This is a genomic window from Streptomyces yatensis, assembly GCF_018069625.1.
Lineage (GTDB): Bacteria > Actinomycetota > Actinomycetes > Streptomycetales > Streptomycetaceae > Streptomyces > Streptomyces yatensis.
This window is the reverse complement of sequence record NZ_CP072941.1, coordinates 2,407,146-2,522,488: the sequence shown is the minus strand read 5'-3', so window position 1 is coordinate 2,522,488 and position 115,343 is coordinate 2,407,146. Positions and strand designations below refer to the sequence as shown.

The window sequence follows — 115,343 nt, the reverse complement described above, 5'->3', positions numbered from 1 at the left end:
GCCGCCACGCTGGCCACGGCCGCCGCCCCCCTGGCGCTGCTGAGGCGCACCGCCCTGGCGCTGCTGGGGCGCGCCACGACGGCCGCCCCCGCCGCGCTGGCCGCGGGCGTCCTCGGAGCGACCGCGGTCCCGGCCGCCGCCGGATGCCGCGCCCGCCTCGTCGTCGAGCCGGAGCGTCAGCGAGATCCGCTTGCGCGGGATGTCGACGTCGAGGACCTTCACCCGGACGATGTCACCGGGCTTGACCACGTCCCGCGGGTCCTTGACGAACGTCTTGGACATCGCGGAGACGTGCACCAGGCCGTCCTGGTGCACACCGACGTCGACGAACGCCCCGAACGCCGCCACATTGGTGACGACGCCCTCCAGGATCATCCCGGCCGACAGGTCGCCGATCTTCTCGACGCCCTCCTTGAAGGTCGCGGTCTTGAAGGCGGGACGCGGGTCGCGGCCCGGCTTCTCCAGCTCCTTGAGGATGTCGGTGACCGTCGGCAGACCGAAGGCGTCGTCCACGAACTCGTCCGGCCGCAGGTCCCGCAGCACCGCCGTGTTCCCGATGAGGGTGGACACGTCGCCGCCCGCCTTGGTGGCCATCCGGCGCACCACCGGATACGCCTCGGGGTGCACGCTCGACCCGTCCAGCGGGTCGTCGCCGCCCCGGATGCGCAGGAAGCCCGCGCACTGCTCGTACGCCTTGGGGCCGAGCCGGGCCACGCCCTTGAGCGCCTTGCGGTTGACGAACGGGCCGTTGGCGTCGCGGTGGGAGACGATGTTCTCCGCGAGGCCGGTGCCGATGCCCGAGACCCGGCTGAGCAGCGGGGCGGAGGCCGTGTTGACGTCCACCCCGACACCGTTCACACAGTCCTCGACGACCGCGTCGAGCGAACGGGAGAGCTTCACCTCGGACAGGTCGTGCTGGTACTGGCCGACGCCGATCGACTTCGGATCGATCTTGACCAGCTCGGCCAGCGGATCCTGGAGCCGGCGCGCGATGGAGACGGCGCCGCGCAGCGAGACGTCGAGCTCCGGCAGCTCCTGCGAGGCGAAGGCGGAGGCCGAGTACACCGAGGCGCCCGCCTCCGAGACCATCACCTTGGTGAGCTTCAGCTCGGGGTGCCTGCCGCACAGCTCGCCCGCCAGCTTGTCGGTCTCGCGGGACGCCGTGCCGTTCCCGATCGCGATGAGCTCCACCTTGTGCTCACGCGCCAGCGCGGCCAGCTTGTCGAGGGCCTGGTCCCACTGGTTGCGGGGGACGTGCGGATAGATCGTGTCCGTGGCGGCCACCTTGCCGGTCGCGTCGACCACGGCCACTTTCACCCCGGTACGGAAACCGGGGTCGAGGCCCATCGTGGCGCGCGTGCCCGCCGGGGCGGCGAGCAGCAGATCGCGGAGGTTGGCGGCGAAGACCCGGACGGCCTCGTCCTCGGCGGCCTGCCGCAGCCGCAGCCGCAGATCGATGCCGAGGTGGACCAGGACGCGGGTGCGCCAGGCCCAGCGGACCGTGTCGGCCAGCCACTTGTCGGCGGGGCGGCCGCGGTCCGCGATGCCGAAGCGGTGGGCGATGGAGCGCTCGTAGGAGGTGGGGCCGGTCTCCTCGGAGGGCTCCTCCGGCTCCAGGGTGAGGTCGAGGACCTCCTCCTTCTCCCCGCGGAACATCGCCAGCACCCGGTGCGAGGGCAGCTCGGTGAACGGCTCGGCGAAGTCGAAGTAGTCGGCGAACTTGGCGCCCGCCTCCTCCTTGCCCTCGCGCACCTTGGTGGCCGCCCGGCCGCGCTCCCACATCCGCTCGCGCAGCTCGCCGATGAGGTCCGCGTCCTCGCTGAACCGCTCGGTGAGGATGGCGCGCGCCCCGTCCAGCGCGGCGGCGGCGTCCGCGACGCCCTTCTCGGCGTCCACGAAGGCCGCCGCGGCGGCCGTGGGCTCCACGGTCGGGTCGCCCAGCAGCCCGTCCGCGAGCGGCTCCAGCCCGGCCTCGCGGGCGATCTGGGCCTTGGTGCGCCGCTTGGGCTTGTAGGGGAGGTAGATGTCCTCCAGCCGGGCCTTGGAGTCCGCGGCGAGGATCTGCGCCTCCAGCGCCTCGTCCAGCTTGCCCTGGGAGCGGATCGACTCGAGGATCGCGGCGCGCCGCTCCTCCAGCTCCCGCAGATAGCGCAGCCGCTCCTCCAGGGAGCGCAGCTGCGCGTCGTCGAGCATCTCCGTCGCTTCCTTGCGGTAGCGCGCGATGAACGGCACGGTGGAGCCGCCGTCGAGCAGCTCGACGGCGGCTTTGACCTGCCGTTCCCGTACGCCGAGTTCCTCGGCGATCCTGCCTTCGATGGACGTCGTCACGATCACGCTCCGCTTTCGGTCTGCACTGCTCCTGCATTGTGGCAGGTGGCACTGACGAAGCGGTCGCGGCCGACGCTTTCGGCGGGCCGGGAGGGTCGGGGTACGGGTCGGGCGGGCACCGGTATCAGCCGGAAACGGTCATCACACCCGCCTGCGACGCGGTCCGCTCGCCGCGTCGGAGGCACCGCCGAAGAGGCGGGCAACGGCGCGGAAGGGGAGCGTCACCACGGTCGCGATGGCGGCACCGATGGCACGGAGCACGTCGGCGATGGCACGGAACACGGTGGATACCTCCTGTCGATCGGTGGCGGCTCGGCGGCGGCCGCCGGGCACCGTTCGCTACGCGGCGCACGGGCTGGTGCCGGCGTACGCGGCGCGCGGTGTGGGCGCCCGGTTGTCAGACGGCCGATCGCGCACGACAAGCGGGTATCCCGATGTGCTCCTGCCAAACGCGGGCCCCGGCGGGGCCGCTGACCGGGGCCCGTCGGACCCTGCCGCGGGCCCTCGTCGGGCCCCGGCGCCGGACCCCGTCGGGTGCGCCGGAACCGAGCGGAACAGCGTCCGGACGCGGCCCGCTCGGCCCGCCATACCGGTGAAGCCAGGGGAGGTGAAAGGGCGTCACCCGCCGGCCCGGCCTGCTCGGCAAGCCCGTGCCGTCCCGCGGCGCTGGAGCCGGGGCGCCCTGGCCGCCGTACTGCGGGCGCGACCGGGGCCGGGCGGCCGGCCGCCGGGACGGGGCGCCTGCCGGCGCGCCGTACCGGCGAGGCCCCCGGAGGCGGAGGTGCGTCGCGCCCGCGCTCCGGTCACGCTTCGTCCTCCGCCGTGACCGGCGCGCGGAGGCGGTCCGATGGGCGGCGGAGGGACTCGCGGTCGGCCTCGCGGCGGGCATCGGTGGCCGCCCGGCCGCCGTACTGCGGACGGGCGGGCCAGGGGGCCTTGCGTCAGCTCTTGCCGCGGAGGTCCGCCGGGAAGGCGCCGTTCTCGCGGGCGGTGGTGGAGAAGGCGGTGGCCAGCTCGGTCAGCCGGGCCACGCCCTCGGCGCCCAGGTGCTCGTACGGCGCCGCGTCCAGCCGGTCGGTCTCCTTCTCGAGGTGCTGCCGCAGCTGCTCACCGGCCTCCGTCAGCTCGTTGTCGGCGGTGAGCAGACCGCGGTCGCGCAGCCGCTGGCGGCCCGCCTCCCACTCCTCGGCGCTGTAGCCGCGCGTCCGCAGGATCCACTTGGTGGACATGCCCTGACCGGTCGCGGTGTGGGAGGCCAGCGCCTCGACCGCGTCCAGCCCGGCGCCGACCAGGGTCATCAGGTGGGCGTCGCCGCGGTGTTCGCGCAGCAGCGTGGCGGCGTGCCACAGCGCCAGGTGCGGGGCGTCCGGGACGGGCAGATCGGCGTGGGCCGCGTACAGCGGGCGCGCCAGGCGCGAGCACGCCTCCGTGGCGCGCAGGGCCAGTTCCGCGGCCTCGGCCAGCTCCTTGGAGGCGATGATGTCCTCGCCCAGCACCCGCCGCAGCACCGAGTCGGCGGCCCGCAGCCGGGCCTCCAGGGCGGCCTCGGGGGAGACCACGTCCCACGCGGCCGGAATGTGGCGGGCGACCAGGTCGTGGCTGAAGTTGAAGAAGGTCGCGGTGACGGTGCCCGCGCCCACCCGTCCCAGGGGCGCCGCGCGGCCGACGAAGTACGCGGCCGCGCCGTCCTCCAGGCCCAGCTCGGCGAGCTCCTGGCCGAAGTCGGGGGCGAAGTAGATGGCGGAGTGGAGCGGGTTGACGACGCTGTAACAGCGCCGCGCGGCAAGCTCGGGAAGTGTGGTCATGGCCGCACGCTACCGACAGGTAGTGACCCCCGGTAGCCCGGGTATCCCCAAGATCCATCGGGCCCGCGGGATCCGGCCACCCTTACGCCGTCGCGATCCCCTCCAAACCCCAATCAGCCCGCTCGATCCGGCCATCTTTCCGCCGGGGGTCATCCGACCGGTGGGGTCCAGCGGAAGCGCGGGGTGCGGCGTTCCAGGAAGGCGGCGATGCCCTCGCCGGCCTCCTCGCTCCGCCGCGCCTGATCCTGCCAGTACGCCGCCCGGTCCGGCTCGACGGGCCCGGCCGCGAACTCCTTGGCCGCCGCCTGGGTGAGCTGTGACCGGGAGACCAGCGACCGCGTGAACTCCGCCACCCGCTTGTCGAGTCCGCCCGCCGGCAGCACCTCGTCCACCAGCCCGGTGCGCAGCGCCCGTTCGGCGTCGATCAGTTCGCCCGAGAACAGCAGGAACTTGGCGGTGGCCGGTCCCACCAGCTCGACCAGCCGGCGGGTCGAGCTGGTGGCGTAGACGATGCCCAGCTTGGCCGGGGTGATGCCGAAGCGGGCGCCCTCCTCGGCGAACCGCAGATCGCAGGCGGCCGCGAGCTGGCAGCCGCCGCCCACGCAGTAGCCGCGCACCAGGGCCAGGGTCGGCTTGGGGAAGGCGGCCAGCGCCTCCTCGGCGGGCAGCGCGAGCCCGGTGGACTCCTCGTACGTGGCGCTCAGCGAGCCGATGTCGGCCCCCGCGCAGAAGGTGTCGCCCTCGCCGGTGAGCACCAGCGCCCGTACGGCGGGGTCGGCGGCGAGCCGGGTCAGCAGCGGGGGCAGCGCGCGCCACATCCCGGGGGTCATCGCGTTGCGCTTGGCGGGGTGGCGGATGACGACGGTCGCTATGCCGTCGGCGACCTCGTGCTCCAGACAGGGCTCCATGTCGCGGATCGTATCCGGGCTGGTCATGGCAGATTCACCATGGTCGGAACCCTGGCGGGCAGGAACAGTCGAGCGCGTGACCGTGGCATACGCCAACGATCAAAAACGCTCGATAAGCGTCAAGTTGTGCGTACTCCATCGGTCCGTACCAGACCTTCTCAACACTCGGTACGAGTAGTCGGGCGCGGCGAGGGGTGGGTATCGGACATGGAGATCCTCGGGAGAGTCCCCTCAGAAGCGGGACACGCCGCGCCCCCGGCCCCGCCGCCGGTCGCCTACGAGGGGACGTGGCGGTTCACCGCACCCGCCCTGGACTCCTCCGTACCCCAGTCCCGGCACGCGGTGCGCGATCTGCTGGACCATCAGCGCGTGCCGGTCGACGACGAACTGGTGGAGAGTCTGCTCCTGATCGTCTCCGAGCTGGTCACCAACGCGGTACGGCATGCCGCGCTGCTCTCCCCGGAGATCGCCGTCGAGGTCTCCCTGAGCCGGGACTGGGTCCGGATCGCCGTCGAGGACAACCACCCCTACCGGCCCGTCGCGCTGATGGCGGACCAGGGCGGGACGGGCGGGCGTGGGCTGCTGCTGGTGACGGCGATCACGGAGGCGGCGGGCGGGGTCTACGACGTCGACCACACGGCGAGCGGCGGCAAGGTCGTCTGGGCCGCCCTGCCGCTGCCCGGGGCGGCTACCAGCCCGCCGCCGTCCCGGTGAGCTCCCGGACCGCCGGGCGGGCCGCGTCCAGCACGGTCATGAACCACGCCGAGAACGGTCCCTCGTCACGCAGCTTCTCCAGCTCGTCGGGGGTGACGAAGGCGACCTCGCCGATCTCCTCGGGATCGGGGCGCGGGGTCGCCCGCACCAGCCCGGCGAAGAGGTGGTTGTACTCCTGCTCCACCAGGCCCGAGGCGGGGTCGGGGTGGTTGTAGCGGACGGTGCCCGCCTCCCGCAGCAGCGCGGGCGCCACGCCCAGCTCCTCACCGGTGCGCCGGGCGGCGGCCACGAAGGGCGGCTCACCGGGGTAGGGGTGGCCGCAGCAGGTGTTCGACCAGACCCCGGGGGAGTGGTACTTGCCCAGCGCACGGCGCTGCAGCAGCAGCCGCCCCCGGTCGTCGAAGAGGAAGACGGAGAACGCGCGGTGCAGCTTGCCGGGCGCGAGATGTGCGGAGAGCTTCTCCGCGGTGCCGATCGTCGTACCGTCCTCGTCGACCAGCTCAAGCATGATCGGGTCTGCGGAACCGCTCGGCGCGGAGGGCGCGGCGGTCTCGGCGGAGGCGCCGTTGGCAGGTGTGATCGGCATGACCATCCTCATAGTTCCGACTCGTGAACATCCAAGTCTGCCGCACATGTGCCCCCTGTCTGTGTCAGTGGCACAGCTTGGCTTCGTGATCAGCATGCCCACCCGGTTCCAGCTGGAACGTGCAGTGCGCGACGTCGAAGTGCTCCCCGAGACATCCCTGGAGGGCGTGCAGCATCCGCTCGTGGCCCATCGCGTCCAGAACCTCGGGGGCGACCACCACATGCGCCGAGAGCACCGGCATTCCCGAGGTGATGGTCCACACATGGAGATCGTGCAGCCCCTCGACCCCGGGCAGGCCGAGGATGTGGTCGCGTACGGCCGCCATGTCGACATTTCGCGGCGCCGCCTCCAGGAGGACGTTCAGCGTCTCGCGCAGCAGCTTGTACGTCCGCGGCACGATCATCAGGCCGATCACCAGGGAGGCGACGGGGTCCGCCGCCTGCCAGCCGGTCGCGAGGATGATCCCGGCGGACACCAGCACCGCGACCGAGCCCAGCGCGTCCGCCGCGACCTCCAGGAAGGCGCCCCGGACGTTCAGGCTCGTGCGCTGGCCGCCCCTGAGCAGGGCCAGCGACACCAGGTTCGCCGCCAGGCCGACGGCGCCGAAGACGATGGTCAGCCCGCCCTCGGTGGCAGCCGGGGTGAGGAACCGCAGCACCGCCTCGGAGAGGATGTAGCCGCCGACGCCGAACAGCAGCAGACAGTTGGCGAGGGCCGCCAGGATCTCGGCGCGGGCATAGCCGTAGGTGCGGTGCGGGCTCGGGGGACGGCCGGCGAAGTGGATCGCGAGCAGTGCCATCGCGAGCCCGAGCGCGTCCGTCGCCATATGGCCGGCGTCCGCGAGCAGGGCGAGGGAGCCCGCGAGCAGGCCGCCGATGATCTCCACGGCCATCACCGTGAGCGTGATGGCCAGGGCGATCCGCAGCCGCCACCGGTGGGCGGCGGCGGCGGTGGTGTGGCCGCGCGCGTGGTCATGACCTGCGCCCATGTGCGTAGGGCCCTCCTCCCGGCGGCGCGGCCCCCTCCTCACCAGTGAACTACGGCGCCGGGGCGCGGCCGGATCAGCCGCGCCGGTGCCCGGTCAGCCGGGCGCAGGCCACGGCGGCGGCACCGGCGCCCGGCTCGGCGCCGCCCGTGCCCCCTCAGCCGCGCCGGGCCTCGGGGTGCTGCAGGCACCAGCCCTCCCAGGCCGACTCCACCATCGCGCGCACATCGTGCCGGGCGCTCCAGCCCAGCTCCTTGGCGATCAGTTCGGTGGATCCGACGACGCGGGCCGGGTCGCCCGCCCGGCGCGGGCCGACCACCGGGGTGAGCTCCGGGCGGCCGGTGACCTCCCCGATCAGATCGGACATCTCGCGCACCGAGACGCCCTGACCGGTGCCGATGTTCACCGTGAGGTCGCCCGGCCGCGGCTGTGCGGCCAGCCGGCGGGCCACGGCCAGATGGGCCGAGGCGAGGTCCTCGACATGGATGTAGTCGCGGACACAGGTGCCGTCGGGGGTGTCGTAGTCCTCACCGAAGATCCGGGGCGGCTCTCCGTCGGTGATCCGCTCGAACATCATCGGGATGATGTTGAACACTCCGGTGTCGGCCAGCTCGGGGCGCGTGGCACCCGCCACATTGAAGTAGCGCAGACAGGCCGTGGAGAGGGAGTGGGCCGCGCCCGCCGCCCTGACCAGCCATTCTCCGGCCAGCTTGGTCTCCCCATACGGATTGATCGGCAGGCACGGGGTGTCCTCGGTGACGAGTTCCACATCGGGCATGCCGTAGACGGCCGCGGAGGAGGAGAGGAGGAAGCGGCTGACACCGGCCGCGACGGCCGCCTCCAGCAGCACCGTGAGGCCGTGCACATTCTCGCGGTAGTAGAGCAGCGGCTGCTCCACGGACTCCCCGACCTGCTTCTTCGCCGCGAGGTGCACCACACCGGTGATCCGCAGGTCAGCGAGGGTGCGGTCCAGCAGCTCACGGTCCAGGACGGAGCCGCTCACCAGCGGTACGTCCTCGGGCAGCCGCGCCCGTACCCCGCTGGACAGGTCGTCGAGCACGGCGACGGACTCACCCGCCTCGGCCATGGCCCGCACGACATGCGACCCGATATATCCGGCACCACCTGTGATCAGCCATGTCATGCCCCGCACCCTATCCGTGGCGGGGCGGTCGCCGTTTGTGGAGGACAGCAGCCATCCACCATGATGATCCGCGGCACGCGGAAGTGGTCGTTCCCCCGATCGTGTGGTGAATGTGCGGTGAACGGCGGCTTCCATCAATCCGATAGCCTCTGCCGGACGTGCCGCCGGCCCCGCGGGCCAAGGGCGTGCGATGCCCATGGTTCCAAGGGCCCCAGGCCAGTGCCATCAGCGGCGCGGCCACCATGTCAGCTGCCAAGGAGTGAGTTCGTCTGTCGACCGCGATTCTCACCGGTGCGCCGGTCGCCGGCTCGTCCCTCAAGGACGGCCTGCGATCGCTGGGCTTCGACGTGCGTACGGCGACCGATGCCGCCGCGGTCACGGCGGAACTCGCCACCGTCCCGGCGCATGAGCGGGTGGCCCTCGTGGACCCCCGCTTCGTCGGCCATGTCCATGCCCTGCGGCTGGCCCTCACCGACCCCCGCTTCCCCGCGGCCGCGGTGCGCGGCGTGCTCAGCGTCCAGCCGGAGGCCCGTACGGCGCTGGCCCGCGCGGTGACGGCTACGGCCGCCACGGCGCGGACCCCGGGGCATGGCAGTGGGGCACCCGCCGCCCCCGCGCCGGGCACGGGCGCCGTACGCGCCGTCGGCAACCCGGGCCAGGCGGTCCGCGCCGGCGTCACGGAGGCGGCCGAGACGGACGCGAGCGCTCGCGGCGCCGCCACCGCCGGTGCGGTCGGCACGGCCGCGCCGGACCACGTCGCCGACGCCGCCGTCGCGACCGGCGAGGCGACGCGCGTGGCCTCGCCCGACAGCGCGATCGGCGCCCACTCCCGCGTGGACGACCTCGCCGCCGCCCTCGACGCCGAAGGCGTCGCCGTCCACCGCCCCGAGCTCGGTGTGCTCGTGGCCGACGTGCCCGCGGACGCCGAGGCGCGGGCCGCGGCGCACGACGCCGTGGCCGCGGTGGACGACGAGCGGGTGCGGCTGCGGTCCGCCGTGAAGGCGCGGGACGGCTTCTTCACGACGTTCTGCATCAGCCCGTACTCCCGCTATATCGCCCGCTGGTGCGCCCGGCGCGGGCTGACCCCCAATCAGGTCACCACCGCCTCCCTCCTCACCGCCCTCATCGCGGCGGCCTGCGCCGCCACCGGCACCCGGCCCGGGTTCGTCTCGGCCGGAGTGCTGCTGATCGCCTCGTTCGTCCTCGACTGCACCGACGGACAGCTGGCCCGCTACTCGCTGCAGTACTCCACGCTCGGCGCCTGGCTGGACGCCACCTTCGACCGGGCCAAGGAGTACGCCTACTACGCGGGCCTCGCCCTCGGCGCCGCCCGTGGCGGTGACGACGTATGGGCGCTCGCGCTCGGCGCGATGGTGCTCCAGACCTGCCGCCATGTCGTGGACTTCGCCTTCAACGAGGCCAACCACGACGCCACCGGCAACACCAGCCCCACCGCCGCCCTCTCCGGCCGCCTCGACAGCGTCGGCTGGACGGTCTGGGTGCGCCGCATGATCGTGCTGCCGATCGGTGAGCGCTGGGCGATGATCGCCGTGCTGACGGCGTTCACCACGCCCCGGATCACCTTCTACGTGCTGCTCATCGGCTGTGCGCTGGCCGCCTGCTACACCACCGCCGGCCGGGTGCTGCGCTCGCTCACCCGCCGCGCGGAGCGCACGGACCGGGCCGCCCGCGCCCTCGCCGAACTCGCGGACTCCGGTCTCCTGGCGGAACTGGTCGCCAAGGCCGTCCCGCGCGGGGCGAGTTCGTACCTGGCCCCGCTGACGGCCGCCCTCGGTGCCGCGGCCGTCCTGGCCGGCACCGCGGCCGCCGGGTTCGGCTCCTGGGTGCCCCTGGGATGCGCCGTGCTCTACGCGGTCCTCGCGGGCGTCGCCGTCGCCGCGCCCCTCAAGGGCCCCCTCGACTGGTTGGTGCCGCCACTCTTCCGCGCCGCCGAATACGGGACCATCCTGATCCTGGCGGCTTACGCGGAGGTGAACGGCGCCTTGCCCGCTGCTTTCGGGCTGGTTGCGACGGTCGCCTACCATCACTACGACACGGTGTACCGCATCCGCGGCGGCACGGGGGCGCCCCCGCGCCGGCTGGTGCGGGCGATCGGCGGGCACGAGGGGCGGACGGTGGTGGTCACGGCCGCCGCCGCCCTGCTGCACCACCAGAACCAAGGTTTCACCATCGCGTTGACCGCTTTGGCGGCGGTCATCGCGCTGGCGGTGCTCATCGAGAGCATCCGCTTCTGGGTGTCCTCAGGAGCACCCGCTGTACACGACGAAACAGGAGAACCCGCATGATCGGCCTCGTGCTCGCGGCCGGCGCCGGACGGCGTCTGCGCCCCTACACCGACACCCTTCCCAAGGCCCTGGTGCCCGTGGGACCCGAGGGGAAGGAAGGCGAGCCCACCGTCCTGGACCTGACCCTCGGCAACTTCGCGGAGATCGGTCTGACCGAGGTCGCCATCGTCGTCGGCTACCGCAAGGAGGCCGTGTACGAGCGCAAGGAGGCCCTGGAGCGGAAGTACGGCCTCAAGCTCACGCTGATCGACAACGACAAGGCCGAGGAGTGGAACAACGCCTACTCCCTCTGGTGCGCCCGTGACGCGATCCAGCACACCGTGATCCTCGCCAACGGCGACACCGTGCACCCGGTCTCCGTCGAGCGGACCCTGCTGGCCGCGCGCGGCAACGGTCAGAAGATCATCCTGGCCCTGGACACGGTCAAGCAGCTCGCCGACGAGGAGATGAAGGTCGTCGCCGACCCCGACAAGGGCGTCCAGAAGATCACCAAGCTGATGGACCCGGCCGAGGCGACCGGTGAGTACATCGGCGTCACCCTCATCGAGGGCGAGGCCGCCGCCGATCTCGCGGACGCGCTGAAGGCCACCTTCGAGCGCGACCCCGACCTCTACTACGAGGACGGCTACCAGGAGCTGGTCAACCGCGGCTTCAAGATCGACGTGGCCCCGATCGGCGACGTCAAGTGGGTCGAGATCGACAACCACGACGATCTGGCGAAGGGCCGTGACATCGCGTGCCAGTACTGACGAGGCTCATCCCCTCGCCGCTCGTCGTCGACATCCGCGCGGGCGCCCTGGACGATCTCGCGGGGGTCCTCGCCGACCAGCGGATCTCCTCCTCCGGCAAGCTGGCCATCGCCATCAGCGGCGGCTCCGGTGCCCTGCTGCGCGAGCGGCTGTCACCGGCGCTGCCGGGCGCGAGCTGGTACGAGGTCGGCGGCGGCACGCTCGATGACGCGATCAAGCTCGCCGACGCCATGAAGTCGGGGCACTACGACGCGGTCGTGGGGCTGGGCGGCGGAAAGATCATCGACTGTGCGAAGTTCGCCGCGGCGCGCATCGGCCTTCCGCTGGTCGCCGTCGCCACCAACCTCTCGCACGACGGTCTGTGCTCGCCGGTCGCGACCCTGGACAACGACGCCGGACGCGGCTCGTACGGGGTGCCCAACCCGATCGCGGTGGTCATCGACCTCGATGTGATCCGTGAGGCACCGGTCCGCTTCGTCCGCTCCGGTATCGGCGACGCCCTGTCCAATATCTCCGCGGTCGCCGACTGGGAGCTGTCCCACCGCGAGACCGGCGAGCAGATCGACGGCCTCGCGGCCGCGATGGCGCGCCAGGCCGGCGAGGCCGTGCTGCGCCACCCCGGCGGGGTCGGGGACGACGGCTTCCTCCAGGTGCTGGCCGAGGGACTGGTGCTCACCGGCATCTCCATGTCGGTCGCGGGGGACTCCCGCCCGGCCTCCGGTGCCTGCCACGAGATCAACCACGCCTTCGACCTCCTCTTCCCCAAGCGCGCCGCCAGCCACGGCGAGCAGTGCGGCCTGGCCGCCGCCTTCGCGATGCGGCTGCGCGGGGCGCATGAGGAGTCGGAGCACATGGCCGAGGTGCTGCACCGGCACGGCCTGCCCGTGCTGCCCGAGGAGATCGGCTTCACCGTGGACGAGTTCGTCCAGATCGTGGAGTTCGCTCCGAAGACGCGCCCCGGCCGCTACACGATCCTCGAGCACCTCGACCTCTCAACCGACGCGATCAGGGACGCATACGCCGACTATGCCAAAGCAGTCAGTCAAGCCATCAGTGGCTGAACTCCGCCCGGTCGTCCACCCCGCGGGGGTCAAGGACCGGCGGAGCGGTGAGCACTGGGCCGGGCGCCTGTACATGCGGGAAATCTCGCTGCGCTGCGACCGGCACCTGGTGAACACCCGGGTCACGCCCAACCAGCTCACGTATGTGATGACCGTCTTCGGCGCCCTCGCCGCCCCGGCCCTGCTGGTGCCGGGGATCGCGGGTGCCGTGCTCGGCGTGCTGATGGTCCAGCTCTACCTGCTGCTGGACTGCGTCGACGGCGAGATAGCCCGCTGGAAGAAGCAGTTCTCGCTGGGCGGTGTCTATCTGGACCGGGTCGGCGCCTACCTGTGCGACGCCGCGGTGCTCGTCGGCTTCGGCCTGCGCGCCGCCGACCTGTGGGGCTCCGGGCGGATCGACTGGCTGTGGGCGTTCCTCGGCACCCTCGCCGCGCTCGGCGCCATCCTGATCAAGGCCGAGACCGACCTCGTCGGGGTCGCCCGGCACCAGGGCGGTCTGCCGCCGGTCAAGGAGGCGGCCGCCGAGCCGCGCTCGTCCGGGGTGGCGCTGGCCCGCAGGGCGGCCGCGGCGCTGAAGTTCCACCGGCTGGTCCTCGGGGTCGAGGCGTCGCTGCTCATCCTGGTGCTGGCGATCGTGGACCAGGTGCGCGGGGACCTGTTCTTCTCCCGGCTGGGCGTTGCCGTACTGGCCGGTATCGCCCTGCTGCAAACCCTGCTTCACCTCGTGTCCATCCTCGCGTCGAGCAGGCTCAAGTGAGCATGAGCGCCATGAAGGTCGGAGCGGTCGTCCTCACGATGGGCAATCGCCCCGAGGAGCTGCGCGAACTCCTCGACTCGGTCGCCAAGCAGGACGGCGACCCGGTCGAGGTGGTCGTCGTGGGCAACGGCTCGCCGCTGCCCGCGCTCCCCGAGGGCGTCCGGACCATCGAGCTGCCCGAGAACGTGGGCATCCCGGCGGGCCGCAACGTCGGCATCGAGGCGTTCGGGCCCGGCGGCTCGGACGTCGACGTACTGCTCTTCCTCGATGACGACGGGTTGCTGCCCGGCACCGACACGGCCGAGCTGTGCCGCCGGGCGTTCGCCGACGATCCGGAGCTGGGCATCATCTCGTTCCGCATCGCCGACCCCGAGACCGGCGTCACCCAGCGTCGCCATGTGCCCCGTCTGCGTGCCTCCGACCCGCTGCGCTCCTCCCGGGTGACTACCTTCCTGGGCGGTGCCAACGCGGTCCGTACCACGGTGTTCCAGCAGGTCGGAGGGTTGCCGGACGACTTCTTCTACGCGCATGAGGAGACCGATCTGGCCTGGCGGGCGCTGGACGCCGGCTGGATGATCGATTACCGGTCGGACATGGTGCTGCACCATCCGACCACCGCACCGAGCAGGCACGCGGTCTACCACCGGATGGTGGCCCGCAACCGGGTCTGGCTGGCCCGGCGTAACCTTCCTGCGCTGCTCGTGCCCGTCTATCTGGGCGTCTGGCTGCTGCTCACACTGGCCAGGCGTCCGTCGAAAACCGCACTTCGGGCCTGGTTCGGGGGCTTCAGGGAGGGCTGGAAGACACCGTGTGGTCCCCGCCGACCCATGAAGTGGCGTACGGTATGGCGCCTGACCCGACTGGGCCGACCTCCTGTCATCTGACAAGCTCGTATCGAAGAGCATCGGGCGCGACCCGGGGCGCGGCCCCGCTCAGCGCACCCTGAAGACGAAAGTGTCAACTGTGAGCGAGACTACGCACGACGGTGCGGTAGCCGTGAGTGCCCCGCCATCGGCCGATGACGGCCTGTCCCCGTCCGAGCTGGCGACGAAGTACGGGCTGTCGGTCAGCGGCGCCCGGGTGGGCCTCGGCGAATACATCCGCCAGATGTGGGGCCGGCGTCACTTCATCCTGGCCTTTTCGCAGGCCAAGCTCACCGCGCAGTACAGCCAGGCCAAGCTGGGCCAGCTGTGGCAGGTGGCGACGCCGCTCCTCAACGCGCTGGTGTACTACCTCATCTTCGGGTTGCTGCTGAGCACCAGCCGCGGCATGCCGCATGAGGTGTTCATTCCGTTCCTCGTGACGGGTGTCTTCGTCTTCACCTTCACGCAGAACTCGGTCCTCGCCGGTGTGAGGTCCATCTCGGGCAACCTCGGCCTGGTCAGGGCCCTGCACTTCCCGCGCGCCTCGCTGCCGATCTCGTTCTCGCTCCAGCAGCTCCAGCAGCTGCTGTTCTCGATGATCGTGCTGGTCGTCATCATGGTCGGCTTCGGCAGCTACCCCGGTCTGTCGTGGCTGCTGGTGATCCCGGCGCTGGCGCTCCAGTTCGTGTTCAACACCGGCCTCTCGCTCATCGTCGCCCGGATGGGCGCCAAGACGCCCGACCTCGCGCAGCTGATGCCGTTCGTGCTGCGGACGTGGATGTACGCGTCCGGGGTGATGTTCAGCATTCCGCACATGCTGGCGGAGAAGGACGTGCCCGGGTGGGTCACCGACGTCCTTCAGTGGAACCCGGCGGCCGTCTATATGGACCTCATCCGGTACGCACTGATCGACGGGTACTCCGCGTCGAACCTGCCGGATCACGTCTGGGCCTTCGCGCTCGGCTGGGCGGTCCTGGCCGGCTCGGCGGGCTTCGTATATTTCTGGAAGGCGGAGGAGCAGTACGGCCGTGGCTGAACAGACACTCGAAACCGTCGAGCGCGCGGCGCCCGCTGAGGCCCGTGTGCCCACCGTCGTCGCCGACGACGTGCATATCGTCTACCGCGTCAATGGCGGCCCCAAGGGGAAGGGCAGCGCCACCGCCGCCCTGAGCCGCATCCTGCGCCGCAAGGGCTCTCCCGGTATGCGCGAGGTGCACGCCGTGCGCGGGGTCACCTTCGTGGCGTACAAGGGCGAGTCGATCGGGCTGATCGGATCCAACGGCTCCGGTAAGTCGACCCTGCTCAAGGCCGTCGCGGGGCTGCTGCCCACCGAGCGCGGCAGCGTCTACACCGATGGCCAGCCGTCGCTGCTCGGTGTGAACGCGGCGCTGATGAACGACCTCACCGGTGAGCGGAACGTCATACTCGGCGGTCTGGCCATGGGTATGTCGCGTGAGCAGGTCCGGGAGCGCTACCAGGACATCGTGGACTTCTCGGGCATCAACGAGAAGGGTGACTTCATCACCCTGCCGATGCGCACGTACTCCTCCGGTATGGCGGCCCGGCTGCGCTTCTCCATCGCCGCGGCCAAGGACCACGATGTGCTCATGATCGACGAGGCGCTGGCCACCGGCGACCGGAAGTTCCAGAGGCGCTCCGAGGCCCGTATCCGCGAGCTCCGCCAGGAGGCCGGCACGGTCTTCCTCGTCAGCCACAACAACAAGTCGATCCGGGACACCTGCGACCGGGTGCTGTGGCTGGAGAAGGGCGAGCTGCTGATGGACGGCCCGACCGACGAGGTCATCAAGGCGTACGAGAAGGAGACCGGCAAGTAGCCGCTCCGGGAACAGTCACTCCATAAAGCATCAGGCCCCGCCGGGCAACCCGGCGGGGCCTTGTTGTCCACAAGCGGACCACCTGCCCCGGTTCGGGAATGGGTGTGGACGCATGGCACGTTGGGCAGGGCAACGGGGGAATCTGTACGGGGGGCTGACGGGGTGGCCAAGAACGGGGCCGTGGGCGGAAGCAGCCATGCCGAGAGGGTGTTCCGCGTGCAGCGGGCCTTCACCCAGCTCGGCGGACGGGCCCATGGGCCCGGCGCGCTGGCCAGGGCGGCGGAGCTGGACGATTCGACCGTCTACCGCATCCTGCAGTCCGGGGTGCACCAGGGCATCTTCGTCCGCGAGGGCCGGGGGCTGTACCGGCTGGGCTCGGCGGCCCCGCAGCTCGGTCTCAAGGCGCTGGCCCACTCGCCCGCGCCGGACGCCGCCCACGCCCTGCTGGAGGCGCTGCGCCGGGCCACCGGGGGGCTGGCCTTCCTCTATCTGCTGGCGCCCTTCGGGGGCGCCCACCGGCAGTGCGCCGATATGGCCGTGGGCGACTCCGACCTGACGGAGCTGGGGATGACGCCGCGCGCGGTGCAGACCGTCGAGCATTCGCTGCGGGTGGGCGCGGCGGGGCGGGCGATCCTGGCGTATCTGCCCGAGACCATCCAGTCGGAGGTGCTGGACCGGCCGGTGCCCGACGAGGCCGGCCCCGGGGCCTTCCGGGACGATGTGCGGCTGCTCGCCTCGCTGGACCGGATCAGGGCGCGGGGCTACGCGCTGGGCCGCGAGGAGTGCGCGGCGGGGTGGAACGAGTGTGCGGCGCCGGTCACTTGGGACGGGCTGGTGATGGGCTCGGTGCTGGTGATGAAGCCCAAACAGGTCATGACGCGGTGTCCGGTGACCGTCATCGGGGCGGTGGAGCAGACGGCGGCGGCGCTGGCCGATCTGGGGCGCGGGCAACCCGCCGTCCCGGATGGAAATGATCCGAGAATGAAGTAAATTTAAGGTAACAGGAGTAAACGTGAAGCGCATTCCCCACGCTTCACCAGCTCTTTCTCGCGAGGCGAGAAAGGGTCGGAAATCCTTGACTCGTACGGGCGTGCGGCCGCAATAATCAAGAGGGCAATCAAGTCTGATTCTTGCATGAGCGGCGGCTCGACGCGCCGCACACTAGGGGGAAATGTCACCGTGTCCGACAGGGGCGGTCTTGCCGTCGTGCCCGATATTCCCGTGCCCAACTGGTCGCGGGAGCTGGAGCGTGTGCCGTTGTTATCGGCCAGGGAGGCCCAGGCGTTTGCGCTGCTCGGCGCCGGCTGGTCCAACCGCCGTATCGCGCTGCGGCTGCAGGTGACCGGGCGCACGGTGAAGGCGCATGTGGCCTCAATACTCGCGAAACTGCAGGTGGAATCGCGACTACAGGCCGGCCTCGTCGCCCTCAGCTACCGGCACCTGTACCAAAGTACAGTTCCCGGGAGGATCGTGGCCGGTTAGCGTTGCCGCTGTCTGTCCGTTTATCCGTCGGCCGGATATCGACGTGAACCAATCTGTCGCACAGCAAACGCGCCGTCCTAGGAAAGGTATTCATGGCTGACCGTTCCGGCCCGAGCGGAATGAACCCCGTGTGGACGCTGGTGGTGTCCGGACTCACCGTCTTCATGGCCGCCTTGGACAACCTCGTCGTGATCACCGCGCTGCCCGCCATCCAGAAGGACCTGGGCACCAGCCTCCAGGACCTGGAGTGGACGGTGAACGGCTACACCCTCACCTTCTCGGTCTTCCTGATGGCCGGTGCGGCCGCCGGGGACCGGTTCGGGCGCCGCCGGGTGTTCCTGGCCGGCCTCGTCGTCTTCACCGGGGCCTCCGCCGCCGCGGCGCTGTCCGGCAGCGCGGACGCCCTGATCGCCGCCCGTGCCGTACAGGGTCTCGGGGCGGCCGTGGTGATGCCGCTGACGCTGACGCTGCTGACCGTCGCCGTCCCCGAGCGCCGGCGCGGTCTCGCGCTGGGCGTCTGGGGCGCCCTCAGCGGGCTCGCGGTCGCGCTCGGCCCGCTGATCGGCGGGGCCGTGGTGGAGAAGATCTCCTGGGAGTGGATCTTCTGGGTCAATGTGCCGATCGGCGTGCTGGTGCTGGTGCTCGGCCTCTGGAAGCTGGCCGAGTCCACCCGCCCGGACACCTCGCTCGACCCGGTGGGCACCGTGCTGGTCAGCCTCGGGGTGTTCGGCGTGGTCTACGCGCTGGTGTCCACCACCGAGCACGGCTGGTCCAGCGGCCGGGTGATCGGCTTCCTGGCCGGCGGCCTGGTGGTCCTCGCGCTGTTCGTCGGCTGGGAGCTGCGCACCGCCGAACCCATGCTGCCGATGCGGCTGTTCCGCAACCGCGCGTTCAGCGCGGTCAACGCGGCCAGTCTGCTGATGTTCGCGGCCATGTTCGGACTGGTCTTCCTGCTCACCCAGTTCATGCAGAACATCCAGGGCTTCTCGCCGCTGGAGGCGGGCGTGAAGATGCTTCCCTGGACGGCGATGCCGGTCGTCGTCGCGCCGCTGGCGGCGCTGCTGACCGCCCGGCTCGGCAACCGTCTGGTGGTCGCCGCGGGCCTGCTGTTCGAGGCCGCGGGGCTGGGCTGGCTGGCGTCCGTGGTGAGCGCGGACACCGCCTATGCCGATCAGGTGCCCGGTCTGGTGCTCGGCGGAATCGGCCTCGGGCTGTTCTTCTCGCCCGTCGCGGAAATGGCGATGAGCATCGTCGCGCCCCGCGACCAGGGAATCGCCTCGGGCGCCAACAACACGTTCCGGGAGCTCGGCGGCGCACTCGGCGTCGCGGTGCTCACCTCCGTATTCACCACACTGGGCGGATACGGCTCGCCCCAGGAATTCGTGGACGGGCTGCGGCCCGCCGCCTGGATCGGCGCCGGAATCGCCGCCCTCGGCTGTCTGGCCATTCTCACGGCACCGCGCGGCCGCACCGTACCCGGCGAAACGAAGGTGATTTCTTCGGGAGCCGCCGAGGATTCACACCAGGGAAACCTCCCGAGTCGGTCGCGCAACTAAATTCGGCAGAGCGAAGACAGAGCGAAAAAGATGATCCACCGGTTCCCGGGCCCCGGGTGACCGCTGGGTATGGGGGTCGCTATGTACGACGTCATTGTGGTAGGAGCGCGCATCAGCGGGGCATCGACGGCGATGCTCCTGGCAAGAGCGGGATACCGGGTCCTTCTCCTGGACCGGGCCACATTCCCCGGCGGCAAGGGGGCCGCCACAAATCTGGTCCACCCCCCGGGAATTCTCCGGCTGAAGCGCTGGGGACTGCTGGACGAGGTGGCGGCCACCGGCTGCCCGCCCATCCACTCCTACGGTCTGCAGAGCGGACCCGTCCAGCTGATGGCCAAGCTGCCCGCCGTCGAGGGCGTGGCCGAGGCGTACTCCCCGGAGCGCGCCAAGCTGGACGAGATCCTGCTCGAGGCCGCCGTCAAGGCCGGGGCGGAGCTGCGGGAGCGGGTCGCCCTGCGCGAACTGCTGACGGACGGCCAGGGCACCGTCATCGGCGTCCGGGCCGAGACCGAGGACCGCACGCCCCTGGTCGAGCACGCCCGGCTGGTGGTGGGCGCCGACGGCTCCAACTCCACCGTCGCCAGGCTGGTGGGGGCCGAGAAGTACGACTCCCATCCGGTGCTCAACAAGAGCCACTGGTCGTACTGGGCCGATCTGCCGCACGACGGCAGGGTGCGCACCTACCGCCACCGCCACCAGCACGCCTTCACCTGGCCCACCCACGACGGGCTGACCATCGTCGGACTGGCCCTGCCGGTCAAGGACTTCAAGGCCTCCGGCGACGGGGAGCGGGACACCACGGTCGTCTCCGCCTTCGAGGACGTCGACCCCGAGTTCGCGGCGCGGCTGCGGGAGACCCGGCGCGTCGACAAGTGGATGACCGGCGCGGTCCCCAACTTCCTGCGCCACTGCCACGGCCCCGGCTGGGCCCTCGTCGGCGACGCGGGCTACACCCGCGACCCCATCACCGCCGCCGGTATCACCGACTCGCTGCGCGGTGCCGAACTGCTCGTGGAGGCCGTGGAGCCCGCCCTGTCCGGCGACCGTGACCTCGCCGCCGCGCTCGCCGACTACGCCCGGCGCCGGGACGCCCTGGTGGGCGGCCACTTCCGGTACACCCGCGACCACGCCGCGATCGGCGACTACAACCGCGAGGAGCTGGAGTTCATCCGGGCGATGGCACGCAGCCCGCACCACGGCAGCGGCATGGTCGGGATGTTCGCCACGATCGTCCCGCCCTCCGAGTTCTACTCCCCGGCCAATATCCACGCCCTCTTCGACCACATCCCGCCGGGACCGGAGCCGGGCTGGAAGATCCGGATGGTGCGCTGGCTCGTCCGCGGCGCCCCCCGGCATCTGCCCCCGGCGACCCGGCTCGCCGACCGGCTGATCGCCGCCAACCTGGGGAGCATGGGCACCTTCCTGCTCGACTCCCCGGCCGCCGGCGCCGCCTAGCCCGGCTCTCCCGCGGCACGCCCACACGGCGCGGCCGCGACCTCACAACACGGCCATCGGCCGCCCACAGCGCCGCGCCACCCGCGCGGGTGGCGCACCTCACGCACCGTCACCACCTCACTCATGGAGGCATCGGCATGTCCAGCAATCCGTCCACAGGCGTCACGACGGCCTTTCTCTTCCCCGGACAAGGCGGCTTCGACGGCGACGCGCTCCGCCGGGCCGAGGAGCTCCATCCCCAGATCGGCCGGGTCTTCGAGCGGCTCGACGCCGTGACCGAGGAGCTCTACGGCCGCCGCATCTCCGAGGTGCTCTTCGGCGAGCGCAAGGCCGATCTGCGCGACCTGCTCGACAACGACCCCTGGGCCTCCCAGGTCGCCATCTACGGCGCCGGCCTTGCCGCCTACGAGATCCTCGCCGCCCAGGGCGCCACCCCCGACGTCCTGGCCGGGCACAGCCTCGGCGAGATCACCGCCCTGGTGGCGGCCGGGGCCTTCTCGGTCGAGGACGGGGTCCGGATCGTCGCCCAGCGCGTCGCCGTGATCGAGCGGCAGGGCGGTGTCGACGGCCGCATGGTGGCCCTGGCCGCGAGCGCCGAGCGCACCCGCAAGCTGCTGGAGCTGGTGGACGAGCCGCTGCTGGCCGTCGCCACCGAGAACCACGACGAGCAGACCGTGGTCAGCGGCCCCGCCGGAATCCTGGACCGGGTCGTGGCGATCGCCGGACAGCTGGACGTCGGCGCCATCGAGATCGACACCCCCTTCCCCTTCCACACCCCGGCGCTCGCCCCCGCCGCCCCCGAGTTCGCCGCCTACGTACGGAAGCTGGACCAGCACCCGCTGAACCGCCCGGTCTACTCGCCGATCCTGCAGCGCTACTACGAGCCGGGCGATGTGCTCGCCGATCTGCTGGCCGAGCACTTCACCCGGCCGGTGCGGTTCGCCGCGGCCGTACGGCATCTGCGGGAGAGCGGCGCCGAGGTGTTCGTGGAGGCGGGCGGACGCGCCGCGCTCTCCAAGCTGGTCGCCAAGGTGACCGCCGGCTCCGAGGTGCGGTCGCTGCCCACGCTGGCCCTGACCGGCGGACGGCTCGCGCTCGACGGAACCCTCGAGGCGCTGCGCGAGGCCGGTCTGGCCGCGCCCGAGCGCGGCGGGCTCGCCGAGCTGCTGGCCCCCTCGGTGCCCTCCGACGTCTTCGCGGCGTACTGGAGCGAGCGCGGCCACATGGTGCTGGAGCTGGTCCGCACCGAACTGGACGCCTTCCGCAAGTCCGCCGAGGCCGGGCGCCCCGAGCCCGAGCACACCGCAGAGCCCGAGCCCGCCGACCAGGCCGCTCCCGAGCCCGCCCCGGCGGCCTCGTCCGCGTCGTCCGCCTCGTCCGCGTCCGGGCCGCGGCCGGAGGAGTACGACCGCGAGCGGCTCTTCGACGAGCTGCGGACCCTCTACGCCGAGGCGCTCGAATACCCCGAGGACGTCTTCGAGGACGAGGTGCAGCTGGAGGCCGAGCTGGGAGTCGACTCCGTCAAGCAGGTCGAACTCCTGTCCAGGGTCTCCAGTCGTTACGGGCTGCCGCCGCGCGAGTCCGGCTTCCGGCTGGCCACCTACAACACCATGGGCAAGATCACCGACTTTGTGCTGCAGCAGATGAACGACCAGGGGGCCCATGCGCCCGCCTCCGCCACGGGCTGAAGCGCCCACCCCCTCGTCGCAGAAGGAGTCAGTCGTTCCATGAATGACCTCACGGGGAAGGTGGCCCTGGTCACCGGAGGTTCCAAGGGCGTGGGAAAGGCGATCGCCCAGACCCTCGCGGCCCGCGGCGCCGACATCGTCCTCAACTATTTCCACTCGCACGACCAGGCCAAGCGCACCAGGGACGAACTGGTGGCAACCGGCGCCCGGGTCCAGCTCGCACGGGCCTCGGTGGCCCGGCAGGAGCAGGTCGACCGGATGTTCGCCGAGATCGAGGAGCGCCACGGGCGGCTGGACATCCTGGTCAACAGCGCCGCCAACGGGGCCCTGCTGCCCCTGGCCGAGGTGACCGACGAGGACATCGCCAAGGCCATCGACACCAACTACAAGGGGGGACTGCGCTGCGCCCGCGGCGCGGCCCCGCTGATGGCGCGCACCGGCGGCGGGTCGATCGTCACCGTCTCGGCGCTCGGCGGCTCGCAGATGGTGATGGCCAACTACTCGGCCTGCGCCCCCGCCAAGGCGGCCGCCGAGGCGGCGACCCGCTATCTCGCCGTGGAGTTCGCCCCGCTCGGCATCCGGGTGAACACCGCCTCGGCCGCCATGCTCGAAAGCGATGTCGCGGACAAGTTCCCCCGGGCCCGGGAGATGCAGGAGGTGATCGCCAGGGCGACGCCCTTCGGACGGCTGGGCACCGCCGAGGAGTTCGCCGACGTCGTCGCCTTCCTGGCCTCCGACGCCTCGCGGTGGATCACCGGACAGGTGGTGCTCGCGGACGGGGGACTGACGCTGGGCGCCGCCCTCCTGTCCCCGCCCGCCGCCGCTCCCGTACGGGAAGAGGCCGCACCGGAGCCGGAGCCCGCACGCCCCCAGGCCGCCCCGGCCGCCGTCACCGAGCCCGCCGTCACCGAGCCCGCCGTCACCGAGGTCGCCGTCACCGAGCCCGTGGACGCGACCGGCCCCGATCTGCCCCCCGATGTCCCCGACGACGCGATCGCCGTCGTCGGCATGGGCCTGGCGGTCGCCGGGGCGAACAGCCCCGAGGAGTTCTGGAAGCTCCGTACGACCGGTGACGAGCTGTTCGTCAAGATCCCCCGGGACCGCTGGCGGCATGAGAACTTCCACGCCGTCGACACCGCCGCCGAGGACAAGGCGTACGCCGACCGCTGCGTCTTCATCACCGACTTCGAGGCCGCCCCCGGCTCGGTCGACAGCATGGCCGACGGCGCGGACGACCACGAGCTGACCACCATGTGGCTGCGCCACAGCCTGGTCCAGGCCCTGGACGGGGTGCGCCACCAGGACACCGACCGCTGCTCCTTCGTCGTCGGCTACACCCCCGACGGCAGCCAGCACCTCGAAGAGGCCGGGGTGCTGGACAGCGTCACCCGGATGACCCAGGACATCCTCCGGGACCTGCCGCTGGAGGACGGCGAGCGCACCACCCTCGGCGGCGACATCGAGGCGGCCCTGGCCCGCCGCTACTGGCGGGCCGGCCAGGACCGCTCGCGCTTTCTGCCGCACCGCGTCGGCGAGCTGGCGATGCGCGGACTGCTGCCGCCCTCCACCGAGCTGCACATGGTGGACACCGCCTGCTCCTCCTCCCTGTACGCGATCGACATCGCCGCCAAGGGCCTGCTCATGGGCAAGCAGGACATCGCGGTCTGCGGTGGCGCCTTCGCGCTCGCGCCGCGCGGCACCGTGCTCTTCTCCAAGCTGCAGGGGCTCTCCAAGCGCGGTGAGGTGCACGCGCTCGACGAGGACGCCGACGGGGTGATCTTCGCCGACGGCGCCGCGCTGGTCGTCCTCAAGCGGCTGAGCCGGGCGCGGGCCGACGGGGACGAGGTGCTCGGGGTGCTCCGGGCGTTCGGCTCGTCCTCCGACGGCAAGGGCAAGGCCATCTACGCGCCCAACGCCGCGGGCCAGAGCCTGGCGGTCCGGCGCGCCCTGGAGGCGGGCGAGGTCGAGGGCCCCGCGGTGAGCTGGGTCAACGCCCACGCCACCGGCACCCCGGCCGGTGACCTCGCCGAGTTCACCACGCTGCGGGAGTACTACGGTACCGCCGGACCGGCCCAGGTCACCTCCAACAAGTCCCTGATCGGCCACACCGGCTGGGCGGCGGGCGTGGTCTCGCTCATCGAGAACCTGCTGGGCCTGGCCGAGCACACCATCCCCGGTCAGTTCCGCTTCTCCCGGCCCCGCGAGGACTTCCGGCTCGACGAAACCGGTCTGGAGATCACCCCCGAGCACAAGGAGTGGCCGGGGAAGCCGGAGGGCCCGCGGCTGGCCGCGGTGTCCGGGTTCGGCTTCGGCGGCACCAACGCCCATCTGATCGTCTCCGAGCACCGGCCGCGCCCCGCCGCCGCGAACGCCACCGCCACCGACCGGGCCCCGGCGACCGTCACCAAGGTCCCCGACCCCGGCAGCCGGGTGGCGATCGTCGGCTGGTCGGCCCATCTGCCGGGGCTGGCGGGCCGCGAGGACGTCACCCGCTGGCTGGGCGGCGGTCCGCGCCCCCGGGACAGCTTCGGCGAGGAGTACCCGGCGCCGCCGTTCAACAAGGTCCGGCTGCCTCCCAAGACCATCCGGGCCCTGGACCGCTGCCAGCTGATGATCGTGGAGTGCGCCCATCAACTCCGCGACCAGATGCCGGACTTCTGGCAGGAGCGGGCGCTGAAGACCGGCGTGTTCGTGGGCCATATGGGCCCGACCCGCGCCGCGATGCTCTACGCCAACCGCTGCTATCTCGACGACATCGCCGAGGCCCTCGGCGAGCTGGGCTCCGATGCCCTGCCGGATGTGCTGGAGCGGCTCGGCGACCGCGTACGCGACATGATCCCGGAATCCAACGAGGACTCCTTCCCCGGTCAGATGCCCAACATCATCTCGGCCCGGGTGGCGAACTACTTCGACCTCAACGGCCCCAACATGACGATGGACTCCGGCTTCGCCTCCGCCGTCTCCTCCATCACCTCCGCGGGCCGCTATCTGCGCACCGGGGAGCTCGACTTCGCGCTCGCGGGCGGGATCAACGGCAACAGCCTCCCGGAGTACCGGACGCTGATCGGCGAGCTGCTGCCGCCGGAGGCCCAGGAACTCGCCGAGGGCGCCTTCCTGTTCGCCCTGACCACCGAGGAGCGGGCCCGCGCCGCGGGGCTCGAGGTGCTGGCGTACGTGGACGAGCCGCTCGGTGCCGTCGAGGCGGGGCGCGGCGAGGCCGCCCCGGACGAGATCCTGCTGTGCGGCGCGCCCGCCCCCGAGCACGCCCGCTATCTGGGCGCGGCCGGTGGTCTCGCCGTCCTCAAGGCGCTGCACCGGCCCTCGGGGAGCGTGGAGATCGCCACCGACGAGAGCGAGGGCGCCGCCGGGGCCCGGCTCCGGCTGACCATCCCGGGGACCGGTGAGGACGCCGGGCCCGCCGAGGCGGTCCCGGCCGCGCTGCCCGCCGCGTTCGCCACCGACGGGCGGCTCGCGGACGGCACGCCCGTACGGGTCCGCCGCCAGGTGCCCGTCCTGACCGAGCTGCCCGCGCGCACCGTGCGCGAGCGCACCCCGTTCCTCCCCGCGGGCGCGGTGGTGCTCACCGACGCGCCCGAACTGCTCGCCGGTGCCGTGCCGCCGGAGGCGGACCTCACCGTCCTGTCCACGGCGCCGCTCGGGGCCCCGCGCCCCGGCTGGCAGCATCTGCCCGAGGTCACCGAGGAGTCGGTCCGCCGGGCGCTGTCCGGTGCGGGCCCCGGGGTCACCCACCTCAGGGTGGTGGGTGACCTCGGCCGGGCGGCCACGGACGGCCCCGCGCCCGCCCTCACCGCCCTGCACGACGCCGCCTATCTGACCCTCCAGCACCTCTACGACGACCTCGGCGACCCCGGCTCATCGGCCGTGGCGCTGCTGCTGGGCGCCACGCCCGGCGGCACCCCGCATCCCTACACCGGGCTCTTCACCGGGCTGTGGAAGACCGCGGCCCTGGAGCGCGACGCCTGCCTCGCCTTCACGCTCTGCACCTCCGCCACCGACCTCACCGAGGCCATCGCCCGGGCCGAGGAGGAGAGCGCGAACGAGCGGGTCTTCCCCGCGGTGTTCGACATCGACGGCGTGCGGAAGGGCCATCTGCTCTCCGACGAGCCGGCCGCCCCGGACGAGGGGGCGCCGGCCGCCCTCGGCCGGGACTCCGTGGTGGTGGTCGCCGGAGGCGCCCGGGGCATCACCGCCGAGGTGGTCAAGGCGGTCGCCGAGCACTTCCGGCCCCGGATCTACGTCCTCGGCAGCAACTCCCTGGACGACTGGCCGCCGGAGACCTATGAGGGCACCGACGAGGAGTTCGCCGCCCGCCGCGCCGGCTACATCAAGACGGAGATCGCCCGGCGCGACGGCCGCACCGTCGCCGACATCAACCGCGCCTTCGACCGCATGGTCAACGCCCGTTCGGCGCGCCGGAACCTGGACGAGATGGCCGCCCACAGCGGTCCCGGCCGGGTCACCTACCTCGCCTGCGACATGCGCGACGGCGACGCGGTGGACGGCGCGATCGGCCACGTCCTGGCCGAGCAGGGGCGGATCGACCTGCTGGTCAACGCCGCCGGGCTGCAGCGCTCGGGGCTGATCAAGGACAAGAGCTTCGCCGAGTTCACCGCCATCCGCGATCTGAAGCTGGACTCCTACCTCCACCTCAAGCGCGCCCTGCGCACCGCGCCGCCCCGGCTGTGGTGCAACTTCGGCTCGCTGCTGGGCTACTTCGGGCAGCTCGGGGAGGCCGACTACGCCGCGGCCAACGACTTCCTGGCCGCCGCCGCGACCCACACCCGGGCCACCGATGGGCGGACGGACGAGTTCACCATCGGCTGGACGCTGTGGGAAGGCGTCGGCATGGGCGCCAACGAGCTGACCAAGGCGTACTACGAACGCGCCGGGTCGTACAGCAACATGGCCATCGCCGAGGGCATCCACCACTTCGTCCAGGAGCTGCACGCCCCCGTGCGGCGCCCCTCCGTCGTCCACCTCGGCGAGGCCGAGCGCGCCACCGTGGAGCGCTTCTACCCGGGCTATCTGGCGACCACGGGCGAGGCGGAGCGGCCGGGGTTCTTCCTGCGCCGGCTGCTGGAGTCCGATGAGCGGTCGGTGGTCTACGAGTGCGCCTTCGACCTGGAGACCGACGGCTATCTGGAACACCACACGGTGCGCGGCGAGGCCACGCTGCCCGGCACGTTCGTCACCGAACTGGCCGCCGAGGCCGCCCGCGCCCTGGTCCCCGGCAAGCGGGTGATCGCCTTCGAGGATCTGCGCTTCGAGCACTTCCTGCGGGTCTACCGCGACCTCCCGGCCGGACCGCGGCGCATCCGCGCCGAGCTGGTCGACAGCCCCGGCGAGGTGACCGTCGTCCAGGTGCGGATCACCGAGGACGTGGTGGCGCCCAGCGGTGTGGTCCTGGTCAAGGACCGGGTGCACTTCCTGGCCCGGGTGCTGCTGGACACCGAGGCGCCCACCGCGCCGCGCTGGGAGGAGTGGCCGGCGGGGGAGGAGACCCCGGTCCCCGATCCGTACCACCAGCCCGGCTCCCCGGTGCGGCTGACCGGCCCGTTCGTCTCCACCACCGACACCCGGATCCACCCCCGCGGCAAGCGCGCCCGCTACGCCCCCGACATCCCGGCCGGCGACCCGGTGTGGTCCCGGTTCACCGTGCCGTCCATCCTGCTCGACGGGCTGGCCCGGGTGGGGGTGCTGGATCTGGTCGACGGGCATCTGGTGCCGGTGGCGGCGCCGCTGTCGATCCGCCGGATCGATCTGTACGAGGAGATCAGCGACCACGATCTGGCCGCCTCCGGCGAGGCCGTCGACCTGTTCGTCACCCCGCCCGGCTTCGATCTGACGGCCGACGCCATCAGCAACCGCTTCGTCGCGGTGCGGCCCGACGGCCGGATGCTCCTGCAGATGAAGGACATGCGGGCCACCCTCATCGGCTACATCGACGCCGAGACCGGCGAGGCCGTCCCGCTCGAAGAGGCAGCGGCGGGGGAGGACCGGACATGACCGTGGCCGAGGACGGCGGGCCGGTCCAGCCGGTGACCCGGATGGTGTGGCGGCTCACCGAGCTGCCACCCCTCGCCGGGCCGCACCCCCGGCTCGCCGGGATACGGGTGCTCTTGACAGGCGGCGAGGAGGACATCGCCGCCGGGGTGGAGCGCGAACTGAAGGAACACGGCGCGCTGGTGCGCCGGGAGCCGGACGGCCCCGGCCCCGTGGACGCCATCGTCGACCTCACCGTGGGCCGGACCCACGACCCGGACCCCGCCGCCTTCGCCGGGGCCTGGCGGGAGGCGCTGACCGAGACCGTGACCGCGCTGCGCGGCGTGTACGACGACTGGGCGGCGGAGACCGCCGCGGACCGGCTGTTCTATCTCGCCGTCAGCTATCTCGGCGGCGGGATGGGCCAGCATCCGCGGGACGGTCTGGAGCAGCCCCTGGGCGGCATCTGGGCGGGGCTCGCCAAGACCCTGCACCGGGAGTTCCCCAATGTGAACGCCCGCGTCGTCGACATCGACCTGGCCGCCTCCGCCGACCTGCCCGGCATCGTCGCCGCCGAGCTCGGCCGTACCGGCGAGATCGAGGTCGGCCACCGGGACGGCCGCCGGTTCACCCTCACCCCCGAGGACCGGCCCGTGGCCCCGCCCGCCCTCACCCTCGGCCCCGAGGACACCGTGCTGATCTCCGGCGGCGGCCGGGGCATCGGCTGGGAGCTGGCCCGCTCGCTGGCCGCCCGGCACGGCGTACGGGTCGTGGTCACCGGCCGGGAGCCGTTCCCGAGCGGGGACGAGCCCTGGTTCGGTGTGGACGAGGCCGGGTGGAAGCGGTACGAGAAGGAGGTCTGGGCGAGCCGTACGAAGGGCGAGTCGCCCGCGCGGACCCGGGCCCGGCTCGCCCGCACCCGCCGGCTGTGGGAGCTCGCCACCCATCTGACCCGCGCCCGGCGGGAGGGGCTGCGCATCGAGTACGCGCGCTGCGACTTCACCGACCGCGCCCAGGTGCGCGAGCTCGTCCGGCGCGAGGACGCGCTGGAGGGCGGCAGGCTCGCCGGAGTGGTGCACAACGCCGGAGTGGACACCTCCGCCCGGCTGCCGAAGAAGACCGACGAGGAGATCCTGCGCACCGTCGAGGTCAAGATCGAGGGCTTCCTCAACGTCTTCGAGGAGGTGCGCGACCGCGACCTGAAGTTCTTCTGCAGCGTCGGCTCCCTCACCGGACGCCTCGGCGGCATGGTCGGCCAGCTCGAATACGCCGCGGCCAACGACGGGCTGGCCCGGCTCGGCCAGTGGGCCGCCCGCCGGGCCGCGTTCCCCGTGATGACCCTCGCCTGGCCCACCTGGGACCGCATCGGACTGATCGCCAACTTCGCCGCCACCCTGCGCTACATGGCCGCGATCGACGTGGCGGACGGGCTGGAGCGCTGGCGGGCCGAACTGCTGGGGGCCTCCGAGGGCGAGGTCACCTTCGTCGGGCCACTCGGCCAGGCCATCGACCCCGGACAGGCCATCGGCTATCCGGTGGTGCCCGCGCTGCCCGGTTTCGCCACCGCCTATCCGAAGATCTTTCACCTCGGTGAGGTGACCGCCTACCAGCCGCACGCCCGGATGACGGCACGCGTCGTCCTCGACCCCGAACACACCCCCGCGCTCGGCGACTTCCGCATCGACGGCGTCCCCGCGCTGCCGCCCTCCCTCCTGCTGGAGAACGCCGTGCGGGCCGCCGAATGGATCGTCCCGGAGGACTTCCCGGCGCTCACGGCCGGTCTCCTGGAGGAGATCGTGGTGCCGCTGTCGCTGCTGCGCCTGGACGGCCCCGCGATCCGGCTGGTCCGCGAGGCCCGCGGCTTCCACGAGGGGCACAACTGGACCGTCGAGGTCCGCTACCGCCGGGAGGGGGCCGCGGACGGCCCCGAGGCGAGCCTGCGCATCGTCCACGAGACCGGCGCGCCACGGCCGCCCGCCCCGCCGAGCCCCACCGTCCGGCAGACCACCACCCTCCGCTCCGGCCCGCCGTTCCTGCACTGGCGCGGCGCCGTGGTGCCGCTGTGCGCATGGGGGGTGGAGCCGGCGGGCCGGCTGGTGGCCGAGGTCCCGCGCTGCCTGCCGGCCGACCTGTGGGCGACGCCCCTCGTACCCGGGACGGCCCTGCCGGTCGCCGCGCTGGAGAACGTGGTGCGGCGCCGCACCACCCAGGGCGACGGCCTCTCGGTCACCGCGGACCCGCTGGTCCTCGGCCGCATCACACCGCACTCCGCCGAGCGCGGACCCACCCGTATCGAGGGCGATCCCTCGCTCGGCGTCTGGCGGATCACCGACGCAGACTCCGGAGACCCCGTGGCGACCGTCTCGGGACTCTCCGGCCCGCTGGGAAACACCACGGAATAACACCACGGAAGAGAAAGGGAACCCCATGTCCACTCCCGAACAGAACAAGGCCGTCCTCGCGCGCTACTACGAGCAGTGCCTCAACAAGGGCAATCTGGACGTCATCTACGAGGGCGCCACCGAGGATCACATCAGCCACGGCACCGCCGAGAACGGCAAGGAAGGCGTGGAGCACCTGAAGGAGTGGGTGCGGCTGCAGCGCGCCTCCTTCCCCGACCTCCAGGTCACCGTGGACGACTGGATCCTGGACGGGAACAAGGTCGTCAGCCGGTTCACCGCACGCGGCACCCACACCGGCGACCCCTACGCGGGCATCATCCCGGCGCAGGGCCGCGCGCTGGAGATCCCCGGCATCGTCATCGACGAGTTCAACGACGAGGGCAAGATCGTGGAGAGCTGGTTCTCCATGGACAGCTACGACCTCGCCACCCAGCTCGGGGCGTTCGACGCGCCCCCCGCGTGACCGGCCGCTCGCCGGCCCCGGGCGCCGGGGCCGGCCTCCCGGTCCTCATCACCGGCTGCTCCTCCGGTATCGGCCGCGCGTGCGCGCTGCGGCTGCACCGGGCCGGGCATGCCGTATACGCCACCGCGCGGCGGCCCGAGACCCTCGATGAGCTCGCCGCGCTCGGCATCCGCACCCTGGCGCTCGACGTCACCGACGAGGAGTCGATGGCCACCGCGGTCGCCAAGGTCGAGGCGGAGCACGGCGCGGTCGGGGCGCTGGTCAACAGCGCCGGCTACGCCATGTCGGGCTGTATCGAGGAAGCCTCCATGGCCGAGGTGCGCGAGCAGTTCGAGACCAATGTGTACGGACTGGTCCGGCTCAGCCAGCTGGTGCTGCCCGCGATGCGCGCCCACGGCGGCGGCACCATCGTCAACATCTCCTCCATCTTCGGCCGTTACGCCGTCCCCGGCTCGGGCTTCTACAACGCCACCAAGCACGCCGTGGAGGCGCTCAGCGACTCCCTGCGCAACGAGGTGGCCGACTTCGGGGTGCGGGTCGTCCTCGTCGAGCCGGGACCGGTGCGCACCACCCGCTTCGGCGCCACCTACGTCGCCAATCTGCGGCCGGTGAGCCGGACGTACGAGACCTTCCGCCGGGAGAGCGCCGAGTACTTCGAGGCGATCTACACCGGCAGCCGCCGGACCCTGGCGGGCACCTTCGCGATCCAGTCCGACGACGTGGCCCGGCGGGTGGCGAAGGTGGTGGCCAAGGGCGCCCGCGGCTCCCGGCCGCGCGCCCGCTACCCCGTCGGACTCCTCGCCCACAGCACGATCGCCCTGCGGCGCCTTACGCCCGACGCCCTTTTCGACCATCTCTTCGTGCGCCGCCTCTTTCCGGTGCCCCGCGGGCCGCGGCCGCGAAAGCAAGGAGACCACCGATGACCACAGCGACCTCCGCACCGCGCCTGGCACCCGGCCCCAAGGGCGTCCCGCTGATGGGCAGTCTGGGCCCCTGGAAGCGGAACACCGCCGAATTCCTGCTCGGTCTGCAGCGCGACCACGGCGAGATCGTCCGGATGCGGCTCGGCCCCTTCCTGGTACACCAGGTGACCGAACCCGAGGCGGTGCGCCGGGTACTGGTGGAGAACAACGGCAACTACGTCCGCGGCCCGCTCTACGAGCAGTTCGGCGTGGTGATGGGCAAGGGACTGCTCACCACCGACGGCGAGTTCTGGCGCGCCCACCGGCGGGCGGTGCAGCCGGTCTTCCTCAAGAACGCCATCACCGACATCATCCCCAACATCATCCGGGCCACCGAGGAGATGCTGGAGACCTGGGAGGCGAAGGCCGCGGCCGGTGAGCCGGTCGACCTGATGACCGACATGCTGCGGCTGACCCTGGTCACCCTCAGCCGCTCGCTGTTCGCCTACGACATCAAGCCGGACTCGGCCATGCTCAAGACGATCGTGGACGATGTGGTGGAGGTGATGTTCCGGCGCGGCACCGCCACCGAGATGCTGCCCTCGTGGGTCCCGACGGACCGTCAGCGCAAGATCCTCAGGATCCACCGGGTCTTCGACCGCATCGTGGCCGATGTGCGCCGGAGCTACGCGGAGACGGGCGAGGGGCCGCTGATCGCGCTGATGGAGCAGGCCACCGACCCGGCCACCGGTGAGCCCTGGACCGATCAGCAGATCAAGGACGAGCTGCTCACCGTCTATCTGGCCGGCCATGAGACCACGGCCGTCTCCCTGTGCTGGACGCTGCTGTCGATCGCCGGCCACCCCGGCGTCCAGGAGGAGCTGGACGCCGAGATCGGCACGGTGCTCGGGGGCGGGCTGCCGGACGTGGCGAGCGCCGAGTCGCTCACGTACACCAAGATGGTCGTCGACGAGAGCCTGCGGATGCACCCGCCCATCTGGATCTTTCCGAGGGCGGCGGTGGACGCGGACACCCTCGGCGGCTATGACGTCGAACCGGGCTCCTCGGTGCTGCTGTCCCCGCTGGTCTCCCACCACAACCCGCGCCACTGGGACAACCCGCTGGCCTTCGACCCGTACCGGTTCACCCCGCAGGCCATCAAGGAGCGGCCGCGGATGGCGTACCTCCCGTTCGGCTCGGGACCCCGGCAGTGCGTCGGCAACTTCATGGCGCTGCTGGAGCTGCGCATCATCGTGGCCATGGTGAACCAGCGCTTCCGGATCAGCCGGATCCCGGGGACCGAGCTGAGGTACGGCTCGCCGGTGATCTCGCTGCGGCCGCTGCAGAACGTGATGGTCACGGTGACCCCGCGCGAGCGGAGCACCGCCGGGCCCCGTCCGTCCCGGCGGACCGCCCCCGCCGAACCCGCCGCCTGCCCCCACCACCCGTAGGCCCCGTCCGTCACCCGGATCCGGTCCGACCCACCCGTTGGTGGCGAACCCGCCCTTTTCCGTCTTCCGGAAGGCTGTACGGGTGGTAAAAAATCCGTAAACGCCTTGGGGGAGGGGGAGTTGGGACGCGCGCCGCTATGGGTGGTCGCCCGCCGCCGTGTGCTCCGCGGCCGTGGGGGAGAAGGAGGCGGGCGCGCACAAGGCGATGATCATGGTCGTGAGCCCCCCTTCCACCGCGGTCCGAAGGTGTAAGCGGAAGCTGAGTTCCGGGCCGCGAGGGACCCCGCCGCCTTCCTCGATTTCGCGCGGACGATCTCGCCCGGGATGCCGCGTCAGGAACGCGCGCGGAGTGAACTGCTGATCGAATGCGAACCGAACTGACGTGGTAAAGAAGGCGCCCGCACCGGAGGCGGGGAGCCATCGCGAGAGATCGTTATCGACGAGGCGCGGGCGCTTTTCGGGGAAAGCGCGTCCCGTCGTGATGTCGACGAGAAAAGAGGCGAGTCGCGGGAGGTCCCGAGGGGCGAGGTCCATGGGAACCACCCGGTCCGGGCTTCTCCGAGCCGACCTGGCCTCATCGCGAAAACGCACGGCCCGGCTGCCCGGATATGGGAGACAAGGGCGGTATCGCTCGTGGGGTAACCACCCTTGCTTCCGCCGCATCCTATTCGTACGGGCCGGACGGCGGGAGTGGATCGGCTCCGGGTGAACCGCGCGGCCGCGATCCCGTGTGACGGCGACATCCTCCGGCTGAGCCGCGGAAACCCCGGGACGGCCGAACGCCCCGGCGCCGCCGGCCGGAATGCCGCGACCCGTTTTCCCCCGGCGTTCGGCGCTCTCCCGGCGGACCGAAGTGGAAATCCACGGTGCCGACCGGTCGGTTTTCTCTCCGCTCCTGGTGGAACGGGTGGCACGGTCCGTTTCCCGGCATCCGCCGAGGCGGCGGAGAACTCAATCTCACCTCCGCTAAGAGCGTTTACCGCGAGGTGGCGCCGAGTGTGACGATCGATGATTCCCCGGCCGTTGCGAGAGCACTCCCGCACCTTCTCCCCGAATGAATGTCCGACGTATGTACGCACGCTCCCCCGCGTCGTCCGCTGACCCGGACGGTGGTCGCTGAGCCATCCGGCGGGGCAACCCCGCGGATCTGTGGCAGGGTCGGGGGACTAGCAGTTGAACCAGAGCCACTGTCACCGCCGCTGTTCACTAAACGGAGGCGCTGTATCGTGTGCGTGTACGCCGGGTTGTCGAGCGGCGCAGCATCAGGGAGGGGGACGCGTGTCGCCAGGGGAAGCGCACGTCGCACCGTACTCACGGCGCGAGCGCCTGCGCATCGCGACCATCCGTGAAATCAAGGACGTCGCCCGGACGCTCCTGGTTCAGGAGGGCCCGGAAAATGTGACCATCCGCGCCATCGCGCGTGAGATGGGCATGACCGCGCCGGCCGTCTACCGCTACTTCAGTAGTCGGGATGCGCTGATCCTTCAGCTGCGTGTGGACATTTTCGAGGAGATGGCCCGCTTCATGCGTGGGGTCCTCGGTCAGCATCCCGAGGAGGAGCCGGGCCGCCGGTGGATCAGCGGTGCCCGGGCGCTGCGCGTCTGGGCGATCAAGCACCCCCATGAGTTCGGGCTCATCCTCGGCCCGTGGGCCCCGGGGCTCGGCCGTGAGGAGACCAAGCCCGAGCGCCATATGAGCTGGGTCTTCGGCTCCGTCTTCTCCGATCTGGTCGCCGATCTGTGGCGGGTGCGCGGCTTCCCCGCCCCGGAGGTCGAGGAGCTCGACCCCGGCCTCGCGCGCACCCTCACCGCGCTCAGCGAGGACCAGGACGTCGACATGCCCCCCGGCGCCATCGCCGTGATGCTCCGCTGCTGGGTGCGGCTGTACGGAGTGATCTCCATGGAGGCGCTCGGCCATATGTCCTTCGCCCTCTCCGAGGGCCAGCACTTCTTCGAGTTCGAGCTCCGCGATCTGTGCCGGGTGCTGGACATCGCCGAGTTCTACGAAGAGGTCGTCTGAGGCCACGCGACGGCCCCCCGGGGACCGGCCCGGGGGCGTTCGCCGGTCACCCGCCCGGCGCCACATCGGAGGTCACATCGGGGTATCGCCCCGTACACGTGTACACCGAGAGGCGTAAGCTGTGGCAATCACCGTCCGGATCATGCCGGAGCCGTGCCGTTGTCCCCTGTTCGGGGGCCAGAGGCCGGAGCCCGTTGACAAGACGGAGCGGCGTGTCCGGATCGTGCCGACCCTGGTAACCGGTGTAGAACGGGGGATGTGACGGCATTGGCTAGACGGCCCATCTCCAGCGCTCCCGCGGGGCCCGGTCGCCGGGTTCCACGTGGCGTCCTGGGTCTCGCCCGTACGCCTGGCTGTCCACGGTGACCGTCGAGGACGAGCGCAGCGGGTCCCATACCACGTCGAGCAGCCACAGCGGCGGGCAGGAAGCCGCTCGTGCCGTGCTCGACAAGGCCGCCCACGAGAACTTCCCCGTGGCCCCCTTCTTCCTGCCCCGCGCCTGGCGCACCGATCTGATGGCCGTCTACGGCTACGCCCGGCTGGTCGACGACATCGGCGACGGCGATCTGCCCCCCGGCGGCGCCGACGCCGAGTTGCTCGGCCTCGACCGCGACCAGGCGGGCGACGCGCTCGCGATGCTGGACGCCTTCGAGGCCGACCTCCACCGGGTCTTCCAGCCCTTGGGGGAGCCGCGCCATCCGCTGCTGGCGGCCCTGCGCCCCACCGTCCACCGCCACGGGCTCACCCCCGAGCCCTTCCGCGGCCTGATCGAGGCCAACCGCCAGGACCAGCGGATCCGGCGGTACGCCACCTACCAGGAGCTTCTCGACTACTGCGAGCTGTCCGCCAACCCGGTCGGACGGCTCGTCCTCGGCATCACCGGCACCGCGAGCCCCGAGCGGATCCGCCACTCGGACGCCATCTGCACCGCCCTGCAGATCATCGAGCATCTGCAGGACGTGGCCGAGGACCTCCGCAGGGACCGCGTCTATCTGCCCGCCGAGGACATGAAACGCTTCGGTGTGACCGAGGCCGACCTCGCCGCCCCCAGGGGCGGCGCACGGTTGCGCGCGCTGGTCGCGAAGGAGGCGGAACGCGCCGCTGCCCTGCTGAATGAAGGCACCCCCCTGGTGGGTAGCGTCCACGGCAGGCTCAAGGTGCTGCTCGCCGGATTCGTGGCCGGGGGGCGGGCCGCCTTGCGGGCGGTCGCGGCCGCGGGACATGACGTACTCCCTGGACCGCCCAGGCCCACCAAGCTCAGCCTGCTGCGCGAGGTGGGGGCGACACTGCGAAGAGAGGGGTGAGCCGGACCGTGAAGGGATCTCCGCACGCGTCCGCGCCAGTGCTCGCGGCGTACCGCTATTGCGAGGCCGTGACCGGGCACCAGGCCCGCAACTTCGCCTACGGCATCAGGCTGCTGCCGACGGAGAAGCGCCATGCGATGTCGGCGCTGTACGCGTTCTCCCGCCGGGTGGACGACATCGGCGACGGCCCCCTCGACCCGGAGGCCAAGCGGGCCCGGCTGGCGGACACCCGCGCCCTGCTGGACCGGATGCGGGGCGGCGGGATCGAGGAGGACGACACCGACCCCGTCGCCGTCGCCCTCGCCCATGCCGCACACCGCTTCCCGATCCCGCTCGACGCGCTGGACGAGCTGATCGACGGCGTGCTGATGGACGTGGCCGGGCAGACCTACGAGACCTGGGACGACCTCAAGGTCTACTGCCGCTGTGTGGCGGGCGCCATCGGACGGCTGTCGCTCGGCGTCTTCGGGACCGCCCCCGGCACCGGCCACAGCGAGGACGAGCTCGAGCGCGCCCCGTACTACGCCGACACCCTCGGGCTCGCCCTGCAGCTGACCAACATCCTCCGGGACGTCCGCGAGGACGCCGCCACCGGGCGCACCTATCTGCCCGCCGACGACCTCGCCAAATTCGGCTGCGCCGACGCCTTCCGCGGCTCCACCGCACCGCCGGACGCCGACTTCACCGGCCTGGTCCACTTCGAGGTGCGCCGGGCCAGGGCGCTCTTCGCCGAGGGCTTCCGGCTGCTGCCGCTGCTGGACCGGCGCAGCGGGGCGTGTGTGTCCGCGATGGCGGGCATCTACAGCAGACTCCTGGACCGGATCGCCAAGGATCCCGCGGCCGTCCTGCGCGGCCGCGTCTCGCTGCCGGGGCACGAGAAGGCCTATGTGGCGGTGCGCGGGCTGGCCGGGTTGGACGCCCGCGCGGTCGAGCGCCGCGGCACCGGGAGGCCGGTGTGACCCACTCGACCCTGGGCCCCGCCCCGGCCACCGGCCGACGCCCCGCCGGGCGCAGCGCGCTGGTGATCGGCGGCGGGCTCGCCGGTACGGCGGCGGCGCTCGAGCTGGCCGACGCCGGGCTGCGGGTCACCCTGGTCGAGGGCCGCCCCCGGCTGGGCGGCCTTGCCTTCTCCTTCCACCGTTCCTCCCCGGCGGGCGAGCTGACCGTCGACAACGGCCAGCATGTCCACCTGCGCTGCTGCACCGCCTACCAGTGGTTCCTTGACCGGGTCGGCGCCGCCCGACTCGCCCCGCTCCAGGGCCGGTTGGACATTCCCGTCCTCGACGCCCAGGGGCGGAGCGGGCGGCGGCTCGGCCGGTTGCGCCGCACCGCCCTGCCGGTGCCGCTCCATCTGTCCAGGAGCCTGGCCACCTACCCCCACCTCTCCCTCGCCGAGCGCGCCCAGGTGGGCCGCGCCGCGCTCGCCCTCGGGCGGCTCGACCCCCAGGACCCGGCGCTGGACGGGGTGGACTTCGCCGGCTGGCTGCGCCGCCACGGCCAGTCGCCGCGCGCCGTCGAGGCGCTGTGGGACCTGGTCGGCGTGGCCACGCTCAACGCCACCGCGCCGAACGCCTCGCTGGGCCTCGCCGCGATGGTCTTCAAGACCGGGCTGCTCTCCCGGCCCGACGCCGCCGACATCGGCTGGGCCCGCGCCCCGCTTGGCGAGCTGCACCACACCCACGCCCGCCGCGCCCTGGACGCGGCGGGCGTGACGACCGCGCTGCGCACCCGGGTCACCGCCGTGACCCGCACCCCCGAGGGCCGCTGGAGCGTGGCCCTGGCCGGACGGCCGGGGGACGAGCCCCCCGCCGAGGCGGACGTGCTGGTCCTGGCCGTCCCGCAGCGCGAGGCGCACGCCCTGCTGCCCGACGGCGCCCTGAAGGACCCCGGGAAGCTGCTGCGCATCGGCACCGCGCCGATCCTGAATCTGCATGTGATCTACGACCGCACGGTGCTGCGCCGCCCCTTCTTCGCCGCGATCGGCTCCCCCGTCCAGTGGGTCTTCGACCGTACGGACGCCTCCGGGCTCAGCGCCGCGCCCGGGGCCGGGGACAGCCAGTATCTGGCGGTGTCGCAGTCCGCCGCCCACGACGACATCGACCGCCCGGTGGCCGAGCTGCGCGACCGCTATCTGCCCGAGCTGGAGCGGCTGCTTCCGGTCGCCCGCGGGGCAGCGGTGCGCGACTTCTTCGTCACCCGGGAGCGCACCGCCACCTTCGCCCCCGTTCCCGGCGTCGGCCGCCTCCGGCCGTCCGCCCCGACCCACGCGCCCGGTCTCTACCTGGCCGGCGCGTGGACCGCCACCGGCTGGCCCGCGACCATGGAGGGCGCCGTGCGCAGCGGTCTTTCCGCCGCCCGGGCGGCCCTCGGCCACCTCGGCCGCCCGCATGTGAACTCGCTCCCCGCCCCGGGCGGGGAGACGCCCAAGGAGGCGGCATGAGCACCACCACCAAGAACAGAGGAGAGACCGTGACCCCGGCGACCCCAGCTGTCGACACCGCAGGAGTCATGGCGTTGCTGGAGCGCGGCCGCACGCTCGCCACACCGGTGCTGCGCGCCGCCGTGGACCGGCTGGCCCCGCCCATGGACACCGTCGCCGCGTACCACTTCGGCTGGATCGACGCCGAGGGCAACCCGGCGGAGGGCGACGGCGGCAAGGCCGTGCGCCCCGCGCTCGCCCTGCTGTCGGCCGAGGCGGCGGGCGCTGCGCCGGAGGCCGGGGTGCCCGGCGCGGTCGCGGTCGAGCTGGTGCACAACTTCTCGCTGCTCCACGACGACCTGATGGACGGGGACGAGCAGCGCCGCCACCGCGACACCGTCTGGAAGGTGCACGGCCCGGCCCAGGCCATCCTGGTCGGTGACGCTCTGTTCGCCCTGGCCAACGAGATACTGCTGGAGCTCGGCACCGCGGACGCCGGGCGGGCCACCCGCCGGCTCACCGCCGCCACCCGCAAGCTCATCGACGGCCAGGCCCAGGACATCTCCTACGAGCACCGCGAGCGGGTCACCGTCGAGGAGTGCCTGGAGATGGAGGGCAACAAGACCGGCGCCCTGCTCGCCTGCGCCGCCTCCATCGGTGCCGTGCTCGGCGGCGCCGACGACCACACCGCCGACACCCTGGAGCGCTACGGCTACCACCTGGGCCTCGCCTTCCAGGCCGTCGACGACCTGCTCGGCATCTGGGGCGACCCGGAGGCGACCGGCAAGCGGACCTGGAGCGATCTGCGCCAGCGCAAGAAGTCCCTCCCCGTGGTCGCCGCGCTCGCCGCCGGCGGCCCCGACTCCGAGCGGCTCGCCCAGATCCTCGCGGCCGACGCGCACAAGCCCGAAGAGGAGTTCGCCGACTTCTCGGAGGAGGAGTTCGCCGTCCGCGCCGCGCTGATCGAACAGTCAGGTGGCCGGGACTGGACCTCCCAGGAGGCCCGCAGACAGCATGCGACCGCCATGGAGGCGCTGAACTCGGTGGACATGCCCGCCGAGATCCGGGCCCGGTTCGTGGCGCTCGCCGACTTCGTCGTCGTACGAGAGAGATGATCGCCATGGACCGCTAGTTCGCAGTCGCCGGCCGGCATCCAGCCGGGGTGCCGGCCGACGGAAGCCCCAAAGACGGCAGCTGAGCACACTGCAGAGGGGAAGCCATGACAGCGACACCGACCGTCCAACCCTCCGAGTCATCCGAGTCCAAGACCTTAAGCGTCGCCCGTGAGGCGACGGCCCGTGCGGTGGAGCACCTGCTGTCCCGCCAGGACGAGCGGGGCTGGTGGAAGGGCGACCTGGAGACCAACGTCACCATGGACGCCGAGGATCTGATGCTCCGGCAGTTCCTCGGTATCCAGGACCCCGATACCCTCGACGCCGCGGCCCGCTTCCTCCGCTCCCAGCAGGGCGCCGACGGCACCTGGGCCTCCTTCCACGGCGGTCCGCCCGAGCTCTCCACCACCATCGAGGCGTATGTCGCCCTGCGGCTGGCCGGGGACGAGCCCGACGCGCCCCATATGGCCGCCGCCTCCGCCTGGGTGCGCTCCCGGGGCGGCATCGCGGCGGCCAGGGTGTTCACCCGGATCTGGCTGGCCCTCTTCGGCTGGTGGCGCTGGGAGGACCTGCCCGAGCTGCCACCGGAGATCATCTACTTCCCGAAGTGGCTGCCGCTCAACATCTACGACTTCGGCTGCTGGGCCCGGCAGACCATCGTGCCGCTGACCATCGTCTCGGCCAAACGCCCGGTGCGCCCGGCCCCCTTCCCCCTCGACGAGCTCCACACCGACCCCCGCAGACCCAATCCGCCCCGGCCGCCGGCCCCCATCGCCTCGTGGGACGGCGCCTTCCAGCGGCTGGACCGGGCCCTGCACGCGTACCACAAGGTCGCCTTCCGCCCGCTGCGCCGGGCCGCGCTGCGCTCCTGCGCGCGCTGGATCGTGGAGCGCCAGGAGAACGACGGCTGCTGGGGCGGTATCCAGCCACCCGCCGTCTACTCCGTGATCGCCCTCCATCTGCTCGGCTACGACCTCGACCACCCGGTGATGCGCGCCGGTCTGGAGTCGCTGGACCGCTTCGCGGTGTGGCGCGAGGACGGCAGCCGGATGATCGAAGCCTGTCAGTCCCCGGTCTGGGACACCTGCCTGGCCGCCATCGCGCTCGCCGACGCCGGGCTCGCCCCGGACCACCCGGCGCTGGTCAAGGCCGCCGACTGGATGCTGGCCGAGCAGATCGACCGGCCCGGCGACTGGTCGGTGCGGCGGCCCGGCCTCCCCTCCGGCGGCTGGGCGTTCGAATTCCACAACGACAACTACCCCGACATCGACGACACCGCCGAGGTCGTCCTGGCGCTGCGCCGGGTCGACCACCCCGAGCCCGAGCGGATCGAGGCGGCCGTGCGGCGCGCCATGCGCTGGACCCTGGGCATGCAGTCCAAGAACGGGGCGTGGGGCGCGTTCGACGTCGACAACACCAGCCCGCTCCCCAACAAGCTGCCGTTCTGCGACTTCGGTGAGGTCGTCGACCCGCCGTCGGCCGATGTCACCGCGCATGTCGTCGAGATGCTCGCCCACGAAGGGAGGACGTACGACGCCCGCACCCGGCGCGGTATCGCCTGGCTGCTGTCGGAGCAGGAGCCGAGCGGCGCCTGGTTCGGCCGCTGGGGCACCAACTACGTCTACGGCACCGGCTCGGTCGTCCCCGCGCTGATCGCCGCGGGCGTCCCCGCCTCCCATCCGGCGGTCCGCCGGGCCGTCCGCTGGCTGGAGAGTGTCCAGAACGAGGACGGCGGCTGGGGCGAGGACCAGCGCTCCTACCTCGACGCCGAGTGGATGGGCCGGGGCGCCTCCACCGCCTCGCAGACGGCGTGGGCACTGCTCGCGCTGCTGGCGGCGGGGGAGCGGGACGGCGCGGCCGTCGAGCGCGGGGTCACCTGGCTCGCCGAGACCCAGCGCGAGGACGGCTCCTGGGACGAGCCGTACTTCACCGGCACCGGCTTCCCCTGGGACTTCTCCATCAACTACCACCTGTACCGGCAGGTCTTCCCGGTCACGGCACTCGGCCGGTATGTCCACGGCGAGCCCACCGGGGCGCGACCGCGGAGCGGCTGATGTCCGCCGATCCGGCCCCGGAGGCCGGCGGTGCCCCGCTGCTGATCGCCTGTGCGCTCGGCATCGAGCGGTTCGCCCTGCGCGGCGCCGGCTCCGGCGCCGCCGGGCCCGTGACCGTGCTGCGCACGGGCATGGGGCCGCAGTCGGCCGAGCGCGCCGTGGCCCGGGCGCTGACCGGAAGGTCCGGTGAGCCCGGGGAGCGGCGCGGGGTGTCCGGTGAGCCCGGGGCGTCCGGGGAGCCGCGGACCGCCGTCATCGCCACCGGCTTCTGCGCCGGACTGGCCCCGGGGATGCACCCCGGGGACATCGTTGTCGCCGACGAGACCCGCGATCCGGCGGGCCGCACCGTATGCACCGGCCCCCGGATCCTCGCCGACGCCCTGTCACGTCCGCTCTCCGGCGGCCCCCGCCGGAGAGTTCACATCGGCCCGGTCGTGGGCTCCGACCATGTGGTGCGCGGCGCGGAGCGGGCCGCGCTGCACAGCACCGGCGCCATCGCGGTGGACATGGAGTCCGCCGCGACCCTGCGCACCGCCATCGGCCACGGCGTCCGTCCGGTTGCGGCCGTCCGGGTGGTCGTGGACGCTCCAGAACATGAACTCGTCCGTATCGGCACGCTGCGCGGTGGAATATCAGCTTTCCGGGTATTGCGGACCGTTCTTCCCGCTTTCTTTCACTGGCACCATTCTTCGCTGCTCCCAGGAGGTGAGCTAGATGGCCATGCCTCTCCGCCAGACCATCCGGGTCGCGACGTATCTCTTTGAACAGAAGATGATCAAGCGGCGGGACAAGTTCCCGCTGATCGTCGAGCTCGAGCCGCTGTTCGCGTGCAATCTCAAGTGCGAGGGCTGCGGAAAGATCCAGCATCCGGCCGGGGTCCTCAAGCAGCGCATGCCCGTCGCCCAGGCGGTGGGCGCGGTGCTGGAGTCGGGTGCGCCGATGGTGTCCATCGCGGGCGGCGAGCCCCTGATGCACCCGCAGATCGACGAGATCGCACGGCAGCTGGTGCAGCGGAAGAAGTACGTCTTCCTGTGCACCAACGCGATGCTGCTGCGGAAGAAGATGCATCTGTTCACCCCCTCCCCATACTTCGCCTTCGCGGTGCACATCGACGGGCTGCGGGAGCGGCACGACGAATCGGTGGCGAAGGAGGGGGTGTTCGACGAGGCGGTGGAGGCCATCAAGGAGGCCAAGCGGCGCGGCTTCCGGGTCACCACCAATTCCACGTTCTTCAATACCGACACCCCGCAGACCGTCGTCGACGTGCTCGACTTCCTCAATGACGAGCTCGAGGTGGACGAGATGATGATCTCGCCCGCCTACGCCTATGAGAAGGCGCCCGACCAGGAGCACTTCCTGGGCGTCGAGCAGACCCGCGAGCTGTTCCGCAAGGCGTTCGCCGGAGGCAACCGGCGCCGCTGGCGGCTCAACCACAGCCCGCTCTTCCTCGACTTCCTCGAGGGCAAGGCGGACTTCCCGTGCACCGCGTGGGGCATCCCCAACTACTCGCTCTTCGGCTGGCAGCGCCCCTGCTATCTGATGAGCGACGGCTATGTCCCGACCTACCGCCAGCTGGTCAAGGAGACCGACTGGGACAAGTACGGCCGCGGCAAGGACCCGCGCTGCGACAACTGCATGGCCCACTGCGGCTATGAGCCCACCGCGGTCCTGGCGACCATGGGCTCCCTCAAGGAGTCGCTGCGCGCCGCCCGGGAGACCGCCGCCGGAAGCCATGGGTGACGGGATGAGCTCGGCGGAACCAGTGGCACTCGGCCTGCCCGCCATGCCGGGCAGGCCGCTCGCACCGCGCCGGGTCTCGCGCCGCCTCCAGGTCGGTCCGGTGGCCGTGGGTGGCGACGCGCCGATCTCGGTGCAGTCGATGACGACGACGGTGACGGCGGACATCGGGGCGACGCTGCAGCAGATCGCGGAGCTGACGGCGTCGGGCTGTCAGATCGTGCGGGTGGCGTGTCCGTCGCAGGATGACGCGGACGCGTTGCCGGTGATCGCGAAGAAGTCGCAGATTCCGGTGATCGCGGACATTCATTTCCAGCCGAAGTACGTGTTCGCGGCGATCGATGCCGGGTGTGCGGCGGTGCGGGTGAATCCGGGGAACATCCGGCAGTTCGACGACAAGGTCAAGGAGATCGCGAGGGCGGCCTCGGACGCGGGTGTGCCGATCCGTATCGGGGTGAACGCGGGGTCGCTGGACAAGCGGCTGCTGGAGAAGTACGGCAAGGCCACGCCGGAGGCGTTGGTGGAGTCGGCGTTGTGGGAGTGCTCGCTGTTCGAGGAGCACGGTTTCCGGGATATCAAGATCTCGGTGAAGCACAACGATCCGGTGGTGATGGTCAACGCCTACCGTCAGCTGGCGGCGCAGTGCGACTATCCGCTGCACCTGGGGGTGACGGAGGCGGGTCCGGCGTTCCAGGGGACGATCAAGTCGGCGGTGGCGTTCGGTGCGCTGCTCAGTGAGGGGATCGGGGACACGATCCGGGTCTCGCTGTCGGCGCCTCCGGCGGAGGAGGTCAAGGTCGGGATCCAGATCCTGGAGTCGCTGAATCTGCGGCAGCGGCGGCTGGAGATCGTTTCGTGTCCGTCGTGTGGGCGGGCGCAGGTGGATGTGTACAAGCTGGCGGACGAGGTGACGGCCGGTCTGGACGGCATGGAGGTTCCGCTGCGCGTGGCGGTGATGGGGTGTGTGGTGAACGGCCCCGGTGAGGCGCGTGAGGCGGATCTGGGTGTCGCTTCGGGTAACGGCAAGGGGCAGATCTTCGTGAAGGGTGAGGTCATCAAGACCGTGCCGGAGTCGAAGATCGTGGAGACCCTGATCGACGAGGCCATGAACATCGCGCGGCGCATGGAGGACGAGGGGGTCCCGTCGGGCACCCCGGACGTCACCGTGGGCTGATACACGAGGAGGGGAACCGACATGCCGTTGCTGGAGAACATCCGGGGCCCGCACGACCTCAAGGCGCTGACCGGTGAGGAACTGGACGTGCTCGCCCAGGAGATCAGGGAGTTCCTGATCGACGCGGTGGCCAGGACCGGAGGCCATCTGGGACCGAATCTCGGCGTGGTCGAGCTGTCCATAGCCCTGCACCGCGTCTTCGACTCGCCCGCCGATCGCATCCTGTGGGACACCGGCCACCAGTCCTACGTCCACAAACTGCTCACCGGCCGTCAGGACTTCTCCAAGCTCCGCCACAAGGGCGGGCTGTCCGGCTATCCGTCACGGGCCGAATCCGAGCACGACGTCATCGAGAACAGCCACGCCTCCACCGTGCTGGGCTGGGCCGACGGCCTCGCCAAGGCCAATGAGGTGCGCGGCGCCACCGACCATGTCGTCGCCGTCATCGGGGACGGGGCGCTGACCGGCGGGATGGCCTGGGAGGCGCTCAACAACATCGCCGCCGCCCGGGACCGCCCGCTGGTCATCGTCGTCAACGACAACGAGCGCTCCTACGCGCCGACCATCGGCGGGCTCGCCAACCACCTCGCCACCCTCCGCACCACCGACGGCTACGAGCGCTTCCTGGCCTGGGGCAAGGAGGTGCTGCAGCGCACCCCCGTGGTCGGCCAGCCGCTGTACGGCTCGCTGCACGGCGCCAAGAAGGGGTTCAAGGACGCCTTCGCCCCGCAGGGCATGTTCGAGGACCTGGGGCTGAAGTACGTCGGCCCCATCGACGGCCATGACACCGAGGCGGTCGAGTCGGCCCTGCGCCGCGCCAAGCGGTTCCACGGCCCGGTCCTCGTCCACTGCCTCACCGAGAAGGGACGCGGCTACCGGCCCGCGCTGGAGGACGAGGCGGATCGTTTCCACACCGTCGCCGCGATGGACCCGCTCACCTGCGCGCCCCTCATCCCCTCCGGCGGCCGCTCATGGACCTCGGTGTTCGGGGAGGAGATGGTGCGGATCGGCGCCGAGCGGCCCGATGTGGTCGCCCTGACCGCCGCGATGCTGCACCCCGTGGGCCTCGCCGGCTTCGCCGAGGCGTATCCCGAGCGGGTGTGGGACGTCGGCATCGCCGAGCAGCACGGGGCGGTCTCGGCGGCCGGGCTCGCCACCGGCGGACTCCACCCGGTCTTCGCCGTCTACGCCACCTTCCTGGGCCGCGCCTTCGACCAGCTGCTCATGGATATCGCCCTGCACCGCTGCGGGGTGACCTTCGTCCTGGACCGGGCCGGTGTCACCGGCACGGACGGGCCGAGCCACAACGGCATGTGGGACATGTCCGTCCTCCAGGTGGTGCCGGGGCTGCGGATCGCCGCCCCGCGCGACGCCGACCAGCTGCGCGCCCAGCTGCGCGAGGCGATCGACGTGGACGACGCGCCGACCGTCATCCGCTTCCCCAAGGAGTCGGTGGGGCAGCCCATCGCGGCCCTCGACCGCGTCGGCGGGATGGACGTCCTGCGCCGGGGCGAGGACGTCCTCCTCGTCGCGGCCGGGGTCATGGCCACCGTCGCGCTGCGCGCCGCCGAGCTGCTGGCCGAGCGCGGTATCGGCTGCACGGTCGTCGATCCGCGCTGGGTCAAGCCCGTCGACCCCGAGCTGCCGGGACTCGCGGCGCGCCACCGGCTGGTGGCCGTCGTCGAGGACAATGTGCGCACCGGAGGGGTGGGCGCGGCGGTCGCCCAGACGCTGCGGGACGCCGAAGTCGACCTGCCGGTGCGGACGTTCGGCATCCCCGAGGAGTTCCTGCCCCATGCCAAGCGCGGTGAGGTGCTCGCCGACATCGGGCTCACCCCCGCCGAGATCGCGGGCCGGATCGGGGCGGCCCTGACCCGTATCGCCGCCCGTCAGCAGCGCGCGAGCGGCGCCGCCCAGGCCGGTACCGCCGCCGAGTCCCGTACCGCCGCCCGGGCCCGTACCGCCGCCGCCAAGGAGAGCCAGGGATGACAGCAGCCGAGCAGCAGCGGCATTCGGGCTTCGACCTCGGGAAGCTGCTGGCCGAGCGCGCCTCGGAGCGGTACGACCTGCACACCCGGCATCTCAACCACCAACTGCCCCGGATGCTGCAGACCATCGGATTCGACAAGGTCTACGAGCGGGGCGAGGGCGCGTACTTCTGGGACGACGAGGGGCAGGACTACCTCGACATGCTCGCCGGCTTCGGGGTGATGGGCCTGGGCCGCCACCACCCCGTGGTCCGCAAGGCGCTGCACGACGTCCTGGACGCCGACCTGGCCGATCTGACCCGCTTCGACTGCCAGCCGCTGCCCGGTCTGCTGGCCGAGCGGCTGCTGGCCCAGGCGCCGCATCTGGACCGGGTCTTCTTCGGCAACAGCGGTACCGAGGCCGTCGAGACGGCCCTGAAGTTCGCCCGCTACGCCACCCGTAAGCCGCGCATCCTCTACTGCGCCCACGCCTTCCACGGGCTGACCACCGGCTCGCTGTCGGTCAACGGCGAGGACGGCTTCCGCAAGGGGTTCGCCCCGCTGCTGCCCGACACCGCCATCGAGATGGGCGATCTCGACGCGCTGGAGCGGGAGTTGGCGCGCGGGGACGTGGCGGCGTTCGTGGTGGAGCCCATCCAGGGCAAGGGGGTGCACGAGACCCCGCCCGGCTTTCTGCGCGCCGCGCAGGAGCTGCTCCACCGCCACAAGGCGCTGCTCATCGCGGACGAGGTGCAGACCGGCCTCGGCCGCACCGGGGACTTCTTCGCCTACAGCCACGAGGACGGTGTCGAACCGGATCTGGTGTGCGTGGCCAAGGCCCTCTCCGGCGGCTATGTGCCGGTCGGCGCGACCCTCGGCAAGGACTGGATCTTCCGGAAGGTCTACTCCTCGATGGACCGGGTGCTGGTCCACTCCGCCAGCTTCGGCGCCAACGCCCAGGCCATGGCGGCCGGGCTCGCCGTCCTCGCCGTCATGGAGGACGAGGAGATCGTGGCGAACGCCCGCCGCACCGGCGATCTGCTGCGCGAGCGCCTCGCCGCGCTCGTGGACCGCTACGAGCTGCTGCACGACGTCCGCGGCCGGGGGCTGATGATCGGCATCGAGTTCGGCAGGCCCAGCTCACTGGGGCTGCGCAGCCGGTGGGCGATGCTGCAGACGGCGCGCAAGGGGCTGTTCGCGCAGATGGTCGTCGTCCCGCTGCTCCGGCGCCATCGCATCCTCACCCAGGTGTCCGGGGACCATCTGGAGGTCATTAAGCTGATTCCGCCGCTGATCATCGGCGAGCGGGAAGTGGACCGGTTCGTCGAGGCGTTCACCGCGGTCATGGACGACGCACACCAGGGCGGCGGCCTGATGTGGGAGTTCGGCCGGACTCTCGTCAAGCAGGCGGTGGCCAACCGCTGACCGATGGGGGACCCGGCATGACCGACGCGACCGCCGTAGGGGCCGTCAACACGATGACGGCGAGGTGGGCGCGGGCCGCCGTGGGGGACGAGGGCACGGTCCTCGCCGCCACCGGGGTCTGGCCGCTGCTCGCCCTGCTCGCGGGCGGTGCCGGGGGCCCGGCCCGCCAGGAGCTGGAGGACGCGCTGGGCGTCGGCGCCGACCGGGCGGCGGCGCTCGGCGGCGCGCTGCTCGGGGCGCTGGACGGCATGGACGGTGTCGACGCCGCCACCGGGCTGTGGACCCGCCAGGAGCTGCCGATCCGGCCCGCGTGGGAGGCCGCGCTGCCGCCGGGCGTACGGGGTGCGCTGACCGGGGACAGCGAGCACGACCGCAAGGAGCTGGACGCCTGGGCGTCCCGGTGCACCCGGGGCGCGATCGCCGAGCTGCCGGTGCCGCTCAGCCCCGCCACCCAGCTGGTGCTGGCCGGGGCGCTCACGGTGCGGACGGCCTGGCTGCAGCCGTTCCGGCCGGGCTGGCTGATGCCGCGGAGCGGCCCGTGGCGGGACCGGTCGCTGGCCGGGCTGACCCGGTCCGTGGACGACCTCGACGGGGTGCTGCGGGTCGTCCCCGACACTCCGGCCGGTCCGCTCACCCTCTCCGGGGTCGCGGGCGGCAACGGGCTGGATGTGCATCTGGCCCTGGGCGCCGAGGACGCACCGGGCGGCGAGGTGCTGGAGGCCGGGATCGGCGCGGTGGCCGGGCGGTACGAGGGATGGCCCGGCTCGGCGCTGCCGCCGGGCGCGGCCGGGCCCGGAGTCCAGGTGATGGAGGTCGAGAGCTGGGACCCCACGCCCCGGGTGACGCTCACCACCCCGGCCTTCACCGTGAAGGCCCGGCACGATCTGCTGCGCCGGGCCGAGCTGTTCGGGCTGCGTACCGCCCAGGACACCGCGCGCGGCCACTTCCCGGGGATCAGCCCGGCCGCGCTGGCGCTGTCCTCCGGGGAGCAGTCCATGACCGCCTCGTTCAGCGCCGAGGGGTTCTGGGCGGCGGCGGTGACCGCGTTCTCCATGGCGCCCGGTTCGGCGCCGCCGCGGCGGAAGGTGAAGCTGATCAGCGTGCGGTACGACCGGCCGTTCGGCTTCCTGGCCGTGCACCGCGCCACCGGTCTGGTGCTGACGGCGGGCTGGGTCACCGAGCCCGAGCCCGGGGCCGACACGATGTGGTGAGCCGTGAGCCGTGAGCCGTGAGCCGTGAGCCGTGAGCCGTGAGCCGTGAGCCCCGGGGCGGGTGCCAGTTGGCGTTGTCGTCCCCGGGGCGGTGCCGTCAGGCGGTGAGCAGCCGCTCGCGGAGCCGCTCGCGCCGCTCGGGGGTGAGGCCGAGCCCCTCGGAGAGATAGCGGTCGGTGCCGCCCCAGGTCTCCTCGATGGTCGCGAAGGCCTCCGCCAGATATTCGGCGCGCGCGTCGAAGAGCGGCAGCAGCAGCGCCATGACCTCGGGGGACATCGGGTCGGAGCCGTCCCCCGGATCGCCCTTGCGCCAGATCTTGTAGCGGCGGTGGGCGGCCGCCGACGCGAGGTAGTCGGCCTCGATGGCCTCCCGCTCGACGCCGAGGGCCAGCAGGGTCACCGCGATGGACAGCCCTGCCCGGTCCTTGCCGGCCGAACAGTGCATCAGCACCGGCGAGCTGTCCTCCGCCATCTCGCTGAGGATCCGGCCGTGCTCGACGATCCGGGTGGTGATGATCCCGCGATAGGAACCGATCATGCGCTTCTCGGCCCGGCCCTCGGCGAGCAGCTTGCGCAGGGTGTCCAGATCGCCCTCGCGCACCATCGTCCAGAAACCGGCGCCGTCGGCCGGGTCGGACAGCGGCAGATTGACGTTCCGGACCCCGCTGAGCGTGACGTCCGGGCCCTCCAGCTTGATGTCGGCGGCATTGCGGAAGTCGAAGACGGTGTGCAGGCCGAGACCGTCGAGGAAGGCCCTGTCCGCCTCGGTGGCATGGGCGAGATGGCCGCTGCGGAACAGTACGCCGGGCCGCACGCGGCGGCCGTCGGCAGCCGGCAGTCCGCCGAGATCACGGAAGTTGCGTACCCCCACCAGCTGTGTTTCGGCCTGGGGGACCTGCGGCGACTGCGACTGCTGCGTCACGGGCTCTCCTTCACCATCGGCCGCCGACGCGGCTCGTCGACGAGGCGGGCTGAGCCGACCATACGACATGGGTGCAACGGGCAATCGGTCTCCTGCCGGTGCGAGGGCATTGCCGCACCGGCCCGCCCTCCCCGATCATGTTGACACCTGTGGAGAATTGGGGGAGCGCGATGATCGAAACCGGTGGAAGCGGTCGGCTCTGGGTGCTCTCGGGGCGGCACAGCAGCTATGCCCTGCACGTCACCGACCGTGATGAACTGCTCCATCTCCACTGGGGCCCGGGCATCGCGGTCGAGGACGCCGAGGCCCTCGCCGCCGAGCCGGGGCCGCCGGACCGGCCGTTCGAATCACCGCTGGACGGGCGCGAGGAGTACCCCGTGGAGGGCGGCCCGCGTTTCGTCCGCCCCGCCCTGTCCGTACACGCCGGGGGCGTACGCGGCACCGAATGGCGCTTCAGCAGCGGCACCGTCCTGGACCCCGGCACCGGCCAGGAGCTGCGGCTGCGCTTCCACGACCCGCTGCACCACCTCGACATCACCCTCCATTACCGGATGCGGGAGGACGGCGATGTCATCGAGCGCTGGACCACCCTCACCCACACCGGCAACGCCGGCCAGGAGCCCGTGGAGCTGCTGCGCGCCGACTCCGCCGCCTGGTCGCTCCCGGCGCGCGACCGCTGGCGGCTGTCCCATCTGCACGGCCGCTGGGCCGCCGAGAGCCGGCTGGCCCGTACCGAGCTCACCCCCGGCGAGAAGGTGATCGGCAGCCGCCGGGGCCACACCAGCCATCACCATCTGCCCTGGATCGCCCTGGACAACGGGGAGGCCACCGAGGAGAGCGGCGAGGTGCACAGCTGCGCGCTCGCCTGGTCCGGGGCCTGGCGGATCGCCGTCCAGCGGCTGGCCGACGGCGCCGTCCAGGCGGTCGGCGGGGTCGGCCACGACGACGCGGGCCAGCTCCTGCTGGCGCCCGGTGAGTCGTTCACCACCCCCGTCTTCGCGGGGCTGTGGACCGACGGCGGCTTCGGGGCCGCGAGCCGCGCCTGGCACGCCTGGCAGCTCGCGCGGGTGGTCCCCGGCGCCGAGCTGTCCCGGCCGGTGCTCTACAACTCCTGGGAGGCCACCGAGTTCGAGGTGAGCGAGGAGCAGCAGCGCTCGCTCGCGCAGCTCGCCGCCACCATGGGCGTCGAGCTGTTCGTCGTCGACGACGGGTGGTTCGGGGCGCGCACCAGCGACCGGGCCGGGCTCGGCGACTGGACGGCCAACCCGGAGCGCTTTCCGCACGGGCTGAAGCCGCTCGCCGACGAGGTGCACGCCCTGGGGATGCAGTTCGGCATCTGGGTCGAGCCGGAGATGGTCAACCCCGACAGCGACCTCTACCGCGCCCACCCCGACTGGGTGCAGCACCACTCCGGCCGGGCCCGCGCCGAATTCCGCAACCAGCTCGTGCTCAACCTCGCCCGCCCCGAGGTGCGCGAGTATCTGTGGGAGCGGCTGGACACCCTGCTCAGCGGTGCGCCCATCGACTATGTGAAATGGGACTTCAACCGCTCCTTCTCGGACGCCGGCTGGCCCGGCGACGCCTATCCGCGGCGGCTGTGGATCGACCACGTACGCGGGCTGTACGAGCTGCTGGAGCGGCTGCGCGCGGCACACCCCGGCGTCGCCTTCGAATCCTGCTCGGGCGGCGGCGGCCGGATCGACCTGGGCGTCCTGGGCCGCACCGACCAGGTGTGGACCTCGGACAACACCGACCCGCTGGACCGGCTGGCCATCCAGCACGGCTTCAGCCAGCTCCACCCGGCCCGGGTGATGGCCGCCTGGGTCACCGACAGCCCCAACGCCATGGGCAACGCCCGCGTCAGCTCGCTGCGCTTCCGCTTCGTCAGCGCGATGGCCGGAGTGCTGGGCGTCGGCGGCGATCTGACCCGCTGGAGCGAGGCGGAACTCGCCGAGGCCCGCGACTGGGTGGCGCTCTACAAGCGGGTGCGCCCGGTCGTCCAGCACGGTGAGCTGTACCGGCTGCGGCCGCCGGAGGGCGACGGGCTCAGCGCCGTGCAGTACGTCCGGGGCGAGGAGACCGTGGTGCTGGCCTGGATCCAGGCGCAGCACTACGGCGACGCACAGCTCCCGCTGCGGCTGCGCGGGCTCGACCCGGCGGCCGGCTACCGGGACCTGGAGACCGGGGAGGTGCACCGGGGAGCGGTGCTCGCGCACCGGGGCCTGCGCACCGGGCTGGGCGGCGACCTCGACGCGGCCGTATTCCACCTTCGCCGAAACTGACCAGGTGGGATAGATCACCCCACGTCAAGCCCTGGTTACGATGGCGTAAGTCACGCCGTCGGGTGAATGATGTCCCGACGTGGCAGACGATAAGGAGAGATTCAGCAACGGTTCGATCGGGTCGTACGCAGCCGTCGGCGACAGCTTCACCGAGGGCGTCGGCGACCCCGGTCCTGATGGTGTGTTCGTCGGCTGGGCCGACCGGCTCGCGGTCCTGCTGTCCGACCAACGACCTCACGACGATTTCCGCTACGCCAATTTGGCCGTACGCGGTCGACTCCTTGACCAGATCGTCGCGGAGCAGGTGGCGCGCGCCATCGAGCTCGGCCCCGATCTGGTCACCTTCTGTGCGGGGGGCAATGACATCCTGCGCCCCGGCAGCGATCCCGACGATGTCGCCGAGCGCTACGAGGCGGCCGTCGCCGACCTCAAGGCGCGGGTGGGCACGGTGCTGCTGTGCACGGGCTTCGACACCCGAGGGGTGCCGGTGCTGCGTCATCTGCGGGGCAAGATCGCCACGTATACGGCGCATGTGCGGGCGATCGCCGACCGCTACGACTGCCCGGTGCTCGACCTGTGGTCGCTGCGCTCGGTGCAGGACCGCCGGGCCTGGGACGCCGACCGGCTGCATCTGTCGCCGGACGGGCACACCCGGGTCGCGCTGAGGGCCGGTCAGGTGCTCGGGCTCGACGTCCCCGCCGACCCCGATCAGTCCTGGCCCCCGGAGGGGCAGCGCACCGCCGCCGAGGTGCGCCGGGACAACATCCACTGGGCGCGCGAGTATCTGGTGCCCTGGATCGGCCGACGACTGCGCGGTGAGTCGTCGGGTGACCATGTGGAGCCCAAGCGGCCGGATCTGCTGCCGCTGCGGCCCTGAACGTTCCGTGACCCGAAGCGGTCCCGGAGGAATAGGGGCAGACCCCCGTTGGCGCCCCGAGGCTGACCGCCTCGTGCGCTGTCGCTGCCCCTATTCCCTCGGCACCGCTCGTTCCGAGCCCCTGTGCTCGCGCCGCCTCGGCCGCCGGACGTCGCGTCGCGCCGTGCCTGCTCGTACGTGGGTCGTGCGTGAATCGTGCCTGGGTCGTGCCTGGATCGTGCGTGAGTCGTACTCGTCCGTGCCCGCTCGTCCGGTCGTCTCGTCGCGGAGCCGCTACGTCGCCAGATAGGCCCAGACGGCGCGGCCCTCTCCCCCCTGGTTCGGCCTGACCCCCCAGGCCTCCGAGAGGGCCTCCACCAGCATCAGCCCGCGGCCGCCCTCCTGGTCCGCGGTCACCGACCTGGCCTCCGGCACCGTACGGGCGCAGCCCTGGTCGGCCACCTCGAGCCGCAGCCGGGTCCCTATGAGCTGCAGTGAGCAGCGGACGTCCTCGCTGGAGGTGTGGCGCACCGCGTTGGTGAACAGCTCGGAGACGATCAACTCCGCGCTGTCCCGGGTGTCCTGGTCGATGCCCCATGAGCGCAGCCGCCGGACGACATGCCTTCTCGCCTCGGCGACGGACGTGCTCAGCGCCGGCAGACGAAACACGTCGTGGCGGGGCGGAGCGACCACGGTGCCGCCGCGCCCTAACCGGAGAGCCTCATAGGAAGGAGCCACGCCGACACTATGCTCTGTCACGCTCGCGTATGGCAAGGTTCAATCTGTAAATTACAGAATCGCAAGCGCAGGCTGTTCGGAATGCTGAGCCCATGCCAGACTGCTGTGTCGTGAAGGTACTTGGAGGGGGACGGTAGTGGCGGATGCGCGGGCGGGCGGAGCCCCGACCGTCCTGCGAGTCGTGCTCGGAAAACGGCTCCAGGACCTTCGGGAGAAGGCCGGGCTGTCGTTCGAACAGGCCGGGCGCGCCCTGGACGTCACGCATGCCACGATCCGGCGGATGGAGAAGGCCGAGGTCGGTCTGAAGCTCCCGTACGTCGAGAAGCTGCTGCGGACGTACGGCGTCACCGACCCCGAAGAGGTCGAGGGGTTCCTCTCCCTCGCGCGCGAGGCCAACAAGGCCGGCTGGTGGCACCGGTTCCGCGACGTCCTGCCGGAGTGGTTCAACACCTTCGTCAGCCTGGAGGTCGAGGCCAATCTGATCCGGGCCTACGAGCCGCATTACATTCCCGGGCTGCTGCAGACCGAGGACTATGCCCGCGCGGTGCTCCGCGCGGGCATGCCGCATGCGCCCGAGTCGGAGATCGAGCGCAATGTCGCCCTCCGTATGGAACGCCAGGCCCTGCTGACCCGGGACAACCCGCCGATGCTGTGGGTGGTCATGGACGAGACGGTGGTGCGCCGCCCCATCGGCGGTTCCGAGACCATGCGTGCCCAGATCGCGCGGTTGATCGAGGAGGCGGAGGCCCCTCATATCCGGCTGCAGATCATGCCGTTCGACGCCGGCCCGCACCCGGCGATGTACGGCCCCTTCCATATCTTCCGGTTCCCGATCCCGGAGCTGCCGGATATCGCGTATACGGAGTCGCTGGTCAGCGGCTCCTACTTCGACCAGCGCGATGACGTATCGGCATTCCTGGAGGCCTTGGACCGGATGTGCGCGCAGGCCGCGCCTGCACAGACGACTCAGGCCATTCTGAGTCGCATTCGCAAGGAGATCTGAACGATGGATCGCATATGCGGGAGCCGCGTCTACAGCGGCATGCCGGCAAGGGACCTCGGCAGCGAGGGCTGGCACAAGCCTTGGAGTGGCGGCAACGGGGGAAGCTGCGTCGAGGCGATGAGGCTGAAGGACGGGCGGGTGGCGCTGCGCCAGTCGACCGATCCGGACGGACCGGCACTCATCTACACCCCGGTGGAGATGAAACGCTTCATCCAGGGGGCGAAGGCCGGGGAAGCGGACTTTCTGTTCCTGTGACGCGCGGTTCCGCGACGCTCGTCATGACCAGGGGGATCGAGGGGGAAGCAGGGTGACCGACCGACCACGAACCGACCGGCGGGGGCGGCGCCGGGACGCGTTCCAGCACACCGCCCGCGAACACGTCGTACAGGGGGAGCGACTCCAGGTGCACATAGCCGATATGGCAGTCGCAGACGGCTAGCGGGCAGGGCCGGGGCCGCAGCGCCGCGCGGTACGACCCGTCGTAGAGATTGCCCAGTTCCGCCGGGACGAAATGGCAGCGGCGCACCGTGCCGTCGCCGTCCACCGAGATCACCGAGGCGCCGGTCCGGCATGGCAGACCGGCGCTTCGGTGCGGATGGCGGCTGTAGCCGAAGAGCGGGTCCAGCGCGGTCCACTCGGCCGCCTCGGCGTCGGAGTGCGCAAGCCCCTCGGGGGACAGCCGCAGCCGCCGCTCGTCCCACTCCGCGTCCGCCTCCGCCCCGGGCTCCGTCGTCTCGCGCAGAGCGGGACGGTCCGCCGGCGGCCGGTAGGCGGTCTTGTGTGGATAGCGATACATGGCCGAACACGTGTGGAGAAGCGCCCGGGCGATCGTTGCGTTTGACGCAACGACCCTGGTCAGGCTCGCCTGCGGGCGTATTCCAGTTGGGCGCTGTAGTACGCGTGATCACGTGGATAGCCTTCTAGCTCCATCAAGCTCTCCTTGAAGGCGCTGACGGCGATTGACCAGTCACGTGCCGCGTATGCGGCCTCGCCGAGCAGAAGCTGGGCCCGAACTGGGCTGAGCCAGTACAACCAACTTGGCCGTTCCTCGGCCGTCGAGATTTGCAGCGCTAGGCAATAGGCCCGTTCGGCGAGTCGGCGTGCTCGATCCCGTTCCCCGACTGCGGCCGCCGCCATGGCAGTTGCGTGTGCGGTGATGGAAGCTGTCGCAGGCCTTCGGGGTGGACGCCGACGCCTATCGCCCCGAGCGCGAGACCTGATCGTCAATCAGATCCCTTCGTCACCAACGGACTTGCCGCGACGGCCGCCACTTTGCTCATTCCGGCACAAAGGTTTGGTCTATACCTTGACTGGTATAGACCAAGCCGCTTGAGTGTCCCTCAGCATTGCAGGGCCCCCCACGCGAAGGAGATCGGCCCCATGTGGAGACGACGTGTTCTGGCGCCGCTCGCGGCGACCGCGGCGGTGTGTGCAAGTGTGCTTGTCATGCCCATGGCCTCATCCGCCTCGGCGGCGGGGACGTCCGCCCAGGCGGCCTGCGACTACCCGAACTGGGTCGCGGGCAGGGCGTATGTCGCCGGCGACATCGTCCGGTACACCGACGGCAAGTACTACCGCGCGGAGCACGACAACCCGGGCTATGACCCGGTGATCAGCACCTGGTACTGGGAGCCCTTCAACTGCGGCGGCGAGGGCCAGAACCCGAGCGGCTTCGTGGTGAGCGAGGCGCAGTTCAACCAGATGTTCCCGAACCGGAACTCGTTCTACACCTACCAGGGCCTGACCGCCGCCCTGAGCGCCTACCCCGGCTTCGCCAACACCGGCAGCGACACCGTCAAGAAGCAGGAGGCGGCCGCCTTCCTGGCCAACGTCAACCACGAGACCGGCGGCCTGGTCCACATCGTGGAGCAGAACACCTCCAACTACCCGCACTACTGCGACTGGAACCAGCCCTACGGCTGCCCCGCGGGCCAGGCGGCCTACTACGGCCGCGGGCCGATCCAGCTCAGCTGGAACTTCAACTACAAGGCCGCGGGCGACGCGCTCGGCATCGACCTGCTCGGCAACCCCTGGCTGGTGGAGCGGGACGCCGCGGTGTCCTGGAAGACCGCCCTGTGGTTCTGGAACACCCAGACCGGGGCCGGCTCGATGACCCCGCACAACGCCATGGTCAACCAGCGCGGCTTCGGCGAGACCATCCGCGCCATCAACGGCAGCCTGGAGTGCAACGGCGGCAACCCCGGCCAGGTGCAGAGCCGGATCGACGCCTACCAGCGGTTCGTCCAGATACTCGGCACCACCCCCGGCTCCAACCTGAGCTGCTGAGCGGCCGCTGACCGGGCCGCCGAGCGGTCGTCCGGTCAGAAGCGAGGAAATTGAGGTGCGCCGCTCCGCCGCTCCGCGCCAGCCTGGAGCACATGGCGTGGACGGTGACGTACGACCTCGATGAGTTCCGGGCCGCGGCGGGCGACTTTCTGGGCGCCCGCCCGGCCCGGCACACCACTTTGCTCACAGTGGTCTCCTCCCTGGTGGCCGGGGGCAGCGACAGATACGGCGACCAGCCGCCGGTCTACGGATGGTGGACCGGACAGGGCTCGGTGGAGGGCGTGTTTCTGTGCACCCCGCCCTACCCTCCGCTGCTCTCGCCCCTGCCCGACGAGGCGGCTCGGGCGCTCGCCCGCACCCTCGCGGGGAACGGCGAGCGGCAGATCACCGGAGTGAACGCCGGGCGCGAGACCGCCGAGACCTTCGCCACCGCCTGGACGGGCCTCACCGGCGCGGTGAGCGGCGTCGAGCAGAACCACCGGCTCTACCGGCTCGGCACCCTCACCCCGCCCGATCCCGCGCCCCCGGGGCGCCCCCGGACCGCCACCGCCGCCGACCGCGAGCTGCTGGTCACCTGGTACGAGGGGTTCGCCCGCGAGACCCAGGCGCTGATGGACGATGTCGGCGCCCAGGTGGACGACAAGCTCAGCCACGACGGGATCACGCTGTGGGAGCTGGACGGCCGGCCGGTGGCCTGCGCCGGGATCAGCCGTACGGTCGCGGGCATGGCCCGGGTCGCCCTCGTCTACACCCCGCCTGAGCTGCGCGGACGCGGTTACGCGGGCGCCGCCACGGCCGCCGTGAGCCGGGCCGCGCGGGCCGCCGGGGTGCGGGAGGTCCTGCTCTTCACCGATCTCGACAACCCCACCAGCAACGCCCTCTACCAGCGGCTCGGCTACCGCCCGCTGGAGGACCATCTGGTGGTGTCGTTCACCCCGGCCGAGCCCCCCGTTCCGGAACAAGGTCACCCCTCGTAAGAGTTGTGTGATTGCAGCCCAACGGCACCGCGCGTTGGAGTGCCCCCGCCCTCTCACCCTGGAGGATCCGTGACCGGCTCCCGTCCGACACGTTCCCGGCTCACCGCCACCCTGCGCCCCGCCGCCTTCGGGGCCGATCCCGCCGGGGAGCGGATGGAGCGCATCCGACGGTCGCCGAACTTCGCGAACGGTGTGTTCGTGAACCCGGTGGGCGCCCGCATCGCCCCGTCCGGCTCGATGCTGAAGTTCGCGGCCACCTACTTCCGCAAGGAGGAGCGCGTCCGCAGGGCCCCGGCCGGGCCCGTGCCGGTGCACCCCACGACCGTCGCCGATCTGGCCACCCCGCCCGCCTCCGGGCTGCGGCTGACCTGGATGGGGCACTCCAGCGTGCTCGCGGAGATCGACGGGCGGCGGGTGCTGTTCGACCCGGTATGGGGGCAGCGCTGTTCCCCCTTCTCGATGGTGGGGCCCAAGCGGCTGCACCCGGTGCCGGTGGCGCTGCGGGAGCTGGCGCCGGTGGACGCGGTGGTCATCTCCCACGACCACTACGACCATCTGGACATGCCCACGATCCGGGCGCTGGTGCGCGGCCACGCCATGTTCGTCGTACCGCTCGGGGTCGGCGCCCATCTGGAGCGCTGGGGCGTCCCGGCCGACCGGATGACCGAGCTGGACTGGCATGAGTCCACCGAGGTCGCCGGGCTCACGCTCACCGCCACCCCGGCCCGCCACTTCTGCGGGCGCGGGCTGCGCAACACCCAGCACACCCTGTGGGCCTCCTGGGTGGTGGCCGGTCCCGAGCACCGGGTCTACCACAGCGGGGACACCGGCTACTTCCCCGGCTTCGCGGAGATCGGCGCGGCGTACGGGCCGTTCGACGCGACCATGGTGCAGATCGGCGCGTACTCCGAGTACTGGCCGGACATCCATATGACCCCCGAGGAGGGCATGCGGGCCCACCTCGATCTGCAGGGCGGGGACCCGGCGAAGGGGATCATGCTGCCGATCCACTGGGGCACCTTCAACCTCGCCCCGCATCCGTGGGAGGAGCCCGCGGAGGGAACGGTGTCGGCGGCGGGGGAGGCCGGGGCGAATGTGGCCGTTCCGCGTCCGGGGCAGCCGTTCGAGCCGGGGCAGGGGCTGCCGCTGGAGCCGTGGTGGCGGGCGATCGCGGCACGGCCGGTGACCAAGACGCCGGCCGGGGCCGAGGGCGCGGCCGAGCCGACGGGCCTCACCGGCACGTCGGGGGCTGCCGGTGGGTCAGGAGCGTCCGGGGCCGCTGGTGGCGCGGACCCGGCGATGCCCATACCCCAGTCGTAGCAAGGGAGTTGGTGCCGCCTCCCGGAGGCGGACCGGCACAGGGCTTCTTTGTCGAATGGTGTCGAAACCCTTGTGGTGGACACGACGCGCTCGCTTGAATGGTTAGGAAAGGTTCCTAACGGATCGTCCCAGGACCCGGGGTCGCCCCGGTGCGTCCTGGGACGGCCGAGCGCACTTCCCCCACAGTCGACAAGGAACGGAGTCCCCATGTCCCCCATGCCCCGGAGGATCGGCCTCGCGGCGGTGGCCGTCACCGTACCGGCCGCGCTCGTCTTCACCGGCGTCGGAGTCGGGCAGGCGTCCGACCACCTGCCGTCGTCGGCGGACACGCACCGCCACTCGGCGCACAAGGCCGCCGCGGCGAGCAGCCTGGACGACCCGGCGAAGAAGGAAATCGCCATGAAGCTGGTCTCCAGCGCCGAGAACTCCTCGCTCGACTGGCGCGCCCAGTTCCAGTACATCGAGGACATAGACGACGGCCGTGGCTACACCGCGGGCATCATCGGATTCTGCTCCGGCACCGGCGACATGCTGGACCTCGTCGAGTACTACACCGAGCAGAAGCCCGGCAACGTCCTGGCCAAGTACCTCCCCGCGCTGCGCGACGTCGACGGCACCGACTCCCATGACGGCCTGGACCCGAACTTCACCAAGGACTGGAAGAAGGCCGCCGCCGACAAGGCCTTCCAGGACGCCCAGGAGCACGAGCGCGACCGCGTCTACTTCAACCCGGCCGTCAAGCAGGGCAAGGGTGACGGCCTGGGCGCGCTCGGCCAGTTCATCTACTACGACGCGATCGTGATGCACGGCCCCGGCGACAGCAAGTACAGCTTCGGCGGCATCCGTAAGACCGCGCTGTCCAAGGCCAAGCCCCCGGCGCAGGGCGGCAACGAGACCACGTACCTGGGCGCCTTCCTCGACGCCCGTAAGGAGGCCATGAAGAGCGAGGAGGCGCACAGCGACACCAGCCGCGTCGACACCGAGCAGCGGAAGTTCCTCAACGAGAAGAACTTCGACCTGACGCCGCCGCTGAAGTGGAAGGTCTACGGCGACCCGTTCGAGATCAACTCCTGACCGCCGCACCGGTCCCCGCTTGCTAAGCGGGACGCTGTCCCATATTTTTAAACGGGACAGCGTCCCGTTTATTTTTGATGCGGATGGAGTGGAAATATGTCGACATATGTACTGGTGCACGGCGCTTGGCACAGTGGGGAGTGCTGGGAGCGGGTGGTCCCGTTGCTGGCGGCGGCCGGACACCGGGTGGTCGCGCCGACGCTGACCGGCTACGGCGACACGGCACATCTGCTGGGCCCCGAGGTGGGGCTCGATACACATGTCGACGACATCGTCGGGCTGATCACCGAGGAAGACCTCACCGATGTGGTGCTCGTCGGGCACAGCTATGCCGGGCTGGTCATCTCGTCCACGGCCAACCAGCTCCCGGACCGGATCGCGCAGCTGGTCTACCTCGACGCGATGGTCCCGGAGGACGGCGAGACCGCGGCCGATGTCATGCCCTTCACCCAGGCCATGATCGACCAGGCACTGGCGTCCGAGAGCGGCTGGCGGAATCCGCCTCTGGTCGGAATGGACCCGTCCTGGGGTCTGTTCGGGGTCACCGACCCGGCGGACGTGGCGTGGCTGCGCTCGATGATGTCGGATCAGTCGGTGCGCTGCCTGCAGCAGCCGGTCCGGCTGGACAACCCGGCCGTGAACGCGATCCCGCGGACGCATATCCACTGCGTCGCCAATGTGCCGCCGGGCATGACCCGGCGACCCGTCCCCGCGGTCCAGCCCAACGGCAGCCCGGCGCAGGTGTGGGAGTTGGAGACCGGCCATGACTGCATGATCACCATGCCGGGCGAACTGGCCGAGCTGCTGCTCAAGCTCGGCTGATCCGGGCCCGCCCGGGTCCGCCCGGGCGCGGCTCGCCCCGGCCCGATCCCGCCTGGCCCCGGCCCGCCTCAGCCCCCCGCCGCCTCCACCAGGGCGCGCATGATCCGTACGTCGTCGCCCGCCTCCGGATGCCACTGGACGCCCAGCACGAACCCCTCCACGTCCGGCAGCTCCACCGCCTCCACCGTTCCGTCCTCCGCGGAGTGGGCCGAGGGGACCAGGCCCTCGCCCAGCCGGGCCACGGCCTGGTGGTGGAAGGTGGGGACGGACAGCGGGTCCGGCAGGATCTCGGCCAGGAGCGTGTCCGGGACCGGCTTCACCTCGTGGTGGTCGAAGACGCCGGGAAGGCCCGCGTGGCCGTCCAGGTGCTGGACGAGGGTGCCGCCGAGGAAGACGTTCAGCAGCTGGTGGCCGCGGCAGATGCCCAGCAGAGGGGTGCCCGACGCCAGGGCCGCGTCGATCAGGGCCAGCTCCCAGGCGTCCCGCTCCCGCGCGGGCGGCCCGGTGCGCGGGTCCACCTCGGCCCCGTACCGCACGGGTTCCACATCCGGGCCGCCGGAGATGACGAGAGCGTCGAGGCGGGAGACGATCCGCGCGGCGGCGGCCGGGTCCTCGTCCGGTGGCAGCATCGCCGCCAGGCCGCCCGCGCGCTGGACGAGCCGGTGGTAGCCCGCGGGCAGCAGCGCGGCGGGGAGGTTCCAGACGCCCCAGCTCGCCGAGGATTCGAGATAGGTGCTGACGCCGATCAGGGGCTTGGACACCGGGGACTCCGATCTTCGAAGATCTGTGCACTCAACGTGTGCTCACTGTGCACTCAATCGCGGGACAGTTCCGCCTCGGCCTCCGCCAGCGCCGCGAACTCCTCCTCCGGCGCGGCCGCGACCAGGCGATGGCGGCTGTAGAAGGCGAAGTAGGCCAGCGCCACCGCGTAGACGCCGAGCGCGATGAAGGCCGCGTCCTTGTCCACCAGGAAGGTGGCCACCAGCGCGGAGCAGGCCAGGACGAAGGCGATGGACGACGTTACCGTGCCGCCGGGGGTGCGGTAGGGCCGGTCCAGGCCCGGCTCGCGACGGCGCAGGACGATATGGGAGAGGGACATCAGGGCGTACGAGATGGTGGCGCCGAAGACCGCGGTGTTGAGCATCCGGGCGCCGTCACCGGTCCAGGCCGCGAGGGCGAAGCCGATGGCGCCCGGGACCAGCAGCCCCAGGAACGGGGCCTTGCGCCTGCTGGTCAGGGAGAGGAAGCGGGGCAGGTAGCCGGCCCGGGAGAGGGCGAAGAGCTGGCGCGAACCGGCGAAGATCAGGGAGAAGAAGGAGGCGACGAGCCCGGCGAGGCCCGCGTAGTTGACGATGCGGGACAGCGCGGTCGCCTTGCCGTCCGGCTGCAGCGCCTCGACCAGCGGATTGCCCGCCTCCTGCACGGCGCCCGAGCCGCGCGCCCCCGTGGCCGCGAGGAAGGTGAGCAGGGCGAGGAGCAGCAGGATGCCCATGGACCAGGCCATGGCCTTCGGCAGCGTACGGGCCGGGTCCCGGGTCTCCTCCGCCGCGAGCGGCACCCCCTCCACCCCCAGGAAGAACCACATGCCGAAGGGGAACGCCGACCAGATGCCGAGCAGCCCGAACGGCAGCCAGGACGTGGCACCGGCGGCCGAATGGTCCACCGGGATGTCGTTGAGCGAGCCCGCGTCGAAGTCGGTGAGGGCGCCGACGGCGAAGACCAGCAGCGCGGCGACGGCGATGGCGGTCACGACCAGGCTGAACCGCAGCGCCTCGCCCACGCCCCACAGATGGATGCCGATGAAGAGGACGAAGCACGCCAGATAGACCGGCCAGCCCGACTCCAGGCCGAAGAGGCCCAGCGACTCGACGTAGTCGCCGATGAAGATGGAGATGGCGGCGGGGGCCAGGACGTACTCGATGAGGATCGCCGTGCCGGTGAGAAAGCCGCCCCAGGGGCCGAGGGCGCGCCGCGCGAAGCCGTAGCCGCCGCCCGCCGTGGGGAGGATCGCTGCCAGCTCGGCCAGCGCGAAGACCATGCAGGCGTACATCAGGCCCATCAGCAGGGCGGCGATGGCGAGCCCGCCGAAGCCGCCCTCGGACAGGCCGAAGTTCCACCCCGAGAAGTCGCCGGAGACGACATAGGCGACGCCGAGGCCGGTCAGCAGCAGCGGGCCCGCGCTGCCGCGCCGCAGGGTGCGGCGCTCCAGATACGCGTCCTCGGGGGACGGCGCCTGGGCCCCGCCCGGCGGGGCGCCGCCGGCGGAGGCGCGGGCGGATGCGGTGCGGGCGGACTCGGTTCCGTCGGCCATGGGGGACTCCTGCTCCACGCGAGGGGGCGATGGCAAAGGTGTGGGGGCATACCTTTGCCTGCCGGTCGGCGATGCGCAAGACCTCTGCGTAAAACCGTGGTGAAGCGCCGGTGCTCACAGCCCCCGGGCTCGGGCGGACGGGCCGGGTACGGGCGAGCCGGGCGCGGACGGGTCAGGATGCGGGGGGCCAGGTGCAGGCGGGTCAAGCGCGGACGGGTCAGGATGTGGGCGGGGCCAGCGCGGACGGGCCGGATGCGGGCGGTTCAGACCAGGAAGCCGCGCAGCAGCGCCGCCGTCCCCTCGCAGTGCTCCCGCATCACCTCGCGCGCCCCGTCCGCGTCCCCGTCCAGCACCGCCTCGACCAGCGCCCCGTGCTGGGCCTGGGAGTGCTCGAGGTTCTTCACCAGCAGCGGGATGCAGTCCAGCAGGTCGTTGACGGTGGCGCGGACGGCCGCGTACTGGGCGGCCAGCGACGGTGAGCCCGCCAGCTCCGCGAGCGTGAGATGGAACATGGTGTCCAGGCGGCGGTAGTCGGCCAGCGGGGCGTCCCGGGTGGCGTCCAGGGCCGCCCGCAGCCGCCGTACCTGCCCGTCCCCGAGCCCGTGCGCGGCGCACAGCCCCGCCGCGCCCACCTCCAGGACCTCGCGGAACCGAAGGGTGTCCTCGACGTCGACCGCCGCCACCCGGCGCCGCAGCTCGTCCCCGCCGCCCTGGGCGGGCTCGGGCCTGGCCCGGACGAAGGTGCCGCCGTAGCGGCCGCGGCGGCTCTCCACCAGCCCCTGGTCCTGCAGCACCTTCAGCACCTCGCGCAGGGTCACCCGGCTGATCCGCAGCCGGTCGGCCAGCTCCCGCTCGGCCGGGAGCCGGCCGCCGTCGGGGACCAGCCCCAGCCGCAGCACCTGGAGTATCTGCTCCAGCGCCTCCTCGAAGCCGTTCCCCGCCCGCACCGGGCGCAGCACCGGCGCCAGCCGGTCGTCCGCCGCGCTCCCGTGCTCACTCCCGCTCTCGCTCATCGAACCGTCCGCACCTACTTCCCAATCAATGGTCTGCGGTATTACCTTAAGGCCACCCCGCGCCCCCCAACCCCGCTCCGCACCCTCCGTCCCGCCAAAATTCTCCGACGCAGGAGGCCCCACCGTGGCAGACCGCACGCCCCCGCTCTCGGTCGACGAGCTGACCCGACTGGTCGCCGCCGGGGAGATCGACACCGTCGTCCTGGCCTTCACCGATATGCAGGGAAGGCTGCAGGGCAAGCGGTTCGCCGCCCGCTTCTTCCTCGACGACGTGCTGGCGCACGGCACCGAGGGCTGCAACTACCTCCTCGCCGTCGACACCGAGATGAACACCGTCGACGGCTACGCCATGTCCTCCTGGGAGCGCGGCTACGGCGACTTCGCCATGCACGGCGACACCGCCACCCTGCGCCGCACCCCCTGGAACCCCGGCACCGCCCTCCTCACCGCGGACCTCGCCTGGCACGACGGCAGCCCCGTGGTCGCCTCCCCGCGCCAGATCCTGCGCCGTCAGCTCGACCGGCTCGCCGAGCGCGGCTGGACCGCGTACACCGGCACCGAGCTGGAGTTCATGGTCTTCCGGGACAGCTACGAGCAGGCGTGGAACGCCGGCTATCGCGGGATGACCCCCGCCAACCAGTACAACGTCGACTACTCCGTCCTCGGCACCGGCCGGGTCGAGCCCCTGCTGCGCCGCATCCGCAATGAGATGGGTGCCGCCGGGATGACCGTCGAGTCGGCCAAGGGGGAGTGCAACCTCGGCCAGCACGAGATCGCCTTCCGCTACGACGACGCCCTGACCACCTGCGACCAGCACGTCGTCTACAAGACGGGCGCCAAGGAGATCGCGGCCCAGGAGGGCATGGCGCTCACCTTCATGGCCAAGTACGACGAGCGCGAGGGCAACTCCTGTCATATCCACCTCTCGCTGCGCGACGAGGCCGGGCACCCCGTGCTCGCCGACGACGACGGCCCGTACGGCATGTCGAAGACCATGCGCCACTTCCTCGCCGGACAGATCGCGGCGATGCGCGACTTCACCCTGCTCTACGCGCCGAACATCAACTCCTACAAGCGGTTCCGCCCCGGCTCCTTCGCGCCCACCGCCGTCGCCTGGGGCCCGGACAACCGCACCTGCGCGCTGCGCGTCATCGGCCACGGCCCCTCCCACCGGCTGGAGAACCGGCTTCCCGGGGGCGACGTCAACCCGTACCTGGCCGTGGCCGGAATGGTGGCCGCCGGGCTGTACGGCGTCGAGCAAGAGCTGGAGCTCCCCGAGGTCTGTACCGGCAACGCCTACACCTCGGACGCCGAGCACGTCCCGACCTCGCTGCGCGACGCCGCCGAGCTGTGGCGGAACAGCCCCATAGCGCGGGCCGCCTTCGGCGACGAGGTGGTCGAGCACTACCTCAACATGGCGCGCGTCGAGCAGGACGCCTACGACACCGCCGTCACGGACTGGGAGCGCTTCCGGTCCTTCGAGCGCATGTGAGGAACCACCGAGTGAGCAACGAACCCTCCCCCCAGCACCCCCACGAACACCAGATCCTCAACCCGGCCACCGAGGAGGTCATCGCCACCGTCCCCGCCGCCACCCCGGGGGACGTGGCCGCCGCCGTCGCCCGCGCCACCGAGGCGCAGCGCGGCTGGGCGGCGCTGGCGCCCGCCGACCGCGCCCGGCTGCTGCGCCGCTTCGCCGCCGTCGTGGACGGCCACATCGAGGAGCTCGCGACACTGGAGGTCCGCGAGGCGGGCCACCCGATCGGCAACGCCCGCTGGGAGGCGGGCAATGTGCGCGATCTGCTGGACTACGCGGCCGGGGGAGCGGAGCGGCTGAACGGCGCCCAGATCCCGGTGGCCGGCGGGCTGAACGTCACCTTCCATGAGCCGCTCGGCGTGGTCGCGGTCATCGCGCCGTGGAACTTCCCCATGCCGATCGCCGCCTGGGGCACCGCGCCCGCCCTGGCCGCCGGGAACGCCGTGGTCCTCAAACCGGCCGAGACCACCCCGCTCACCGCGCTCCGGCTGGCCGAACTCGCCCTGGAGGCGGGCCTTCCCGAGGGGCTCTTCCAGGTGCTGCCCGGGGCCGGGCCGGTCGCGGGCGCAGCACTGGTGGAGCACCCCGGCGTCGCCAAGGTCGTCTTCACCGGCTCCACGGCCGTCGGCAAGGGGATCATGGCCAAGTGCGCGGAGGGGGTGAAGCGGGTGACCCTCGAACTCGGCGGCAAGAGCCCGAACATCGTCTTCGCCGACGCCGACATCGAGCGCGCCGCGGCCGCGGCCCCCGGCTCCTTCCTGGACAACACCGGCCAGGACTGCTGCGCCCGCAGCCGCATCCTGGTCCAGCGCGGCGTCTACGACCGGTTCATGGAGCTGCTGGCGCCCGCCGTGACCTCCTTCGCGGTCGGCGATCCGGCCGACCCCGCCACCGCCATGGGCCCGCTGATCTCGGCCGCCCAGCGGGAGCGCGTACGGTCCTACGTACCCGAGGACGCGCCCGCCGCGATCCGTGGCGAGGCCCCGCGGGGCAAGGGGTTCTGGTACCCGGCCACCGTGCTGGAGGCCACCGGCCAAGGGGACCGCGCCGCCGTGGAGGAGATCTTCGGCCCCGTCGCCGTCGTCCTCCCCTTCGAGGACGAGGCCGACGCCGTACGGCTGGCCAACGCCACCGACTACGGCCTGTCCGGCTCGATCTGGACCCGCGACGTGGGCCGCGCGGTCCGGGTCTCGCGCGCCGTCGCCGCCGGGAACCTGTCCGTCAACTCGCACAGCAGCGTGCGCTACGCCACCCCCTTCGGCGGCTACAAGCAGTCCGGCCTGGGCCGGGAGCTGGGCCCCGACGCCCTTACCGCCTTCACCGAGACCAAGAACGTCTTCATCAGCACCGAGGAGCAGTGACGTGACCGAGACCCCCGTGTGCCGCCGCCTGGTGGGCCGTACCGCCGTCGTCACCGGAGCGGGCAGCGGCATCGGCCTGGCCACCGCGCGCCGCCTGGCCTCCGAGGGCGCGCAGGTCGTCTGCGCCGATATCGACGAGAGCGCGGGCAAGGCCGCGGCCGACGAGGTCGGCGGGCTCTTCGTCCGGGTGGACGTGACCGACCCCGAGGAGGTCGAGGCGCTCTTCAAGACCGCCTTCGACACCTACGGTTCGGTGGACATCGCCTTCAACAACGCCGGCATCTCGCCGCCCGACGACGACTCGATCCTCACCACCGGGCTCGACGCCTGGAAGCGGGTCCAGGAGGTCAACCTCACCTCCGTCTATCTGTGCTGCAAGGCCGCGCTGCCCTATATGCGGCGGCAGGGCAGGGGCTCCATCATCAACACCGCCTCCTTCGTGGCCGTGATGGGCGCCGCCACCTCGCAGATCAGCTACACCGCCTCCAAGGGCGGGGTGCTGGCCATGTCCCGCGAGCTGGGCGTGCAGTTCGCCCGCGAGGGCATCCGGGTCAACGCGCTGTGCCCGGGGCCGGTCAACACCCCGCTGCTGAAGGAGCTGTTCGCCAAGGACCCGGAGCGGGCCCAGCGGCGGCTGGTCCACGTGCCGGTGGGCCGGTTCGCCGAACCGGAGGAGATCGCCTCCGCCGTGGCCTTCCTGGCCAGCGATGACGCCTCCTTCGTCAACGCCGCCGAGTTCCTCGTGGACGGCGGGATCGCCGGGGCGTACGTCACTCCGTTGTAGTCCTGTGCGCAGTCCCGCCATCCGCGGTGTACGGACCGCACCCCTGGCCATAGGCTGACCGTGTGACCATGAACACGCCCCCCGGCTGGTACCCCGATCCCGGCTACGCAGGTAACGGCCCCGCCATGGAACGGTGGTGGGACGGTTCCGCCTGGACCGAGTACACCCGCGACGCCTCGGGCGCCGCGGACCCGGCCTTCAGCCCGCCGCCCCCGCCCTACCTGCCGGGGCGGCAGGGCGGCCACGGCCGGGGCCGCGGTCCGCGGATCGCGGCGGTCTCGGTCGCCGCGGGCGTCGTGGTCGCCGCGATCGTCGGTGGCATCGTGCTGCTGGGCGACGGCGGCGACGGCGGTGGTGGCAACGCCCAGACCGGACCCGCCGCCCCCAGTGACTCCGCCCCGCCGGACGGCGGCGACCCGGCCCCGGACCTACCCACCCCGGACAGCCCCTCGGACGGGCCCAGCGACGCCCCCAGCGCACCGCCCAGCTACGACCCGGACACCGCCCCGGACCCCGGCAACGGGATCAGCCTGCCGGTGCTCACCGGCTGGCAGGCGGGGCGCAGCAGTTCCGGCGGCGCGGGCGTCACCACCTCCCGCTACCCCTGCCCGGGCGACCCGTCCACCGAATGTGTGCGCGGCGGCGCCTTCTCCCGGACCGCCGAGGGCTACAAGGCCACCTCCGCCAAGGGCATAGCCAAGGAGGACATCGCCCAGAACGCCGAGGAGTCCTACGGCACCGACGGGGACAGCGACCGTAAGGCGTACGGCGGGATCACCTCCCACAAGGAGCTGAAGGAGTCGGCGGTCGAGGTCGCGGGCGGGAAGGGCTATCTGGTCCGCTGGAAGGTGGTGACGAAGAAGGGCGACGACGGCATCGTCCAGTCGCTGGCCTTCCCGTCGCCCACCGTGCCGGACACGATGGTCGTGGTGCGCTTCGGGTTCGACCAGAGCGACAAGGCGCCGCCGCTCAGCGACATGGACAAGATCGTCAAGGGCATCGAGGCGCTGGCGGGCGACGGCCGGTCCATCTAGGCGCGGTGCCGGTCGTCGCAAGGCGCCGGTCGTAGGGGGCGGCGGTCAGAGGAACGTCCTGCCCTCGCCCCGGTACGTCGGCGCGTCGGCCACCACCCGGTCCCCCTCGATCAGCCGCAGCGTGTCGAACCGCTCGCACAGCTCACCGGCCTTGGCATGCCGGAACCACACCTTGTCGCCGATCAGCAGATCGTCGGCGGCCGTGCCCAGCAGCGGGGTCTGCACCTCACCCGGCCCCTCCATCGCGTCGTACACCAGCCCCTCCGGCAGATACGGCACCGGCAGCCGGTCCCGGCCCGGCGCGCCCGACGCCGGATAGCCGCCGCCGAGCACCGTCACCACGCCCACCCCGGGCCGGCGCACCACCGGCTGGGCGAACAGGGCGGCCGGGCGGCCGTGGAAGGAGGTGTAGTTGTCGAAGAGGCGCGGCTGGTAGAGCCCGGACCCGGCGGCGATCTCGGTCACCGCGTCCTCCGCGGCGGTGTGCTGCACACTGCCCGTACCGCCGCCGTTGACGAACTCCAGGTCCGCCACGGCCCGCACCGCCCGCACGACGGCGGCCCGGCGCGCCGCGAGCTCCCGGCGGGCCACGGACTGCATCAGCCGCACCGCGCGCGAGCGCAGCGGGCTGCCCGGCACCGAGTCGCCCACGCCCGCCACATGGCCCTCGTACGCCATCAGCCCGACCAGCCGGAAGCCGGGGCGGCGGTCGATCGCCCGCGCCAGCTCGGCCAGTTGCTCCGGTTCGCGCAGCGGGGAGCGCAGCGCCCCGACCCGCACCCGCCCGCCGAGCATCCGCAGCGAGGTGTCCAATTCCAGGCAGACCCGGACCTCTTCGGTCCCGGCACGAACGCTGTCGATCAGATCGAGCTGGGCGAGGTCGTCCACCATGACCGTCACGGCCTCGGCCAGTTTGGGGTCGCTGGTCAGGGTGGCGAAGCCGTCCCGGTCGGTGGAGGGATAGGCGAGCAGGACGTCGTCGAACCCCTCGCGCGCCAGCCACAGCGACTCCGGCAGGGTGAAGCTCATGATCCCCGCGAAGCCGTCCCGGGCCAGCACCCGCTCCAACAGCGCCCGGCAGCGCACCGATTTGCTGGCGACGCGGATCGGTTTGCCTCCCGCCCGGTGGACCAGATCCCGGGCGTTGTCGTCGAAGGCTCCCAGGTCGACAATCGCCACGGGCGCTTCGAGATGGGCGGTGGCCCGGTCGTACCGGGCCCGGTCAGCGGCGGCAGCGGACATGGACGCAGCTTGCCAGACCGCCATTACCACTGGGTAGAGGGCGGCCGGTGCGCAGGGCCCCCGGCTGCCCGTAGAGTGTCGCGCACGCCACGACCGGCAGGTCAGCGGCGTGTTGTCCGTATACGGGCCCGCCTGCCCGAAAGGCGGTGGGTGGTGCGGCGAACCGGACGGAGCCAGGTGAAACAGGTGTCGACGGCTGCGAGGGGGTGCAGGTGAGCACCGACGCGGAACAGGCGCACTCACCCCACAGCACGCCCCCACCACGCCCCGCACATCCCCCGCGCACGGCGCCCGCGCAGCCTTCCGCGCCCCCGCCGCGCCCCACCGCCCCGCCCGGGTTCACCCCGGACCCGGACACCCCCATCCTCGGCGTACGGGCCAAGGTCCCGTTCCCCAGAGGCACCGCCGGGGCGTCCGGCACCCGGGTGCCCCCACGCCCCTCCGTACCGCCGCGCACCGAAGGGCTCTTCGCGGACGGCGGGCGGCGCGGCCGGCGCCGACCGCCCAGCCGTACGGCGGCCGCCGCCGCGAGTCTCGTCCTCGGCCTCGGGCTGCTCGGCGGCGCGGCGGCCGGGAGCTGGCTGGGCGACGACCCCGACGCCCCGCCGTCCACCGCCGACAACTACACCCACGCCCGTTCCGCCTGGCACAGCGTCCCCGTGGACGACCTCTTCCCGCGCACCCTGCGCGGCAAGGGCGAGGGCCCCGGCGGCGCCGACCGCCTCTGGACCCGAATAGCCGTCGCCCCGGACAGCAGCTGCGGCGGCGGATTCGACCCCCTGCTCGCCAAGGCGCTGGCCCCGGTGGGCTGCAAGCGGCTGGTGCGCGCCACGTACACCGACGCCACCAGCACCAGCGTCACCACCGTCGGGTTGCTGATCACCACCTCCGGCCCCACCGGGATGCGGGCGCTGCACCAGCGCTTCCTGACCGAGAAGCTGGACGAGCGCACCGATCTGATGCCCCGCGCGTACGCCGCCAAGGGCACCGCGGCGGCCGGCTTCGGCGACGACCAGCGGGCCAGCTGGCGGATCCGGATCCTCACCGACGTCCCCGTCGTCCTCTATACCGTCAGCGGCTTCGCCGACGGCCGTAAGGTCACCGACCCGCAGTCGGCGGGCGAGGCGACCCAGCGCGGCGCCACCTCGGCCCCCGCGCAGTCGGGCCTCGGCAACGACGCCCGAGGCATCGCCGACGCGACCGAGGCCATCTTCCGCCGGGCCCTGTCCACCGTCACGGAGACCACGTCATGACCGGGACCGGGCGGCGCCTGGCCGTGGCCCTCGCCGCCGCCGGGCTGACCCTGGTGACCGCCGCGCCCGCGGACGCCGACGGCATACAGGCCCAGGAGTGGGCGCTGGACACCCTCCACGTCCAGGAGGCATGGCAGATGACCAAGGGCTCCGGGGTCACCGTCGCCGTCCTCGACACCGGCGTCGACGACAGCCACCCCGACCTCGCGGGCCAAGTACTGCCGGGGAAGGACCTCATCGGCTTCGGCGCCCGCCGCGGCGAACGCGCCTGGGCCCGCCACGGCACCGCCATGGCCGGGATCATCGCAGGTCACGGCCATGGCGCGGGCGGCGGCGAGGGCGTCCTCGGCGTCGCGCCCAAGGCGCGGATCCTCCCGGTGCGGGTGATCCTCGAGGACTCCGACGCCGCCCGTAAGAAGGCCCGTTCATCTCGTGGCGGCGCGCTCGCCGCCGGAATCCGCTGGGCCGCCGACCACGGCGCCGACGTCATCAACCTCTCGCTGGGCGACGACAGCGCCTCCGCCCACCCCGAGGCCGCCGAGGACGCCGCCGTGCAGTACGCGCTGCGCAAGGGCGTGGCCGTGGTCGCCTCCGCGGGCAACGGCGGCGAGAAGGGCGACCGGGTCTCCTACCCGGCCGCCTACCCGGGGGTGATCGCCGTGACCGCCGTGGACCGCTACGGCTCCCGCGCCGCCTTCTCCACCCGCCGCTGGTACGCCACCGTCTGCGCACCCGGCGTCGACGTGGTCATCGCCGACCCCGACAAGCGCTACTACGAGGGCTGGGGGACCAGCGCGGCCGCCGCCTTCGTCTCCGGCTCCGTCGCCCTCGTCCGCGCCGCCCACCCCGAGCTGAGCCCGCGCCAGCTCCGGGAACTCCTCACCCGGACCGCCCAGGACGTCCCGGAGGGCGGCCACAGCGACGCCCTCGGCGCCGGCCTGGTGGACCCGGCGGCGGCGATCGCCGCGGGCGGCAAGATGAAGCCGGAGGCCCAGCGGCCCGCCGTGGCCTCGTCCCCGGAGCGCTTCTTCGGCAACGGTCCCGGCCACGCCCAGGGCGCGCACGACGAATCCGGGCCGAACGAGATGGCGCTGCTCGCCGGAATCGCCGGAGCGGCCCTGGTGGTCGCCGCGGTAGCCCTATGGCGCGGCTCGGGCCCCCTGCGGATGCCACCGAAGCTGCGCGCGCTGCTCACGGGGATCCGCCCGCGCTGAGGCACGGATCCGCCCGCGCTGAGGCACGGCGGCCGCCGCGCCGTCGGCTCGGGCCCGGCGCGCGCGGGTCGTGGTCATGCGTGCGCGCTGAGGCCGGTCGTCGGCCTGCGTCGTGTCGGTACCGGGGTGGCCGGTTGGGGCCCGCTCCGAGGGCGCCGCTGAGGAGGTACCGCCCGCGGTGAGCCGCGTCGGGGCCGCGCCGGTCGGCCGAGGACCGCTGTGAGCGCCGCTCCCGTCCTTTCGTCCGCCGGCCGCTCGGCGGCGCCTCCCTCTCCGCCGCCCGCGGCCCGCCGCCCGCCGCCCGCCGCGTCGGGCTCTCCCCGCCCTCGATACCCTCATGGCGTGGCGCTCAAGAACATTCCCGACCCTGGCTTCTCCGGCGACGACGGCTCCGCCGACCCCCGGCTGACCGCGGCGCTCGCCGCCTGGGCGGATGACCGCTCGGCCGAGCCCGAGGTGCTCGCCGCGCTCACCGACGCCCGCCTCCTCGTCCCCGTGGTGGCGATCCTCGGCGAGGTCGAGGAGGGGCCCGGGGGGCTGCGCCGCGAAAAGAGCAGCGACATGGCGGTGCCCACGCTGGAGGCCCCCGGCGGCCGGCGCGCCCTGCCCGCCTTCACCTCGCTCGAGACGCTGGCCCGCTGGCGCCCGGACGCCCGGCCCGTGGCCGTACCGTTGCGCCAGGCGCTGGAGGCCGCCGCCCATGAGAAGGCGGACACGCTGGTCCTGGACCTCGCGGGCCCGGTGCCCTACCAGCTGACCGGTTCCGCGCTGCTGGCCCTCGCCGAGGGGCGGACCAGCGCCGATCCGCTCGCCGACCCGGCCGTGACCGAGGCCGTGCGCACCGTGCTGGCCGCCGAGCCGGAGGTGCTCCGCGCCCATCTGGCCCCGGCGGCGGACGCCGACGGGATGCTCGCGCTCGCCCTTGCGCCTCAGGCGCCCGCGCGGGAGACGGCGCACCGGGTGGCGGGCGCCCTGGCCGCCGACGAGGTGCTGCGGGCACGGCTGGTGCGCGGGCTGACCCTGGCGCTGCTGCCGCCGGACGCGAAGGTCCCCGGCGAACCGCTCTTCAGCCGCTGAGGGGCGGGGTCCGACCCGCCGCGAGGGCGGGGCCAGGCCCTCCCCATTCGGACCAACAGGCGAATCACCTCAATTCCCCCCACAATGCTTAGGCGACTGGCGGTCGGAATCTGCGTGAGGAGAGCGCCATGGAGACGAGAACGGTCGTAGCGGAGTTCATCGGGACCGCGATGCTGGTCCTCTTCGGAGTCGGTTCGCTGGTCCTGGCGGGCGACTACATCAACGCCCTCGGGATCTCGCTCGCCTTTGGCTTCACGCTGATCGCGATCGCCTACGCGTTCGGACGCATCTCGGGCTGCCACATCAACCCGGCGGTGACCCTCGGCGTGCTGCTGGCCAAGCGCATCGACATCCGTACGGCCGTCCAGTACTGGGTCGCGCAGTTCGTGGGTGCGATCGTGGGCGCGGCGGTGCTCTTCCTGCTCGCCAACCAGGTGCCCAGGCTCCAGACGGCCGACGCCTTCGGCAGCAACGGCTACGGCGGCCGCTCACCGGTGGGCATGGGCGCGGGCGGGGCCTTCCTCGCCGAGGTGCTGCTGACCTTCCTGCTGGTCTTCGTCTTCCTGGCGGTGACCCACTCGGTGGCCCTGGTCGGCGGCGAACCGATCCCGGTGGGCCTCGCCCTCGCCGCGGTCAATCTGATCGGCATCCCGCTGACCTGGGCCTCGGTCAATCCGGCGCGCAGCTTCGGCCCCGCGATCTTCGCGGGCGGCGATGCGCTCGGCCAGCTGTGGCTGTTCATCGTGGCACCGCTGGTCGGCGGGGTGCTCGCCGCCGTGGTGCACCGGTTCACCCATCTCCACCCGGCGGGGCAGGCCGACCAGGAGGAGGCCCATCCGCCTCCGGCGACCGGACCGTGGGGGCGGCTGCGCGGCGGCCACCGCCCGCAGGCGGGCGGACAGGAGACCAAGGGCCCGGAGGCGGCCTGAGGCGGCACGCGGGGGCCCGGGCCAGGAGGAGAGGCACGGGCCCCGAGGGCGTACGGGCTCCCGAGGGGTCCGTGCCCCTCCGGGAGCGGCCGTCAGCCGAAGACCGGGCCGGTGAACTTCTCGCCGGGACCCTGCCCCGGCTCGTCCGGCACCACCGACGCCTCGCGGAAGGCGAGCTGCAGGGACTTCAGGCCGTCCCGCAGCGGAGCGGCGTGGAAGGAGCTGATCTCCGTGGCGCTGGCCGCGACCAGCCCGGCCAGGGCGTTGATCAGCTTCCGCGCCTCGTCCAGGTCCTTGTGCTGGGGGCCCTCCTCGGCCAGGCCCAGGTTGACCGCGGCGGCGCTCATCAGGTGCACCGCGACCGTGGTGATCACCTCGACCGCGGGCACATCCGCGATGTCCCGGGTCATCCGGTCGAAGTCGGGGGCCGGCGGCTGCCCGGCGTTGGCGTCGCTCATGGTGGTCGGGGCTCACTTCCTGAGGGATGGTGGGCCCCAGCCTAGGCGGCCGCCCGGCGCCGTACGCACGGGGCGGGTAAGTGCACAGGAACGCCGGGGAGCGTCGGGGAACGCCGGGGGAACGCCCGGGAACGCAGGGCAACGCCGGGGAACAGGGGGCCCGGCGGACGCCGGGGACGTACCGGGTGAGCATCCCGGGCCAGTCCTGGTATCGTAGATAAACGACCGGCCGGTCACGTGCGTGTCCGGCCCACAAGTGGAGGCTCCCCAGCTCCCACCTCCCGACCCCCCGGGTCGGCAGGTCATCGGTCAGGCTGCGCCCCGCGGTGTTATCGCGGCGGTGCTCCCGGTCAATGAGGAGCCCCGCCTGTGTACCGTCCGGGGCGTTTTGTGCGTCACGGCGCGGTGGTCTCAACCGAAACAGACTTACGCGGCAGTCCGCCAGGCGGTCGCGTGGTGCAACCGAGGAGGATCCATCAGCGCCGAGCCCCGCATCAACGACCGGATTCGCGTCCCCGAGGTGCGACTCGTCGGTCCCAGTGGCGAGCAGGTCGGCATTGTGCCGCTTGCCAAGGCCCTGGAGCTTGCGCAGGAGTACGACCTCGACCTCGTCGAGGTGGCGGCGACCGCCCGTCCGCCGGTCTGCAAGCTCATGGACTACGGAAAGTTCAAATACGAGTCGGCCATGAAGGCCCGTGAAGCGCGCAAGAACCAGGCGCACACGGTCATCAAGGAGATGAAGCTCCGGCCGAAGATCGACCCGCACGACTACGACACCAAAAAGGGTCACGTCGTTCGGTTCCTCAAGCAGGGTGACAAGGTCAAGATCACGATCATGTTCCGTGGCCGTGAGCAGTCCCGGCCCGAGCTTGGCTACCGGCTGTTGCAGCGGCTCGCTGAGGACGTCCAGGAGCTGGGCTTCGTCGAGTCCAACCCCAAGCAGGACGGGCGCAACATGATCATGGTTCTCGGTCCGCACAAGAAGAAGACCGAGGCGATGGCCGAAGCCCGCGAGGCGCAGGCCGCCCGCAAGGCGGAGCGCCAGGGCGTCTCCGTCGAGGAGCCCGCCGAGGAGCCCGCCGAGGCGTGATGGGCGAGGCGAAAGCCTCGACCGCCCACCCGGAGCCGCACGGCTTCGGAGTCCAACCGAAACACATGACGCTTCCGGACGCCCGGATCGTGGCCAGACCCGCGCCGCGGCCGCCCGGACAGCGCCCTGACGAGGAGAGTACGGCGACATGCCGAAGAACAAGACGCACAGCGGTGCCAGCAAGCGCTTCAAGCTCACCGGCTCCGGCAAGGTGGTGCGCCAGCGCGCCGGTCGCCGCCACCTTCTCGAGCACAAGCCGTCCACGCTGACGCGCCGCCTGGCCGGAAAGGTCGAGATGGCCCCCGCCGACGCCAAGAAGATCAAGAAGCTTCTCGGCAAGTGACGCCCCCGCCCCGCTTCGGCGGGGCGAGCGCCAGACCGGGACCTATTCGTTTCCGGGCCGCGTGAGTCACCCGCGGCCCCGTACTAGGAGTTAACAAGTGGCACGCGTCAAGCGGGCAGTCAACGCCCACAAGAAGCGCCGGGCGATCCTCGAGCAGGCCAGCGGCTACCGGGGCCAGCGCTCCCGCCTGTACCGCAAGGCCAAGGAGCAGGTCACCCACTCTCTGGTCTACAACTACAACGACCGCAAGAAGCGCAAGGGCGACTTCCGGCAGCTGTGGATCCAGCGCATCAACGCCGCTGCCCGCGCCAACGGCATGACGTACAACCGCTTCATCCAGGGTCTGAAGGCCGCCAACATCGAGGTGGACCGCAAGATCCTGGCCGACCTCGCCGTGAACGACGCCGGTGCGTTCGCCGCGCTGGTCGAGGCCGCGCAGAAGGCGCTGCCGAGCGACGTCAACGCGCCGAAGGCCGCGTAAGCGCTGCGCTGAGCTGTACGCCACGGACCCGCAGGTGAACGCGTACCTGCGGGTCCGCGCATGTGGGTGCCCCTGGGGTTTCGTTGCCGGCTGCGGGCCGGTGGCCGGTTGTGCCCACCGCGTTCCGCCGTGCGGATTGGCTGGGGCGGGGTGGGGGGCTGGCTCTTGCCGTTTCGTTGCCGGGTGCGGCCCGGTGGCCGGGTTGTGCCGACCTCGTTCCGCCGTGCGGATCGCCTGGGGCGGGTGCCCTCGCGCTGTGCCCCTTGGGGTCTCGCCGCCGGGTGCGGCCCGCCCGGTGGCCGGGTCGTGCCGACCGCGTTCCGCCGTGCGGATCGCCTGGGGCGGGGTGGGGCGTTGGCTCTCGGCGTTTCGCCGCCGGGTGCGGCCCGTCGGCCGGGTTGTGCCGACCTCGTTCCGCCGTGCGGATCGCCTGGGGCGGGTGCCCTCGCGCTGTGCCCCTTGGGGTCTCGCCGCCGGGTGCGGCCCGCCCGGTGGCCGGGTCGTGCCGACCGCGTTCCGCCGTGCGGATCGCCTGGGGCGGGGTGGGGCGTTGGCTCTCGGCGTTTCGCCGCCTTGCTCTAGGCGTTTCGTTGCCGGGTGCGGGCCGGTGGCCCGGTTGTGCCCACCCGTTCCTCCCCCAGCTACCGCTGGGAGGTGCCCCCTGGCGGAACGATTGCCCACAACCGGGCTCCGCGTCGGCCGCCCGGCGCGGTCTGCCCCGCCCGGCTCGGCGCCTGGCCGCCGGGGGCGCCCGGCGCCGCCCGGCCGCCCCGGCTGCCGCCGATCCCCGGGGGGCCGGGGGCTTGCCCCCGGTTTCGGGGAGGGGCGGGGTGGGGGAAATCCGCCCCGCCACACGATCGTCGCTCACGACCAGGAATCGAGAACCCATGGCCGCTCCCGAGCTGACCTCCCTCAAATCGCCGCGTGTCACCGCCGCCCGGCGGCTTGCCAAGCGCAGCTTCCGCGGGAAGGAGCGGCGGTTCATCGTCGAGGGGCCGCAGGCCGTACGGGAGGCCATCGCGCACCTCGTGGAGGTGTACGCCACCCCCGAGGCCGCCGAGCGCCACGCGGACATCCTCGCCGCCGCCCGCGCCGCGAACCTTCCCGTGCTCACCGCGTCCGACGAGGTCATCGCGGAGATGTCGGACACCGTCACGCCCCAGGGCGTCGTCGGGCTGTGCCGCTTCCTCGACTCGCCGTTCGAGGAGATCCTGCGCACCCGGCCGAGGCTCGTCGCCGTCCTCGCCAACGTCCGCGACCCCGGCAATGCCGGGACCGTGCTGCGGTGCGCCGACGCCGCCGGGGCGGACGCCGTCGTACTGACGGACGCCTCCGTGGACCCCTACAACCCCAAGGCCGTCCGCGCATCCGTCGGCTCCCTCTTCCATCTCCCCGTCGCCGTCGGGGTGCCCGTCGAGCGTGCGGTGAGCGGGCTGCGGGAGGCCGGGGCGCGGGTGCTGGCCGCGGACGGGGCGGGGGAGCGGGACCTGGACTCCGAGCTGGACGACGGACTGCTGGGCGCCCCCACCGCCTGGATCTTCGGCAACGAGGCATGGGGCCTGCCGGAGGCTACCCGCGCACTCGCGGACGAGGTGGTGCGCGTTCCGATTCACGGCAGGGCCGAGAGCCTCAATCTCGCCACGGCCGCCGCCGTGTGCCTCTATGCCTCCGCTCGTGCGCAGCGCGCTCCCGCAGGGTGCCGCTCCGTCACATCGACCTAGTAGGGTTGCCCCCTCTGGGAGGGGACCCGAGAGGGGGTGTGGGGATGGACGTCAGGACCTCCGGCGCCAGGGCGGCCGACGCCCATGCGCCCGGAGCGGGGCCGCCCGGAGCAGGGTCGCCCGGAGCAGGGCCGACCGGAGCGGGGCCGCCCGGCGTGGGGCGCGACCTCTCGTCCACCGGGCCGGGCCCCGGCCTGCCCGGCGGTGCGCCGGACGGATTCGCGCCGCACCCCGACGATCTGCCCGACGGCCTGGTGGTGGCCGACGAGACCGGCCTGGTCACGTGCTTCAACGCGGCGGCGGCCCGGATCACCGCCACCGACCCCGCGGACGCGATCGGCCGCCGGCTCGAGGTGGCCCTGCCGTTAGAGGACCTGGACGGCCGGCGCTGGTGGACGCTGACCGATCCGTATGGCGGGCTGGCCATCCGCGCCGGTCAGCCCGAGCGGAATCTGCTGCTCCCGGGCGGCCGCGAGGTGCTGGTCTCGGCCCGCTACGTACGCGAGCGCCCGACCGGCCCGGTGCGCCGGGTGGTCGTCTGTCTGCGCGGCACCGAGGCCCGCCGCCGCACCGAGCGCAGCCATGCCGAGCTGATCGCGACCGTCGCCCATGAGCTGCGCTCGCCGCTGACGTCCGTGAAGGGGTTCACGGCCACCCTGCTGGCCAAATGGGAGCGGTTCACCGACGACCAGAAGCGGCTGATGCTGGAGACCGTCGACGCCGACGCCAACCGGGTCACCCGGCTGATCGCCGAGCTGCTGGACATCTCCCGGATCGACTCCGGCCGGCTGGAGGTGCGCCGCCAGCCCGTCGACCTCGCCGCCGCCGTCCGCCGCCATGTGCAGGCGCTCACCGCGGCCGGGCACACCGCCGAGCGGTTCCTGATCAGGTCCAGGGGGCCGCTGCCCAGGCTGTGGGCCGATCCGGACAAGATCGATCAGGTGCTGGGCAACCTGCTGGAAAACGCGGTGCGCCACGGCGAGGGAACGGTCACCATTGACATAGCGCCCGCGACACCGGCCAAGCCGGTCGTGGAAGGCCCCCCTGTCGAAAGGACCGCCGTCACCGTGAGCGACGAAGGCCCCGGTATCCCGGAGGAGTCGATGAGCCGCGTCTTCACCCGCTTCTGGCGGGGCAGCAAGCGCGGCGGCACCGGCCTCGGGCTCTACATCGTCAAGGGCATCGTCGAGGCGCACGGCGGGACGATCACCGTCGACCGGGCCCGCGGCGGCGGCGCGGAGTTCCGATTTATCCTGCCCGTGGGCACCCCGGCCTATCTGGCCTGAGCCACCCGCGGGCTTCTCCAGCACGGGGCGGACCCCCGCGCGGCGGCCGCCGCGCGGCGTCCCCCGGAACAGCACCCCTCCCGCGCCCCTTAGACTCGGGCTTTGGCACCTTTGGCGCCCCTCGCAGGGGGCGCAGCGGTCGCAGCCAGTCGAGCCGGGGTCGCGCAGCCGGGGGGCACCTCCCAGCGGTAGCTGGGGGACAAACGGAAGTACGGGAAGAGATGTCGGCACCCAATAAGTCGTACGACCCTGTCGAGGTCGAGGCACTGAAACCGGAAGAGATCGCCCGCAGGCGGGACGAGGCGCTCGCCGCCATCGCCGCGGCCGGTGACCTCGAGGCGCTGCGCGAGGTGAAGGTCGCCCACACCGGCGACCGCTCGCCGCTGGCGCTGGCCAACCGCGAGATCGGCGCCCTGCCACCGCACGCCAAGGCGGACGCGGGCAAGCGCGTCGGCCAGGCCCGCGGCCAGGTCAACCAGGCGCTGAAGGCCCGGCAGGAGGAGCTGGAGGCGGAGCGTGACGCCCGGGTGCTGGTCGAGGAGGCGGTGGACGTCACCCTTCCGTACGACCGCACCCCGGCCGGCGCCCGCCACCCGATCACCACGCTCTCCGAGCGCATCGAGGACGTCTTCGTCGCGATGGGCTACGAGGTCGCCGAGGGCCCCGAGGTGGAGGCCGAGTGGTTCAACTTCGACGCGCTCAACTTCCCGCCCGACCACCCCGCCCGCGAGATGCAGGACACCTTCTTCGTGCGCGGCGCGAAGGACGGCGAGTCGTCCGGTGTGGTGCTGCGCACCCACACCTCGCCGGTGCAGATCCGGTCGATGATCGACCGCGAGCCGCCCATCTATGTGATCTGCCCGGGCCGCACTTTCCGCACCGATGAGCTGGACGCCACCCACACCCCCGTCTTCAGCCAGGTCGAGCTGCTCGCCATCGACGAGGGCCTGACCATGGCCGACCTCAAGGGCACGCTCGACCACATGGTGCGGGCGCTGTTCGGGGAGGGCATGACCACCCGGCTGCGGCCGAACTTCTTCCCGTTCACCGAGCCGTCCGCCGAGATGGACATGCTCTGCTACGTGTGCCGGGGCGAGTCCGTGGGCAACCCCGACCGGCCCTGCCGCACCTGCTCCAGCGAGGGCTGGATCGAGCTGGGCGGCTGCGGGATGGTCAACCCGCGGGTGCTCATCGCCTGCGGTGTCGACCCGGACAGGTACAGCGGGTTCGCCTTCGGCTTCGGCATCGAGCGGATGCTGATGTTCCGGCACAACGTGGAAGACATGCGAGACATGGTCGAGGGTGACGTGCGCTTCACCCGGCCCTTCGGGATGGAGATCTGATGCGGGTCCCGCTTTCTTGGCTGCGGGAGTACGTCGACCTGCCCGCCGGTGAGACCGGCCGTGACGTACAGGCCAAACTCGTCTCGGCCGGGCTCGAGGTCGAGACGGTCGAGCAGCTCGGCGCCGGCCTCAAGGGCCCCCTGGTCGTCGGCCAGGTGCTGGCCATCGAGGAGCTGGAGGGGTTCAAGAAGCCCATCCGCTACTGCCAGGTGGATGTCGGGCAGGCCAACGGTACGGGGGAGCAGCAGAACATCGTCTGCGGCGCCACGAACTTCGCCGTCGGCGACAAGGTCGTGGTCGTGCTGCCCGGCGCCGAACTGCCCGGCGGCTTCGCGATCTCCGCGCGCAAGACCTACGGCAAGACCTCCGGGGGCATGATCTGCTCCGCCAGTGAGCTGGGCATGTCCGACGACCACGACGGCATCATCGTCCTGCCGCCGGAGTACGAGGTCGGCACCGACGCCATCGAGCTGCTGGAGCTGGTCGACGAGGTCCTCGACATCGCCGTCACCCCGGACCGGGGCTACTGCCTGTCGATGCGCGGTGTCGCCCGCGAGACCGCGACCGCCTACGAGCTGCCGCTGCGCGACCCGGCCCTGATCGACGTGCCCGCGCCCAACAGCCACGGCCACCCGGTCCAGGTAGCCGACCCGATCGGCTGCGACCGCTTCACCGCCCGCACCGTCACCGGGCTCGACCCCGAGGCGCGCTCCCCGATCTGGCTCCAGCGCCGGCTGCAGAAGGCCGGGATGCGCCCGGTCTCGCTCGCGGTCGACATCACCAACTACGTGATGCTCGAAATCGGCCAGCCGCTGCACGCCTACGACCGCACCCGGATCAACGGGGCGATCGGCGTGCGCCGCGCGGAGCCGGGCGAGAAGCTCACCACCCTCGACGGCAGCCAGCGCGTCCTGGACGCCGAGGACCTCGTCATCACCGACGAGAGCGGGCCCATCGGCCTCGCCGGTGTGATGGGCGGCGCCAACACCGAGATCGCGGACGTGGCCGAGGATGCCGGGACCGGCCAGTCGGCGGGCACCACCGAGGTCGTCATCGAGGCGGCCCACTTCGCCCCCGTCTCGGTCGCCCGCACCGCCCGCCGCCACAAGCTGTCCTCCGAGGCGTCCCGCCGGTTCGAGCGCGGCGTCGACCCCGAGGCCACCTCGGCGGCGGCGCAGCGCACCGTCGACCTGCTGGTGCTGCTCGCGGGCGGCACCGCCGAGGTGGGCGTCACCGAGATCGTCGCGCCCAGCGCCCCGCACACCATCACGCTGCCCGCCGACCACCCGGACAAGGTCGCGGGCGTGTCCTACGGCCGCGAGACCGTGGTGCGCCGGCTGCAGCAGATCGGCTGCGATGTCTACGGCGCCGACGACCTCACCCTCACCGTCCCCAGCTGGCGGCCCGACCTCACCGACCCCAACGACCTGGCCGAGGAGGTCATCCGGCTCGAGGGGTACGAGAACCTCCCCTCGACGCTGCCCCGGCCGCCCGCCGGGCGCGGGCTGACCGAGCGTCAGCGGCTGCACCGCCGGGTCGGCCGGGCGCTGGCCGGGGCCGGCTACGTCGAGGCGCTGAACTACCCGTTCCTCGGCGAAGAGGTCCTCGACCAGTTCGGGCTGGCCGCCGATGACCCGCGGCGCGATCTGGTCCGGCTGGTCAACCCGCTGTCGGACGCCGAGCCCGCGCTCCGCACCACGCTGCTGCCCGGGCTGCTCGCCGCGCTGCGCCGCAACGCCGGGCGCGGCGAGCACGACCTCGCGCTCTTCGAGACGGGCCTGGTGTTCCGCGCCACCGGCCACGAGCCGGCCGCGGCCACCCTGCCCGTCGACCGCCGCCCCACCGACGAGGAGATCGCCGGGCTCAACGCCGCGCTGCCGCACCAGCCGCGCCGCGTCGCCGTCGTCCTCGCGGGCGACCGTGAGCAGGCTGGCTGGTGGGGCAAGGGCACACCCGTGAGCTGGGCCGACGCGGTCGAGGCGGGCCGGATCGTGGCCCGCGAGGCGGGGGCCGAGCTGATCGTCCGCCAGGACCAGCAGGACCCCTGGCACCCGGGCCGCTGCGCCGCGCTGCTGGCCGTCGTCGACGGCGAGGAGATCCTCGTCGGCAACGCCGGTGAACTCCACCCGCGGGTCACCAAGGCCCTGGGCCTGGCCGAGCGCACCTGCGCGATGGAGATCGACCTCGACCGCCTGCAGCAGGCCGGCACCGGCCGCGTGGAGGCCCCCCACGTCTCCACCTTCCCGGTGGCCACCCAGGACGTCGCACTGATCGTGGACGCCTCGGTCGCCGCGGCCGATGTGGAGACGGCGCTGCGCGAGGGCGCGGGCGAACTGCTCGAATCCCTCCGCCTGTTCGACGTCTTCACCGGTGAGCAGCTCGGCGAGGGCAGGAAGTCCCTGGCCTACGCGCTGCGCTTCCGCGCCCCGGACCGCACGCTGACCGCCGAGGAGATCGCGACCTCCCGCGACGCCGCGGTGGCCGCGGCCGCGGACCGCACCGGCGCGACGCTGCGCGGGGCCTGACCCCGACCGGCTCCCGCCGGTCATCGCGAACAGGGCGATGGGGCGCACCCCGCTACGGGGCGCGCCCCATCGCCGCGTCCTGGCCGAAGGACGGCGGTCCACGCGCCCGCTGGCCGGCGCCGGTCCGCGCGGTGGCGCCTGATGGGGCGCGCCCCGCGGCCCGGGCCGCGCCCCACCGGCTTGGACCCGGGCCACGGCGGCGCGCCACACCGGCTCGCGCCGCTCGCCGCCGTGGCCATGGAGGGGGCGCCCTCAACTCGTGCTGCGCCTCATCCCCGCGTCTGGGCTCCGGGGCTCATGTGCCTGCTGGCTCGTGTCGGTGGCCGCGGTGGCTGCGGTGGCCGTGGTGGCCGCGGTGGCCGAGTGCGGATTGCGTGGTCCGACCGGGGCTGCGCCCCATTGCCGATGCCGGGCTCGGCATGGCGGGTTCATGCGCCTGCTGGCCCCGTCGGTGACCGCGGTGGCCACCGACGGGGCGGCCCCGCCCCGGGCCGCGCCCCGTCCCGATACGGCAGCCCACCCGCCGCGCCGTGATCCGGGTGGCCCGAGGCGGTGGTTTACACCCGCCTCCCCGTCCCCATGCCGCCGTCCCTCGTCCTCGGCTCCGCCCGCGAGGGCTTCCCCGCAGAGGGTGCGCGTCGCGGCCCCCTGCCACGGCCACCCGCCACGGCACGGTGGGCACCAGGGGCCGCCCGGCGCGGGGGCGCCCGTCGCTCGCTCGCGCCGGGTCGCCGTCACCGCGTTGGCGGGGTGGGTGTCGTCGGCGATTCCGGGGGGGGCCGGGGCTGCGGCCCGACGACGCGGGGCTGGGGTCGGGGCCCATGCCGCGTCGTCCTGGTGAGCGGCAAACAGCCGACACCGCGTCCGCGGGGCGGTGGGGTGTTCGGGTGGCTGCCTGGGGTGTGGTCACCCGATCAGGTGAGATCCGGAAGGTGCCGGTCCAATTGGCAGGAGCTGTCGCCAGAATCGTGCCGGTCGCACGGCCCGCGCGGGATCGATCGTCCAGGGGCCCGGCCGACCGCCTCATTGGCCGGCGTTGGGGGCGACACATGATCGGGACATCGGCAGTCGGCGGCGCGTTCGTACGGAAGGCACGGAGTCTGCGGGAGGTCACCCGCGTGGTCCCCTGTCTGTGGGTGCTCGGCGCCCTCTGCTGGGCCCTGCTGAACCCGCATCACACCGAGGTCGTCACGCTCCTCGCCGCGGCACCCGCCATCGCCTGCGCGAGCAGCGGCCGCCGCAGATGCATCGTGCTGCTCGGCGGCGCCGGCCTGCTGTTGGCCCTCGCGCCTCCGACCGCCCTGGAGGCCGACGGCGACGGGAAGGAGCCGCACGCCGCCCTGGTCACCTGCTGCGCCGTCCTCGGCGTGGCCGTCGCCTGCTATTTCACAGCGGGCCGCAAGCTGCGGCTGGTGCGCGAACTGGAACAGCTCCGGGAGGTGGCCACCGCCGCGCAGGACGTGGTGTTGCGGCCGCTCCCGGCCCGGCTGGAGGGCATCGAGCTGGCCGGCGGCCATCTCTCGGCCAGCCGGGGCGCCGCCGTCGGGGGCGATCTCTACGAGGCGCTGGCCACCCCATACGGCGTGCGCGTCATCATCGGCGATGTGCGCGGGCACGGCCTCGCCGCGATCGGCACCGTCGCCGCCGTCCTCGGCAGCTTCCGCGAGGCCGCCCATGAGGAGCCCCTGCTCAGCGGCGTGCTGCGCCGGCTCGACCGCGCCCTGGAGCGCCATCTGCGGGCACGCGCGAGCGGGGAGTGTCCGCTGGACAGCCATGTGGACGAGGAGTTCGTGACCGTCCTGCTGATGGAGGTGGGTGCGGACGGCGAGGTGACCGCGCTCAACTGCGGCCACCCCTGGCCGTACCGCCTCTACGAACAGCCGGTGGGCCCGGCCATGGCCCGGCAGACCGCGCCCGGCGAGGTGCTGCCGCCGCTCGGCCTCTTCCCGCTGCCCGCCGAGCTTCCCACCGCCCGCTGGAGCCCGCTGGGCGTCGGCGACACGCTGGTGCTGCACACCGACGGCGCCGAGGACGTGCGCGACGCCCACGGCACGTTCTTCCCCCTGCGCCGCGCCCTGTCCGAGGCCGCGGGCCCCGGGCCGCTCGTCCCCGCGGCGGTCGTGGCGGGGGTGCGCTCGGCGCTGCTGCGCCACACCGGCGGCCGGCTCGCCGACGACGTCGCGTTGCTCGCGCTGCGCTACGACCGCTGCCCGCTGTCCGCCACCACGACCCTCACCCTCCCGGCGGCCGACGCCCACCGGGGCTAGGAGATGCGCGCCGGGCCTGGACGCCCGCGGCGGGCCGTTCCCCACCCCGCCCCTTCCCGCAGCCCCGATATGCGGCGGCCGCCGCGTGGTGGGGCTCCGCCCGAGCCTTCGGGGCCCCGGCAACGGGCACGGGTGGGCGGGCTCCTGCCCGGTCCCTTCGCCGACTGGGGCTTCGCCTCAGCCACTGGGGCACGGGTGAGCGGGCTGTTCCCCTACCCGCCCCTTCCCACAGCGTCGATATGCGGCGCTGCCGCGTGGTGGGGCTCCGCCCCAGACCCCGGGTCCAGGGCGAAGCCCCTGGCACCAGGCACGGGTGGGCGGGCTGGTCCCGTCGTGCTCCTTCCCGCGGCATCGATATGCGGCTCCGCCGCATGGTGGGGCTCCGCCTCAGCCGGTCCGGGGTTTGGGGCGGAGCCCGTGGCAACGGGCACGGATGGGCAGGCTGGTCCCTTCCGCCCCCTTCCCGCGGCATCGATATGCGGCGCTACCGCGTGGTGGGGCTTCGCCTCAGCCGGCCCGGGGTCTGGGGCGGAGCCCCTGGCAAGAGGTGCCCCTCGCGAACCGGGGCTCCGCCCCAGACCTGGGGCCCACGGGCGGGGCCCCGGTAGCGCGCCCGGGCGGGGAGGCTGCTCCCCGCCCCGTCCCCTCCCCGACCGGGGCTTCGCCCCAGCCCGCGGGGTCCAGGGGCGGAGCCCCTGGTATCGGGAAGGGGCGGGTTGGGGAAAGGCAAAGGCCAACACCCCACCCCACCCCGCCCGTTCACACCCCGTGCGAATCCCCCTCCACTACGCTGGCGCCACCGAGCGTTTCGGGGGGGCGAGATGGAGCCCAACACACTGCTCGACTCCGTGCTCGACGAGGCCGGAGTCTCCCACGCCGGACTGGCCGCGCATGTCAATGAGGCAGGCCGGGCCCGGGGGATGAAGCTGCGGTATGAGCACACCGCGGTGGCCCGGTGGCTGAAGGGCCAGCGGCCGCGCGGCCAGGTGCCCGACCTCATCTGCGAGGTGCTGGGCGAGCGGCTGCACCGCGCCCTCACCCTGGACGACATCGGCCTCGGCACCCCCGGCAGCCGCCGGGGGCCCGCCACCCCGCTGTCCGGATTCGTCGAGAGCGCCACCGCGCTGTGGCGCTCCGACGAACAGCAGCGCCCGCATGTCGTCGAGGCCCCGGCGGTCACCGGCACCCCCGCCGTCATCCCGGTGTGGGAGTGGGAGAACCCTCCCGAGGACTCCGATGTCTCCCGGCGCGGTCTGACCCGCGTCAGCATGACCGACATCGAGACGCTGCGCGCCGCCCGCGCCCACTACGAGCAGATGTACCGCAAGGCCGGCGGCGTCGCGACCCGGACCCGGGTGGTGGGGTTCCTCAACTCCGAGGCCGCACCGCTGCTGCGCGGCAGCTACGCCGACGACACCGGCCGCCAGCTGCACCGGGCGACCGGCGGCCTGGTGGCCATCGCCGGGATCTGCGCGTACGACTCCAATACGCACGGCCTGGCCCAGCGCTACTTCCACCAGGCGCTGCGGCTCGCCAAGGCCAGCGGCGACCGCGGCCTGGGGGCCTATGTCATAGCGCTGCTGGTCAACCAGTCCCTCTTCATGAAGGAGTACCGGCAGGCGGTCGCCTTCGCCGAATCGGCGCTGCGCGCCGCGGGCTCGCAGATCACCCCCGCGCTCGCCGCCGACCTCTACGCCATGCAGGCCAAGGCGTACGCCCGGCTCGGCGACGGCGCCGGGGCGCTGTCCTGCATTCGGCGCGCCGAGACCGCCGCCGACCGGATCAGACCGGGCCAGGAGCCCGACGAGACCGGCTATGTCCAGCCGGGTCTGGTGAACGTCCAGGTGGCCGAGGCGTTGCTGAGCCTCGGCGACCTCGGTGGCGCCCGCGAGCACGCCACCGCCGCGGTCGGCACCCCCGCGCACGACCGGGGCCGGGTGCACCGGCTCGCCATGCTCACCCATATCGAGCTGCGTCAGGGCGACGTGGACCGGGCGGGCGCCACGGCGGTGGAGATGACCGAGCGGGCGCGGGGCATGGAGTCCCAGCGGTTACGCGACCGGTTGCGGGCGGTACGGGAGCACCTCGCGGCCAGCGGAAGCGCCGCGACGGCCGAGGCCGCCGCGCTCATCGACGGGGCTCTGCGCGTCCCTCTGTGACCAGCGGTTCCGCTCGCGGTCCGCACTCTCGTCAGCGGGTGGCCCACGATGGCCTCCCGTTTCGACGAAAGGTGGCTGACAGTGCGATGGAAGAACCTCAGGGAGCGGACCGTGTACGAGAACCGATGGTTCCGGGTCAACCTCGCCGATGTCCGGCTCCCCGACGGGCGCCATCTGGACCACTATCTGATCCGGCTCCGCCCCGTGGCCGTGGCCACGGTGGTGAACGCGGCCAACGAGGTGCTGCTGCTGTGGCGCCACCGGTTCATCACCGACGCCTGGGGCTGGGAGCTGGCCGCGGGCGTCGTCGAGGACGGTGAGGACATCGCCGACGCCGCGGCCCGCGAGATGGAGGAGGAGACCGGCTGGCGCCCCGGCCCGCTGCGCCATCTGCTCTCCGTCGAGCCGTCCAACGGGCTCACCGACGCACGGCACCACATCTACTGGGCCGAGGAGGCATCGTACGTCGGGCACCCGGAGGACGACTTCGAGTCGGACCGCCGCGAGTGGGTGCCGCTGAAGATGGTGCCCGACCTGGTCGCACGCGGTGAGGTGCCCGCGGCCAATATGGCGGCGGCGCTGCTGCTGCTCCACCACATCAGGCTCGGGTAGGCCGGGCCGCCGTCCGCACCGGCGCTAGTGTCCCGCTGCCTGCCATATCGCCAGGGCCAGGGCGGTCACCCCGGTCAGGGCGGCGATGGAGGGCAGCGGCCAGCGTCCGTGCTCCAGCATCCGCATCCGTCCGCCCAGTTGGTTCACATCCTCCTCGGCCTGCTCTCCTCGGTGGTCGAGCAGGGCCAGCCGGCCGTCGACGCGGGTGAAGCCCACTTCGACGGTCCGGCGCAGTTCCGTCAGCTCTACGGCTAACGCGGCTTGCTCGGGCTCGGTGGTCACGGGTTGATCCCCTTCCGGATGTAACGTCCGTGCAGTGGTGACGCTCCGAGTCAAGCGCATGCCCAGGTGGTGCGGGAGCGTGTGTGGGGATGGTGTGTGAGTCACCGGCGCACACCCCGTGCGAAAGGCCCTACTCAGCGGGTACTCATGGGGGACGGCGGTCGAGGGGAGGGGCCGTGAGGGGGCGGACAGACCGGATGGATCGGATGGACCGGACAGAAGGGACGGATGTGCGACTGATCGCCGCTCCGATGTGGGAATTCGGTATCGACCAGGGAGTCCGGCAGTTCGCCGAGCTCGGCGTCGCGCTGGTGCTGTCCACCCTGATCGGGCTCGAGAGGGCGGTGCAGCAGAAGAGCGCCGGGCTGCGCACCCACACCCTGGTGGGCGTGGGCAGCGCGCTGTTCATGCAGGTCTCCCAGTACGGCTTCACCGATGTGCTGTTGCGCGACCACGTCGGCCTGGACCCCTCACGGGTGGCGGCGCAGGTCGTCTCCGGTATCGGCTTCATCGGCGGCGGCCTGATCTTCGTCCGGCGCGACGCCGTCCACGGCCTGACCACCGCGGCGACCGTCTGGCTCACCTGTGCGGTGGGCATGGCCTGCGGCGGTGGTCTGGCCCTGCTGGCCACCGCGGTCACCGCGGTGCACTTCCTGGTGATCCGCGGCTATCCGCTGCTCACCCGCCGGCTGCCGGCCCTCTGGTCGGCCGAACGGGTGGAGTTGCAGCTCTCCTACCGAGTGGGCGCCGGGCTGCTGCCACGCGTCCTGGAGCTGTGTACGGCCGCCGGGTACCGGGTGCTGCGGGTCCGGGTGGACCGGGCGCCCTGGAAGGGCCGGGACCGCACCACCCGTATCGTCCGGGCCGAGGAGGAGGCCCGGCCCGCCGATACCGGCGTCGCCGAGGTGCAGCTCGCCCTCGAGGGCACCGGCGACGTCCTCCGGCTGGTCGGGGAGATCTCCGAGCTGGACGGCGTCCTCGGCGCCGACGCCGGCCGCGACCTCGACGACTCGGAGTGACTGCGGCGACTTGGAGTGACGAGGACGGGGCGACGGCGCCCATCACCAAGCTCTGGCCCCTTGGATATGTCGGGCGGAGGCGGCTGACGCCAGAGTGGGTGGTAGTACCCGCGCCCCGGTCGGCGCGACCGAGGCCAACCGCCGCCGGGGGCGGGGGCGGGGGCGGGGCTTGAGACTCGCCCGCCTTCGGGGACACGTGGAGACGAGCGAGCCGGGCCTCGGCAAGCGGGCGGCCGAGGCGGGGGCTTCTCCGTGTGGGACTCCGGCCTCCACGATCCCCATCCGGGGCCGGAGTCCCTGCCCTGCGGTCGACGGCCGCGCCTCGGCAAGCCGACCGGCAGGGGCTTTGGAGGGTGGGCCGCTGGTCGCGCGCTCCAGCGGGGGCCCGGAGCCCAGCAGCCCACCCGGTCTATCGGTACGGGTCGGCCGCGACGCACAGGTAGACCGCGAGCACCACCGACGCGGGAATCGCGCCGAGCAGAAGGCCCAGGCGGGCGGCGCGGAAGGCGAGCAGCGCGGCCCGTACGGCAGGGGTCTGGCGACGGCGCCTCATCCGGGGCCTCCTGCCCGGGCCTGCCGAGTGGCCTCCTCGTGGGCGTGCAACAGCCGCTCACCCTCCGAGCAGACGGCGCCGGGCGTCCGGCAGGCCGGGCAGCCCGCGGCGTGATCGAGGGCCGCCCGCCACGACCCATCGGCGCGCGGGTCGGCGATGGGTTCGGGGGCCGTCATCGGGTCCTGCCTCGGTCGAGGGCGCGGCGCATGGCGGCGGCCTGGGTCATGGCGTCGGCCGCCGGGTAGTCCCGGGCGTGGGTGGGGCAGGCGTAGACGGTGCGGCCGGCGACGCTGCCGCTGTGCGCGATGGCGACCGGGACCGGTTCGTCGGTGGGCAGTTGGCAGCGGTAGCAGAGCTGCCGACCGTCCGGTGTCGGGCCGAGGATCTCCCTGACGGCCCGGGCCAAGGCGTCGTGAAGCAGCCGGGTGTCGGTGAGGCATCGGTCGAGACGGAACGGGACGCGCCAGTACGAGGAGCGGCCAGTAACCCAGGAGGCGGGCGGTACGCCGAGGAGGGTGCCTTCGTCGGCGAGTTCGGTGAGGACGCGGATCTGGCGCACGCACCAGCTACGGGCGGTGTCGATGCCGATCAGCCAGTATGTCTTGCCGTAGGTGTCGTCCTGGATGACGGCGCCGGATCGGTGGCCGATCAGTTCCAGAGCGCGGTCGGCGACAGGGGTGGGCGCGGAGATGGCGTCCCACCATTTGCCCACCGGTAACGCCTCGATGTCGTCGGCGTTCGGCGGCTGCCACGGCAGGTTTCTGGTCGTCATGGTCGGCTCCATGCGCGGTCTGTGTGCTGACCGTCACATCGTGCCGACGAGGCAAGGCCCCGATTTCCCTAAGGTAGGGACACCGGAGCATTGACTCAGCGTGCCGAGTTGGCTACACGCCGCTCCACTGGGCGAATTCGCGCAGCGGCTCAGTCGCCCTCTGCCGCGCCCGCAACAGGGTCCCGACAGTCTGGTGTACCTCGGGGTGGTACCGGGTCAACTGCGGCGCTTTCTCGCGGGCCTGCTCCAGTGAGGCGAGCGCGTCGTCATGACGTGCTGTCCACGCTTCCGCGCTGGCCCGCCGGATCAGGAACCCGGCGACCCTGGTGGGCTGGTACGAGTCGGGCAGCCGCACGTCTCCGGCGACGCGGACGGCGGTCTCGTAATCGTCCTGGAACATCGCGACGTCCAGCCGCCCCAGATTGACGTTCAGTTCCCCGAACGCCAGGGCGTACCGAGACCCGGGCGGCTCCTCCGCCGCGTCCGCAGCCGCTCCGGCTTCGGCCAGCGCCTCGGCCTGACCGAGCCAATCCCCCGCAGCAGCGTGGTCCTTCTGCACCGCGCTGAGCGCCGAGGCGCGCAGCAGCAAGGTGCCCCGCACGGCCATGGTCGCCGGGTCGCCGTCGTCTTCCAGGTCGCGCAGCGCACGCTTCATCAGGGCCACGCCGCGGTCAGGCCGCGACGTCTCGGCGTGGGTGATGACGGCCCGTTCGTACCGCTCAACAGCGACCTGGCGCGGGTCACCGGACTGGGGCGCCGCTACGGCCATGCGCGCCAGGGCGAGCCGGGCCAAGTCCATGTACCCGAGCCGGTACGCGACGATCGCCGTAGTCCGCGCGATCTCGGCCTGGAGGTTGTGCGCTCGCTCGCGGTCCCTGCCCGGCACGGTGTACGTCTGTACGGCGAGAGCCGTATCGGTGATGAGCTCTGGCAGCGCCTCCGCCACCGGACCGAACTTCCCCTGCGCGCGCTTCCTGGCGACGACCTTCGTATCTTCCGCGATGTCGTCCAGCGGGCGTAGCGGCAGATCGTCCTCGGGGGGAATGTCCCACGCGTCCAGCGCGCTGCTGATCGGCGCGAGCAGCCGGTCAAGCTGATCCTTCTGGAGCATGTGGATGTACGGCTGGCCGTGCAGTACGGACAGGGTCACCCCGAGTGCGCGGGCGACCGCCGCCAGGACAGACGGGCTGGCTGGCTGTTCGCCGGTCTCAACTCGGGAGAGCTGGCTGGTGGAGACGTGGGCGCGTCGGCCCAGCTCAGCGAGGGAGAAGTCTCGGATGAGGCGGAATTCGCGGATGCGTGCGCCGATGTGCTTGTCGCTGGTCTCGGGCATACTGACTCCCAATTGCGTGCTGACACTCGCAATGTACCCCTGGTCGGCTCCAGTGGTACGGCCGATCGGCCCCCATTTCGGTGGGGGCCGTCGCGCTTCCTTGACACGACGAAACCCCCTCGCCCGGTCCGAAGATCAGACGAGGGGGCATCTTGTGTCAAAGGCGGCGCCGGTCGGGAGCAAGTGCGGCCGGCGTGGTCGGGCTCGGGTCGGGCTCCGGGGCAGGTGATCCGTTGCGGCGGCAGACGAGGGGCGTTGGGGTCGTCCGGCAGCGGCTGGAGGCTGTACCCGTCCGGGCAGGTCTGCCCGTCCCGCCCATCGGCCCCATTCCGGCCGTCCTTCCCGTCCGCGCCCGGCGGACCCGTGGGTCCCACCGGGGAGTGGGCAGCACAGCAGAGGAGCCCTGCCCGATCTGATCTCGGGTGGGGCTCCCTCGTACGCGCGCGCCCTCAGGGGGCGGAGATTCGAACCCCGCGACCGCCGGACCGGCGCCCGGCTGCTCTGAGCTGACTGAGCTACCCCGCGCGGGCACGCACTCCGCCCGGTATGGCCGTGACCACGGCGCCCACGCGGCGGTTGGGCGGCGCATGGACGAGGCGCAGACAGGGGCGATGATCGAGGAGCCGGGCAAGCGCGAGCCGCCGATCACCCGAGGCGAAGCACGCGCCACCGTGGCGCTGCTGCATCTGCTCTGCGAGCAGGGTGGTCCCGGGGCCGACGCCGCGGTCGAGCCGGCGGCCGGACTCGGCTGCCGGCCCCGCCGAGTGGGCCCCCTACACCGGCAGCGCCTTTCCCCGGTCGCCCAGCCACACCTGCTGACCGGCAGGCGTCACCGTGAGCCCGAACTGCGTGCGGGCCGGGCGACCAGCATCCGCCCACCAGGCGTGGGCCGCCTCGACCTCGGCCCACAGCCGGCGCGGGCCGTGCTGCTGCACGTCGTACTCGACAGCGTCCGGCTCGTAGTCGACCGACGCCCACGACCCGGTGCCCGCGTCGGCGAGCCATAGCGTCCACGCACCGTCAGGCCCCTGGCCCGTAGCCCACTGGCAGCCGGGAACCAGCACTCCGACCGCGAACCAGGCGTCATCGTTGCCGAGGACGTGCGGGTCGAGTCCGGTGTGGCTGTCGGGGGTTTGCCCGGGCGATGGCCATGACGTCCCGCGGCGGTGCCTGTGCCCTCATCCACATAAACGCCGCGTCGTCCACAACCCGGCCGGATGCCACAGGTCCGTCGGGGCAGTGCTCGACGGTGAGCTGGAGGAGCACGCCGTTGCGCAGCGTGGTGCCCCACGGGATCACGATGATCCCGCCCGGCTTGGTCTGCTCGATCCAGGCGCGCGGCACGTCGTGCACGGAGCAGGTCGCAATGAGCCGGTCGTACGGCGCACGCGCCACCCAGCCCTCAGCGCCGTCACCGGTGACCACGGCGGGTGCGTACCCCGCGGTCCTGAGGCTGGCGCGCGCCCGCTCGGCCAGTTCGGCGTCGACCTCCACCGAGGTGACCTGCTCGTCGCCGAGCCGGGCTGCGAGGAGTGCTGCGTTGTAGCCGGTGCCCGCGCCGATCTCCAGTACGCGGTGACCGTCCTCGGCTCGGAGTGCGGCGAGCATGCGGGCGACGATGCGCGGCATGCTCGCCGAGCTGGACGGCGTGCGCGCCACCTCGGCGTCGGGCGGGTCCTCGACCTGGGTTACCAGTGCCTCGTCGGCGTAGGCGAGATGGTCCCACCGGTCGGGGTCGGCGGCTCGGTCGAGGGGCGTGTAGCCGTCGTCGCCGCGGACCCAGATGCGGTCAGGGATGAACCGGGCACGGTCGACGCGCAGAAATGGGCCGCGCCAGTCGGCGGAGAGGTGGCCGCCGTGGCTGAGCATCTGGGTGAGTGCGGCTGGGCCGTTCGCGGTGAGCATGCCGCCTACTTCGGCTGGGGCCTGGGTGGGGTCGGCTGGGCTGGAGGGATGGGCTTGTCGGGCTTGTGCCCGTCGCCTTCGGCTACGTCCGGCTTGCCGCTGTGCTTGCCCATGGCGCTCCCTCGTCTCGTTGAAGTGAGGGCCATGGTGGCGCGGGCTTGGGGTGTGCGGTAGGGCGCACGGGGGCTGGCCTGGGGGTGCGCGCGCCGAGGTGTGGCACCAGGCTGGGCGTATGGCCCGTGCCCCGCATGTCATCGTCCAGATGCGCTCACCCACCGGCGGCCGGACCGTGCGGGTGAACGGCACGATCCTCGGTAGGGGCGGCTGTCCGTGGTCGGGGATGGCCGCCCTACTGATGTCCGCAGAGACCTGCGGGCTACCTCTTCGAGCGGGTGTCAGCGCTGGTCATCAGTACGTGTAGAAGCCCGAGCCCGACTTGCGTCCCATCCGGCCCGCGTCCACCATCCGCAGCAGCAGCGGAGGAGCGGCGTACAGCGGCTCCTTGTACTCGGCGTACATCGAGTCGGCGATCGCCGCGATCGTGTCCAGGCCGATCAGATCGGACAGCTTCAGCGGGCCCATCGGATGGGCACAGCCCATCTCCATGCCGTTGTCGATGTCCTCGCGGCTGGCGATCCCGGACTCGAACATCCGGATGGCGGAGAGCAGATACGGGATGAGCAGCGCGTTGACCACGAACCCCGCGCGGTCCTGCGCGCGGATGGCGTGTTTGTCCAGGACGTCGTGGACCAGCGCCTCGGTGCGCTTGATGGTCTCCTCACCTGTGGTGAGCGCCGGGATCAGCTCCACCAGCGCCTGCACCGGCGCCGGGTTGAAGAAGTGGATGCCGATCACCTGGTCCGGCCGGGAGGTGGCGACGGCCAGCTTGACCAGCGGGATGGAGGAGGTGTTGGAGGCGAGGATCGCGTCCGGGCGGGTCACCACCTGGTCGAGGACCTGGAAGATCTCGGTCTTGACCTGCTCATTCTCGACGACCGCCTCGATCACGAGGTCACGGTCGGCGAATTCCCCCAGGTCGGTGGTGAAGCTCAGCCGGTCCAGCGTCGCGTCGCGCTGCTCCTCGGTGATCTTGCCGCGTTCCGCGGCCTTGCCGAGGGAGTTGGTCAGCCGGGTGCGCCCTATCTCCAGGGCCTCGCCGGTGGTCTCCGCGACCATGACCTCCAGGCCGGATCGGGCGCACACCTCCGCGATGCCCGCGCCCATCTGGCCACAGCCCACCACTCCGACGCGTTCGATGTCGGTCACATCGTGCCTTTCGCTGGTCCAACTGTCCGTTGTGTCGTCCCCCTGTCGCCCCAGACGTTACCCTCCGGTTATCGGCGCGGGGCGGGCCGGGGCCGGGAATCCGGCCCCGGCCCGCCCCCGTCCCCGCCGTGTGCACGGGGCTCTCACACCACGGTCACGAGGCGTCGCCGCGCAGGATGCCGCGGCCGTTGGTGGCCACGTAGACCCGGCCGTAGACCCGTGGGTCGCCGGTGATCGAGGCGCCCGTCCAGCCCCACTGGTGGGCGTCGTCGTTGATCCGGGTCCAGCTCGCCCCGGCGTCGGTGGAGCGGAAGATGCCGCGCACCCCGCCGATCTTCGCGCTGGTGTAGAGCGCCTGGTACGAGGCGCCCGGCGCCGCCTTGCCGAAGCCGATGGTGTCCGCCTGCTGGACGGCGCTCAGCTTGCTGAAGGTCGTGCCGGAGTCCGTGGAGTGCCACAGCCCGTAGGCCCCGGCCGTACTGCCGCCCGCCAGCCAGATGTCGCCCTCGGCGCCCGGCAGCGCCTTGAACCGCACCGGGCCGTCGGCCGGCAGCCCGGAGGACGCCCTGGCGGTGAAGGTGGCGCCCCCGTCGGTGGAGACGTAGAAGGTGCCCGCCTTGAAGCCGTAGAACTTCTTGGGGTTCTTGCGGTCGGACTCCACGACCGCCCCGGCCGGGATGCCGCTCGACGCCGACCACGAGGTGCCGAAACCGGTGGTGTGGTAGACGGCCGAGGTGCCCTCCGGGGCCCAGACGAAGCCGCTGCCGTCGGCCGCCGCGGCCACCGTGCCGCCGCCGGTGACCCCGGACGGCTCGCTGCCCTGGAACCAGTTGGCGCCGTTGTCGGTCGAGAAGGCGATCCGCGGGGCGGAGTCGTTGTTGCCCACCCGGACCACGGTGTTCGCGTTGGTCTCGGCGTAGTCCAGGCTGGTGGTCGTGGTGAACGTCGGCGAGGTGTACATCCTCGCGGGCACCGCGTCGAGATCGGTGTGGCGGAAGCCCCCGATGTCACCGAGCGCGCTGAGCAGCGGGGCGCCGGTGGGCGGGCTGGCCAGATCGTTGACCGCCGTCTCCTCCAGGCCCTTGACCATGGGGGTGATGGTGATGGTGCCGCCCGTGTCCCAGTTCGCGAGGTTCTCCGTGCCGTAGACCATCGCGCCGGTGCCGTACATCATCCGGCGGGAGTCGAACGGGTCGATCTCCAGCGCCTCGGTCATCCAGCCCAGCTTCGGGGTCACTTCGGGCGGGGAGGGGTTGGCGCCGAAGGTCAGCCAGGGGACGGATGAGACGTCCTGGGTGTAGCGGAGGGACCGGTTGGGATAGCTGGTGAAGTCCCAGGCCCGGGTCCAGGTGGCGCCGGAGTCGGTGGAGCGGAAGATCTGGGTGTCCGGCCACCAGGAGCTGTAGCCGGTCACCATCAGCGTGCCGGGCCTTTGCCGGTCCACCGTGAGCCCGCTGTAGCCGAAGTAGGTGTCGGCGTCCGTCATGGGGCTGATGTTCTTCCACTCCCCGGTGGCCGTGGTGTACCGCCACACCTGGCCCTTCTCCCCGTCGTACGGGCCGCCCTTGTCGCTGGTGGTCAGGTACAGAAAGCCGTTCTTCGTATCGAGGACGCCCTTGTGGGAGAGGTAGCCGGTCGGCTGCCCGGCCACCCGCGACCAGGTGGCGCCCGCGTCCGTCGAGCGGTAGACGGTGTTGTTCTTGTCGGCCACGCCCACGTAGACGGTCTTCGTCGCGCTGCCGGAAGAACCGGTGCGCTCGTCGAAGGTCACCCACACCACGCCCTGGTTGTCGCTCAGATAGCCGCTGGTGTCGCTCGCGTCCTGGACGTAGGTGCCGGGATTGGGGAAGGACGTCACCTTCGACCAGGTGACCCCGGAGTCGGTGGAGCGCCACAGCCCGTTGCCGCTCGGCGCGCCGAGGTAGAGCACGCTGTTCCTGTTCGGGTCGACCGCCAGCCGTTCCCCCATGCCGCGGCCGGGCATATTGCCGCCCAGCTTGAAGGGGAGGGTGGTGGACTGCCAGCTCGCGCCCCGGTCGGACGAGCGCAGGATGGCGCCGTTGCCCGGGTCCCAGCTGTTGGTGTACGTACCGGCCGCCACATAGACCTTGTCGGGATCCACGGAGTCGCTGGCCAGGCTCACCACCCCGGTCCAGCCCCAGTGGTCCCAGTCCAGCGAGTCCAGCAGCGGCACCCACCGCTTGCCGGACTGGTCCCAGCGGTACGCCCCGCCGATATCGGTGCGGGCGTAGGCGAGGTTCCGCTCCTTGCGGTTGAAGACGATGCCGGGGACGAAGCCGCCGCCGTCCACGCGGACGTTCTTCCAGGTGGCGGCGTCGGCCTGGGCGGTGGCCCGGGCGGGGGGCGGTTCGGGACGGGCCGCCGCGGGGGAGGCGGCGGTGGTGAGTAAGCCGCCGACGAGTGCCAGCGCGGCCATGAGCGCGCCGAGCGGTCTGCTGCCTTTGCTGCGCACGGGAACTTCCTCTCCGGACGTGGGGGTGGTGAGGGGTACGGGCCCTGCGGGCCGGCTGTTTGGGAGCGCTCCCATGCGTGCGTCATCCGATGCTAGCGGCCGGATGGCCGTGCGAGAAGGGTGAAGTCAAGCGCTACTCAAGGGGTGTTGGGCTTCCGCGGCCGGGATTCGCGATAGGCATTGCCGGGTGCCCCACAAGGGCCCCATCATCAGCGGGAGTTGCCTCCTCCGGCGCGCTGCCTTGCCGGGGCCGGAAGGGAGACGGCCTCCTGAGGCCACGGTCCCGGCCGGTGGTGGGCGGCGGCGCTACGTTGGCGACACGACCGAGGCGAGGAGTTTGGGCATGGGTCCGATCACGCGCAGAAGTCTGACGGTGGCGGCCGCCGGAGCCCTGGCCGCCACCGTCACGGCGGGGGACGCGCTGGCGGAGGGGCGGGGCGGCGAGCACCGGCCCGAGTTCCGCGGGATGTGGCTGGCCACCGTGGCCAACCGCGACTGGCCGTCCAAACCCGGCCTCACCGCGGACGCGCAGCGGGCCGAGCTGCTGAGCTTCCTCGACACCGCCGTACGCCGCCGGCTCAACGCGGTGGTCTTCCAGGTGCGGCCGACGGCGGACGCGCTGTGGCCCTCACCGTACGAGCCGTGGGCCGAATGCCTCACCGGCGTCCAGGGCCGGGACCCGGGCTGGGACCCGCTGGGCACCGCCGTGCGCGAGGCGCACCGGCGCGGCCTCGAACTGCACGCCTGGTTCAACCCGTACCGGATCGCCAACCACACCGACCCCTCCCGGCTGATCCCCACCCATCCGGCCCGGGTGCACCCCGAGTGGGTCGTGCCGTACGGCGGGAAGCTCTACTACAACCCCGGGCTGCCCGAGGTCCGCCGCTTCGTCCAGGACGCCATGCTGGACGCGGTCGCGCGCTATGACATCGACGCCGTCCACTGGGACGACTACTTCTACCCCTATCCGGTGGCCGGCCAGGTCTTCGACGACGACGCGGCCTACGCGCGCTACGGCGCGGGCTTCCCGGACCGGGCGTCCTGGCGGCGCGACAACATCGACCGGCTGGTGTACGAGACGGCCGTGCGCGTCAAGCGGCTGAAGCGGCGGGTGCGGTTCGGCATCAGCCCCTTCGGCGTCTGGCGCAACCAGGCCACCGACCCGCTCGGCTCCGCCACCACGGCGGGGGTGCAGACCTACGACGACCTCTACGCGGACACCCGCGCCTGGGTGCGGCGGGGATGGCTGGACTACATCGTCCCGCAGGTCTACTGGAACATCGGCTTCGCCGCCGCCGACTACGCCGCGCTCGTCCCGTGGTGGTCGGAGGTGGTCCGGGGCACCGGGGTGAACCTCTACATCGGCGAGGCGCTCTACAAGGCGGGCGATCCGGCGCAGCCCGCGCCCTGGCAGGACCCGGCGGAGCTGTCCCGGCACCTCACCTTCGACCAGGGCTTTCCGCAGGTGCGCGGCAATGTGTACTTCTCGGCCAAGGAAGTGGCCGCCGACCGCAACGGCGCCATGGCGCGTGTGGTCGCCGACCACTATCCCCATCGTGTCCGTCCGCCCCGCTGAGCCGGGGACCCGGGCCGGCTAACGCTGCCCGGGCCCGGCGGCCAGGTGGCGGACGACCGAGTCGGGCCCGGGGGAGAACAGGCACTCGTGTCCGTCGTCCTCGTAACGCACGCGGTAGGGCGGTTCCCCGTCGGTCCCGAGCACTTCGATGATCTCCGCTACACGATCGTGAATCCCGACAACCCTGCCGTGCACCAGCAGCTTGTCGCCTACGGTCGCCTCCATGTGCGTGACCTCCTGTCCGCTGGAGGGCAATGGGATCTGCTGAGGGCAATGCGATCCCTGAGGCCAGTCTATGGCTGGTTGTCCTGGTTTGCTCCCGCCGGGGGACGAATCCGGTCCCCCGCTTCGGGGACCAGGCCCGCCGCTTCGGGGATGCGGTCCGCTGTTTCGGGAGCCTGGTCCGCCGCTTCGGGGATCCGGTCCGCCGCTTCGGGGTTCCGGTCCGCCACCGTGGGCTCCTGTGCCCGGCTCGCCGCCGCCGGGGTCCGTACGGACCTCGCCGCCGGGACCCGGGCCCGCTGCGTCACCCCGATGCACACCAGCACCGCCACGGCGGCGATCGGGGCGGCGGGGGTCAGCTTCTCGCCCAGGAGCAGCACCGACCACACCAAGGTGAGCAGCGGCTGGGCCAGTTGGAGCTGACTGGCCCTGGCCACCCCGATGGCGGCCATGCCCCGGTACCAGACCACCAGGCCCACGAACTGCGAGCCCACCGCGAGCCACAGCAGTCCGGCCACCGCGCGGCCGCCGAGGTGGACGTCCTCGGCCGACAGCGCGAGCACCGCGCCCGGCCCCGACAGTGGCAGACAGCCCACCAGCGCCCAGCCGATCACCTGCCAGCCCGGCATATGGGCGGCCAGCCGGCCGCCTTCGGTATAGCCCGCCGCGCACACCAGCAGCGCGCCGAACAGATACAGATCGCCGGTGGTGAGCGCGCCGCCGCTCTGCTGCACCGCGAAGGCGATCACCACCGCGGCCCCGGCCAGCGCCGCCGCCCAGAACGTCCGCGAGGGCCGCACCCCGGTGCGTACGGCGGACAGGGCGGCGGTGGTGAGCGGCAGCAGGCCGACCACCACCGCCGCATGTGCCGTGGTGGAGGTCTGCAGGGCGAGCGTGGTCAGCAGCGGGAAGCCCACGACGACCCCGGCCGCCACCATCAGCAGCCCCGGCCAGTGGCGGCGGTCCGGCACCGGCACCCGCAGGGCGGCCAGCGCGCCGCCCGCGATCAGCGCGGCGAGCACCACTCGGCAGGTGGTCACCGTCCAGGGGCCGAGGCCGGTGAGCGCCCAGGCGGTGCCGGGGAAGGTCAGGGAGAAGGCGGCCACGCCGAGCAGGGCGAGCACGGTGCCGGTGCGGGCGGCGGACGGTGACGGGGAGTTGTCCCGGGCCCGGGCGGTGTCGTCCGGGCCCCGCGCGGTGTCGTCCCGGCCCCTGCGGGGGCCGCCGCTCACCGCTATCGCACTGTCATCAGTAGCGCTATCCTGTGCTGTCATGGAACAGCGTAGCAGTGTGGCCGAACTCGCGAAATCGCTGCGGAAGGAGCTGGACCGCTACTCACCCGGCGAGAAGCTGCCGTCCAGTCGTGCGCTGGTCGAACGCCACCGGGTGAGCCCGGTCACCGTCTCCCGCGCCCTCGCCGCCCTCGCCGCCGAAGGGCTGGTGGTCACCCGGCCCGGCGCCGGTGCCTTCCGCGCCGACCGCCCCGGGGCCGGGGCGCCCCGGCCGGGCGACACCTCCTGGCAGGAGGTCGCGCTGAGCGTGGAGACGGCAGGCGAGCCGGTGCGGCGTTCGGTGGACGCCTCGGGCGTCCTGGCCACGCTCGCCGCCCCACCGCCCGGGATCCTGGAGTTCAACAACGGCTATCTGCACTCCTCGCTCCAGCCGGAGCGGGCGCTGTCCGCCGCCCTGGCCCGTGCCGGACGGCGGCCCGGGGCATGGGACCGCCCGCCGGTGGAGGGGCTCCCCGAGCTGCGCGCCTGGTTCGCCCGCGAGATCGGCGGGCCGGGCGGAACCCTCGGCGCCGCCGACGTACTGATCACCGCGGGCGGCCAGTCCGCGCTCACCTGCGCGCTGCGCGCCCTCGCCCCGCCCGGCGCGCCCGTCCTCGTGGAATCCCCGACCTACCCCGGGGTGCTCGCCGCCGCCCGCGCCTCCGGGCTGCGCCCCGTCCCGGTGCCGGTGGACTCCGAGGGGGTCCGGCCCGAGCTGCTCGCCGAGGCGCTGCGGGCGACCGGCGCCCGGGTCTTCGTCTGCCAGCCGCTGTTCCAGAACCCCACCGGGGCGATGCTCGCTTCCGAGCGGCGCCGCGAGGTGATCCGGATCGCCCGTGAGGCGGGCGCGTTCGTGGTCGAGGACGACTTCGCCCGCCGGCTCGTCCACGAGGACGCGCCCCCGCTGGCCCCCACGCTCGCCGCCGACGACCCCGACGGGGTGGTGGTCCATGTGTGCTCGCTCACCAAGCCCACCTCGCCCAGCCTGCGGGTGGGCGCGCTCGCCGCCCGCGGCCCCGCGCTGGGGCGGCTGCGCGCGATCCAGGTGGTCGACAGCTTCTTCGTGCCCCGCCCGCTCCAGGAGGCCGCCCTGGAACTGGTCGGCGCCCCCTCCTGGCCCCGCCATCTGCGCAACGTCGCCGCCGAGTTGCGCACCCGCCGCGAGGTGCTCGTCACCGCGGTACGGCGCGAACTGCCCGCCCTGGAGCTGCGCTATGTCCCGCCCGGCGGCTACCACCTCTGGCTGCGGCTGCCCCAGGGCACCGACGAGACCGCGCTGGACGCCGCCGCGCTGCGTGCCGGGGTCGCCGTCGCCCCCGGCGGCCCGTACTTCTGCGCCGAACCGCCCGCGCCGCATGTGCGGCTGAGCTTCGCGTCGGTGGCGGGTGTCGGCGAACTGGCGGAGGGGGTGCGGCGGTTGCGCACCGCGTGGGACGAGGTGCTCGGGCGGGCGTAGCGGTGCCCGGCGACTCCTGCCGCCTGCGGCGGGCTGTTCCCCACCCCGCCCCTTCCCGAAACCGGGGCTCCGCCCCAGACCCCGAGCCGGGGCTTCGCCCCAGACCCCGAAACCGGGGCTCCGCGCCAGACCCCGAGCCGGGGCTTCGCCCCAGACCCCGAAACCGGGGCTCCGCGCCAGACCCCGAGCCGGGGCTTCGCCCCAGACCCCGAAACCGGGGCTCCGCGCCAGACCCCGCACCGGGGCTTCGCCCCAGACCCCCGGGACCGGGGCTTCGCCCCAGACCCCGCACCGGGGCTCTGCTTCAGGCCCTGGGCCGGGGTTCCGCTCCAGGCCCCGGGGTCGGGGTTCCGTCCCAGGCCTCGGGTCGGGGCTCTGCGCTATGCCCTGGGTCGGGGTTCCGCTCCCGGCCCCGGATCGGGGTTCCGCTTCAGGCCCCGGGTCGGGGCTCTGCTCCCGGCCCCGGGTCGGGGCTTCGCCCCAGACCCCGCACCGGGGCTCTGCCCCAAACTCCGAGCCGGGGCTCCGCCTCACACCCCGAAACCGGGGCTCCGCCCCACACCCCGGGGTCCAGGGGCGGAGCCCCTGCCACGCGGCGGGGCCGCACAGCGGCGCGGTTCCGCGTCCCTTCGGGGCGGCCGCATTCTGCTCGCCACCCGCGATGCGCACGGTGTTCATGAGACGGCCGCTTCGAGCCGCCCGGTGACCCGGCGCACACCGAAAGGCGCTGCTCTTCTGCTGGTTACGGGTCCTGGAGCCGTGGCCGTGACCGTACGATGCCGGGATGACGTTTCGGCTGACGCTGGTCGCCGCCGGTCGCAGTTCCTCCCGGCTGGGGGAGCGCTTCGGTGACGACCGGCCGCTGGATCCGGAGGGCCGGCTCGCCGCCGAGCGCGCGGCCCCCGCGCTCGTACCGTTGGCCGCGGCGGAGCTGCGCTACTGCTCGCCGTCGGCCCGCAGCCGGGAGACCGGCGATGCGCTGGGCTTCACCCCGCTGGTCCAACTCGCCCTGCGCGACTGCGACATGGGCCGCTGGGCGGGCCGCTCCCTCGCCGATGTGATGGCGCGCGAACCGAAGGAGGTGGACGCCTGGCTCGGCGATCCGCGCTCGGTTCCGCACGGCGGGGAGTCGCTGCATGCGTTCATCATGCGGATCGGCGGTTGGCTGGACACCCGCCCGGCCGAGGACAACGCCAAGATGGTGGCCGTCGCCGACCCCGGGGTGGTCCGTGCCGCCCTGATGTACGCCATCAAGGCGCCGCCGCACTGCTACTGGAACGTCGACATACGCCCGCTCTCCACCGTCACCCTCACCGGCCGGGCGGGCGAGTGGCGGCTGCGGGTGGACGGGGTGTGAGGGGCGCGCGTGGACGGGGTGTGAGGGGCGCGCGTGGACGGGGTGTGACAGCGGCGCTCATGGGGCCTCCGTGAGTTCCTCGGCCAGCAGATCCATCAGGAGGCCGTCGTGCCACGCACCGTCGGGGCCGCGCTCGTAGGACCGCATGAGGCCGACGGGCCGGAAGCCGACCTTGCCGTAGCAGCGGATCGCGGCGGCGTTGTCCGCCGCCGGGTCGATCACGATCCGGTGGTGGCCGTGGTCGGTGATCAGATGGCGGGCCAGGGTGCGTACAGCGTCGGTGCCCAGCCCCCGCCCGTGCACCGCCGGGTCCAGATAGATGTCGATGCTGGCGTGCCGGTAGTCCGGCTCGGTCTCGGCCGCCCACTGGATCATGCCGATCACCGCGCCCCCGTACTCGATGCTCAGATGCTCGGCGCCGGATTCGGCCAGGTCCTCGCGCACCGCCGCCACCAGGTCCCCGCCGCCCCGCCAGCGCTCGTAGACCTCGGGCTTCGCGCGGATCGCGGCCAGGACGGGGACATCGGAGGGGTCGGTGGGGCGCAGCACCACCTGTGCGCCCCGCAAGGTCGTCGGCATGGACGGGACGATCCCAGGAAGCGCGGGCGGTGGCCAGGGCGCGTCGTTCTGCCCAGGGCCCTTTCGGGAAAGCACCCGGCACCAGATATCTTGATGTCGAGCAATGTTGCAGACGTGGAGCGGAGCACCCGGTGACTGACTCGACCATCATCTATACGCACACGGACGAGGCCCCTGCCCTCGCGACGTACTCGTTCCTGCCGGTGATCGAGGCATACGCCTCGACGGCCGGGGTCACCGTGGAGAGCCGGGACATCTCCCTGGCGGGACGGATCATCGCCCAGTTCCCGGAGCACCTCGAAGAGGGCCAGCGCATCCCCGACGCGCTCGCCGAGCTCGGTGACCTTGCCAAGACCCCTGAAGCCAACATCATCAAGCTGCCGAACATCTCGGCCTCGATCCCGCAGCTGAAGGCCGCGGTCGCCGAGCTGCAGGAGCAGGGCTACGCGCTGCCGGACTACCCGGACGACCCGAAGACCGACGAGGAGCGGGAGATCCGCGCCCGTTACGACAAGGTCAAGGGCTCCGCCGTGAACCCGGTGTTGCGCGAGGGCAACTCCGACCGCCGCGCCCCCGCCTCGGTGAAGAACTACGCCAGGGCGAACCCGCACCGCATGGGCGCCTGGTCGGCCGATTCCAAGACCAATGTGGCCCACATGGACACCGACGACTTCCGCTCCACCGAGAAGTCCACCGTGATCCAGGAGGCCGGTTCGCTGCGCATCGAGCTGGCGGGCGACGACGGCTCCACCACGGTGCTGCGCGAGTCGGTGCCGGTGCTTGCGGGCGAGGTCGTGGACGCCTCCGTGATGCGCGTGGCGGCGCTGCGCGAGTTCCTCTCGGCGCAGGTCGGCCGCGCCAAGGCGGAGGGCGTGCTGTTCTCGCTGCACCTGAAGGCCACGATGATGAAGGTCTCCGACCCGATCGTCTTCGGCCACGCCGTACGGGCCTTCTTCCCCAAGACCTTCGCCGAGCACGGTGAGGCCCTGGCCGCCGCCGGGCTGACCCCGAACGACGGTCTGGGCGGCATCCTCAAGGGCCTGGAGGCCCTGCCCGAGGGCGCGGCGATCAAGGCGTCCTTCGACGCCGAGCTGGCCGAGGGCCCGGAGCTGGCCATGGTCGACTCCGACCGCGGCATCACCAACCTGCATGTGCCGTCCGACGTCATCGTCGACGCCTCCATGCCGGCCATGATCCGCACCTCCGGCCACATGTGGGGCCCGGACGGCGAGGAGCACGACACCCTCGCGGTGATCCCGGACAGCAGCTACGCCGGGATCTACCAGGCCGTCCTCGACGACTGCCGCGCCAACGGCGCCTTCGACCCGGCCACCATGGGCTCGGTGCCCAACGTGGGCCTGATGGCGCAGAAGGCCGAGGAGTACGGCAGCCACGACAAGACCTTCGAGATCCCGACCACGGGCACCGTCCGCGTCCTGGACGAGGCGGGCAACGCGGTCATCGAGCAGGTCGTCGGCGCCGGTGACATCTTCCGGATGTGCCAGACCAAGGACGTGCCGATCAAGGACTGGGTCAAGCTGGCCGTCTCCCGCGCCCGCGCCACCGGCGACCCGGCCGTCTTCTGGCTCGACGAGGGCCGGGCGCACGACGCCAACCTCATCGAGAAGGTCAAGGCGTACCTGCCCGAGCACGACACCGAGGGTCTGGACATCAAGATCCTCTCGCCGGTCGACGCGATCAAGCTCTCCCTGGAGCGGATCCGCCGCGGCGAGAACACGATCTCGGTCACCGGCAACGTCCTGCGTGACTACCTGACCGACCTGTTCCCGATCCTGGAGCTGGGCACCAGCGCCAAGATGCTCTCGGTCGTCCCGCTGATCAACGGCGGCGGTCTCTTCGAGACCGGGGCGGGCGGCTCGGCACCCAAGCACGTCCAGCAGCTGGTCAAGGAGAACTACCTGCGCTGGGACAGCCTGGGCGAGTTCCTCGCCCTCGCGGTCAGCTTCGAGCACCTCGCGCAGAAGACGGGCAACGCGCGGGCCCAGGTCCTCGCCGACACCCTCGACCGGGCGACCGGCACCTTCCTCGCCGAGAACAAGTCGCCCAGCCGCCGCGTCGGCGGGATCGACAACCGCGGCAGCCACTTCTACCTGGCCCTGTACTGGGCCCAGGAGCTGGCCCGGCAGACCGACGACGCCGCCCTGGCCAAGGCGTTCGCCCAGCTCGCCGAGGTGCTCACCGCCCAGGAGCAGACGATCGTCGACGAGCTGATCGCCGTCCAGGGCTCCCCGGCCGACATCGGCGGCTACTACCAGCCCGACCCGGCCAAGGCCGCGGCCGTCATGCGCCCGTCCGCGACCCTCAACCAGGCCCTCGCCACCCTCGGCTGACGCCCCGGCGGCACCGCGGCGCCCCGGCCGGTACCTCCGGCCGGGGCGCTTCGTCCGTCCCCTGCGGCTCCTGTCCGTCACGGCGCTTGTCGGCTACGTCTCCCGTCCGCCACGGATCCTGCTTACGGCCCCGCGGAAGGCAGGCCCATCAGGGTGGCGGCCTGATCGGTGGGTCCGGGCTGGGGGCCGAGCCATTCGCAGAACAGGACCGTGGCGTCGTCCTGGAGATGGCCGTCGTGGTGGGCCATGACGGCGCGGACCAGGCGGCGCAGGGTCTCCGGAACGGGCAGGCCGTCGGCGTGGTGCCGGATGAGGAAGTCGGTGAACAGGGTCAGCCCGAACTCGCGACCGCCGGGGCGCCGGGCCTCGGTGATGCCGTCGGTGTAGAGCACGACCCGGTCGCCGGGCTGCAGCTGCTCGCGGCAGAGCGTGGCCTCCAGCCCCAGGCCCATGCCGAGGGGAAGCGCTGGCGGACACCGCAGCTGGGTGGTCCAGCGGCCGCCGCGGATGATCAGCGGAGGGTGATGGCCGCAGTTGACCCAGCTGAGCTCTCCGCGCCGGGTGTCCAGATCGGCCAGGATGGCGGTGGCGTAGCGGGCCCCCTGGAACTGCTCGATGAGCACCTCGTCGACCCGCTCGCCGGTCCGCACCAGGTCGGCGCCGTGGTGGCGGGCGTTGCGGCACGCGCCCAGGGCGAGGTTGGCCGTCAGGCCGGCGGCGGTGTCGTGCCCCATCGCGTCGAAGATCGACAAGTGCACCCTCGGTCCGTCGGTCGCGTAGTCGTAGGCGTCCCCGCTGATCTCGAACGCCGGCTCCATGACGGCGGAGAGGGCCACCCGGCCGTCCGCGTAGGTGGTCGGTGGCATCAGGCGCCACTGCATCTCGGCGGCGATGTTCATCGACTCGCTGCCGACCAGCCGCGCGTAGGCGTCGCTGAAGTCGCGCTTGCTGACCACGATGAGCGCCACCAGGGCGGAGAGCAGCTCCATGTCCTCATGGGTCCGCGTGTCGTCGGTGGCCGCGGTGAGGCGCAGCAGACCGATGCGCTCGGTGCCGTCCAGCAGCGGCATCCACCACTGGTGTCTGCCCCGATCGGCGGGGGCGGCGGGCAGTACCTGACCGTACTGGTAGGCCCGGCCCGGCACGGTGCCCTCGATCTCCAGCTCCTCCGGTGGTCCGTCCGCCGTCCCCACCGCGCCCGCGCCGGTCAGCCGCCGCAGCACGCGCCGCTGCACATCGGAGAGGTAGATCCGCGCCTCGGTGATACCGGCGGGTGCCGCGTACTCGGCCAAACTGGCCGGCAGCAGCTCCAGCGGCATCAGATGGCTGGCGGCCAGCAGCCCGGCAAGCAGCCGCCTGCTGCCCGACTCTCGATTCCGGTCCGTCACGACCCTTTCCTTTCGTCCGAGGCCGTGGATGGTGGCGCGGGGGACCCCTTCAGTGTCGCGCGCTCCGACGGCCCCGGCCCGTCCGGCGGGCGCCTCCCTCCGTGGCCGTGACGGGCCGCGACTCCGAGCGCCCGCGTCGCGGCGCGAGCAGGGCTTCGAGAAGTCCGCCGCGTGGCCTCCGACGGGCCGGGCGTGCGTCTACTGGCCCGCGGGCGCAGGTGCGAGGCCGTCCTCGACCAGCCCGGAGAGGACCGCTTCGCCGAGGGCGTGGACGGCGGACTGGGGCCGGACCATCACGGTGAACTCCTTGATCCGGCCGTCGTCGTCGAGGTGCAGCAGATCGATGCCGTGGATCTCCTTGTCGCCCACCCGGGCGCGGAAGAGCAGCACCGCCGACGGCGCGGAGGTGCCGTCGGCGCTGGTCTGCGCGGTGCCGGTGTAGTCGCCGACGTACCGGAAGTCCTCGAACGTGCGCAGCAGGACCCCGAAGAGGCCGAGCACCATCGGCTTGCCCTCGAAGGGGGTGAACTTGACGGGGCTGTAGAGGCGGATGTCCTCGGTGAAGAGGTCGTCCAGGGCCGTCAGGTCCTTGTCGTCGACGGCGGCACGGAAACGGTCGGCGGCGTTCATCGCGGCCCCACCTTCGCTGGTCATGAATGTGATTAGTCATTTTCATGACTATCATGGTTCCGCGTCCGGCGGCAGAGGCATTCCGGCGGCGTCATGACGGCAGAGATGTGACGGCAGAGACACGAAGGCAGCGGCATGAAGGAGGCGATCCCATGGCCCTACGGCACGCCGTGCTGGCGGCGCTGCTCGAAGGGGAGCTCAGCGGATACCAGCTGACCAAGGCGTTCGACATCGGCGTGGCGAACTTCTGGCACGCCCAGCCGCAGCAGCTCTACGCCGAGCTGACCCGCCTGGAGAAGGACGGGCTCATCGAGGGCCGGGAGGTGGCCCAGGAGACCCGCCCCACCAAGCGCCTGTTCCAGGTGACCGATGCCGGTCTTGCGGAGCTGGAGGAGTTCACGGCCGCCTTCGCGAAGCCCTCCTTCATCCGTGACGACCTGCTCGTCAAGGTCCAGGCCGCCGACCATGTCGACACCGAGACCCTGATCGACCAGCTCACCGAGCGGGCCGCCTTCGCCCGGGCCAAGATCGACCTCTTCGGCAAGCTGCTGCGGAAGATCCGCGGTGATCTGACGGAGGAGGAGTTCCTTCGCCACGGCCGCCCCATCGGCCCGTATTTGACCTGCCTGCGCGGCCTGGCCCTGGAACAGGGCAACCGCGACTGGTGCGAGCGCACGATCACGGTCCTGCGACAGAGGGAGCACACCCATGTCCGGCACTGACGCGCCCTGCCGTCGCTACGTCGCGCTGGGCGACAGCCAGACCGAGGGCCTGGGCGACGGCGACGAGGCCACCGGTCTGCGCGGCTTCGCCGACCGCCTGGCCGAACACCTCGCCCACCACAACCCCGGCCTCTCCTACGCCAACCTCGCCGTACGGGGCCGTCTCGCCGCGCAGGTCCACACCGAGCAACTGGCACCCGCCCTGTCCCTCCGCCCCGACCTGGCCACCGTCGTCGCCGGGGTCAACGACCTGCTGCGCCCCCGCTTCGACGCCGACCACGTCGCCCACCACCTGGAGACGATGTTCGCCGCGCTCACCGCCCAGGGCGCTCGCGTGGCCACGCTCACCTTCCCCGACCCGGCCCGTATCACCCCGCTGGCGCGGCCCCTCGCCCCGCGCGTCGTCGCCCTGAACCAGCGCATCCGCGAAGCCGCCGGGCGCCACGGCGTCACCGTCGCCGAGACCAGCCGGCACCCCGTCGTCGCCGACCCCCGGCTGTGGAGCACCGACCGCCTGCACGCCAGTCCCCTCGGCCATCAGCGCATCGCCGCCGCCCTCGCCCACGCCCTCGGCCTCCCCGGCACCGACGACACCTGGACCCACCCGCTGCCCCCGCCGACGACGCCCGTGCTCACCGGATGGCGCGCCGCCCCCGCCGAACTGCGCTGGACCGCCACCTTCCTCGGCCCCTGGCTCACCCGGCGGCTGCGCGGGCGCTCCTCCGGTGACGGCCACACCGCCAAGCGCCCGCACCTGGGCCCGGTGGACGTGAGGCGTCCGGGCTGAGCGGAGGGGCGTGAGCATCAGAAGTCGTACGGCTTCTCGGTGTTCCAGTTCAGCACGTCGGCCTCGTTCCAGCTGAACTGCGGCTTGTCGCCCTTGCTGTCGACGGAGTAGAAGGGGCCGTCCTGGCCGTCCGCGCCGCGCAGCGCGATGGCGAACGACTGCGCCGTCTGGTTCCCCGAGCCGTAGTCGAAGAGGTTCACCGCGCTGTAGACCGTGCTGCCGGGCTGGAGGGTGATGCGCTGGTCGCCGCCCGCGTTGTCCTTCTTCGAAAGCGGCAGTACGGACTCGTCGTCGCCCAGCTTCACGGACGGGTACGAGGTGACCCAGCACGGCTTGTCGCCCTCGTTCGACGCGGTGATCAGCAGGTGGTCGCCCTGCTGGTCGGCGAGCTCGTGCACCGCGGTGACCATCATCTCGTCGCCGACGCACTGCCGGGCGGCGGTTGTGGCCGCCTTGTTCGCGACCTCGTCCGACCCGCCCGAGGCGGTCGTCGAGCGCGTGCCCGTCTTGGTGTCACCGCCGCTCTTGGCCTGCTCCGCGCCGCCCTTGGCGTCCCCGTCGGACACGGACCGGCTCTGCGAGGTACCGGCGGCGTTGTCGCCGCCCGCCGCCTTCGAGTCGCCGTCGGCGCCGCCGCAGGCGGTCAGGCCCAGTGCGAGCGCGGCGGTGACGGTGGCCAGGGCGGCGGTACGAATCCGGGAAGTACGCATGATCAGGTTCCCCTGCGTCTCGTGGCGGGAGTCTTCTTCGACGTTTCCCGCGGTGTGAACACCACTTTTCCCGGGGCCACTGACGTTCTGGAAACGTCTCACTCACGCCTCGCTCACGTCCCGCAAACGAACCGCGAGCGGCGGGCGGGCTGTGCATAAAGGGGGGCGGGGCTTTGCATAAAGCTGCGATCAATCGTATAGTCATGCCATCGTGTGAGGGAGGAAGACGGCAATGGCCATACGTGCTGCGGTGGCAGGCGCGAGCGGATACGCGGGCGGCGAACTGCTGCGCCTGCTGCTCGCCCATCCCGAGGTGGAGATCGGCACCCTGACCGGCAACTCCAACGCCGGGCAGCCCCTCGCCGGGCTGCAGCCCCATCTGCGTCCGCTGGCCGGGCGGGTGCTGGAGCCCACCACCGCGGAGGCGCTGGCCGGGCATGACGTGGTCTTCCTGGCGCTGCCGCACGGGCAGTCCGCCGCCGTCGCCGAGCAGCTCGGCGACCAGGTCCTGGTCATCGACTGCGGCGCCGACTTCCGGCTGAAGGACGCGGCGGACTGGGAGAAGTTCTACGGCTCGCCGCACGCCGGCACCTGGCCCTACGGCCTCCCCGAACTCCCCGGAGCCCGCACCGCGCTGGAGGGGACCAAGCGCATCGCGGTGCCGGGCTGCTATCCCACCGCCGTCTCCCTCGCGCTCTTCCCGGCGTACGCCGCGGCGCTGCTGGAGCCCGAGGCGGTGATCGTCGCCGCCTCCGGGACCTCGGGCGCGGGCAAGGCGCCCAAGCCGCATCTGCTGGGCAGCGAGGTCATGGGCGCCATGAGCCCGTACGGCGTCGGCGGCGGCCACCGGCACACCCCCGAGATGATCCAGAACCTGTCGGCCGCGGCGGGGGAGCGGGTCTCGGTCTCCTTCACCCCGACCCTCGCCCCCATGCCCCGCGGCATCCTCGCCACCTGCAGCGCCACGGCCCGTCCCGGGGTGACCGGGGAGAGCCTGCGGGCCGCGTACGAGAAGGCGCTGCGGGACGAGCCGTTCGTCACCCTCCTCCCCGAGGGCCAGTGGCCCTCCACCGCCGCCGTATACGGATCCAACGCCGCGCTGCTCCAGGTCGCCCATGACGAGGCGGCCGGCCGCGCCATCGTGATCAGCGCCATCGACAACCTCACCAAGGGCACCGCCGGTGGCGCGGTGCAGAGCATGAACATCGCCCTCGGCCTCCCCGAGGAGCTGGGACTTTCCACGATCGGAGTCGCTCCATGAGCGTTACGGCAGCCCAGGGCTTCACGGCCTCCGGCGTCGCGGCAGGCATCAAGGAGAACGGAAACCCCGACCTCGCACTCGTCGTGAACACCGGCCCGCGCCTCGCCGCCGCGGCCGTCTTCACCTCCAACCGCGTCAAGGCCGCCCCCGTCCTGTGGTCCGAGCAGGTCCTCAAGGGGGGCCAGGTCTCGGCCGTCGTCCTCAACTCCGGTGGCGCCAACGCCTGCACCGGCCCGCTGGGCTTCCAGGACACCCATGCCACCGCCGAGAAGGCCGCGGACGTCCTCGGCCACAGCGCGGGCGAGGTCGCCGTCGCCTCCACCGGTCTCATCGGCGTCCGGCTGCCCATGGAGGCGGTGCTGTCCGGGGTGGAGAAGGCTGCCGCCGCCCTGAGCGAGCACGGCGGCGAGAAGGCCGCCATCGCCATCAGGACCACCGACACCATCCACAAGACGGCCGTCGCGCAGAGCCCCGCCGGCTGGACCGTCGGCGGTATGGCCAAGGGCGCCGGGATGCTGGCCCCGGGCCTGGCCACCATGCTCGTCGTCCTCACCACCGACGCCGACGTGGACACCCCCGCGCTGGACACCGCGCTGCGCGCCGCCACCCGCACCACCTTCGACCGGATCGACTCCGACGGCTGCATGTCCACCAACGACATGGTGCTGCTGATGGCCTCCGGCGCCTCCGGTGTCACGCCCGAGGCCGCCGAGTTCGCCGAGGCGGTCCGCGAGGTCTGCGCCGATCTCGCCCGCCAGTTGATCGGGGACGCCGAGGGTGCCTCCAAGGACATCCGGATCGAGGTCGTCGGTGCGGACACCGAGGACGACGCCGTGGAGGTGGGCCGCTCCATCGCCCGTAACAACCTCCTCAAGTGCGCCGTCCACGGCGAGGACCCCAACTGGGGCCGGGTGCTCTCCGCGATCGGCACCACCTCGGCCGCCTTCGACCCGGACCAGCTCAACGTGGCGATCAACGACGTCTGGGTGTGCAAGAACGGCTCGGTGGGCGAGGACCGCGAACTGGTCGACATGCGCTACCGCGAGGTCCGGATTACCGCGGACCTCGCGGCAGGCGGTGAGTCTGCGGTGGTATGGACGAACGACCTGACGGCCGACTACGTCCACGAGAACAGCGCGTACTCCTCTTGACGTGCCCGCTTGGTTGTCACGGGTCCCCGCCGTCGCCGACGTGGGTTCCTGCTTCACCGGCGACCGCCCGCTCGGACGCATCCGAGACAGGTCT

95 protein-coding genes and 2 pseudogenes (1 of these 97 only partly in view) are annotated in these 115,343 nt (G+C 72.3%); 66 read left to right on the top strand and 31 right to left on the bottom strand.

Translation table 11 applies throughout. From position 1 onward, the window contains the following. The 4 genes from J8403_RS10075 to J8403_RS10060 form a co-directional block, all read right to left on the bottom strand. On the bottom strand, positions 1-2,328 hold the 5' portion of the coding sequence (locus J8403_RS10075) for a Tex family protein (RefSeq protein ID WP_281427912.1). Its footprint begins 81 nt before the window's first position; 2,328 of the gene's 2,409 nt are visible here — the first part of the coding sequence; the start codon lies at positions 2,326-2,328; its stop codon lies off the left edge, out of view. 141 nt (positions 2,329-2,469) lie between these two features. After that, the gene (locus J8403_RS10070; protein WP_157857073.1) at positions 2,470-2,610 is read right to left on the bottom strand and encodes an LPFR motif small protein; all 141 of its coding nucleotides are present in this window, start codon (positions 2,608-2,610) and stop codon (positions 2,470-2,472) included. A gap of 659 nt (positions 2,611-3,269) precedes the next feature. Then, positions 3,270-4,133: an SCO6745 family protein gene (locus J8403_RS10065; RefSeq protein ID WP_211122873.1), complete on the bottom strand. Its 864-nt coding sequence runs from the start codon at positions 4,131-4,133 to the stop codon at positions 3,270-3,272. Between the two features lie 149 nt (positions 4,134-4,282). After that, positions 4,283-5,041, bottom strand: a complete 759-nt coding sequence (locus tag J8403_RS10060) for an enoyl-CoA hydratase/isomerase family protein (RefSeq protein WP_211128166.1) — start codon at positions 5,039-5,041, stop codon at positions 4,283-4,285. Between the two features lie 207 nt (positions 5,042-5,248). On the opposite strand from J8403_RS10060, the gene J8403_RS10055 reads away from it, so the two are divergent. Then, on the top strand, positions 5,249-5,755 hold the full coding sequence (locus J8403_RS10055) for an ATP-binding protein (protein ID WP_211122872.1): 507 nt from the start codon (positions 5,249-5,251) through the stop codon (positions 5,753-5,755). Here J8403_RS10055 and idi read toward each other — a convergent pair. The 3 genes from idi to galE all read right to left on the bottom strand — a co-directional run bounded on the left by idi (position 5,730) and on the right by galE (position 8,470). Then, the gene (idi, locus tag J8403_RS10050) at positions 5,730-6,341 is read right to left on the bottom strand and encodes an isopentenyl-diphosphate Delta-isomerase (RefSeq protein WP_211122871.1); all 612 of its coding nucleotides are present in this window, start codon (positions 6,339-6,341) and stop codon (positions 5,730-5,732) included. The genes J8403_RS10055 and idi overlap by 26 nt on opposite strands. A 64-nt stretch (positions 6,342-6,405) precedes the next feature. Further along, the gene (locus tag J8403_RS10045) at positions 6,406-7,329 is read right to left on the bottom strand and encodes a cation diffusion facilitator family transporter (protein WP_211122870.1); all 924 of its coding nucleotides are present in this window, start codon (positions 7,327-7,329) and stop codon (positions 6,406-6,408) included. A 154-nt stretch (positions 7,330-7,483) separates the two neighbouring features. Further along, complete coding sequence (gene galE / locus J8403_RS10040) at positions 7,484-8,470, bottom strand: UDP-glucose 4-epimerase GalE (RefSeq protein WP_211122869.1); 987 nt, start codon at positions 8,468-8,470, stop codon at positions 7,484-7,486. A 347-nt stretch (positions 8,471-8,817) separates the two neighbouring features. On the opposite strand from galE, the gene J8403_RS10035 reads away from it, so the two are divergent. From J8403_RS10035 to J8403_RS09955, 17 genes are all read left to right on the top strand, one after another. Beyond that, entirely contained in the window at positions 8,818-10,776 is a 1,959-nt protein-coding gene (locus J8403_RS10035) for a DUF5941 domain-containing protein (RefSeq protein WP_246585778.1), read from the top strand. Next, positions 10,773-11,525 carry a phosphocholine cytidylyltransferase family protein gene (locus tag J8403_RS10030; protein ID WP_211122868.1) on the top strand — a complete coding sequence of 251 codons (753 nt, stop codon included), beginning with the start codon at positions 10,773-10,775 and terminating at the stop codon, positions 11,523-11,525. Before J8403_RS10035 ends, J8403_RS10030 begins: the two co-directional genes overlap by 4 nt. Continuing rightward, complete coding sequence (locus J8403_RS10025; protein ID WP_211122867.1) at positions 11,513-12,586, top strand: iron-containing alcohol dehydrogenase family protein; 1,074 nt, start codon at positions 11,513-11,515, stop codon at positions 12,584-12,586. Before J8403_RS10030 ends, J8403_RS10025 begins: the two co-directional genes overlap by 13 nt. After that, positions 12,552-13,343 (top strand): CDP-alcohol phosphatidyltransferase family protein, encoded by a 792-nt coding sequence (locus J8403_RS10020; RefSeq protein ID WP_211122866.1) that lies wholly within the window; start codon positions 12,552-12,554, stop codon positions 13,341-13,343. The genes J8403_RS10025 and J8403_RS10020 overlap by 35 nt, the downstream gene beginning before the upstream one ends. An 11-nt stretch (positions 13,344-13,354) precedes the next feature. Then, the gene (locus tag J8403_RS10015; RefSeq protein WP_211122865.1) at positions 13,355-14,227 is read left to right on the top strand and encodes a glycosyltransferase family 2 protein; all 873 of its coding nucleotides are present in this window, start codon (positions 13,355-13,357) and stop codon (positions 14,225-14,227) included. A gap of 79 nt (positions 14,228-14,306) precedes the next feature. After that, on the top strand, positions 14,307-15,242 hold the full coding sequence (locus J8403_RS10010) for an ABC transporter permease (RefSeq protein ID WP_211122864.1): 936 nt from the start codon (positions 14,307-14,309) through the stop codon (positions 15,240-15,242). Then, the gene (locus tag J8403_RS10005) at positions 15,235-16,041 is read left to right on the top strand and encodes an ABC transporter ATP-binding protein (RefSeq protein WP_211122863.1); all 807 of its coding nucleotides are present in this window, start codon (positions 15,235-15,237) and stop codon (positions 16,039-16,041) included. The genes J8403_RS10010 and J8403_RS10005 overlap by 8 nt, the downstream gene beginning before the upstream one ends. A gap of 216 nt (positions 16,042-16,257) precedes the next feature. Continuing rightward, positions 16,258-17,031: an IclR family transcriptional regulator gene (locus J8403_RS10000; RefSeq protein WP_246585777.1), complete on the top strand. Its 774-nt coding sequence runs from the start codon at positions 16,258-16,260 to the stop codon at positions 17,029-17,031. Between the two features lie 144 nt (positions 17,032-17,175). After that, positions 17,176-17,523 (top strand): response regulator transcription factor, encoded by a 348-nt coding sequence (locus J8403_RS09995; RefSeq protein WP_211122861.1) that lies wholly within the window; start codon positions 17,176-17,178, stop codon positions 17,521-17,523. A gap of 92 nt (positions 17,524-17,615) precedes the next feature. Then, positions 17,616-19,079: an MFS transporter gene (locus J8403_RS09990; protein ID WP_211122860.1), complete on the top strand. Its 1,464-nt coding sequence runs from the start codon at positions 17,616-17,618 to the stop codon at positions 19,077-19,079. A gap of 69 nt (positions 19,080-19,148) precedes the next feature. Continuing rightward, positions 19,149-20,534, top strand: coding sequence for an NAD(P)/FAD-dependent oxidoreductase (locus J8403_RS09985; protein ID WP_343245278.1), 1,386 nt, complete (start codon positions 19,149-19,151; stop codon positions 20,532-20,534). 137 nt (positions 20,535-20,671) lie between these two features. Continuing rightward, on the top strand, positions 20,672-22,222 hold the full coding sequence (locus J8403_RS09980; RefSeq protein ID WP_211122858.1) for an acyltransferase domain-containing protein: 1,551 nt from the start codon (positions 20,672-20,674) through the stop codon (positions 22,220-22,222). A 39-nt stretch (positions 22,223-22,261) separates the two neighbouring features. After that, the gene (locus J8403_RS09975) at positions 22,262-28,249 is read left to right on the top strand and encodes an SDR family oxidoreductase (protein ID WP_211122857.1); all 5,988 of its coding nucleotides are present in this window, start codon (positions 22,262-22,264) and stop codon (positions 28,247-28,249) included. Then, on the top strand, positions 28,246-30,627 hold the full coding sequence (locus J8403_RS09970) for an SDR family NAD(P)-dependent oxidoreductase (protein ID WP_211122856.1): 2,382 nt from the start codon (positions 28,246-28,248) through the stop codon (positions 30,625-30,627). Before J8403_RS09975 ends, J8403_RS09970 begins: the two co-directional genes overlap by 4 nt. Positions 30,628-30,652: 25 nt before the next feature. Next, positions 30,653-31,090, top strand: a complete 438-nt coding sequence (locus J8403_RS09965; protein ID WP_211122855.1) for an ester cyclase — start codon at positions 30,653-30,655, stop codon at positions 31,088-31,090. Further along, positions 31,087-32,013: an SDR family NAD(P)-dependent oxidoreductase gene (locus J8403_RS09960; protein ID WP_211122854.1), complete on the top strand. Its 927-nt coding sequence runs from the start codon at positions 31,087-31,089 to the stop codon at positions 32,011-32,013. The genes J8403_RS09965 and J8403_RS09960 overlap by 4 nt, the downstream gene beginning before the upstream one ends. After that, entirely contained in the window at positions 32,010-33,443 is a 1,434-nt protein-coding gene (locus J8403_RS09955) for a cytochrome P450 (RefSeq protein WP_211122853.1), read from the top strand. Before J8403_RS09960 ends, J8403_RS09955 begins: the two co-directional genes overlap by 4 nt. A 135-nt stretch (positions 33,444-33,578) precedes the next feature. On the opposite strand, the gene J8403_RS09950 is transcribed toward J8403_RS09955, so the two are convergent. Beyond that, positions 33,579-33,977 carry a hypothetical protein gene (locus J8403_RS09950; RefSeq protein WP_211122852.1) on the bottom strand — a complete coding sequence of 133 codons (399 nt, stop codon included), beginning with the start codon at positions 33,975-33,977 and terminating at the stop codon, positions 33,579-33,581. A gap of 744 nt (positions 33,978-34,721) precedes the next feature. Here J8403_RS09950 and J8403_RS09945 point away from each other — a divergent pair. The 12 genes from J8403_RS09945 to J8403_RS09890 all read left to right on the top strand — a co-directional run bounded on the left by J8403_RS09945 (position 34,722) and on the right by J8403_RS09890 (position 49,865). Further along, a complete protein-coding gene (locus tag J8403_RS09945) occupies positions 34,722-35,462 on the top strand; it encodes a TetR/AcrR family transcriptional regulator (protein WP_059144333.1) in 741 nt (246 codons plus the stop codon). Between the two features lie 440 nt (positions 35,463-35,902). After that, positions 35,903-36,766, top strand: a complete 864-nt coding sequence (gene hpnC, locus J8403_RS09940; protein ID WP_211128164.1) for a squalene synthase HpnC — start codon at positions 35,903-35,905, stop codon at positions 36,764-36,766. Continuing rightward, positions 36,763-37,725, top strand: a complete 963-nt coding sequence (hpnD, locus tag J8403_RS09935) for a presqualene diphosphate synthase HpnD (protein ID WP_371864623.1) — start codon at positions 36,763-36,765, stop codon at positions 37,723-37,725. Before hpnC ends, hpnD begins: the two co-directional genes overlap by 4 nt. Next, positions 37,722-39,206 carry a hydroxysqualene dehydroxylase HpnE gene (gene hpnE / locus J8403_RS09930; RefSeq protein ID WP_246585775.1) on the top strand — a complete coding sequence of 495 codons (1,485 nt, stop codon included), beginning with the start codon at positions 37,722-37,724 and terminating at the stop codon, positions 39,204-39,206. Before hpnD ends, hpnE begins: the two co-directional genes overlap by 4 nt. Further along, positions 39,203-40,300, top strand: coding sequence for a polyprenyl synthetase family protein (locus J8403_RS09925; protein WP_211122851.1), 1,098 nt, complete (start codon positions 39,203-39,205; stop codon positions 40,298-40,300). Before hpnE ends, J8403_RS09925 begins: the two co-directional genes overlap by 4 nt. A 104-nt stretch (positions 40,301-40,404) precedes the next feature. Beyond that, positions 40,405-42,351: a squalene--hopene cyclase gene (gene shc, locus J8403_RS09920; protein WP_211122850.1), complete on the top strand. Its 1,947-nt coding sequence runs from the start codon at positions 40,405-40,407 to the stop codon at positions 42,349-42,351. Next, the gene (locus tag J8403_RS09915) at positions 42,351-43,115 is read left to right on the top strand and encodes a phosphorylase family protein (protein WP_211122849.1); all 765 of its coding nucleotides are present in this window, start codon (positions 42,351-42,353) and stop codon (positions 43,113-43,115) included. Before shc ends, J8403_RS09915 begins: the two co-directional genes overlap by 1 nt. Then, positions 43,066-44,091 carry an adenosyl-hopene transferase HpnH gene (gene hpnH / locus J8403_RS09910; protein WP_211122848.1) on the top strand — a complete coding sequence of 342 codons (1,026 nt, stop codon included), beginning with the start codon at positions 43,066-43,068 and terminating at the stop codon, positions 44,089-44,091. The genes J8403_RS09915 and hpnH overlap by 50 nt, the downstream gene beginning before the upstream one ends. A gap of 43 nt (positions 44,092-44,134) precedes the next feature. Continuing rightward, the gene (ispG, locus tag J8403_RS09905) at positions 44,135-45,262 is read left to right on the top strand and encodes a flavodoxin-dependent (E)-4-hydroxy-3-methylbut-2-enyl-diphosphate synthase (RefSeq protein ID WP_425519889.1); all 1,128 of its coding nucleotides are present in this window, start codon (positions 44,135-44,137) and stop codon (positions 45,260-45,262) included. Between the two features lie 21 nt (positions 45,263-45,283). Next, positions 45,284-47,251, top strand: coding sequence for a 1-deoxy-D-xylulose-5-phosphate synthase (gene dxs / locus J8403_RS09900; RefSeq protein ID WP_211122846.1), 1,968 nt, complete (start codon positions 45,284-45,286; stop codon positions 47,249-47,251). Further along, positions 47,248-48,654, top strand: a complete 1,407-nt coding sequence (locus J8403_RS09895) for an aspartate aminotransferase family protein (RefSeq protein ID WP_211122845.1) — start codon at positions 47,248-47,250, stop codon at positions 48,652-48,654. The genes dxs and J8403_RS09895 overlap by 4 nt, the downstream gene beginning before the upstream one ends. Before the next feature lie 17 nt (positions 48,655-48,671). Further along, positions 48,672-49,865 carry a serpin family protein gene (locus tag J8403_RS09890; protein ID WP_211122844.1) on the top strand — a complete coding sequence of 398 codons (1,194 nt, stop codon included), beginning with the start codon at positions 48,672-48,674 and terminating at the stop codon, positions 49,863-49,865. A 97-nt stretch (positions 49,866-49,962) separates the two neighbouring features. Here J8403_RS09890 and J8403_RS09885 read toward each other — a convergent pair whose 3' ends face one another. Next, complete coding sequence (locus J8403_RS09885; protein WP_211122843.1) at positions 49,963-50,787, bottom strand: tyrosine-protein phosphatase; 825 nt, start codon at positions 50,785-50,787, stop codon at positions 49,963-49,965. A gap of 170 nt (positions 50,788-50,957) precedes the next feature. On the opposite strand from J8403_RS09885, the gene J8403_RS09880 reads away from it, so the two are divergent. Beyond that, a complete protein-coding gene (locus tag J8403_RS09880; RefSeq protein ID WP_211122842.1) occupies positions 50,958-53,069 on the top strand; it encodes an alpha-galactosidase in 2,112 nt (703 codons plus the stop codon). 79 nt (positions 53,070-53,148) lie between these two features. After that, positions 53,149-53,946: an SGNH/GDSL hydrolase family protein gene (locus tag J8403_RS09875; RefSeq protein WP_211122841.1), complete on the top strand. Its 798-nt coding sequence runs from the start codon at positions 53,149-53,151 to the stop codon at positions 53,944-53,946. 273 nt (positions 53,947-54,219) lie between these two features. Here J8403_RS09875 and J8403_RS09870 read toward each other — a convergent pair whose 3' ends face one another. Then, on the bottom strand, positions 54,220-54,663 hold the full coding sequence (locus J8403_RS09870; protein ID WP_246585773.1) for an ATP-binding protein: 444 nt from the start codon (positions 54,661-54,663) through the stop codon (positions 54,220-54,222). Positions 54,664-54,799: 136 nt separating this feature from the next. Here J8403_RS09870 and J8403_RS09865 point away from each other — a divergent pair, with 136 nt between their 5' ends. Then, positions 54,800-55,666: a helix-turn-helix domain-containing protein gene (locus J8403_RS09865; RefSeq protein ID WP_161559451.1), complete on the top strand. Its 867-nt coding sequence runs from the start codon at positions 54,800-54,802 to the stop codon at positions 55,664-55,666. Positions 55,667-55,669: 3 nt separating this feature from the next. Next, positions 55,670-55,921, top strand: a complete 252-nt coding sequence (locus tag J8403_RS09860) for a DUF397 domain-containing protein (protein WP_078639994.1) — start codon at positions 55,670-55,672, stop codon at positions 55,919-55,921. Here J8403_RS09860 and J8403_RS09855 read toward each other — a convergent pair. Further along, positions 55,875-56,336, bottom strand: a pseudogene (locus J8403_RS09855) (STM4011 family radical SAM protein); the annotation flags it as partial. The gene J8403_RS09860 and the pseudogene J8403_RS09855 overlap by 47 nt on opposite strands. A gap of 710 nt (positions 56,337-57,046) precedes the next feature. Between J8403_RS09855 and J8403_RS09850 the strand changes: the two are divergent. The 5 genes from J8403_RS09850 to J8403_RS09830 all read left to right on the top strand — a co-directional run bounded on the left by J8403_RS09850 (position 57,047) and on the right by J8403_RS09830 (position 62,145). Then, positions 57,047-57,952, top strand: a complete 906-nt coding sequence (locus tag J8403_RS09850) for a glycoside hydrolase family 19 protein (RefSeq protein WP_211122839.1) — start codon at positions 57,047-57,049, stop codon at positions 57,950-57,952. Positions 57,953-58,044: 92 nt separating this feature from the next. Further along, complete coding sequence (locus tag J8403_RS09845) at positions 58,045-58,929, top strand: GNAT family N-acetyltransferase (RefSeq protein ID WP_211122838.1); 885 nt, start codon at positions 58,045-58,047, stop codon at positions 58,927-58,929. A 69-nt stretch (positions 58,930-58,998) separates the two neighbouring features. Beyond that, entirely contained in the window at positions 58,999-60,249 is a 1,251-nt protein-coding gene (locus tag J8403_RS09840; protein WP_211122837.1) for an MBL fold metallo-hydrolase, read from the top strand. Positions 60,250-60,456: 207 nt separating this feature from the next. Next, a complete protein-coding gene (locus tag J8403_RS09835) occupies positions 60,457-61,323 on the top strand; it encodes a chitosanase (protein ID WP_211122836.1) in 867 nt (288 codons plus the stop codon). A gap of 96 nt (positions 61,324-61,419) precedes the next feature. Next, complete coding sequence (locus J8403_RS09830) at positions 61,420-62,145, top strand: alpha/beta fold hydrolase (protein ID WP_211122835.1); 726 nt, start codon at positions 61,420-61,422, stop codon at positions 62,143-62,145. 68 nt (positions 62,146-62,213) lie between these two features. Here the strand turns inward: J8403_RS09830 and J8403_RS09825 are convergent, their stop codons facing one another. From J8403_RS09825 to J8403_RS09815, 3 genes are all read right to left on the bottom strand, one after another. Then, positions 62,214-62,906 carry a gamma-glutamyl-gamma-aminobutyrate hydrolase family protein gene (locus J8403_RS09825; RefSeq protein WP_211122834.1) on the bottom strand — a complete coding sequence of 231 codons (693 nt, stop codon included), beginning with the start codon at positions 62,904-62,906 and terminating at the stop codon, positions 62,214-62,216. A gap of 53 nt (positions 62,907-62,959) precedes the next feature. After that, positions 62,960-64,456: an ethanolamine permease gene (gene eat, locus J8403_RS09820; RefSeq protein WP_211122833.1), complete on the bottom strand. Its 1,497-nt coding sequence runs from the start codon at positions 64,454-64,456 to the stop codon at positions 62,960-62,962. A gap of 263 nt (positions 64,457-64,719) precedes the next feature. Continuing rightward, complete coding sequence (locus J8403_RS09815; protein WP_211122832.1) at positions 64,720-65,469, bottom strand: FadR/GntR family transcriptional regulator; 750 nt, start codon at positions 65,467-65,469, stop codon at positions 64,720-64,722. Between the two features lie 124 nt (positions 65,470-65,593). Between J8403_RS09815 and J8403_RS09810 the strand changes: the two genes are divergently transcribed. From J8403_RS09810 to J8403_RS09795, 4 genes are all read left to right on the top strand, one after another. After that, positions 65,594-66,961, top strand: coding sequence for a glutamine synthetase family protein (locus J8403_RS09810; RefSeq protein ID WP_211122831.1), 1,368 nt, complete (start codon positions 65,594-65,596; stop codon positions 66,959-66,961). An 11-nt stretch (positions 66,962-66,972) separates the two neighbouring features. Further along, positions 66,973-68,367, top strand: a complete 1,395-nt coding sequence (locus J8403_RS09805) for an aldehyde dehydrogenase family protein (protein WP_211122830.1) — start codon at positions 66,973-66,975, stop codon at positions 68,365-68,367. 1 nt (position 68,368) lies between these two features. Beyond that, on the top strand, positions 68,369-69,151 hold the full coding sequence (locus tag J8403_RS09800; protein WP_059148024.1) for a 3-oxoacyl-ACP reductase: 783 nt from the start codon (positions 68,369-68,371) through the stop codon (positions 69,149-69,151). Between the two features lie 68 nt (positions 69,152-69,219). Continuing rightward, a complete protein-coding gene (locus J8403_RS09795; RefSeq protein WP_211122829.1) occupies positions 69,220-70,185 on the top strand; it encodes a DUF2510 domain-containing protein in 966 nt (321 codons plus the stop codon). Between the two features lie 45 nt (positions 70,186-70,230). Here the strand turns inward: J8403_RS09795 and J8403_RS09790 are convergent, their stop codons facing one another. After that, positions 70,231-71,427, bottom strand: a complete 1,197-nt coding sequence (locus J8403_RS09790) for an alanine racemase (protein WP_211122828.1) — start codon at positions 71,425-71,427, stop codon at positions 70,231-70,233. 212 nt (positions 71,428-71,639) lie between these two features. Between J8403_RS09790 and J8403_RS09785 the strand changes: the two genes are divergently transcribed. The 4 genes from J8403_RS09785 (at position 71,640) to J8403_RS09770 (ending at position 75,900) form a co-directional block, all read left to right on the top strand. Then, complete coding sequence (locus J8403_RS09785) at positions 71,640-72,680, top strand: hypothetical protein (RefSeq protein WP_343245277.1); 1,041 nt, start codon at positions 71,640-71,642, stop codon at positions 72,678-72,680. Continuing rightward, positions 72,677-73,894 carry a type VII secretion-associated serine protease mycosin gene (gene mycP / locus J8403_RS09780; protein WP_211122827.1) on the top strand — a complete coding sequence of 406 codons (1,218 nt, stop codon included), beginning with the start codon at positions 72,677-72,679 and terminating at the stop codon, positions 73,892-73,894. The genes J8403_RS09785 and mycP overlap by 4 nt, the downstream gene beginning before the upstream one ends. Before the next feature lie 342 nt (positions 73,895-74,236). Further along, a complete protein-coding gene (locus J8403_RS09775; RefSeq protein ID WP_211122826.1) occupies positions 74,237-74,971 on the top strand; it encodes an SseB family protein in 735 nt (244 codons plus the stop codon). A gap of 128 nt (positions 74,972-75,099) precedes the next feature. Then, positions 75,100-75,900 (top strand): aquaporin, encoded by an 801-nt coding sequence (locus J8403_RS09770; protein ID WP_211122825.1) that lies wholly within the window; start codon positions 75,100-75,102, stop codon positions 75,898-75,900. A 92-nt stretch (positions 75,901-75,992) separates the two neighbouring features. Here the strand turns inward: J8403_RS09770 and J8403_RS09765 are convergent, their stop codons facing one another. Beyond that, positions 75,993-76,358 (bottom strand): DUF1844 domain-containing protein, encoded by a 366-nt coding sequence (locus J8403_RS09765; RefSeq protein WP_211122824.1) that lies wholly within the window; start codon positions 76,356-76,358, stop codon positions 75,993-75,995. Between the two features lie 475 nt (positions 76,359-76,833). On the opposite strand from J8403_RS09765, the gene infC reads away from it, so the two are divergent. The 10 genes from infC (at position 76,834) to J8403_RS09715 (ending at position 90,185) form a co-directional block, all read left to right on the top strand. After that, complete coding sequence (gene infC, locus J8403_RS09760) at positions 76,834-77,448, top strand: translation initiation factor IF-3 (RefSeq protein ID WP_215732738.1); 615 nt, start codon at positions 76,834-76,836, stop codon at positions 77,446-77,448. A 148-nt stretch (positions 77,449-77,596) separates the two neighbouring features. Beyond that, on the top strand, positions 77,597-77,791 hold the full coding sequence (gene rpmI, locus J8403_RS09755; protein WP_020867203.1) for a 50S ribosomal protein L35: 195 nt from the start codon (positions 77,597-77,599) through the stop codon (positions 77,789-77,791). Positions 77,792-77,888: 97 nt separating this feature from the next. Further along, entirely contained in the window at positions 77,889-78,272 is a 384-nt protein-coding gene (gene rplT / locus J8403_RS09750; protein ID WP_078639975.1) for a 50S ribosomal protein L20, read from the top strand. Positions 78,273-79,159: 887 nt separating this feature from the next. Then, positions 79,160-79,993 carry a TrmH family RNA methyltransferase gene (locus tag J8403_RS09745; RefSeq protein ID WP_211122823.1) on the top strand — a complete coding sequence of 278 codons (834 nt, stop codon included), beginning with the start codon at positions 79,160-79,162 and terminating at the stop codon, positions 79,991-79,993. Between the two features lie 44 nt (positions 79,994-80,037). After that, complete coding sequence (locus tag J8403_RS09740) at positions 80,038-81,279, top strand: sensor histidine kinase (RefSeq protein WP_211122822.1); 1,242 nt, start codon at positions 80,038-80,040, stop codon at positions 81,277-81,279. A gap of 221 nt (positions 81,280-81,500) precedes the next feature. Beyond that, the gene (pheS, locus tag J8403_RS09735; protein WP_211122821.1) at positions 81,501-82,622 is read left to right on the top strand and encodes a phenylalanine--tRNA ligase subunit alpha; all 1,122 of its coding nucleotides are present in this window, start codon (positions 81,501-81,503) and stop codon (positions 82,620-82,622) included. Further along, positions 82,622-85,147, top strand: a complete 2,526-nt coding sequence (gene pheT / locus J8403_RS09730; RefSeq protein WP_211122820.1) for a phenylalanine--tRNA ligase subunit beta — start codon at positions 82,622-82,624, stop codon at positions 85,145-85,147. Before pheS ends, pheT begins: the two co-directional genes overlap by 1 nt. Before the next feature lie 1,049 nt (positions 85,148-86,196). Then, positions 86,197-87,414: a PP2C family protein-serine/threonine phosphatase gene (locus J8403_RS09725; RefSeq protein ID WP_246585772.1), complete on the top strand. Its 1,218-nt coding sequence runs from the start codon at positions 86,197-86,199 to the stop codon at positions 87,412-87,414. An 821-nt stretch (positions 87,415-88,235) separates the two neighbouring features. After that, complete coding sequence (locus J8403_RS09720; RefSeq protein WP_211122819.1) at positions 88,236-89,573, top strand: NsdA family TPR-like regulatory protein; 1,338 nt, start codon at positions 88,236-88,238, stop codon at positions 89,571-89,573. A gap of 48 nt (positions 89,574-89,621) precedes the next feature. Beyond that, a complete protein-coding gene (locus tag J8403_RS09715; RefSeq protein WP_086710837.1) occupies positions 89,622-90,185 on the top strand; it encodes an NUDIX hydrolase in 564 nt (187 codons plus the stop codon). A 24-nt stretch (positions 90,186-90,209) separates the two neighbouring features. Here the strand turns inward: J8403_RS09715 and J8403_RS09710 are convergent, their stop codons facing one another. Continuing rightward, entirely contained in the window at positions 90,210-90,467 is a 258-nt protein-coding gene (locus J8403_RS09710) for a hypothetical protein (RefSeq protein WP_211122818.1), read from the bottom strand. Positions 90,468-90,673: 206 nt separating this feature from the next. On the opposite strand from J8403_RS09710, the gene J8403_RS09705 reads away from it, so the two are divergent. Next, a complete protein-coding gene (locus J8403_RS09705) occupies positions 90,674-91,486 on the top strand; it encodes an MgtC/SapB family protein (RefSeq protein ID WP_425519767.1) in 813 nt (270 codons plus the stop codon). A gap of 409 nt (positions 91,487-91,895) precedes the next feature. On the opposite strand, the gene J8403_RS09700 is transcribed toward J8403_RS09705, so the two are convergent. The 8 genes from J8403_RS09700 to J8403_RS09665 form a co-directional block, all read right to left on the bottom strand. Next, the gene (locus tag J8403_RS09700; RefSeq protein WP_211122817.1) at positions 91,896-92,039 is read right to left on the bottom strand and encodes a hypothetical protein; all 144 of its coding nucleotides are present in this window, start codon (positions 92,037-92,039) and stop codon (positions 91,896-91,898) included. Next, positions 92,036-92,215, bottom strand: a complete 180-nt coding sequence (locus J8403_RS09695; RefSeq protein WP_211122816.1) for a hypothetical protein — start codon at positions 92,213-92,215, stop codon at positions 92,036-92,038. Before J8403_RS09695 ends, J8403_RS09700 begins: the two co-directional genes overlap by 4 nt. Beyond that, complete coding sequence (locus tag J8403_RS09690; RefSeq protein WP_246585771.1) at positions 92,212-92,811, bottom strand: hypothetical protein; 600 nt, start codon at positions 92,809-92,811, stop codon at positions 92,212-92,214. The genes J8403_RS09695 and J8403_RS09690 overlap by 4 nt, the downstream gene beginning before the upstream one ends. Before the next feature lie 112 nt (positions 92,812-92,923). Then, a complete protein-coding gene (locus J8403_RS09685) occupies positions 92,924-94,144 on the bottom strand; it encodes a helix-turn-helix domain-containing protein (RefSeq protein ID WP_211122814.1) in 1,221 nt (406 codons plus the stop codon). Between the two features lie 773 nt (positions 94,145-94,917). Further along, entirely contained in the window at positions 94,918-95,208 is a 291-nt protein-coding gene (locus tag J8403_RS09680) for a hypothetical protein (protein WP_211122813.1), read from the bottom strand. Between the two features lie 19 nt (positions 95,209-95,227). Continuing rightward, positions 95,228-96,049, bottom strand: coding sequence for a methyltransferase domain-containing protein (locus J8403_RS09675; protein WP_211122812.1), 822 nt, complete (start codon positions 96,047-96,049; stop codon positions 95,228-95,230). A 408-nt stretch (positions 96,050-96,457) separates the two neighbouring features. Continuing rightward, positions 96,458-97,315, bottom strand: a complete 858-nt coding sequence (locus J8403_RS09670; RefSeq protein ID WP_211122811.1) for a 3-hydroxybutyryl-CoA dehydrogenase — start codon at positions 97,313-97,315, stop codon at positions 96,458-96,460. Positions 97,316-97,469: 154 nt separating this feature from the next. Further along, positions 97,470-99,788, bottom strand: coding sequence for a xyloglucanase (locus J8403_RS09665; RefSeq protein ID WP_343245275.1), 2,319 nt, complete (start codon positions 99,786-99,788; stop codon positions 97,470-97,472). Between the two features lie 343 nt (positions 99,789-100,131). On the opposite strand from J8403_RS09665, the gene J8403_RS09660 reads away from it, so the two are divergent. Beyond that, the gene (locus tag J8403_RS09660; RefSeq protein WP_211122810.1) at positions 100,132-101,364 is read left to right on the top strand and encodes a glycoside hydrolase family 10-like protein; all 1,233 of its coding nucleotides are present in this window, start codon (positions 100,132-100,134) and stop codon (positions 101,362-101,364) included. A gap of 18 nt (positions 101,365-101,382) precedes the next feature. On the opposite strand, the gene J8403_RS09655 is transcribed toward J8403_RS09660, so the two are convergent. Beyond that, positions 101,383-101,589: a DUF1918 domain-containing protein gene (locus J8403_RS09655; protein ID WP_014056134.1), complete on the bottom strand. Its 207-nt coding sequence runs from the start codon at positions 101,587-101,589 to the stop codon at positions 101,383-101,385. A gap of 287 nt (positions 101,590-101,876) precedes the next feature. Continuing rightward, positions 101,877-102,860: pseudogene (locus J8403_RS09650) on the bottom strand (DMT family transporter); the annotation flags it as partial. Between J8403_RS09650 and J8403_RS09645 the strand changes: the two are divergent. Both J8403_RS09645 and J8403_RS09640 read left to right on the top strand, forming a co-directional pair. Beyond that, entirely contained in the window at positions 102,859-104,313 is a 1,455-nt protein-coding gene (locus tag J8403_RS09645; RefSeq protein WP_211122808.1) for an aminotransferase-like domain-containing protein, read from the top strand. The pseudogene J8403_RS09650 and the gene J8403_RS09645 overlap by 2 nt on opposite strands. Positions 104,314-105,097: 784 nt before the next feature. Further along, on the top strand, positions 105,098-105,670 hold the full coding sequence (locus J8403_RS09640; RefSeq protein ID WP_211122807.1) for a histidine phosphatase family protein: 573 nt from the start codon (positions 105,098-105,100) through the stop codon (positions 105,668-105,670). Between the two features lie 57 nt (positions 105,671-105,727). Here the strand turns inward: J8403_RS09640 and J8403_RS09635 are convergent, their stop codons facing one another. After that, a complete protein-coding gene (locus J8403_RS09635) occupies positions 105,728-106,249 on the bottom strand; it encodes a GNAT family N-acetyltransferase (RefSeq protein WP_211122806.1) in 522 nt (173 codons plus the stop codon). A 131-nt stretch (positions 106,250-106,380) separates the two neighbouring features. Here J8403_RS09635 and J8403_RS09630 point away from each other — a divergent pair, with 131 nt between their 5' ends. After that, positions 106,381-108,600, top strand: coding sequence for an NADP-dependent isocitrate dehydrogenase (locus tag J8403_RS09630; protein WP_211122805.1), 2,220 nt, complete (start codon positions 106,381-106,383; stop codon positions 108,598-108,600). 122 nt (positions 108,601-108,722) lie between these two features. Here J8403_RS09630 and J8403_RS09625 read toward each other — a convergent pair whose 3' ends face one another. Both J8403_RS09625 and J8403_RS09620 read right to left on the bottom strand, forming a co-directional pair. Continuing rightward, positions 108,723-109,988: a PP2C family protein-serine/threonine phosphatase gene (locus tag J8403_RS09625; protein ID WP_425519765.1), complete on the bottom strand. Its 1,266-nt coding sequence runs from the start codon at positions 109,986-109,988 to the stop codon at positions 108,723-108,725. Between the two features lie 198 nt (positions 109,989-110,186). Continuing rightward, a complete protein-coding gene (locus J8403_RS09620) occupies positions 110,187-110,618 on the bottom strand; it encodes a nuclear transport factor 2 family protein (protein ID WP_211128156.1) in 432 nt (143 codons plus the stop codon). Between the two features lie 152 nt (positions 110,619-110,770). On the opposite strand from J8403_RS09620, the gene J8403_RS09615 reads away from it, so the two are divergent. Together J8403_RS09615 and J8403_RS09610 are read left to right on the top strand one after the other, a co-directional pair. Beyond that, on the top strand, positions 110,771-111,340 hold the full coding sequence (locus J8403_RS09615) for a PadR family transcriptional regulator (protein WP_211122804.1): 570 nt from the start codon (positions 110,771-110,773) through the stop codon (positions 111,338-111,340). Further along, positions 111,327-112,127 (top strand): SGNH/GDSL hydrolase family protein, encoded by an 801-nt coding sequence (locus J8403_RS09610; protein WP_211122803.1) that lies wholly within the window; start codon positions 111,327-111,329, stop codon positions 112,125-112,127. The genes J8403_RS09615 and J8403_RS09610 overlap by 14 nt, the downstream gene beginning before the upstream one ends. 17 nt (positions 112,128-112,144) lie before the next feature. On the opposite strand, the gene J8403_RS09605 is transcribed toward J8403_RS09610, so the two are convergent. Further along, a complete protein-coding gene (locus J8403_RS09605) occupies positions 112,145-112,837 on the bottom strand; it encodes a DUF4232 domain-containing protein (protein ID WP_211122802.1) in 693 nt (230 codons plus the stop codon). Between the two features lie 232 nt (positions 112,838-113,069). Here J8403_RS09605 and argC point away from each other — a divergent pair, with 232 nt between their 5' ends. Next, positions 113,070-114,098, top strand: a complete 1,029-nt coding sequence (gene argC / locus J8403_RS09600) for an N-acetyl-gamma-glutamyl-phosphate reductase (RefSeq protein WP_211122801.1) — start codon at positions 113,070-113,072, stop codon at positions 114,096-114,098. Beyond that, entirely contained in the window at positions 114,095-115,249 is a 1,155-nt protein-coding gene (gene argJ / locus J8403_RS09595) for a bifunctional glutamate N-acetyltransferase/amino-acid acetyltransferase ArgJ (RefSeq protein ID WP_211122800.1), read from the top strand. Before argC ends, argJ begins: the two co-directional genes overlap by 4 nt. Positions 115,250-115,343 lie beyond the last annotated feature (94 nt).

Excerpts from the sequence above, each read along its gene's own strand:
- J8403_RS10065 (WP_211122873.1), bottom strand. The coding sequence starts at position 4,133 with ATGACCACACTTCCCGAGCTTGCCGCGCGGCGCTGTTACAGCGTCGTC.
- J8403_RS10060 (WP_211128166.1), bottom strand. The coding sequence starts at position 5,041 with ATGGAGCCCTGTCTGGAGCACGAGGTCGCCGACGGCATAGCGACCGTC.
- J8403_RS10055 (WP_211122872.1), top strand. The coding sequence starts at position 5,249 with ATGGAGATCCTCGGGAGAGTCCCCTCAGAAGCGGGACACGCCGCGCCC.
- idi (WP_211122871.1), bottom strand. The coding sequence starts at position 6,341 with ATGCCGATCACACCTGCCAACGGCGCCTCCGCCGAGACCGCCGCGCCC.
- J8403_RS10045 (WP_211122870.1), bottom strand. The coding sequence starts at position 7,329 with ATGGGCGCAGGTCATGACCACGCGCGCGGCCACACCACCGCCGCCGCC.
- galE (WP_211122869.1), bottom strand. The coding sequence starts at position 8,470 with ATGACATGGCTGATCACAGGTGGTGCCGGATATATCGGGTCGCATGTC.
- J8403_RS10030 (WP_211122868.1), top strand. The coding sequence starts at position 10,773 with ATGATCGGCCTCGTGCTCGCGGCCGGCGCCGGACGGCGTCTGCGCCCC.
- J8403_RS10020 (WP_211122866.1), top strand. The coding sequence starts at position 12,552 with ATGCCAAAGCAGTCAGTCAAGCCATCAGTGGCTGAACTCCGCCCGGTC.
- J8403_RS10015 (WP_211122865.1), top strand. The coding sequence starts at position 13,355 with ATGAAGGTCGGAGCGGTCGTCCTCACGATGGGCAATCGCCCCGAGGAG.
- J8403_RS09995 (WP_211122861.1), top strand. The coding sequence starts at position 17,176 with ATGAGCGGCGGCTCGACGCGCCGCACACTAGGGGGAAATGTCACCGTG.
- J8403_RS09990 (WP_211122860.1), top strand. The coding sequence starts at position 17,616 with ATGGCTGACCGTTCCGGCCCGAGCGGAATGAACCCCGTGTGGACGCTG.
- J8403_RS09985 (WP_343245278.1), top strand. The coding sequence starts at position 19,149 with ATGGGGGTCGCTATGTACGACGTCATTGTGGTAGGAGCGCGCATCAGC.
- J8403_RS09980 (WP_211122858.1), top strand. The coding sequence starts at position 20,672 with ATGTCCAGCAATCCGTCCACAGGCGTCACGACGGCCTTTCTCTTCCCC.
- J8403_RS09975 (WP_211122857.1), top strand. The coding sequence starts at position 22,262 with ATGAATGACCTCACGGGGAAGGTGGCCCTGGTCACCGGAGGTTCCAAG.
- J8403_RS09970 (WP_211122856.1), top strand. The coding sequence starts at position 28,246 with ATGACCGTGGCCGAGGACGGCGGGCCGGTCCAGCCGGTGACCCGGATG.
- J8403_RS09965 (WP_211122855.1), top strand. The coding sequence starts at position 30,653 with ATGTCCACTCCCGAACAGAACAAGGCCGTCCTCGCGCGCTACTACGAG.
- J8403_RS09955 (WP_211122853.1), top strand. The coding sequence starts at position 32,010 with ATGACCACAGCGACCTCCGCACCGCGCCTGGCACCCGGCCCCAAGGGC.
- J8403_RS09950 (WP_211122852.1), bottom strand. The coding sequence starts at position 33,977 with ATGGACCTCGCCCCTCGGGACCTCCCGCGACTCGCCTCTTTTCTCGTC.
- J8403_RS09925 (WP_211122851.1), top strand. The coding sequence starts at position 39,203 with ATGAGCACCACCACCAAGAACAGAGGAGAGACCGTGACCCCGGCGACC.
- shc (WP_211122850.1), top strand. The coding sequence starts at position 40,405 with ATGACAGCGACACCGACCGTCCAACCCTCCGAGTCATCCGAGTCCAAG.
- J8403_RS09915 (WP_211122849.1), top strand. The coding sequence starts at position 42,351 with ATGTCCGCCGATCCGGCCCCGGAGGCCGGCGGTGCCCCGCTGCTGATC.
- hpnH (WP_211122848.1), top strand. The coding sequence starts at position 43,066 with ATGGCCATGCCTCTCCGCCAGACCATCCGGGTCGCGACGTATCTCTTT.
- ispG (WP_425519889.1), top strand. The coding sequence starts at position 44,135 with ATGCCGGGCAGGCCGCTCGCACCGCGCCGGGTCTCGCGCCGCCTCCAG.
- dxs (WP_211122846.1), top strand. The coding sequence starts at position 45,284 with ATGCCGTTGCTGGAGAACATCCGGGGCCCGCACGACCTCAAGGCGCTG.
- J8403_RS09895 (WP_211122845.1), top strand. The coding sequence starts at position 47,248 with ATGACAGCAGCCGAGCAGCAGCGGCATTCGGGCTTCGACCTCGGGAAG.
- J8403_RS09890 (WP_211122844.1), top strand. The coding sequence starts at position 48,672 with ATGACCGACGCGACCGCCGTAGGGGCCGTCAACACGATGACGGCGAGG.
- J8403_RS09880 (WP_211122842.1), top strand. The coding sequence starts at position 50,958 with ATGATCGAAACCGGTGGAAGCGGTCGGCTCTGGGTGCTCTCGGGGCGG.
- J8403_RS09860 (WP_078639994.1), top strand. The coding sequence starts at position 55,670 with ATGGATCGCATATGCGGGAGCCGCGTCTACAGCGGCATGCCGGCAAGG.
- J8403_RS09850 (WP_211122839.1), top strand. The coding sequence starts at position 57,047 with ATGTGGAGACGACGTGTTCTGGCGCCGCTCGCGGCGACCGCGGCGGTG.
- J8403_RS09845 (WP_211122838.1), top strand. The coding sequence starts at position 58,045 with ATGGCGTGGACGGTGACGTACGACCTCGATGAGTTCCGGGCCGCGGCG.
- J8403_RS09835 (WP_211122836.1), top strand. The coding sequence starts at position 60,457 with ATGTCCCCCATGCCCCGGAGGATCGGCCTCGCGGCGGTGGCCGTCACC.
- J8403_RS09830 (WP_211122835.1), top strand. The coding sequence starts at position 61,420 with ATGTCGACATATGTACTGGTGCACGGCGCTTGGCACAGTGGGGAGTGC.
- eat (WP_211122833.1), bottom strand. The coding sequence starts at position 64,456 with ATGGCCGACGGAACCGAGTCCGCCCGCACCGCATCCGCCCGCGCCTCC.
- J8403_RS09815 (WP_211122832.1), bottom strand. The coding sequence starts at position 65,469 with ATGAGCGAGAGCGGGAGTGAGCACGGGAGCGCGGCGGACGACCGGCTG.
- J8403_RS09795 (WP_211122829.1), top strand. The coding sequence starts at position 69,220 with ATGAACACGCCCCCCGGCTGGTACCCCGATCCCGGCTACGCAGGTAAC.
- J8403_RS09790 (WP_211122828.1), bottom strand. The coding sequence starts at position 71,427 with ATGTCCGCTGCCGCCGCTGACCGGGCCCGGTACGACCGGGCCACCGCC.
- mycP (WP_211122827.1), top strand. The coding sequence starts at position 72,677 with ATGACCGGGACCGGGCGGCGCCTGGCCGTGGCCCTCGCCGCCGCCGGG.
- J8403_RS09770 (WP_211122825.1), top strand. The coding sequence starts at position 75,100 with ATGGAGACGAGAACGGTCGTAGCGGAGTTCATCGGGACCGCGATGCTG.
- J8403_RS09765 (WP_211122824.1), bottom strand. The coding sequence starts at position 76,358 with ATGAGCGACGCCAACGCCGGGCAGCCGCCGGCCCCCGACTTCGACCGG.
- rpmI (WP_020867203.1), top strand. The coding sequence starts at position 77,597 with ATGCCGAAGAACAAGACGCACAGCGGTGCCAGCAAGCGCTTCAAGCTC.
- J8403_RS09745 (WP_211122823.1), top strand. The coding sequence starts at position 79,160 with ATGGCCGCTCCCGAGCTGACCTCCCTCAAATCGCCGCGTGTCACCGCC.
- J8403_RS09740 (WP_211122822.1), top strand. The coding sequence starts at position 80,038 with ATGGACGTCAGGACCTCCGGCGCCAGGGCGGCCGACGCCCATGCGCCC.
- pheS (WP_211122821.1), top strand. The coding sequence starts at position 81,501 with ATGTCGGCACCCAATAAGTCGTACGACCCTGTCGAGGTCGAGGCACTG.
- pheT (WP_211122820.1), top strand. The coding sequence starts at position 82,622 with ATGCGGGTCCCGCTTTCTTGGCTGCGGGAGTACGTCGACCTGCCCGCC.
- J8403_RS09725 (WP_246585772.1), top strand. The coding sequence starts at position 86,197 with ATGATCGGGACATCGGCAGTCGGCGGCGCGTTCGTACGGAAGGCACGG.
- J8403_RS09720 (WP_211122819.1), top strand. The coding sequence starts at position 88,236 with ATGGAGCCCAACACACTGCTCGACTCCGTGCTCGACGAGGCCGGAGTC.
- J8403_RS09715 (WP_086710837.1), top strand. The coding sequence starts at position 89,622 with ATGGCCTCCCGTTTCGACGAAAGGTGGCTGACAGTGCGATGGAAGAAC.
- J8403_RS09705 (WP_425519767.1), top strand. The coding sequence starts at position 90,674 with ATGGACCGGACAGAAGGGACGGATGTGCGACTGATCGCCGCTCCGATG.
- J8403_RS09700 (WP_211122817.1), bottom strand. The coding sequence starts at position 92,039 with ATGAGGCGCCGTCGCCAGACCCCTGCCGTACGGGCCGCGCTGCTCGCC.
- J8403_RS09695 (WP_211122816.1), bottom strand. The coding sequence starts at position 92,215 with ATGACGGCCCCCGAACCCATCGCCGACCCGCGCGCCGATGGGTCGTGG.
- J8403_RS09690 (WP_246585771.1), bottom strand. The coding sequence starts at position 92,811 with ATGACGACCAGAAACCTGCCGTGGCAGCCGCCGAACGCCGACGACATC.
- J8403_RS09685 (WP_211122814.1), bottom strand. The coding sequence starts at position 94,144 with ATGCCCGAGACCAGCGACAAGCACATCGGCGCACGCATCCGCGAATTC.
- J8403_RS09675 (WP_211122812.1), bottom strand. The coding sequence starts at position 96,049 with ATGCTCACCGCGAACGGCCCAGCCGCACTCACCCAGATGCTCAGCCAC.
- J8403_RS09660 (WP_211122810.1), top strand. The coding sequence starts at position 100,132 with ATGGGTCCGATCACGCGCAGAAGTCTGACGGTGGCGGCCGCCGGAGCC.
- J8403_RS09655 (WP_014056134.1), bottom strand. The coding sequence starts at position 101,589 with ATGGAGGCGACCGTAGGCGACAAGCTGCTGGTGCACGGCAGGGTTGTC.
- J8403_RS09645 (WP_211122808.1), top strand. The coding sequence starts at position 102,859 with ATGGAACAGCGTAGCAGTGTGGCCGAACTCGCGAAATCGCTGCGGAAG.
- J8403_RS09640 (WP_211122807.1), top strand. The coding sequence starts at position 105,098 with ATGACGTTTCGGCTGACGCTGGTCGCCGCCGGTCGCAGTTCCTCCCGG.
- J8403_RS09635 (WP_211122806.1), bottom strand. The coding sequence starts at position 106,249 with ATGCCGACGACCTTGCGGGGCGCACAGGTGGTGCTGCGCCCCACCGAC.
- J8403_RS09620 (WP_211128156.1), bottom strand. The coding sequence starts at position 110,618 with ATGAACGCCGCCGACCGTTTCCGTGCCGCCGTCGACGACAAGGACCTG.
- J8403_RS09615 (WP_211122804.1), top strand. The coding sequence starts at position 110,771 with ATGGCCCTACGGCACGCCGTGCTGGCGGCGCTGCTCGAAGGGGAGCTC.
- J8403_RS09610 (WP_211122803.1), top strand. The coding sequence starts at position 111,327 with ATGTCCGGCACTGACGCGCCCTGCCGTCGCTACGTCGCGCTGGGCGAC.
- J8403_RS09605 (WP_211122802.1), bottom strand. The coding sequence starts at position 112,837 with ATGCGTACTTCCCGGATTCGTACCGCCGCCCTGGCCACCGTCACCGCC.
- argC (WP_211122801.1), top strand. The coding sequence starts at position 113,070 with ATGGCCATACGTGCTGCGGTGGCAGGCGCGAGCGGATACGCGGGCGGC.
- argJ (WP_211122800.1), top strand. The coding sequence starts at position 114,095 with ATGAGCGTTACGGCAGCCCAGGGCTTCACGGCCTCCGGCGTCGCGGCA.